An 83,058-nucleotide genomic window follows, 5' to 3' on the forward strand; every position below is an offset into this window, starting at 1 on the left:
CCTGTTCGGTCTGCCGGAGGCGGCGCCGGATGACGCTGTGCGCGCGGCACAATGTTCGATCGCGCTTTGCGTCAAGACCGAGCGCTGGATCGCAGCGTTGCCGCAACCGGTCGCGGCGCGCATCGGCTTCAAGATCGGCGCACATTTCGGGCCGATCGTCGCCTCCCGGCTCGGCGGTCGCAACCATCAGCACATCACCGCAACCGGCGACACTGTGAACGTGGCGAGCCGACTGATGGAAGTGGCGGCCCGCCACGATGTCAGGCTGGCGCTGAGCGATACGTTGCGCATCGCGGCGGAAGGCACGGGCGCCCGGCTGAAAACCGGAAGCCTCGCCGGCCCCGTCGAGACTCAGATTCGCGGCAGGTCGGGCTCCCTCACGGTCTGGCTGTGGCGGGGCGAACATCCGACGATCGATCAACGCACGCATCCCGACGCCGCGGAGTGACCGGCTTCGCGTCCTATTGCAATTCCGGCGGCGGCGTGCGGTCGAACACCTCGCCCTTCGGCTCCCGCAGGAGATGCAGCGCATAGGTCTCGATCACGAGCGGGCCGCGCCTGCGCTCGACCTCGGCCACCTTCTCCACGCGGGCGAACAGGTCCTTCAAGGGCGCGTCGCCGGGCCGGACCTCGCTGACATAAAGCAACGGGCCGGCAAGCTGCGCCGCATCCGGCTCGGGCATGTTGACCCAGCGGATGCGCTGGCTCTGCTGCGCCACGCAGGTGCCCTTCGGCAGATGGAAGGCGAGCCAGCCGGTGGTGCCGTAGTCCGACGCCAGCACGCATGTGGCTCCCGTTCGCGCCCTCGCCGCTTCGATCGCGGCGGCCGTTTCGCGCCAGCCGATGCCGACGCTGCGTACGGTGGCATCGCGGCGATAGCCCGACAGCGCGCCGCTGTTGGCCTGCACGACCAGCAATACGAACATCAAGACACCGCCCGGCGCCGCCCAGCGCCGACAGAAATCGACCAGACGCTGCCAGCGCGGCTGCCATTCGACCAGATGCGCGGCGACGGCGGCTGCGATCACAAACGCCGGATAAACCGGCGCAAACCAGTTGGCCTCGACGCGGGCATGGAGCGCGTGCCAGACGAAATAGGCGACGATGACCCAGAACATCGCATTGACGAGCACGCGCTGCGGCAGCGCGCCGGCGCGTCGGCGGAACAGAGCATAAAGCCCCATCGCACCGAGCATCCACACCAGCGGCGTGGCGAACGCGATCTGCGTCGGGATCAGCTCGGCGATGAAGACCGGGCGGAAATCCTCGATCCTCGCCCGCCCCATCTGCTTGATGAAGGAAACCCAGTGGTGGCCGGCGTTCCAGAGAATGACCGGCGCAAATAGCAACAGCGCGACGAGCCCGCCGAGATAAAGCCAAAGCGAGACCAGCCAGTGCCGCAGCTCGGGAACGGTGATCAGCCAGATCAGGATCGCCGGCCCGAAGAACAGCGCGGTGTATTTCGAAAGCAGCGCGCAACCGGCGGCAGCACCCACCGCTAGCCACCACACGCCGCGGCCGGTCTGCAGCACCTTGGCGAGCGCAAACAGCAGCAGACTGGAAGCCACCAGGAGCGGCGCGTCCGGCGTGACGATCATGGTGCCGACCGCGGCCATCAGCGTGACGTTCAGAAGGATCGCCGACGACGCGGCCACGCGACGGCTGCCGAACAGGATGGCGGCGGCCTGATAGATCGCCCAGCTCATCGGCAGCGCCAGCAGGATTGAGACCAGCCGCACGCCGAACTCGGTATCGCCTGCGATCAGCGTGCCGAGCCGGATCACCACCGCGACCATCGGCGGATGATCGTAATAGCCGCCGGCCAGATGCTTCGACCACATCCAGTAATAAGCTTCGTCGAAGGTGATCGGCGTGAACGCCGCGGCAATCAGGCGTAGTGCCACCAGCCCCAGGATCGCCAAACCCGTGTTGAGGGCAACCCGCGCCTCGCTCGGATTCATTTTCCCGTCATCGCTTGCGCCAGACGAACAGTCCGGACATCGCGTAATTCCAGACCACGCCCATCAGCGCGCCGGCTGCACCCGCGAGCCACCAGATCGGTTCCTGGTCGAAGACCGCGAACGCGACGCCGACATTGGCGAGCAGTCCAACGCCGCAAACGAGATAGAACAGCAACAGCCCGCGCAGGATCGCAAATCCCTTCAGCCGCTGGTCGCGGTAGGTAAGAAAGTTGTTCAGGACGAAGTTGCTGGTCATCGCAACCAGCGCGCCGATGGCCTGCGCCTCCGCAAACGGCACCTGGAAGATTTCGTGCGCGATGAACAGCGCCGTGAGGTGCACGACGAGGCCGGTGCCCCCGACCATCGCAAACAGCAGGAAGCGAAGTGAGACCACGTCGTTGGTCAGCTTGGCCAGCACCAGGCCCAGGAAGTCCAGCGCCACCATGGAATCGAGCTTGCTCTCGCCATGCTGGCGCGAGCCGAAGGTGTAGGGAATTTCGATGGCGCGCAGCTTGCCCTCCGCGGTCGCGATGACGTCGAGCAGGATCTTGAAGCCCTGGGTGGAGAGTTGCGGCGCCAGGTGCTCGAAGCGGTCGCGGCGGATCATGAAGAAGCCGCTCATGGGATCGGCGACCTCGACCTTCAGGGCGCGCCGGGCGACCTCGGTTGCAAGCTGACTGGCGCCTGCCCGCTGCTTGTTGAAACTGTCGGCGCTGCCGCCCTCGACATAGCGGCTGCCGACCACGAGTTCCGCCTCGCCGCTCCGCAGCAGCGCAACCATCTTCGGCAGTTGCGCTTCATCGTGCTGCAGGTCGGCGTCGATGACCGCTGCATAGGGGCCGCTCGAGGCCAGAATGCCCTCGATGCATGCACCCGACAGGCCGCGCCGCCCGATCCGGCGAATGCAGCGGACACGGGAATCCTTCCGCGCCAGCCCCCGCACTACTTCCCAGGTCCCGTCGGGGGAATTGTCATCGACAAAGACCACTTCCCAGGCAATGCCGGTCAGCGTGGCCTCCAGCCGCCGGTACAGCACGGTGACGTTGTCGCGCTCATTGAAGGTCGGCACAACGACCGAAAGCTCAGGCAAACCGGCCTGCGACGGGGTTTCGGGGCCCGGTTTGATGGCGTCATTCATGGTCGCCAGCGTATATCCGCAGCCGCCCGACATGCCAAGGCGAGCTTCAGGAACGCGGTGGCTGGACGGGGAAAACCGGGGGTGAAATCCACCGGGCGTCCATCCGATGCGGGGCGAATCGGTGGCCGCTGCCGGATCAGATCCGGGGTCTGCTTCGCTTGAAAATGCTCTGAAAATGCCAACGACCACGAACAGAGGGCGCGCGTACATCCGGCGCAGCCAAGCTATTCATGGTCGTTCCAGCGCCGGAGCCTTGAAGCGTCAACGTCGCCGTTGAATGCGAGATAGGAATGCCTGGGGCATTCCGCAAGGGGCAGCTAATTCGGCACTTCGCGAATCACAGGCCCGCGCGGGGCTGGCGTCGCAGGAGCCGGTTGAAGCGCCGGCGCGGGTTGCTGGATGCTCGCCGGCTTGGCGGGCTTTCCGAACTGGCCGATCGGCCCGTAGGCAATTGCAACCACCATCACGATCGACGCGACGATGGCCCCCAAAAGACCGGCGACTGACTGCGAATTCATACTCAATTATCCCCTACGCCTGACCGGGAACTGATATCACGGAAAAAGCTTGTCGAGGAATAGTCCCGGCGCCAGCCATCGACAAATCGAGCGGCCTGCGCCGCCCTCCAAAATCTCACCACGCGAGTGCCGCGTAACGGACAAGCAAGAACCGCGATTCCATCGCAAACATGGCAGACTCTCGACCTTTGGGTTGACAGGGATTAGGGGAAGAAGATGTCGAATACAGATCAGGGCAAACCGGCCGGAAAATCCGGGCGGCGCAAGGGCAAGGGAGAGCGGGGCAAAAAAGCCGCTTCCCAAGAGAGCACGGCCGTGAGCCCAACCGAGAGCCCGGCGCCGGTTGAATTGCAGAGCCCGGATCAGGATCAACCGCCGCAACCGGAGCCGGTTCACGCGGAGAGCCCGAAGGTGGATCAGCCGGCCGTCGAGGAGCCCGTCGTTGTCGCGTCGCCGGAGCCGCAGCCGACCGCGGCGCCCTCGCCGGCTGAGCCCGCACCCGTCGAGGCTGCGCCCGTCGAGGCTGCGCCCGCCGAGGCCGCGCCGATCCAGCCCGCACCGGTCGAGGCCGCGGTGGAGCCTGCGCCGGTAAGCCTGCAAACCATCGCCAATGCCTATCGCGACTACACAAGGAAATCGATCGAGGAGTTCGGTTCGTTTGTCGAACAGCTCAGCGGCGTTCGCTCGCTCGACAAGGCGATGACGGTTCAGACCGAATTCGTGAAGCGGGCCTATGAAACTTCGGTCGCCGAGTCGCAGAAGATCTGCGAACTCCACAACCGGCTCGCCAGACAGACCCTCGACCCGTTCAAGGGGGTGACCGACAAGCGGCCGGCGACGCACGGCAAGCCCTGAAGTCAACGCGAAACCGGTTTGGCACAAATTGGTGGAAGCAAAAGGCTCCGGTTTTCCGGAGCCTTTTTGTTTCGTTGTCGCGGGATTCCGCCTATGAGCCGGCGCCTTGGCAAACTGGCCAATCAGGGCCGATCTGGTTAACATGCACCGTGCCCTTCCCCATTTCCGACGAGCCCTCCCGTGAGCAAGCCTTCGAAATCGACCGCGAAAAACAGCGGCAACATCTTTATCGGCATCGGCGGCTGGACCTTCGAGCCGTGGCGCGGGGTGTTTTATCCCGAAAAGCTCGCGCAGGCGAAGGAGCTGGCCTACGCCGCGTCGAAGCTGACCTCGATCGAGATCAACGGCACCTACTACGGCTCGCAGAAGCCGGAGAGCTTTCGCAAATGGGCGCGCGAGGTGCCGGACGGATTCGTGTTCTCGTTGAAGGGACCGCGCTTCGCGACCAATCGTCGAGTGCTGGCGGAGGCCGGCGATTCCATAAAGCGCTTCTACGATTCCGGTGTGCTCGAGCTCGGCGACCGGCTCGGGCCCGTGCTATGGCAGTTCGCGCCGACCAAAAAATTCGACGAGGCCGATTTCGGCAAGTTCCTCGAACTGCTGCCGCGCAAACTCGCCGGCCGCGCGCTGCGGCACGTGGTCGAAGTGCGGCATGACAGTTTCTGCGTGCCTGACTTCATCGCATTGCTGCGCAAGTTCGAAACGCCTGTCGTGTTCGCCGAGCACGGCAAATATCCGGCGATCGCCGACGTGGTCAGCGACTTCGTCTATGCGCGGCTGCAGAAGGGCAATGACGAGCTCAAGACCTGTTATCCGCCGAAGCAGCTCGACGCCTGGGCCAAGCGCTTTCAGGCCTGGGCCAGTGGCGGCGAGCCGGACGATCTGCCGCGCGTCGACAAGGCCAAGCCTGCAAAGACGCCGCGCGACGTGTTCGCCTACGTCATCCACGAGGGCAAGGTGCGCGCGCCGGCGGGCGCAATGGAATTGATTGAACGCGTGAAATAACTCCCTAATCCAGCTTGATGCCGGCTTCGCGGATCAGCTTTGTCCAGTTGTCGTACTCGGAGGCGACGAAGGCGTCGAGCTTGTCATCAGGCAGGTCCCACACCTCTCCGCCGCTCTTCTCGAAACGTTCCTTGAGGTCGGGCAGCGAGGCGCGGATTTCCCGGCGCAGTTTTGCGATCGCATCCGGCGGGGTTTTCGCGGGCGCAAATATCCCGAGCCAGGAATCGACATCGAGGCCGGATACGCCGGCTTCCGACATCGTCGGCACGTCGGGCGCCAGCGGGCTGCGCTTCGATGACAGCAGCGCAATGCCCTTCGCCTGGCCCGACTGAACGTAAGGGAGCCCGGCGGCGTTCGAATCAAAAAACAGGTCGATGCGGCCGGCGAGCAGATCGGTGAAGGCCGGCGGCGAACCCTTGTAGGGTATCTCCTGAAATTTGACGCCCGCGGCTTTCATGAACGCGGCCGCCACCAGATGCTGGCCGGTGCCGACGCCGGCGGTCGCCACCGAAATCGAGCCCGGGTTGGCCTTTGCGGCGGCGACGATGTCCTGCAGCTTGGCGTGCGGCAAATCCTTGCGGCCGACCATCACGTAACCGAACTTGTAGATCAGCGCGACCGGCACGAAATCCTTGCGCGGATCGTACGCCAGTTTCGAATACAGCGCCGAATTGAACGCCATGTTGGAGAGCCCGCCGACCACCAGCGTATAGCCGTCCGGCTCGCTCTGGCTCGCCGCCTGCGTGCCGACGACGGTTCCGGCGCCCGGCTTGTTCTCGACGACGAAGGCCTGCCCCATCCGCTTCGACAGCGTATCCGCAAGCTGCCGCCCGACCAGATCGTAACTGCCGCCGGGACCGATCGGGACTATGATCTTTACCGGCCGATCGGGATAGCCGGTCTGGGCGTGCGCTGCGGCAATACTGCACAGCACGAGCACGAGTATCCGCGTCAGCGAGCGGCTAATTCGGTTCATCTTGTCTCCCCAGCGAGAATGGCCATCGACCGGCTCTTTCGCAGGACTATGCGGCACGCCACTTCCGGCCGCAACGCGGATGTAGCAATCGATCGGCCGTTACCGTAGCTTTGCGCCAGCGACATACCGTCTGGATCGAGATGGCCCGCAGGACCAAACGACTTTTCACCATCGGCTATGAGCAGACGCCGGCCAAGGCGGTGCTCGACGAGCTGGAAGCCGCCGGCGTCAAGCTGTTGGTTGACGTGCGCGCAGTCGCCGCCTCGCGGCGGCCGGGATTCTCCAAGAATCAGCTCGCGGCCGGCCTCGACGAACGTGGCATCTCCTATCTGCATCTGAAGGGCCTCGGAACGCCGAAGAGCGGCCGCGAGGCGGCGCGCAGCGGCAAGTTCGGCCTGCTGCACAAGATTTATTCGGCGCATCTGAAGACGGCGCAGGCCAAGGAACAGCTCGACGAGTTGTCGGCACTGGTGAACAAGTCCGGTCCGGTGTGCATTCTCTGTTACGAGCGCGATCATACTCAGTGCCACCGGCAATGGATCGCGGAGATCATCGAGGACCGCGACGGCGTGAAGGTCGAAAATCTGGTGGCACCGCAGGTATAGCCAGCCGTCATTCCGGGGCGCGGAGCGCGAGCTCTGATGCGCAATTGCGCATCAGAGAATCCATCGCTCCGCGGAGCAGATGGCGAAATGGATTCCGGGTTCGCGCCAAGAGGCGCGCCCCGGAATGACGAAGAGATCATCCTTTACCATCAAGCCGCAACGTTCCCTCCATGATCTGCACACAGCCGCCGCCGACATGGATGGATGCCACCTCGCCATTCTGCTTGCGGACACGCGTCAGCAAGAGGCTCGGCCGGCCCATGTCGACACCCTGCCCGATCTTCAATTTCAGTTCGCCGTCTTTGATATCATCGAGATCGGCAAGCAGCGCCGCGCAGGCCGCCGTCGCGCTGCCGGTGGCCGGATCTTCGGACAGTCCGCTGGCGGCGGGGTGAAACATCCGCGCCTGCAGCTCGCATGGCTTTTCGCCGGCCGGCACATCGCTCGTATAGAAGTAGACGGCGTCGCTGCCGTCGCACGGGAAGGTTTTTGCGAACGCTGCAGCATTGGGCCTGGCCCGCCGCAGCGCCTCGCGCGAGGCGACTTCGACGGCCAGGAACGGCAGCCCGACTGAGATGATCTGCGGTGCATGACGGTCGGTCTTGACGTCGCCGACCGACAGCGAGAGGCAGGCAGCCGCCTGTTCGACGGGAAGATGCGACATCCGCTTCAGCGGCTGCGGCGCCGTGAATTCGGTGCTGACGACCCTTTCCTGCTCCGTCACGATCTCGACCGGGACGAGGCCAGCGCCCTCCTCGAACAGCAGCCGTGCCGGCGGTCTTGACGCCAGCGTCGCCAGCACGAAGGCGGTGCCGACATTTGGGTGGCCCGCAAACGGCAGCTCCCGGTTCACCGTGAAGATGCGCACCAGAGCGTCGTGGGCGGGATCGGCCGGCGGCAGCACGAAGGTCGTCTCCGAATAATTGAACTCGGTGGCGATCGCCTGCATCTGTTCGGTCGACAGCCCGCCGGCATCGAGCACGACGGCGAGCGGATTGCCGCCAAAGGCGCGGTCGGTGAAAACGTCCACAGTGATATAACGCCGCTGCATTTCGATGCTCCCTTACCCTAACCGCCACACGGCCATCGGCCGCTCATAACCCCTGACCTCGACCTCGCCGAGCGAGACGGCATCGCCGCACGCTTCGCCGAGCGCGTCGCGAACCGCTTCCGAGATCAGGAATTGCGAATTGAAATCCTTGTTGAGCGCCTCTAGCCGCGAGGCGAAGTTCACGGTGTCGCCGATCACGGTGTATTCCTTGCGCCGCGGCGAACCGATATTGCCGGCGACCACCTCACCGAGATGAATGCCGATGCCGATACGCAAGGGCCAGCTCGCCCCCTCATTGATGCGCGCATTGGCTTCCAGCATTTCGCGTGCCGCGGCGACGGCCCGGTGCGCCGGGTCCGGCGCTTCCAGCGGCGCGCCGAACAGCGCCAGCAATCCGTCACCCAGGAACTTGTTCACGATGCCACCGTGGCGATCGAGAATGTCGACCAGAACGGCGAAGGCGCCGTCGAGCCGGTCCACCACTTCCTGCGGCGTGCGGGTGCGCGCGCCAGCCGTGAAGCTGCGGAAGTCGACGAACATGACGGCGACGCGGCGGATGTCGCTATCGGTCTTCGTGCCCTCGGCCATCAGGCGCTCCACCACCTGCGGCGAAACGTGCTGGCCGAACAGGTTGGTGATGCGATCGCGCGCGGTCGCCGCCTTGATGCTGGCCTCGAACTGCCGCCGCAACTGATGCCCGACCGCGCCGGCGAGCACGCCGCAGATCAGGATGATGAGGCTGCGCGCGGCGTGATAATAGAGGGGTTCGGCCTGGTCGCCGATAGCCGGATGATAGAACATCGCCATGTAAAACAACTGAACGGCGGCGACCGCGCCGGTGAAGGTCGAGAGCCAGAAATCCAGCCGCAGGGTCGAGAGGATGATGAAGATGAAATAGATCATCGGCACCACGAAGCCCAGCGCCGCTACCGATCCCATGCTGTTGATGTGCAGCGCCAGCGCGACCGTCGGCATCGAGGTCTCGATCAACGCGCCAAGATAGCGCCTGATCACCGGCAGGTCGCGGCCCAGCCGCATGTGGCGGGTGATCTGGCCATGCACCCACAATTCGAACAGGATGAACGGCACGATGATCGAATAGAAGTATTCCGGCCTCAGATTGCCGTGCCAGACACGGCTCACCGCCTCGGATGCGAAGAAGTAGACGGTCCCGAGGATGATGGCGAGCAGCGCGGTGGTTGCAATCAGCGCCTTGATCCGCAACAGCTCGGTCGTCATCACTTCCTGCATCAGCGCGCGCTGGAAGTCAGCCGACACGCCGGTATCTTGGTCGTTCTTCCCCTTGCCCCACAACCCAGCCATCCCCTCACCTGTCATTCCGGGCGCGTAAGGGCGCAAACCGAGACGGCCCCTCCGCTTCTCCGTCATTGCGAGCGCAGCGAAGCAATCCATCGCGCCGCAAAGAAAGTATGGATTGCTTCGCTTCGCTCGCAATGACGAATGGACCCACCGCGCTACCTTCTTGCTGCCAGCATTTATAACCTCAATCGAGCGTGCGGCGGAAGCGCGTCACGGCGATCGTCATTGCCACCAGCATCAGTGCAATGAGTGCAATCGTGTCGTATTGCAGGTTGGAAGGCGCGGCGCCCTTTCAGCATGATGGCGCGGACGATGCGGATGTAATGGGTCAGCGGCAGCCCTTCGCCGAGATATTGCGCCCAAACCGGCATGCCCGCGAACGGAAACATGAATCCGGACAGGAGAATGCTGGGCAGGAAAAACATCATCGACATCTGCATCGCCTGCAACTGGTTCTGCACGATGGTGGAGAAGGTGTAGCCGATCGACAGGTTGGTGGTGATGAACAGCGTCGTCAGCGCCGCCAGCAGCACCACGCTGCCGAGGATCGGCACACCGAACAAGAGGACCCCGATGCTGACGATCAGCGAGGCCTGGATGAAGCCGACGATCACGTACGGAATGATCTTGCCGAACATCACCTCCACCGGCCTGATCGGCATCGACAGCAGGCTTTCCATGGTGCCGCGTTCGATTTCGCGCGTCACCGACAGCGCGGTGAAGATCAGCATGGTCATGGTCAGGATGGTGCCGACGAGGCCCGGCACGATATTGAGCCGCGATTCCGCGGCCGGGTTGTAACGGGCATGCGCCCTGATCTCGAAAGGCATCGCGGGCGGATCGCCGATATGGAGGTCGTGTGCGAGCGCGGTCTGCACGACGACGCCGAGCGAGCCGAGCGCCGAGCCGGCCGCGACGGGATCGGTCGCGTCCGCCGCGACCAGCAGTGCCGGCTTGTCGCCGCGCCGCACCGCGCGTTCGAAGCCGCGCGGGATCTCCACGCCAAACAGCACCTTGCCGGACTGCAAGAGATCGTCGAACTCGGCGACGCTGTGCACTTCGCGGGTGAAGCGGAAGTAGCTGGTATTCTCCAGCGCCTTCAGCACCGAGCGCGCCAGGTCGCTGTCCTCCTGGATCAACACCGCCGTCGGCAGATGGCGCGGCGTGGTGTTGATGGCGTAACCGAACAGCAATAGCTGCATGACCGGGATCATCACGATCATGGCGAACGAGACGCGGTCACGGCGGAGCTGGATGAATTCCTTGACCAGCATCGCATAGCTGCGCCGCCAGAAGCCGAACGCCGGCTCGCTGGCGCCGCGATCTTGGTTGGTCATCTCGGTTGCACTCATTGGAAATTGTCCTTTGAGCGGTTCATGAGATCGATAAACACGTCTTCCAGCGACGGTTCGCTGTCTTCCCAGCGCCATCCACGGTTGGCCCGGTAAGGCGCGATGGTCGCCTCGAGCGCCGATTTGTCACGCCCCGAGACGTGCAGGCTGGTGCCGAACGGCGCCACCATGTCGATGCCGGGCTTGCCGGTGAGTTCGGCCGCAAGCCCGTTGAGCTCCTCGCCCGAGACCGTATAGGTCGACAGCGCCGATTTCGCGATCACCTCGTCCACCGTGCCATGCGCCAGCAGGTGGCCATAGGCGATGTAGGCGATCTCGTGACAGCGCTCGGCCTCGTCCATGTAATGGGTGGAGACCAGCACCGTCAGCCCCTCGGCGGCGAGCGCGTGGATCTCGTTCCAGAAATCGCGTCGCGCCTTGGGGTCGACACCGGCGGTCGGCTCGTCCAGCAGCAGCAATTGCGGATTGGGCAGTGTGCAGGCGCCGAGCGCCAGCCGCTGTTTCCAGCCACCAGAAAGCTCCCCGGCAAGCTGCTCCTCGCGGCCGCTCAGGCCGATCCGCCGGATCATCTCGGCCGCGGCGCTGCGCGCGTCGCGCATGCCGTAGAGCCGCGCGACGAATTCGAGGTTCTCGCGCACCGAGAGATCCTGATACAGGCTGAAGCGCTGCGTCATGTATCCGACCTGGCGCTTGATCTTGTCGGCGTCGCGGCGGATGTCGTAGCCGAGGCAGGTCCCTTCGCCGGCATCCGGCGTCAGGAGGCCGCACAGCATGCGGATGGTGGTGGTCTTGCCGGAGCCGTTGGGCCCAAGGAAGCCGTAGATCGAGCCGCGCTTCACCTGCATCGAAAGGTCATGCACGACCTCGCGGCCGCCGAACGATTTTGAAAGACCCTCGACATTGATCGCAATGTCGGGTGCAGATGCGGGCGCTGTATTCATCGCTTGTCCGCTACCGGCGTTCGAGGATTGAGGAACACGCTGATCGGCTGGCCGACGCGCAGCACGTCCGGCCGGCTCGGCCGCGCCTGGATCAAATAGACCAGCTTGTTGCGCTCATCGAGGCTGTAGATCACCGGCGGGGTGTATTCCGCCGTGGTCGCGATGAAATAGATCTTTGCCGTGAGGTCGGCCGCGCAATTGTCGCAGGTCACCTTCACCTCGTCGCCGATCGCAAGCTTTGGCAATTCCGCCTCCGGCACGAAGAAGCGCAGCTTCATGTTGCCGGGCGGCATGATCGACAACACCGGGCGTTGCGCCTGCACCATTTCGCCCTCGCGAAAATAGATCTGCTGGATGGTGCCGCCGACCGGTGCAAAGCCGCTCCGCCGCGCCAGCCGGGTCTGGGAAGTATTGACGCGCGCTTCCGCGACGCGCAACGCCGAGGTTGCCGAATCGAGGTTGGCCTGCGTACCGGAGCCGGTCTTGCTCAACGACGCCGCGCGGTCATAGGTCTGCTGCGCATTGGCGAGTGTCGCCTTGTTCTGATTGAGATCGGCCTGCTGCAAATCGTCGTCGACGGTATAGAGTTGCATGCCGGGCTTCACCTCGTCGCCCTCGCGCACGTTGAGTTTGGTCACGCGCCCGCTTTCATCCGGGCTGACGAAGATCATGTCGGCCTCGACCCAGCCCTGGAAGCCCGGGTCCTTGCCATCCTTGCAACCGGTAAGCACGACGGCCAGCGCCAGCGCGGCCAGGATTGCCGTCATTCGCGACGAAGTCATGTCGTCCTCCGTTCGCCAAAAATCAGATCGAGATGCACCCGAAACATTTCGAGGGCGTCTAGTGGCGCATGTCTGCTGAAGAGGCTCTGCCAGATCACGGCGATCAGCGCGGGCGCCACCATGATTTGCGGAAACCGCGCCAGATTCTTGTGCTGGATTTCGCCGCGCGCGATGCCGAGTTCGATCAGCGCGCGCATGCCAGCGAGGCCTCGCGACACCACTTCGCGGTAATAGAAGTCGGCAACTTCCGGAAATCGCGGGCCTTCGGCGACGATCAGCCGCACGAGGTCGCCGCGCCGCGTGGTCGCCACCTCCTCGATGAAGGTTTTGGCAAACCCCTCCACCATGTCGCGCACCGACGCCCCGGGCTGAGGTGGCGTGCCCCAGATACGGTTGATCATCGGCACGATGGCGGTCCGGATCAGCTCCTCGAACATCGATTCCTTGTCCTTGAAGTGCAGATAGATCGTGCCCTTGGCGACGCCGGCGCGCTTGGCGACGTCATCAAGCCGCGTCGCCGCAAACCCGCGCGCAATGAACTCGTCCATCGCCGCCTCGATGATGGCCCCGCGCCGCTCGGCCGCTCGTTCGGCGCGGTTGGAGACGGGCTTGGAGGCGGGCTCGGGCGGCGCCGGAGCGGCCAATGCCATCTCCCCGGCCCGGCGACTGGCGGGTTTCGGGGCGGATTTCCGCGCTTTCTTGGCGGTGCTATTTGTCATGCCCATAATATGACTGACTGGTCAGTCACTGTCAATTTAAACCCAAAAGCGGCTCCTTCACATGGGCGTGACCAACTTGCAGGAACCCTCGGTTCGCGCTGCCAGTGTCGAGGAATTTGCGCGTCGCCCGAAGAGCGTCATATCCCACACTTTACGGGGTACGATGCTGCCCATCCCCGTCATTGCGGGTGCAGCGAAGCAATCCACCTCGCGGCACAAAAGAAAGAATGGATTGCTTCGCGGAGCCTGTCATCGGGCGCGCGCATTCGCGCGACCCGTTGGCTCGCAATGACGTTGATACAGTTTCGCATTCTCGCGACACACTGTGCCCGAGGTTTGCATGAACCTTGTCCCTCCCAAGGAGGGAGCAGGGAATGCCGGGTGCTTGCTGCACCCGCGGTCTCGTGTGCAATGGTGTAGAGAGTTGCGCACACGAGCATACAGGTACAGCCGGAGCACTCCGGCATTCCCTGCGCAATGGGTTGACGGCTTATGCCGCGCTCTCCCTGGAGACGAATTCGTCTTGCCTCCATCGCTGCCGGCTTGATGGCTCAATCGATCCGGTTGGATCGAAGTCGCCACCGGCAGCTTGGCACCAGCCACGGGTGTCAGGACCACACGGTTTTGCCGTACGCTTCAGCGCCGTACGTCCTGCGCGCCGGATTTCGCTCACAAGATAAACTTGCCCTGCGACTCCCTCTGCGCGCCGACGCTGCTGCGTCCACCACATCCCGCCTCGCGTTCGTGACGATCGCGATACGCCCCTCTTGTCGAGACGGGACAGCGCGGAGATAGCCACTGATTTGGGGTCAATTAGAAGCGGGAAATTTTTGCAAGGCAGGCTGGACGACCCAAATCAGCTTGAATCTGTTCAGCAAATTAGATTGTTCGCGCACTGCTTTTCCAGCGCGGTTGGCCGTGCTGGTGAGCGTACTCACAGTCAATACGTCGCCCGAGGCGGCGCCCGAAAGCGTTGTCCACGCCCAGATGACATGATTGACTGGGTTATGAAGCGTTGGCCTGCCGACATGGCGGTGTGCTGCAATCGTGCGAGGCGCAGATGGATATTCGAGCCAAGCTAATAGAGCTATGTGATGCGTTTAACGCGCACGATCTGGATCGGATCATGAGTTTCTTTGCCGATGATTGCGTTTTGGAGATGCCAAGGGGGAATAAGCCGTATGGCTCCCGGTTTGAGGGCAAGCAGACGGTGCGGCAAGGGCTGGCTGCGCGCTTTGAAGGCCTGCCCGACGTCCACTACGGGAACGCTGAGCATTTTGTGGATTCGGAATCTCAAACCGGCATTTCGAAATGGTGCCTCACCGGCACTGCTCGGGATGGCAAGAAGCTGGAAGTCTGGGGTTGCGACTTCTACAGCTTCCGCAACGGCAAAGTGGTTCGAAAAGATTCATATTGGAAACTCGTCGAGTGAGTCCGGGATGGCCGGTTGACGCGGCGGCAGAGCCGGCGGCTGCCCAGCGCGCTGGCCAATGAACGGGATTGGCCCGGCTCAGATGTAGAAACCCGAAGCACAATCGTGACTTGAATTCGCCTGCATAAGGTTTGCATTATTTGTCCAGGAGGGGCCGTTTCCAGAGCACCATCTCCTGGGAGGACACAGATGAAAGCATTCACGTTGGGTGTGGCGATCACGCTTGCGCTTTGCGGCGCCGCCTACGCGCAAGCACCAAGCTGGACCGTCCCCGCTGAAAGCCAGCGCTGTCCGTCGAAATGGGGCGCAGCCGACGAGCGCGGTTCGGCCAACCACCAGAAGCCTGCGGCGGTGATGAACGCCGCAAAATTGATCAAGACCGGCGAGGTGATCGAGCTCGCGCACGTGCTCGGCCCCAGCATGGCGTTCTTCGGGACACGGCGCTTCGACATGCACACCAAGCGCACGTTCATGAACCAATTCTCCAACATGCGCGGCTCGAACGAAGAGATCATCATCACCGAGCTCGGCCAGGTCGGCACCCAGTTCGACGGCTTTGCGCACCAGACCCATCTCAACAGCTGGTACAATTGCCAGAAGGTCGACGAGAACACCGATCGCACTGGCTTCAGGAAGTTCGGCATCCACAATGTGGGCGCGCTGTTCACGCGCGGCGTCCTGATCGACGTCGCGGGCTTCAAGGGCGTCGAGATGCTGGGCGACAATTACGAAATCACCGTGGACGACCTCGAGGGCGCGCTGAAGAAGCAGAACCTGACGCTGCAGCCCGGCGATGCTGTCATCATCCATACCGGCTGGGGCAAGCTTTACGGCAAGGACAACCCCCGCTACGTGAAATCCTGTCCGGGCATCGGCGTGCCGGCTGCGCTCTGGCTTGCCGCAAAGGACCCGATGCTGCTCGGCGCCGACAACTGGCCGGTCGAGGTCGCGCCCAACCCCGACAAGCAATTATCGCTTCCGGTGCACCAGGTCGCGCTTGTGGTGAACGGCATCCACCTGCTGGAGAACCTCAAGCTCGATGAACTCGCGCAGAAGGGCGTCGGAGAGTTCGCCTTCATAATGCAGCCGCTCAAGATTGAGGGCGGTACCGGCTCCACCGTTTCGCCGATCGCCGTGCGATAGCGGCGATACTTCGATTTCCGAAAAGTTCGATGCCGTGCCGGCGAGCCGAAAGAACCGCGCCACGCGTGCCACTTGGCCGCAACTTCTTAAGGATGTTCACTTCGCAAACGGGTTCACCCAGCCGCCCCTTCCCGCCGCCGGCGCGCGCGGCGGAAAGGCCGCCTCGAGATAGTTCAGCACCACCTCGCGCGCCTTGTCGTCGAGCGGCGGCATGTTGTGGCGGCGGATCATCAGGTTAATGGAGTCCTCCCACTGCGCGCGCGTCATGCCCTGCTGCGCCACCAGGCGGAAGCCATGGCAGGCGGTGCAGGCGTAGAAGGCCTCATTGCGGCCGGCGCCCGCGGCAAACTGCTCCGGGCTTTCATCGCGCGGCGTGAAGCTCGTTTGCGCAGTGGCCGGCGCTATCAGGAGCGCGCCGGCCATAGCGAGCCACGCAAGACGCTGCATCATCCGACCAGCACGGCGATCCGGTGCATGGCGTTACCGCCATAGCCTTGTGGATTCCAGAAGCCGGCCTGATGCGGCTGCATCGCGCCTTTTGAATCGGTGGCGCGCGCCCAGATTTCGAAATAGCCGTCGGTCGGCAGCTTGACGGTCGCGGTCCAGCGCTGCCAGTCATATTTGTTCTTCGGCTTTTCCAGCGTCGTGCGCTGCCAGCTCGCGCCGAAATCGGTCGAGATGTCCACCTGCTTGACGGTGAGATCGCCGGCCCAGGAGGCACCGCGCAGTTTCAATTCCTTGGTGCCGGCCGCGAACTTGGCGCCGTTCGCAGGACTAGTGATGATCGAACGCACCGGCATCGACTCGAGAATACGGAAATTCGCCGGATCGGCCTTGCCGCCGGGCACCATCGGCTTGATGGCAAGCCGATAGGAAAACTCAGTCATGCCGGGGCCGTCATGCTCGCGGTCGCGGATGGTGATGCGCGTCAGCCATTTCTGCGAGGCCGAGCCGGTCCAGCCCGGCACGATCAGGCGCACCGGCCCGCCATGGATATTCGGCAGCGGCTTGCCGTTCATCGCCCACACGATCATCGTGTTGGGGTCCATCGCCTTCTCAAGCCGCACGCCGCGCGAAAGGCTCGGCTTGCCGGGGTCGCCCGACAGATGCAGATCGGCCGCATAATGCGCGGTGTATTTCGCGCTGGGTTTCAAGCCGGCCTTCTTGAGCAGATCAGCGAGCGGCACGCCGGTCCACTCCGCGCACCCTGCCCCGCCGTTGGTCCACTGGTTGCCGCGCGCCGGCGGCGAGAATCCCGAGCGGCCGTTGCCGCCGCATTCCAGCACCATGCGCCGCGTCACGGCCTTGTATTTCGATTTCAATTCGCCGAGCGTGATCTCGACCTTGTTGTTGACCTCGCCATCGATGGTGATCTTCCAGGCATCGGGATCCTTCGCCTCTTCGGGGATCTGCCCGTTGTTGCGGATGTAGAACTTCTCGATCGGCGTGGTGTCGTCGTCGAGCAGGCTTTCCGGCGTCTCGGCCACCAGTGGCCGCTCGCCGAGCACGACGAGGCCCTCGTTTTTGCCGGGATATTTCAGGTATTGCGGTCCCTTGTCCGGAGCTGGCGCGGCGGCGGACGGGGGCGCAGCGGCCGGAGCGGGCTGCGCGTAGGCCTGCGGAATGGCGCCGCCGTTGCGCGACAGCGGCAGAACGCCGCCCATGACAACCCCGATCGCCGCCAGACCTGAACTGCCCAAAAATCTGCGCCGGCTGGTGTCGAACTTGTTGCCGTCAGCCGAATTGCCTCCGGTTTCCCGCATCATGACGTCCGCTCCCTTGTTGCCCGCTGCCCGGGCTTGCTTGGCCGGGCTTCCCCCTTGGAAAACCCAGCGGGAGGAGTATTTGCGTTTTGCGCCCGTGCCGCAAGGTCCGCCCGCGTGCCGCCGGCGCCATCGTGCGACAGGCCGCCCCACGCATTGGCGTCAATTTGTCGCTCGACAGAGCACATAAACCTTGCGAGAATTTTCGGCGATACAACCGTCTATCGGTGCATCACCCGATATCTGACATGTGAATGTAGGGAACCAGCGAGGGGACCTGCCATGGCTAGTATCGAAGAAACTCCGCGCAAGCTCGTTTTGAAAGCAGGCTCAAAGACACTTACGCTCGACAAGGATTCCGGCAAGGCAACGCTGCAGCAAAAAATGCTGCTGTGGAACAAAAAGCCCGTCGAATTCCCGCTCTCCAATATCGACGACATCGCGGTGAAGTCGAACGTGGACGGGCTTTCAGGCGCGCCAATCCATCACAGCGTCCTGCACGAGCGTACTGGCGAGATCATCGTCCTGACAACCGAAGAAGCCAGGGACGCCGCCGAAACGGTCAAAAAGCTGCGTGGATTTATTGGAATGTAGGATTCATCGCCGGCCGGTCCGAATTTATCGGTCCACGCGCCTGCTGTGAAACTTCAGCCCGTCGACGCTCTCGTCGATCGCCTTGCGCTCGGCGCGCATCGCGAGCCCGACCGAATCGAACTCGGCGCGGGTCACCTCGCAGTTGGCAGCACCGATCGGGCGCACTCAGCCCTTGCGCATTTTGCTGAGCAGGAAGTTGTCGTAATAGTTTTCCGCGATCTGCGTGTAGAACAGCACCTCCTTCATGTAGGCGTCGTGGCTCTCTTTGGTCTTCTTGAACAGCGCGCTCTTCTCGGCAATCTCGTTCAGATGGTCCTGGGTTGCCTTGTAGCAGGCCTCCATGACCGGTTGCGGGAACGCGCGCAGCTCCGCTCCGCCGGCAACGAGCCGCTTCAGGGCGGCCGGATTGACGCTGTCATATTTTTCGATCATCCACGCGCCGGCAGCCGAACCGGCCTGGTTGAGGACCGCCTGGTATTGCCTGGGAAGCCCATTCCACTTCTCTTCGTTTACGATCATGTGCAGCATGGCGCCGCCTTCCCACCAGCCGGGGAAGTAGTAGTACTTCGCCACCTTGTAGAAGCCGAGCTTCTCGTCGTCATAGGGACCGACGAACTCCGCCGCATCGATCGTCCCCTTCTCGAGCGCTGGATATACATCACCGCCCGCGATCTGCTGCGGCACGACGCCGAGCTTGGCGAGCACATGGCCGCCCATGCCCGCGATGCGGAACTTGAGGCCCTTGAGATCGTCGACCGTCTTGATCTCCTTGCGGAACCAGCCGCCCATTTGCGTGCCGGAGTTGCCGCACAGGATGGCGTGCGTCCTGAAAGGTTTCAGCGCCTCGTTGCAGAGTTCGGCGCCGCCGCCGAACGACCACCAGGAATGCTGATGGCGATGGTTCATGCCGAACGGCGCGCCCGTCGCATAGGTAAGCGCCGGCTCCTTGCCGATGTAGAAATAGAGCGGCGTCTGCGCCATCTCGACGGTCGCGTTGCTCACGGCATCGAGCGCCTGCAGGCCGGGCACGATCTCGCCTGCCGAAAAGGTCTGGATCTGAAACTTGTTGTCGGTGGCGTCAGCTACGTATTTCGCAAAGGTCTGCGCGGTGCCGAAGATGGTATCGAGCGACTTTGGAAAGCTCGAACTCAGCCGCCACTTGATCTCAGGTGCTGCTTGCGCGATCGCAGGCGCCGCAACCAGCGTCGTCGCGCCGACCACAGCGCCGCCTTTGAGGAACGTACGGCGTTTCATGATGTGCTCACTCCCTTGGATGGCAGACCCGCATCATAACGAACTTCCGGGCATGCGTGAAAGCGCTACGCTTGACCTAGCGGATATTTTGCGGCTGCCGCGCCGGTCGACGATCCCGTCGACCACTCCGTGCTCGGGCGAAAGTTGCGCGGTGAGACACTATGCCTTCGGTATCCGGGCCAGAACCCGGTGAACGCACGCGATAAACAGCTTCGCGACAGGGCTCGGTGTGCGATTTTTGAGGGTCACAATCCCGACCGGGCGGGGCTGTTTGGGCAAATTGATCGGCAGACGCTGGAGGGCCTGGTCATGGCCGCCAAAGCGCAGGATCGAGATCGGCAGTGTGGCGACGAACCGTCCACTTGCGACCAGCCTGCAGCACAAATGCATCGAGAGCGTCGTAACGGGCGCGCGCGGCATCTCGGCGCCGCCGGCGCGAAACAGTTCGACCGCGAGCGATCCGGGCATTGTATCTGATGGCGGCAGAATCCAGGGTTCACCGCTGAGATCGGCGAGCTTGACGTTGCGTGCACGCGCCCATTTGCTTTGCCGCCCTGCCACTACAACGACCTCATCGTCATACACGACATCGGCTTCCAGATCGTCATCGGTGAACGGCGTCGGGATGCGGCCGATCAGAAGATCGATGCTCCGCTCGCGCAGCTCGCGATAGTGCAATGTGCTGATTACGGTTTGCGCCACGTCGAGGTGAACGCCGGGATAGTCACGCCAGAAGCGTTCGATAATGGCCGGCAGCATTCCGGCTGCGATACTCTCCGTACTGCCGATCCGCAGGCTTCCGACCGATGGATCGGCGAGAAATTCAAGCTCCTCCACGCCCTGCTTGAGTTCATCGAAGACGATCAAGCCGCGTTTTACCAGCGCGCGGCCATAGGCGGTCGGCTCGATGCCGTTTCGTCCGCGATCGAGCAGGCGAAGGCCGAGCGTCTGCTCCATGTCCGCGATTCCCTTCGACACCGCGGGTTGTGAGACCCCGAGCTCAGCCGCAGCCTTGGCCATGCTTCCCAGTTGCACGACAGTGATCAGCAGATGCAGGTCGCGCAACTTGAGGCGACGCCCGATTCGACCAGCCCACTCCATGGCTTGACCTATCAAAATGGTTATGGAAACCTAAGATAATAGCATTAGACGGTCATGTCCCCGGGGTGCATGCTTCCCGTGACCTTTTTTAGAAGGAGGGCACGTGACCGGATTGGCTACCATGCGGCGCACTTCGAAGCTTGCTGTCGCTGCCCTCGCGTTGACCGCTGGGCTCCTGCTTCCGACCCTGGCTGTCGCTCAGGCCTATCCGTCCAGGGTCGTTAAAATCATTGTCCCCTTCCCGGCCGGCGGCCCACTCGACGCCACGGCACGCCTGCTCGCAGACAAACTCGCGAGGAGTACGAAGCAGCCGTTCGTGGTGGAGAACCGGCCGGGCGGCGCCGGCAATCTCGGGACCGATGCCGTCGCAAAGGCCGCGGCGGACGGATACACGCTGCTTCTCGTCCTTGATACGCCGCTCACGGTCAATCCGTGGCTCTACACCAAGCTCCCGTTCGACCCGGTGCGGGATTTCACGCCGATTTCGACGGTGGCCAGTTTTTCGCTCAGCCTGGTCGTGCATCCGTCGGTGCCGGTCAACTCGGTGGCGGAATTCGTCGCATACGCTAAAACACGCAAAGAGAAACCGCTGCTGTATGGCAGCGGCGGCGGACCCGGCAATCCGGGTCATCTCGCGATGGAGTACTTCCGCCTGCAGGCAGGTTTCGACGCCGTGCACGTGCCCTACAAAGGCAATGCCGAAGTCGTCATGGGCCTCGTGAGCGGACAGATTGAGGCCGGTTTCCTTGCGACCCCCGGCGTACTTCCCAGCGTGCGAGACGGTCGACTGAAGGCGCTTGCCGTCTCAAGTCCTCGACGGACCTCGATCGCACCTGACGTTCCGACGGTCGCGGAGAGCGGCTATTCCGGATTCGAGGTTGGGTTCTACCAGTTGATGCTTGCGCCTGCCGGCATTCCGGAGTCCGTCCGGTCCATGCTCGAGCGCGAGCTCCAGGACATCATGCAATCCGCCGAACTGCAGGAACGTCTCCGCGTGCAGGCACTGGAGCCGATCGCGAGCACAAGCGCAGAGACCGACGCTCTGCTCAAGCGCGTCAGCGCACAATGGCAGACTGTCATCAGGACGGCCGATATCCGGATCGAGTGACGCGATGAAGGCGAAGAAAAAGCATACGCGCGCACGACCGGCGCAGACGCAGATCGTCATGCTCGGAACCGGGACCCCGCGACCCGATCCCGAAAGGTCGGGCCCTGCGACGGCCATTGTGGTGAAAGGGAAACCCTATCTCGTCGACTTCGGGCCCGGTGTCATTCGCCGCGCCGCAGCCGCGTACAACAAGGGTATCACGGCATTCGGACCGGCCGCCGCCGCGCTCTCGACGGTCTTTCTCACCCACCTGCATGTCGACCATACCGCCGGCTATCCGGACCTGATCCTGACGCCATGGGTTCTCGGCCGCACAGAGCCGATCAGCGTTTACGGACCGCGCGGTCTCCGGGCCATGACAAAGCACGTGCTGGAAGCGTGGAAGGTCGATATCGACAACCGCACCAACGGCATCGACCGGTTGCCGCGCGCCGGTTGCCGCGTGAACGTGCATGAGATCGTGCCCGGCGTGATCTATTCAGACAGCAACATTCAAGTCACCGCCTTTCCGGTCCGGCACGGCGCGCTTGCACACGCATTCGGCTTTCGCTTCGAGACGCCCGACAGGATCATCGTCATTTCCGGCGATACGGCGCCGACACCCAGCCTCGCCAAGCATTGCGAGGGCTGCGATGTTCTGATCCACGAAGCCTATTCGCTGCAAACGTATCGAAGCGTGCCGCGCAAGTGGCAGCATTACCGGCGAAAATACCACACCTCGTCACGCGAACTTGCCGCGCTTGCCGCGCGCGTAAAACCTCGCCTGCTGGTGCTCTATCATCGCGCGAACGCCGGTGGCGCCATGACGCTGGCGGACCCGGAAACGGCTCTATTGGACGAGGTCCGGAGTCGCTATGATGGGCGAGTTGTTACGGCTCATGATCTTGACGTGTTCTGAACGACGGGACCGAATTACATTCGACTGGAGGCTGGCATGACGCATCGTAATTTTGCCCGTGCTGCAACCGTTGGAGCTCTGTTCGTTGCCGGAGCGATCGGCACCACGGCAGTCGCCGATGACGTCAAGCGGGTCTCCGCCAACGGCACCGAACTTTCCTACGTGGAGGCCGGCCAGGGCGAACCGGTCATCTTCGTTCACGGCGGCCTTCAGGACTATCGGATGTGGGCCGGGCATCTGCCGAAATTCGCCGGCCGTTATCGCGCCATAGCGTATAGCCGCCGCAACCATTTTCCCAACGATGTGAGCCCCGACGGTTTGCCGGATGCTGCCGCTGATACGCATGGCGAGGATCTCGCCGCATTCGTGCGCGCGCTTGGTCTATCCAGGGTGCGGATCGTGGCGCATTCGTCGGGAGCGCACGCCGCGCTCTTCTTCGCGACCAGGTACCCTGACATGCTCGTCAGTCTCGCGCTCAATGAGCCGCCGGCCACCGGGCTGTTGACTGGCGTGCTTGGTGTCGCAGACACGTTGAAGGAATGGGGCGGCAAGCAGGTGGCAGCAAGGGAGGCAGCCAAGGCCGGCGACACGCTGCGCGCCATACCTCTCTTCGTGGATGTCGTCGGCGGACCGGGCGCTTATGAGCGTCGTTCCGATGCCGACAAGAAAATGAATCTGGATAACGTGGCTTCCTTTCAGGCCGACGCGACAACGAAACTTCCGCGGCCCGTCTTTACCTGCGAGATGGCCAAGGCGATCAGCGTCCCGACGCTAATGTCCAGCGGGGAACGGAGCCCAAAATTCTTTTATCTGATCATGGATCAACTGGAGGGTTGCCTGCCAAACCGCGAGCGTATCGTCATTGCCGGAAGTTCGCACACCGTTCCGTCGGAAAGCCCGGAGGCTTACGACCAGGCTGTCCTTGCGTTCCTGGACAAGCATTGAAATGGGCGTCAGGGCGGAGGCTAGCTGTGAAACTTCAGCCCGTCGACGATCTTGTCAATCACCTTGCGCTCGGCGCGCATTGCTAGCCCAACCAGCTTGAGTTCGGCGCGGATCACGGCCTTTACCACTTCGCGGTTGGCGGCGTCATGCGTGGTCTTGAACATGTCTTCGGTATAGACCGCGGGCGTAACGCCTCGTGCCAGCGCCCGTTCGAGCGCGCGGGAGAGCGCTGGCCGGTCGGCGCCGTAGATCAGGATCGGCTGGCCGATCAGCGAGAGATATTTCGTGCCGGATGCGTCGCCATGGGGCTCGCCGATACATTCGGGAAACGCCGCCGCAATGCCGCCGGCGAGGAAGGAAGCGACGTTGAGCTTCTGCCACGGTTCGAGATCGGTCCGGATCACGACCGCGATCTTGGTGTCGAATTGCATTGAATTGCCTCAAGGATGTCATTCCGGCGTGCGTCGCCAGCAGCGAATAGGTCGAGCACAGATATGTCGCGCGATGAAAGCTGATCTATTCATCCCCGGGACGCCCCCGAAAAGCCCGCGTGCTGTCTCTCAACAGTCACGCAACAATCACAATGATTCATGAAAGCGCCATTTCAAAGGCCGTCAACGGGGTCGTCAATAGTGCAGGAGCTGGGGCCATACACTCTACAGGGAGGGTGAGCCATGGCACTTCGTTTCCGTACCCTCGAATTCCGTACCATCGACGGCTCCAACAACAATCTTGCCGATCCCACTGTGAACCAAGCCAGCACCGACTTTGCTCGCGTGGGTCCGGCGAATTTCGCCGATGGGTTCAACGAAATGACTCCGGGGCCGAACCCCCGCGAGATCAGCAACATCGTTGTGGCGCAGGAGGACGCCGGAGAGGACGGCCCGCATTTGACTGACGACAACGGTGTTGCGTTGTCAGGCATGATGTATGCGTGGGGCCAGTTCATCGATCACGATCTGGATCTGCAAAAGTCAGCCACCACCACCGATATCTCGATCACAGTCCCGGATGATGATCAGTTTCTGCCGCCCGGCAGCAGCATCCCATTGACGCGGGTAGCCATCGATCCTGCGACCGGCGTTCCCGGGCACCCCGCAACCGCCATCAATACGGTCACGGGTTGGCTGGATGGATCACAGATATACGGATCCGACGCGGCCACCGCCGCGAGCCTGCGGACCGCCGACGGTCATATGAAGATGTCGGAAGGCGATAATCTGCCCATTATCGATACTCCTCAGGGCCCGGCCTTTGCGGCCGGCGACGTGCGGGCGCAGGAGAACCCCGACCTGACGGCCTTGCAGGTCCTGTTTGTGCGCGAGCACAATTATCAGGTCGATCGACTGCATGAGGAGCATCCGAACTGGAGCGGCGACAGGCTGTACGAGACCGCCAAAGCCATCACCACGGCCGAGATGGTCAACATCACCTACAGCGAGTTCCTGCCGCATCTGTTGGGCGAGGACGCGATTAAACCGTACCACGGCTACGATCCTACGGTAGACCCGCGGATCACCGAAGAGTTTGCCGGCGCCGCCTACCGCTTCGGGCACTCCATCGTCTCCGACGAAATCAGCGCCATCAGCAATCTGGGTGCATTCACGTCGGAGCAGACGCTGGCGGAATCGTTCTTTGAGGATACGGCGACTTTCGCTGCGACGGGTGCAGATGGCCTGCTTCGGCATCTGTCGGGAGATCTGGCTAACCTGCTGGACGCCCACATTGTCGATGGCTTGCGGAATTTCCTGGTCGATCCTCCTGATGGCATGGATCTGGCGGCGATCAATATCCAGCGCGGCCATGATCTCGGGTTGGGTACGTTGAACCAGACCCGGGAGGCGCTGGGGCTTGCGCCATACACCAGCTTCGATCAGCTCAGCTCGGATCCGGAGACGGCAGCCGCGTTCGAGAAAGCCTATGGTTCTATCGATGCCGTCGATTTGTGGGCTGGTGGATTGGCGGAGGACCATGCCGAGGGCGCCATCATCGGACCAACCTTCGGCAAGATCATCGGCGATCAGTTCACCGCATTGCGCGACGGCGATCGGTACTATTTCGAGAACCAGAAGTTCGACAGGGAAACCATGAGGGAGATCGAGAGCACCACCCTGTCGGACCTGATCCTGCGCGACACCGATACCACCGCCATGCAGAGCGATGCCTTCGTCGCCACTGAGCGGCACAGCGGCACCCTGGGAGGCGTAGATCCGACCGGAGAAGAGGCCGCCGACGGCATGGCGCAGCTCGTGGTCGGATCAGCAGGCAAGGATACCCTGACCGGTGGGGATCTGGATGACACGCTGGTGGCGGCGCGCGGCCACATGACGATGACAGGTGGTGATGGCGCCGATACCTTCGTGATCGACCTTAATCAAATCGAGGGTCGACATAACACCGTAACAATCACTGACTTCGATCCGAAGGAAGACAAGCTGCAATTCGGGACCGATGACCATGTCAGGAAATCATCTGACCATCACGGGGGAACATTGTTGCAGGTCGGCAACGAGACCATCGACTTGCAGGACGTAAAGCCGAATGAATTGCACCATTTCGACTGGTAGCAAGCCTAAGTGCTGCGTCGCTTAACTTAGAGTGAGCGACGCAGCATTCTCACGTCGTCGGCTTTATGGGTGCATGCCCGTGACACTATCCTTTGACGCGGCCCCTTGGCGCTATCCCTTGGCGTCGCAGGCCCAGGCGCGAATGACGCATTCCTTGCCGCCGAATTCGTAACACTTCTTTGTCGCGGCGTTGAGCGAGCTGGAAATTTTGGGTTTCACGGCGTAGCCGTGGGGGCCGCAAGGGTTGGTCATGTCGACCGCGAGCGCGGCGCAGGCGCGTTTCATGGTGAGCGCGGTACAGTTGCCCTTGCATTGTTTCAGCGCCGCGGCACGCGCGGCTTCCTCGGCGGGATAGTCATAGGCCTGGCCGTAGGCGCCGCACTTGCCGACGGCAAAGGCGCCGGCCGCCCAAGCCCTGGTGATATAGCCCGAGACGCCCAGGATCAGCGTCAGCGCAAGGACAAAGAGCGCGCGGCGTTGCGCCGCGACGGTCGAAACGATCAAGTGCCCCTCCCCCGAGGTAACGGGGAAGAATCTAGCCGCGGGGAGTTTTAAATTTGGTGAACGGAAGCTTCGTAGGGTGGATAAAGCGCAGCGTGCCCACCGCTTCCCTGCGATCGCGATAGGATGGTGGTGGGCACGCTGCGCTTTTGCCCACCCTACAATCTACCCCCGCCGTGCCGCTTCCAGCGCCTGCGGGGTGTCGATGTCGAGGAAGGCACTCTCGCCATCGACCGGGACTTCGGCGACGGCCTCGGTGTGCTTGGCGATCAGATGGCGGGCGCCGACGTCGCCGTCGAGCGTCATCAATTCTTTGAAGAAGCGGCGCGACCACAGCACGGGGTTGCCGCGGCGGCCGTCGCTGACCGGCACCGCGATCAGATGGCCGCGGTCCGGCGCAAAAGTTTCGATCAACTGATCGATCAGTTTTGCTGATATCAGCGGCATGTCGCCGAGGCAGACGATGGCACCGTCGGCGTTTTCCGGCACCGCTGCGATGCCGGCCTTGACGGAGGACGCCAAGCCGCCGGCGAAATCCGGGTTGCGGACGAACTTTACGTTGAGGCCCGCCAGCGCCTGCTCGACGAGATCGGCCTGATGACCGGTGACGATGATGACGCCGGTTGCCCTGGAGACCAGCGCCTGTTCGGCCACGATCCGCACCAGCTTCCTGCCGTCGATTTCGGCCAAGAGCTTGTTGGGGCCGCCCATCCGGGTCGAGCGCCCGGCCGCGAGCACGATAGCCGTGACGTTGCGGTTGGCTTCGGTGTCGGCAACGGTGCGCGGCTGCGGCCGCGTCACGATTTCCATCAACAGGCCGCCAACGCCCATGCCGGTCAGCTCTGCGCGCGTGACCTTCAGCCCGGCGAGAAGCCGCATCAACACCCAGTCAAAGCCGTTTTCGACCGGCGAGCGCGCGCAGCCCGGTGCGCCCAATACGGGCACGCCGCCAGCGCTGCCGATCAGGAGCAAATTGCCGGGATCGACCGGCATGCCGAAATGCTCGATCGCGCCGCCGATTTCGGTGATTGCTGCCGGGATCACGTCGCGGCGGTCGGCGATCGCGGAGGCGCCGAACACGATCACGAGCTCGGCGCCGAGGCCGAGCAATTCCTTGATCGATGCCGCAAGATCAGCCTCATCGTGTGGTACGCGGCGCTCGGCAATGATGCCGGCGCCCGCGGGCGCCAGCCGTTCCGCCGTCACCCGCAGGGTCTTGTCGATCACCTTTGGCGAAAGCCCTGGCAGCAAGGTCGAAACCACGCCGACCTTCTTGATGACATAGGGGGCGATCCGCAGTGTGCCCTTGCCTGCGACTGCCACGGCCGCATCGCGCAGCTTCGCCTCGACGCCGAACGGAATGAGTTTGACCGTCGCGATCATCTCGCCTTCGACCACCGGCTTGAAGGCCGAGAGGGTCGCGAAAGTTATGGCTTCGTCGACGCCGTTGATGCGGTCGACCGCGGCGCGATCGACCACCAGCACGCCGGCCTGCGCCGCGAACAGGTTGGAGCGGCCGGTAAAGGCGCGCTCGACGGTGACGCCCTCGCCGGCAACGGCTTGCGCGATGCTGGCGGCGGCTTCGTCCTCGGAGACGTCGCCCGCCTCCAGCCGCACCACGACGATTTCTTTCACACCCGCCTTGTTGAGCGCCTCGACCTCGGCCGGGCCGATCGTGGTGCCTTTCTTGAGCACCAGCGAGCCTTGCCGCAGCGTATGCACGGTGACGCCGCCAATCGCGTTGGCCGGACTGGCGGGACCGAACTTCATGCCGCCTGCACCTTCGCGGTTTCCTTCGCGCCCTCCCTGGGCAGCCGCAATTCAGCGGTGATCTCGGCCATGATCGCGACCGCGATCTCCGACGGCGACACCGCGCCGATCGAAAGCCCGATCGGCGCATGGATGCGCGCGATGTCGGCATCACCAGCGCCCTGCGCCTTCAGCCGCTCGCCACGCTTGGCGTGGGTCTTTCGCGATCCCAGCGCGCCGATATAGAAGCAGTCGCGTTCGAACGCATGCAGCAGCGCCGGATCGTCGATCTTCGGATCATGGGTCAGCGCGACGAACGCCGTGTAATGATCGATATTGAGCGGCGGCAGCGCCACGTCGGGCCACTCCGCGATCAGCGGCACGTCAGGGAAGCGCTCGGGACTGGCAAAGGCCGTGCGCGGATCGACCACCGTCACGTCATAGTCGAGCGAACGTGCTAGCGGCGCCAACGCCTGGCTGATATGGACCGCGCCGACGATCACGAGGCGTGCGGTCGGCGCATAGACATTGAGGAATAGTTTCTTGCCGCCGGACTCGATCATGCCGCTCTTGCCCATGCGGAGCTGCTTTGAAAGTTCGGCGCCCAGCGGATCGCCGGCGATGTCCTTGGCCTTCACCAGCCGCTGCTCGCCATTGGTGGTATCGGTAATCACGATCACCGGACGGCGCGCGGCGCGCTCGACGTTTACCTGTGTTAGCGTTTCGAGTTTCACGACTGGCCCACCTTCTCGACGAACACGCGGATGGTACCGCCGCAGGACAGGCCGACATTCCAGGCGGTCTCGTCGGCGACGCCGAATTCCAGCATTTTTGGCTTGCCGCTGGCGATCACGTCCAGCGCCTCGGTGACGACGGCGCCCTCGACACAGCCGCCGGAGACCGAGCCCAGAAACGTGCCGTCATCGTTGATGACGAGGCTGGAGCCGGCCGGTCGTGGGGCCGAGCCCCAGGTCTCGACCACGGTCGCGAGTGCAACCCCGTGTCCCGCCTTCTGCCAGTTCTCGGCAGCCTGCAGAATGTCTTCGTCGCGGTTGAGCATATCGGGCCCTTTCAAGCTGCTGAACGGATGCGGCTCATGTGGTGCGGCGGGGGCGGCGCCGAAAGCGCCGCGATCAGCCCTTCCATCGATGTCAAGTTATGCACCGGGCGGAATTCGTCAACGTGCGGCAGCATCATTTTGATACCCTGGGCCTTGGCCTCGAAGGCGCTGTAGCGCAGCAGGGGATTGAGCCAGATCAGGCGGCGGCAAGACCTATGCAGCCGGTCCATCTCGAAGGCCAGCTTGGCGTCGGCCTCGCGTTCCAGCCCGTCCGATATCAGCAGCACGATAGCGCCCTGCCCAAGCACGCGCCGGCCCCACAATTTGTTGAAGCTGTGCAGCGAGGTGGCGATGCGGGTGCCGCCGGCCCAATCCTCCACCGACGACGAACAGCTCGCCAGCGCTTCGTCCGGATCGCGCGCCCGCAGCGCCCGCGTCACGTTGGTAAGCCTCGTGCCGAACAGGAACACCGACACGCGCTTGCGGGCGTCGGTGATGGCATGGAGAAAATGCAGGAACAGGCGGGTGTATTCGCTCATCGATCCCGATATATCGAGCAGCGCCACGATCGGCGCCGGCTTCTCGATCCGGCCGAGCTTTCTGATGTCGATGATCTCGCCGCCGGTGCGCAAGGAACTGCGCAGGGTGCGGCGCATGTCGAGCCGCAGCCCCTTCGCGTCGGGTTGGTGACGGCGCGTGCGCAGTTCGGCCTGCGGCAGTTTCATATTGGCGATGGCGCGGGTGACCTCGGCGATCTCGGCTGCGCTCATCTGCGCAAAATCCTTTTTCTGCAGGATCTCCTTGTCGGAGACCGACAGCCGCAGCTCCTGTTCCTGGATTTGCGGCGCCTCGTCGCGCATCGAGGGCTGCGCCATGGCCTCCTGCACCCGGCGCGACGCCGGCGGCGGTTTCTTCCTGGCGTGGTCCGGCAACGGCACCGAATCCAGCATGTGCTTCCAGTCTTCGGCGGCGCGGAAGAACAGGTCGAACGCCTGCGCGAAGATCAGCATGTGTTCATGGCGCTTGACGAAGATCGCCTCCAGCGTGGCGTAGACATCGGCGCGGTTGCCGATCTCGATCGCCTGCAGCGCGTTGAGCGCATCGATGACCGCGCCGGGGCCGACGGGAATCCCGGCCGCGCGGAGCGCGCGCGCGAAGCCGACGACGTTGTCGGCCATGTGGCCGGTGGGCGGGTTGAGGTGATCGATGGTTGTCATGGTAGCCTCCGCCGTCATTCCGGGGCACGCGAAGCGTGAACCCGGAATCTCGAGATTCCGGGTTCGATGCTGACGCATCGCCCCGGAATGACGGGCGACGCTGTGGCCTAATCCTCGCTCGTCGCTTCCTTCAAAACCTTCTGCAGCGTGTCGCCCTGCATCCGCGCGATGTCGTCCTGGTACTTCAACAGCGCGCCCAGGGTGTCGCCGACCATCTGCGGCGTCAGCGAGCGGGCATCGAGCTCAGTCAGCGCGGTGGCCCAATCGATAGTCTCGGCGACGCCGGGCGACTTGTAGAAGTCCTGGTCGCGCAGCGCCTGCACGAAGCGGACGACCTGCTGCGACAGCTTTGCGGAAATATCAGGCACGCGCGACTTGACGATCGCAAGCTCGCGCTCGGGCTCGGGATAGTCCACCCAGTGATAAAGGCAGCGCCGCTTCAGCGCGTCATGAATCTCGCGGGTGCGGTTCGAGGTGATAATGACGATCGGCGGCTGTGGCGCCCTGATGGTACCGAATTCGGGGATCGTCACCTGGAAATCGCTGAGGATTTCCAAAAGATACGCCTCGAACGCCTCGTCGGCGCGGTCGAGTTCGTCGATCAAAAGCACCGGCGCGCCGGCAACATCCGGCTCCAGCGCCTGCAACAGCGGACGCTTGATCAGAAAGCGCTCGGCAAAGATGTCCGATGACAATTGCTCGCGGTCGGTATCGCCGGCGGCTTCCGCCAGGCGGATCGCGATCATCTGCGCCGCGCTGCTCCACTCGTAGACGGCGGAAGCGACGTCCAGCCCCTCGTAGCACTGCAGGCGGATCAGCTTGCGCCCGAGGGCCGCCGACAACACTTTTGCGATTTCGGTCTTGCCGACGCCGGCCTCGCCTTCGAGAAACAGCGGCCGTCCCATGCGCAGCGACAGGTAGGCGACCGTCGCCAGCGACCGCTCGGCCAGATAGCCGCGCGATGTCAGGAGCTCCAGCATCGCATCGACGGATTTGGGTAGCGCCGATGCACTCATGGGATAGCCAATCTTGATACGCAAGGAGTCGGCAAACTAATCGGCAAACTTACTTCGCCGTCGCGGCTTCGACGGCGCGGCGCGTCAAGACGCCGATCAGATGCGCGCGATATTCGGCGCTGCCGTGCAGGTCGCTGTTCAGCCCATCGGCCGACGCCGAAATGCCATCGAGCACCTTGTGCGAAAAACGCTTCTTCAGCGCTTCCTCGAACGCGGTGGCGCGGAACACGCCGTCCGAGCCGGCGCCGGTGACGGCGACGCGCACATCCGACGGACGTTTGGCGACGAACACGCCGACCAGCGCGTAACGCGAGGCCTGGTTGCGGAACTTGATGTAGGCTGCCCTCTTCGGCAGCGGGAACATCACCTTGGTGATGATCTCGTCGCTCTCGAGTGCGGTGGTGAACAGGCCCTGAAAGAACTCTTCGGCCTTGAGGCGGCGCTTGTTGGTGACGATGGTGGCGCCGAGCGCGAGAACCGCTGCGGGATAATCCGCGGTCGGATCGTTGTTGGCGAGCGAGCCGCCGATCGTGCCTTTATGGCGCACCGCAGGATCGCCGATTCCGCCGGCGAGCTCGGCCAGCGCCGGAATCGCTTCGCCCACGATCGACGACGCCGCGACGGCCGCATGGCTGGCGGTCGCGCCGATCACCAGCGAACGGCCCTTCATCTCGATGGCGTCGAGCCCTTCGATGTGGGAGAGGTCGACCAGATGCGGCGGGCTGGCGAGCCGCTGCTTCATGACCGGCACCAGCGTATGGCCGCCGGCGATCACCTTGGCGTCTTCGTTCTTCACCAGGAGATTGGCGGCCTGCCGCACGGTTGCCGGACGATGATATTTGAATTCGTACATTTGAGAACTTCCTGATCGCGGATGCGATGAAATCAATTAAGCGAGATCGGATTTGGCCATCGCCTTGGCGCCGGCGGCGATCGACTGGACGATGTTCTGATAGCCGGTGCAGCGGCACAGATTGCCTTCGAGCTCTTCGCGAATGACGTGCTCGGAGAGGTCATGGCCCTTGCGATGCACCATATCGACCGCGGTCATGATCATGCCGGGGGTGCAGAAGCCGCATTGCAGGCCATGATGCTCGCGGAAGGCTTCCTGCATCGGATGCAGCGGCGCTCCGTCCGCGGCCAGGCCCTCGATGGTCTTGACGTCGTGGCCATCGGCCATGACCGCGAGCGTGGTGCAGGACTTCACCGCCTTGCCGTCGAGATGGACGACGCAGGCGCCGCACTGCGAGGTATCGCAGCCGACATGGGTGCCCGTCAGGCGCAGATTTTCCCGCAGAAACTGGACCAGCAGGGTACGGGGATCGACATTGGCGTTTACGGGATTACCGTTCACGATCAGGGAAATCTTGGCCATCACCACTCTCTTGGGCTGCGCCGCCGACGGATCTGCCGGCAGCGCAGGCGTTTATAGTCATTCCAAAGCCCATAATATGGGCCATCCCGGTAATGAGCAACCTCAGGAGCCCTCGCGAGCCCCTCTCCTGGGGCATGGCATGAGTGACTTGACGGCCTGTTCGACCGGGGTGGCCGCGCAGAATCAGCCTTGATCAGTCTTGCCTAATCAGTCTTGCTTAAATCAGCCTTGCCTGGTCAGCCTTGCCTGGTCAGCCTTGCACGGCCTTGCCGAAATTGGCGAAGAATTCGTCGGCCAGCTTCTTGGCCGCACCATTGATCAGCCGCTGTCCGAGCTGGGCCAGCTTGCCGCCGATCTGCGCCTCGACATTATAGCTCAGCAGCGTGCCGCCATCCTTTTCGGACAGCGCCACCGTGGCGCCGCCCTTGGCGAAGCCGGCGACGCCGCCCTCGCCTTCGCCCGAGATCTTGTAGCCGTTGGGCGGGTCGAGATCGCTCAGCATGACCTTGCCCTTGAAGCGGGCGGAGACCGGCCCGACCTTCATCTTGGCGGTGGCGCGGAAGCCGTTATCCTCGGTCTTTTCCAGCTCCTCGCAGCCGGGGATGCAGGCCTTCAGCACCTCCGGATCGTTCAGCTTGGCCCACACAGCCTCACGCGACGCCGCAAGCTGGACTTCGCCGTTCATCGTCATCGCCATGGGGGGAGCCTCCTGGATCGCTTCAACCTGATCTTCCCCAAGTAAAGCACGGCTGGGCCAAAAGGAAGACCGCCCGGCACCGTGAGCGATGCATATTCGCAATTGCAGCAGAGCCCGGCCGACAAGGGCATTGGCAGCGGCAGGCCGGAGTGGTTAGGTCGCGCAGATGAGCACGTCCCTTTCCCCCCTGCTGGCCCCGATGCTGTCGAGCGCCGCGATGCGCACGGTTTGCGACAATGTCGCGGCCCTGCAAAACATGCTGGATTTCGAGGCGGCGCTGGCGCGCGCCGAGGCCGCAGCCGGGGTGATTCCGGCAAGCGCGGCCGGCCCGATCACGAATGCGTGCCACGCCGAATCATTCGATCTCGCCGCGCTGGCCGACGCCGCCACCCGCTCCGGCAACCTCGCCATCCCGCTCGTCAAGGCACTGACCGCCAACGTCGCCAAGGTGGATGCCGAGGCCGCGCGTTATGTCCATTGGGGCGCGACCAGCCAGGACGTCATCGATACCGGCGCCATGCTCGGCCTTCGCGCCGGCATCGATGCGCTGCTCGCCGACACCAACCGCGCCATTGCCGGCTTTGCCGGACTGGCGCGTCAGCACCGCCACACCCCGGTAGTCGCCCGCACCTGGCTGCAGCATGCGCTGCCGATGCCGTTCGGGCTGAAGCTGGCAGAATATGCCGCGGCGCTGCACCGCTCGAAGCTGCGGCTGCAGCGCCTGCGCAGCGAGACGCTTGCGCTGCAATTCGGCGGCGCGGCCGGCACGCTCGCCGCCCTCGGCGATAAGGGTTTGCCGGTCGCGGAACGGCTGGCGCTCGAGCTGAAGCTGCCGCTGCCCGACGCACCCTGGCACACCCACCGCGACCGCATCGCGGAAGCGGCCTCGGTGTTCGCTATCATCGCCGGCACCTGCGGCAAGATCGCGCGCGATGTCTCGCTGATGATGCAGACCGATGTCGGCGAAGCGTTCGAGCCCTCCGGCGAAGGCCGCGGCGGCTCCTCCACCATGCCGCACAAGCGCAATCCTGTCGCCGCGGCCAGCGCGCTGGCGGCCGCCACCATGGCCCCAAATCTGGCGGCGACGATCTTTGCGGCGCAGGTGCAGGACCACGAACGCAGCGCCGGTCCCTGGCACGCCGAATGGCCGACGCTGCCGACCTTGATGCTGGTCACCTCGGGCGCGCTGGCCGCCGTTGTGGATATCGCGGAAGGCCTGGAAGTTGACGTCGTGCGCATGCGCAGCAATCTCGACGCGACCGGCGGCTTGATCATGGCGGAAGCCGTGACGATGGCGCTGGCCGAAAAGGTCGGCAAGAGCGACGCGCATCATCTGGTCGAGGCGGCCAGCAAGAGGGCGGTCAAGGACAACAAACATCTGCGCGATGTCTTGACGGCGGATGCCAAGATCACCGCGCAGCTCAGCGCCGATAAAATCGCTGCGTTGTTCGAGCCGATGGCCTATCAGGGCGCCTCGCAGGCCCTGATCGACCGCCTGCTCGCTTCGCTGAACGAATAAGAAGCCGGAGAACTGCCATGCCGATGATCGACGCCGACGGGTGCCTGCTCAACGTATCCGTCGAAGGCCGCGACGGCGGACCGACGCTGATGCTGTCGAATTCGCTGGGCTCAACCATGCAGATGTGGGAGCCGCAGATGAAGGCGCTGACGCAGGTGTTCCGCGTCATCCGCTACGACCGGCGCGGCCACGGCAAATCGAACGTGCCGCCCGGGCCCTATTCGCTGGAACGCTTCGGCCGCGACGTGCTGGCGATCCTCGACGACCTCAATATCGCGAAAGCCCATTGGTGCGGCCTGTCGATGGGCGGTATGGTCGGGCAATGGCTGGGCGCCAATGCTCCCGACCGATTCGGCAAGATCGTGCTCGCCAACACTACCTGCCACTACCCGGACCCGACGCGCTGGAACGATCGCATCAAGGCGGTCAAGGAAGGCGGCATCGCCGCGGTCGCCGACGCCGTGATGGCGGGCTGGCTGACGGCGGATTTCCGCGAACGCGAGCCGCAGATCGCGGCCAACATGAAGGCGATGATGCTGACCACGCCGGTCGAGGGCTACATCGCCTGCTGCGAGGCGCTGTCGACGCTCGACCAGCGCGAGCTGCTGCCCAGGATCAAGAGCCCGACGCTCATCATTGCCGGCCGCCACGACATGTCGACGACAATCGCGGACGCCGAATTCATGCGCAGCCGGATTCCCGGCGCGAGCATGACCATCCTCGATGCGGCGCACATTTCCAACGTCGAGCAACCGCACGCGTTCACGGATGCGGTGATCGGGTTCTTGACGCAACGATAGACGTGCGTCGTCATTCCGGGGCGCCTCGAAGAGGCGAACCCGGAATCTCGAGATTCCGGGTTCGATGCTTCGCATCGCCCCGGAATGACGGCTCTGGAGGAGACACTGATGGACGACAACCAACGCCGCGACGAAGGCATGGCGCAGCGCCGCAAGGTGCTCGGCAATGAATGGGTCGACAAGTCGATCAAAAACCGCAACGCGTTCAACACCGACTTCCAGGACCTGATCACCCGCTATGCCTGGGGCGAGATCTGGACCCGGCCGCATTTCGATCACCGCACCCGCCGCGTGCTGGTGATCGGCACCATGGTCGCGCTCGGACAATGGGATGAATTCCGCCTGCATGTGCGCGCGGCGCTGGCCGAAGGCGGCTTCACGCCCGACGACATCAAGGAAATATTGCTGCAGCAGGCGATCTATTGCGGCGTGCCGGCGGCCAATCACGCCGTCAAGGAAGCGGGCGCGATCATCGCCGAACTAGGCTTGCTGAAGGGATAGCTCTTTCCGCGCACGCAGCTTGTCGTATCCCGGACCGTCGCACCGCCAAGAGGCGCTGCGCCCCGTCCGGGACACGAATGGGATGCTGGTCCGATCGGCTACGACGGTAGTGGGCGGAGCGCGCACAAGAAAATCCCGCCTTTCGGCGGGATCTTTTTTCTACTCTGGCATCTGCCGTGGATCCTGGCTGGGCTTCTGTCCCTTACGGCCGGGATCCTGCTGCTGCTGGCCCGGCTTTTGGCCGCCACCCTGTTGCTGCTGACCGGGCTTCTGACCCGGGTTCTGGTTCTGCTGACCCGGGTTGTTCTGATTGGTCATTGGGGGATCTCCGTTGTTGACCATAGCCCCAATAAACGGAGAGGCATGGCATTCGTTGCAAGGGAACGCCGGTTCCGCCGCGATCATTCCGCGGCAAGGCCGTGTCCGGACTGTGGCACCGGGAACCGCTGCGCAAAAACTAGCTCTGTACAAGCCAATTAAGCCGCAGCCGGCGCTGTTGCCGCCCTTGGTTCCCACTGTTAGAAACCGACACGACGCGTCGCATCGGGCTGCCGGAGCTCTCGCCGCGTCGCTGGCTCTTCATAGCGTTTTCAAGCGAAGTGGGTACCGGTTCGCGTGAAGAAGGCGCGTCAAAAGGAAAACCAGAGCCTGTTCAGTCCCGAACAGGCTCGAGCGGCAGCGCATGGATTATTTCGCCCAGCAACTGATCAACGGCCTCGTGCTCGGCTCGATCTACGGCCTGATCGCCATCGGCTACACCATGGTCTACGGCATCGTCGGCATGATCAACTTCGCCCATGGCGATATTTTCATGATCGGCGGCTTCATTGCCCTGATCACGTTCCTGATCCTGGTCTCGTTCGGCCTGACCGCCATCCCCCTCATCCTGCTGGTCGTATTGCTGGTGTCGATGGCGATCACGGCGCTTTATGGCTGGACGGTGGAGCGCATCGCCTACCGGCCGCTGCGGCACTCGTTCCGTCTGGCCCCGATGCTCTCCGCGATCGGTATGTCATTCGTGCTGACCAATTATTCGCAAGTCGCCCAGGGCGCCCGCGTCAAACCGGTGCCGCCGATCATCACCGGCGGCTACACCCTGCACGAGGGCGCGGGCGGCTTCGTGGTGCAGCTTTCCAACGTCCAGATCATCGTCGTCATCACCACGATCGTGCTGCTGGCGCTGTTCACCTGGCTGGTATCGAGCACGCGGTTGGGGCGCGATATGCGCGCCTGCGAGCAGGACCAGACCATGGCCTCGCTGCTCGGCGTCGACGTCGATCGCACCATCTCGATGACCTTCGTGATCGGGGCGGCGCTGGCCGCCGTCGCCGGCATGATGTACCTGCTCTATTACGGGCTGGTCGATTTCTTCATGGGCTTCGTCGCCGGCATCAAGGCGTTCACCGCCGCGGTGCTCGGCGGCATCGGCTCGCTGCCCGGCGCGATGCTGGGCGGGCTACTGATCGGCCTGATCGAGACGCTGTGGTCGGCCTACTTCTCCGTCGAGTACAAGGACGTCGCCGCGTTCTCGATCCTGATCGTGGTCCTGATCTTCCTTCCGACCGGCCTGCTCGGCCGGCCTGAAGTCGAAAAAGTCTGACGGACGGCAGCGTGAACGCAACCCCCGCCGCCCAAACCTCGCGCGCTCCGGGCGCAGCCTTCATCTTCAAGAAAGCGCTGATCAGCGCGCTCGTGGCGCTGGTGCTGTTTTCGCTGATGATCGGCGTACGCACCGAAGCGGGTCCCCAAGGACAATTGATCTACTGGACGCGGTTCGGCGACCTCGCCGTCATGGTCGCGGGCGTGTTCGGCGGCAGCATCATCGTCGAATTGCTGCGGCAATGGTGGGGACCCGTCGGCACCGTCAGGATCGTGCCACCTTCCGTGCAAACCACCCTCGCCGTCGCGCGCCGCGGCATCGCGCCGGTGCTGCTGGTGTTCACGTTCCTGGTGCCGGTCATCTTCTACGACGAGCGCTACATTCTCGACCTCGGCATCCTCGTCCTGACCTACGTGATGCTCGGATGGGGGCTGAACGTGGTGGTCGGCCTCGCCGGCCTGCTCGACCTTGGCTATGTCGCATTCTACGCCGTCGGCGCCTACTCCTATGCGCTGCTGGCGACCAATTTCGGATTGTCGTTCTGGGTCTGCCTGCCGCTCGCCGGCATCCTCGCCGCGTTCTGGGGCGTGCTGCTCGGCTTTCCCGTGCTGCGGCTGCGCGGCGATTATCTCGCCATCGTCACGCTGGCCTTCGGCGAGATCATCCGCCTCGTCATCATCAACTGGCAGAGCTTGACCGGCGGGCCGAACGGCGTCACCGGCATTCCCCGGCCAACCCTGTTCGGCATTCCGCTCACACCGGCCGATGACGGACTCGCGGCCCTGCTCGGCATCGAATTCTCGCCGACCCACCGCATCGTATTTCTGTTCTATTTGATCCTGGCACTGGCGCTGCTCACCAACTGGGTCACGATCCGGCTGCGGCGGCTGCCGATCGGCCGCGCCTGGGAAGCGCTGCGCGAGGACGAGGTCGCCTGCCGCGCGCTCGGCATCAACACCACCACGACCAAGCTGACGGCGTTTGCAACGGGGGCGATGTTCGGTGGTTTTGCCGGCGCGTTCTTCGCGACGCGGCAGGGCTTCATCAGCCCGGAATCCTTCACCTTCCATGAATCGGCGCTGGTGCTCGCGATCGTCGTGCTCGGCGGCATGGGCTCGCAGCTCGGCGTGGCGCTCGCCGCGCTCGCCATGATCGGCGGCTTCGAGCTGTTCCGCGGGCTCGATCAGTACCGCATGCTGGTGTTCGGCATGGCGATGGTGCTGTTGATGATCTGGCGGCCGCGCGGCCTGATCGGCCATCGCGCGCCGACCGTGTTCTTAAAGCACAGCCAGGCGATCTCATCCGACCTCGTCAAGGAGGGGCACGGATGAGCGGCGATCCCATCCTGTCGGTCGATCGGCTGTCGATGCGCTTCGGCGGCATCGTCGCCGTCAACGAACTCTCCTTCAATGCCGAGCGACGCAAGATCACCGCACTGATCGGGCCGAACGGCGCCGGCAAGACCACGGTGTTCAACTGCATCACCGGCTTCTACAAGCCGACCTCGGGCGCCATGCGGCTGGCGCACGACAACGGCCACACCATCCGGCTCGAGCGGCTGAACGACTTCCGAATTTCAAAACAGGCCAAAGTCGCCCGCACCTTCCAGAACATCCGGCTGTTTCCCGGCATGACGGTGCTGGAAAACCTGATGGTGGCCCAGCACAACGCGCTGATGCGCGCCTCCGGGCTGACGTTTCTCGGCCTGATCGGCATGCCGTCCTGGCGCCATGCCGAACAGGCCGCGATCGACCTGGCGCAGACCTGGCTCGACCGCATCGGGCTATTGGACCGCGCCGACGATGCCGCCGGCAATTTGCCCTATGGCGACCAGCGGCGTCTGGAGATCGCGCGTGCGATGTGCACCCTGCCCGCGCTGCTCTGCCTCGACGAGCCCGCAGCCGGACTGAACGCGCGCGAAAGCGCCGCTTTAAGCGAATTGCTGCTCTCGATCCGCGCGGATCACGGCACCTCGATCCTGCTGATCGAGCACGACATGAGCGTGGTGATGGAAATCTCCGACCACATCGTCGTGATGGATCACGGGCTGAAGATCGCCGAAGGCACGCCGCGCGAGATCCGCGACGATCCCAAGGTGATCGCGGCCTATCTCGGCACGGATGAAGAGGAAGCCATCGCCGTGATGGAGAGCGGAACGTGACGGCGTTACACATATCTCCGTCATGGCCGGGCAAAGCGGTCCGAAGGACGGCGTCGCTTCCGCTCGCCTATGCCCGGCCATCCACGTCCTTGCGGTCGTCAAGGAAGAAAGACGTGGATGGCCGGGACAAGCCCGGCCATGACGGCTGTGAGGTCATGCGATGATCTCAACTCCATCACCCCTGCTCGCGATCCGCGCCCTGCGCGCGGCCTACGGCAAGATCGAGGCGCTGAAGGGCGTCGATCTCGACATCAACGCCGGCGAAATCGTCGCGCTGATCGGCGCCAACGGCGCCGGCAAATCGACGCTGATGATGACGATCTTCGGCCGGCCCCGCGCCCGTTCCGGCCGGATTGAATTCGACGGCCAGGACATCACCGACGTGCCGACGCACGAGATCGCACGGCTGCGCATCGCCCAATCCCCGGAGGGCCGCCGCATCTTCCCGCGCATGAGCGTGGCGGAAAACCTTCAGATGGGCGCCGATGCGACCGATAGCAGCGAGGCCGACCGGGCAGGCGCCCTGGAACGCGTCTTCGCGCTGTTCCCGCGGCTGAAGGAACGCATGACCCAGCGCGGCGGCACGCTGTCCGGCGGCGAGCAGCAGATGCTGGCGATCGGCCGGGCCCTGATGAGCCGGCCGCGCCTGCTGATGCTGGACGAGCCGTCGCTGGGGCTGGCCCCCCTGATCGCGCGACAGATTTTCGACGCGATCCGGACCCTGAACCGGCAGGACGGCCTGACCGTCCTGATCGTCGAACAGAACGCCAACCACGCGCTGAAACTGGCGCATCGTGGCTATGTCATGGTCAACGGCCTGATCACCCTGTCCGGAACCGGCAACGAATTGCTGCAGCGCCCGGAAATCCGCGCTGCCTATCTGGAGGGCGGCCGGCGGGAGTAGCGGCGCTTCCGACTGCCTCCCACCTTGCCCTGGTGCTTGCTGCGGCAAGATGCTGCGAACCGACCGTGGATTTGCCCGAAATTTGCCGATGACTTCGCCGTAAAATCAGCCGACAATGGGTGTGATTTTCGTACCCGGCATGCCGGGTGCTTCCCGAAATCGACTGACTGCGAGGATATCTCATGAAATCACTGAAACTCATCGGCCTGGCATTGGGCGCATCGTTGGCGCTGTCGACAACCGCACTGGCGCAGGACATCTCCATCGCAGTGGTGGGCCCGATGACGGGCGGCGAATCCGCGTTCGGCCGGCAGATGAAGAACGGCGCCGAACAATTCGTAGCTGACTTCAACGCCGGTGGCGGCGTGCTCGGCAAGAAGCTCGCGCTGCAGGTCGGTGACGATGCCTGCGATCCCAAGCAGGCGCGCTCGGTGGCGGAAAAGCTCGCCAGCTCCAAGATCCCGTTCGTTGCCGGTCACTTCTGCTCGTCGTCGTCGATCCCGGCGTCGGAAGCCTACGCCGACGGCAACGTGCTGCAGATTACCCCGGCCTCGACCAACCCGCTGTTCACCGAGCGCAAGCTCTGGAACGTGGCGCGCGTCTGCGGCCGCGACGACCAGCAGGGCCTGGTTGCCGCCGACTACATCGCCAAGAACTACAAGGGCAAGAACGTCGCCATCCTCAACGACAAGACCACCTATGGCAAAGGCCTTGCCGACGAAACCAAGAAGGCGCTCAACAAGGCCGGCTTCACCGAGAAGATGTTCGAATCCTACAACAAGGGCGACAAGGACTTTAACTCGATCGTGTCGCGGCTGAAGCGCGACAATATCGATCTGGTCTTTGTCGGCGGCTACCATCAGGAAGCCGGCCTGATCCTGCGCCAGATGCGCGACCAGGGCCTCAAGACGGTGTTGATGGCGGGTGACGCCATGAACGACAAGGAATTCGCCTCGATCACCGGTCCGGCCGCCGAAGGCACGCTGTTCACCTTCGGTCCCGACCCGCGCAACAAGGCGACTGCCAAGGCGATCGTGGAGAAGTTCAAGGCCAAGAACATCGATCCCGAAGGCTACACCCTCTACACCTATGCCGCGATGCAGGTCTGGACGCAGGCGGTGGCGAAGGCCAAGACCACCGATCCGAAGAAGGTCATGGAAACCATCAAGGCCGCCGACTGGGACACCGTGCTCGGCAAGCTGGGCTTCGACGCCAAGGGCGACATCAAGGTCATCGACTACGTCGTCTACAAGTGGGACGCCAAGGGCAACTACGCCGAGATCAATCCGAAGGGGTCATAGGCCCTCGTCGATCAGAACTTCAAACGCCCCGGCTTGCCGGGGCGTTTTCATTTTGGGTTCCAGATAATTTTCCGATCGCTGGAACAATTGGGTTCCCGCTGCATTAAGCCGCGTTGGGCTGAGTTCCATGTCATTGATTTCTCGACCTTAACCGTTATTCCAACTTGATCTGCCGGTGGGGCAGCGGTTCTATCTGTGAAATCGCATTTCAGCCCAAGTGATTTGCGCGCGAACTGGCCGAGGAAACACCATGAGTGATCTTTCCCCTGGAGCATCACCCTCCGTTCGCCGGGTCGCCAAATCCCAACCAGCCACCACCAACGGCACGTCCGATCCGATGCAGGATCTGCTGCACGCCTTGCAGGCGATGCGCGCCGGCGATTTCTCGGTACGCATGACCGGCGATCACCTCGGCATCGAAGGCAAGATCGCCGATACCTTCAACGAAATCGTCGCCGCCAACCAGCGCATGGCGCAGCAGCTTGAACACGTCGGCCAGGTCGTCGGCCGCGAGGGCAAGACCCGGCAGCGTGTCAAGTTCGACCTCTCGAGCGGCTCGTGGGCGGACATGGAAGGCTCCGTCAACACACTGATCGACGACCTGCTGTGGCCGACCCGCGAAGTCACGCGCGCGGTCGCCGCCGTCGCGCAGGGCGACCTTCTGCAAACCGTGAAACTCGACGTCGACGGCCGCCCGCTGGGCGGCGAATTTTTGCAGTCGGCCAATATCGTCAACACGATGATCAAGCAGCTTGGCGTGTTCACCTCGGAAGTGACGCGCGTGGCGCGCGAGGTCGGCACCGAAGGCAAGCTCGGCGGCCAGGCCCAGGTGCCGGAGGTGACCGGCGTCTGGAAGGACCTGACCGAGAGCGTCAACTCGATGGCCAACAACCTGACCGGCCAGGTCCGCAACATCGCCGAGGTCACCATCGCGGTGGCCAACGGCGACCTGTCGAAAAAGATCACGGTCGACGTCCGCGGCGAGATCCTGCAGCTCAAGGAAGCCATCAATACGATGGTGGACCAGCTTCGATCCTTTGCCTCCGAAGTGACCCGTGTGGCACGCGAAGTCGGCACCGACGGCAAGCTCGGCGGCCAGGCCATCGTCCCCGGCGTCGCCGGCACCTGGAAGGATCTGACCGACTCCGTCAACGCGATGTGCGGCAACCTCACAGCCCAGGTCCGCAACATCGCCAACGTCACCACCGCGGTCGCCCGCGGCGACCTCTCGCGCAAGATCACGGTCGACGTCCGCGGCGAAATCCTGGAGCTGAAGGACACCATCAACACGATGGTCGACCAGCTCAACTCGTTCGCGTCGGAAGTGACCCGCGTCGCCCGCGAAGTCGGCACCGAAGGCAAGCTCGGCGGTCAGGCCCAGGTTCCCGGCGTTGCCGGCACCTGGAAGGACCTCACCGACAACGTCAACTTCATGGCCTCCAACCTGACGGCGCAGGTCCGCAACATCGCCGACGTCGCGACCGCCATCGCCGGCGGCGACCTTTCCAAGAAGATCACCGTGAACGTGTCGGGCGAAATCCTTCAGTTGAAGGAAACGCTCAATACGATGGTCGACCAGCTCAACGCCTTTGCCGGTGAAGTGACGCGCGTGGCGCGCGAAGTCGGCACCGAGGGACGGCTCGGCGGTCAGGCCAATGTGCTCGGCGTCGCCGGCACCTGGAAGGACCTCACCGAGAGCGTCAACTCGATGGCTTCCAACCTGACGGCGCAGGTCCGCAACATCGCCGAGGTGACGACTGCGGTCGCCAATGGCGACCTGTCGAAGAAGATCACGGTGGACGTCCGCGGCGAAATTCTGGAGCTGAAGGACACCATCAACACGATGGTGGACCAGCTCAACGCGTTTGCCGGCGAAGTGACGCGCGTGGCGCGCGAGGTCGGCACCGAAGGCAAGCTCGGCGGCCAGGCCAACGTGCGCGGCGTCGCCGGCACCTGGAAGGACCTCACCGACAACGTCAATTCGATGGCCGGCAACCTCACCGCTCAGGTCCGCAACATCGCCGAAGTCGCGACCGCCGTCGCCAAGGGCGACCTGTCGAAAAAGATCACCGTCAACGTGTCAGGCGAAATCCTTCAGTTGAAGGAAACGCTCAATACGATGGTCGACCAGCTCAACGCTTTTGCGAGCGAAGTGACCCGTGTGGCGCGCGAGGTCGGCACCGACGGCAAACTCGGCGGCCAGGCCCAGGTGACCGGCGTCGCCGGCACCTGGAAGGATTTGACCGACAGCGTGAACTCGATGGCCGGCAATCTGACCGCGCAGGTCCGCAACATCGCCGAGGTCGCCACCGCGATCGCCGGCGGCGACCTGTCGCGCAAGATCACGGTCGACGTGCGCGGCGAGATCCTGCAGCTCAAGGAAACGCTCAACACGATGGTCGACCAGCTCAACCGCTTTGCCGGCGAAGTGACCCGCGTGGCGCGCGAGGTCGGCACCGAGGGGCGATTGGGCGGTCAGGCCAACGTGCCCGGCGTCGCCGGCACCTGGAAGGACCTCACCGACAACGTCAACTCGATGGCCGGCAATCTGACCGGCCAGGTCCGCAACATCGCCGAAGTGACCACGGCGGTGGCCAAGGGCGACCTGTCGAAGAAGATCACGGTCGACGTCAAGGGCGAGATTCTCGAGCTGAAGAACACCGTCAACACGATGGTGGACCAGCTCAACGCGTTTGCGTCGGAAGTCACGCGCGTGGCGCGCGAGGTCGGCACCGAAGGCAAGCTCGGCGGCCAGGCCCAGGTGCCCGAAGTGGCCGGCACCTGGAAGGACCTCACCGACAACGTCAACTTCATGGCCTCGAACCTGACCGCGCAGGTCCGCAACATCGCCGAGGTCGCCACCGCCATCGCCGGCGGCGACCTGTCGAAGAAGATCACGGTCGACGTCCGCGGTGAAATCCTGCTGCTGAAAGACACCCTCAATACGATGGTCGAGCAGCTTCGCTCGTTTGCCGCCGAAGTGACGCGCGTGGCACGCGAGGTCGGCACCGAGGGCCGGCTCGGCGGTCAGGCCGTGGTGCCCGGCGTCGGCGGCACCTGGAAGGATCTCACCGACAACGTCAACCTCCTGGCGGCCAACCTCACCACCCAGGTCCGCAACATCGCCGAAGTCACCACCGCCGTGGCGCGCGGCGACCTGTCGCGCAAGATCACGGTGGACGTGAAGGGCGAAATCCTCGAACTGAAGAACACCATCAACACGATGGTCGACCAGCTCAACGCCTTTGCCGGCGAAGTGACGCGCGTCGCGCGCGAAGTCGGCACCGAGGGCAAGCTCGGCGGTCAGGCGCAGGTCCCGGGCGTCGCCGGCACCTGGAAGGACCTGACCGACACCGTCAACTTCATGGCGGCCAATCTGACCGAACAGGTGCGCGGCATCGTCAAGGTCGTGACCGCGGTCGCCGACGGCGACCTGAAGCAGAACCTGACGGTGAAATCGAAGGGCGAAGTCGCAGCGCTTGCCGACACCATCAACAACATGACGGAGACGCTCGCCACCTTCGCCGACCAGGTCACCAGCGTGGCGCGCGAAGTCGGCGTCGAGGGACGGCTCGGCGGCCAGGCCAACGTGCCCGGTGCCGCCGGCACCTGGAAGGACCTCACCGGCAACGTCAACCTGCTCGCCGCCAACCTGACCTCGCAGGTGCGCGCGATCGCCGAGGTCGCGACCGCCGTGACCAAGGGCGACCTGACCCGCTCGATCCAGGTCGACGCCCGCGGCGAAGTCGCCGAACTCAAAGACAACATCAACACGATGATCGGCAATCTCCGCCTCACCACCCAGGTGAACACCGAGCAGGACTGGCTCAAGACCAACCTCGCCAAATTCACCAACATGCTGCAGGGGCAGCGCGACCTCTCCACCGTCGGCCGGCTGCTGCTGACCGAACTGGCGCCGCTGATCAACGCACATATGGGCGTGATCTATCAGACCGAGAATGCCGACAGCCCGCAGTTGCGCCTGCTCTCGGCCTATGCCGGCGATGGCGCCAATCCGCATCCGCTCGTCGTGCAGTTCGGCGAAGGGTTGATCGGCCAGTGTGCCATGGACAAGCGTCAGCGGCTGGTGGCGGACATCCCGGGCGACACGGCGCCGATCAATTCGGCGCTGTTGCGCGTGATCCCGAAGAATATCGTCGTGCTTCCGGTGCTGTTCGAGAACCAGGTGAAGGCCGTCATCGAGCTTTCCTCGATCTCTTCGTTCACCACCTCGCAGATGACGTTCCTCGAACAATTGACCGACAGCATCGGCATCGTGCTCAACTCCATCGAGGCCACGATGCAGACCGAGGGCCTGCTGAAGCAATCCCAGCAACTCGCCGGCGAGTTGCAAACCCAGCAGAAGGAGTTGCAGCAGACCAACGAGCAGCTCGAACAGAAGGCCCAGCAACTCGCCGAGCGCAATGTCGAGGTGGAACGAAAGAACCAGGAAATCGAACAGGCGCGGCGCGCGCTCGAGGAAAAGGCGACCGAGCTTTCGCTGACCTCGAAGTACAAGTCCGAATTCCTCGCCAACATGTCGCATGAGCTGCGCACGCCGCTCAACAGCATCCTGATCCTCGGCCAGCAGCTCACCGAAAATCCGGACGGCAATCTGTCGGCCAAGCAGGTCGAATTCGCCCGCACCATTCACGGCGCCGGCACCGACCTGCTCAACCTGATCAGCGATATTCTCGATCTGTCCAAGATCGAATCCGGCACCGTCACCGTCGACGCCGAGGAGATCCTGACATCGAACCTCCTGGAAACCGTCGGGCGGCCGTTCAAGCACGAGGCCGAGAACCGCCATCTCTCGTTCAACATCAATGTCGACGAGAACCTCGCCCGCAGCATGGTAACCGACTCCAAACGCCTGCAGCAGGTTCTGAAGAACCTGCTGTCTAACGCGTTCAAGTTTACCGCGGAGGGCGGCGTGAAGCTGAACGTCTCGGCCGCCGTCGGCGGCTGGAGCGCCGAACACCCGATCCTCAATCACGCGCCCGCCGTGGTCGCCTTCGAAGTGACCGACACCGGCATCGGCATTCCGCTGGAAAAGCAGAAGCTGATCTTCGAGGCGTTCCAGCAGGCGGACGCCGGCACCAGCCGCAAATACGGCGGCACCGGCCTTGGCCTTGCCATCAGCCGCGAGCTCGCGGGCCTGCTCGGCGGCGAGATTCATCTGCGCAGCGCGCCCGGCAAGGGCTCTACCTTCGTGCTTTATCTGCCGCTGAAATATGCCGGTCCCACCGTTGCGCCGCGCTCCCCTGCCCCGTTCACGCCCGCGCCCGCGGTTCAGGTCGCGGCGACGCAGGAGCGGGTCATCGAGCAATTGCCCGACGACCGCCTCGACCTCGCGCCGGGAGATACCATCCTGCTGATCGTCGAGGACGATCCGCATTATGCGCGGGTACTGATCGATCTGGCGCGCGACAAGGGCTTCAAGGTGCTGGTCGCCAGCCGCGGCGCCGAGGCACTCGAACTCGCCAAGCAATTTCAGCCGGCCGCGGTTTCGCTCGACGTATTCCTCCCGGATATGCTGGGCTGGACCGTGCTGAGCCAGCTCAAGCACAATCCGCTGACGCGGCACATTCCGGTGCAGATCATCACGCTCGACGAAGACCGTCAGCATGCGCTGGCGCGCGGCGCATTTTCCTTCGTCAACAAGCCGACGACGACGGAAGGCGTCAGCGCGGCGCTGTCGCAGATCAAGGAATATGCAAAGCCCCGCCGCAAGCGGCTTCTGATCGTGGAGGACAACGTCGCCGAGCAGATGAGCATCACCGAATTGCTCGGGCACGACGACATCGAGATCCTCACGTCAGATACCGGCGCCGATGCGCTGTCGACGCTGCGGAACCAACCGTGCGATTGCGTCGTGCTGGATCTGCGGCTGCCGGACATGAGCGGCTTCGAGGTGCTTGACCGCATCCGCAATGACGAAGCGCTGTCGAACGTGCCGGTCGTGGTGTTCACGGGACGGGAACTTTCCGTCGAGGAGGATGCGGAACTTCACACCATGGCGAGAAGCATCGTGGTGAAAGGCGTCGAGTCGCCGGAACGCCTGCTCGACGAAACGTCGCTGTTTTTGCACCGTGTGATCACGGAATTGCCAGTCGAGAAGCAAAGAATGCTCGAAAAGCTCAATAGCTCCGATGAGGATCTCGTTGGCAAAACCGCACTTCTGGTGGACGATGACGCCCGGAACATCTTTGCGCTGTCGAGCGTATTAGAACGGCGCGGCATGAAGGTCCTGACCGCGACGACAGGCCATGAGGCCATCGCGCTTGTCGAATCCAATCCGAATATCGCAATCGTGCTGATGGATATCATGATGCCGCAAATGGACGGATATCAGACCATCGGCGTTATCCGGCAAAACTCGTCTTTCGGTCGTCTCCCGATCATCGCGCTGACCGCCAAGGCGATGAAGGGCGACCGCGAGAAATGTCTCGAAGCCGGCGCTTCGGACTATCTCGCCAAGCCCGTCAATACCGAGCAGTTGCTGCTCGCCATCCGAATGTGGTTACACCGCTGACCGGCGTAAACAGATGATGGATCAAGAGAAAGTAAATATTCTTCTGGTTGACGATCAGCCGGCGAAGCTGCTCGCCTATGAAGTCATCCTGAAGGAGCTCGGCGAGAACCTGGTCAAGGCTTCGTCCGGGCGCGAAGCGCTCGAGTTCCTGCTCCGAAACGACGTCGCCATCATCCTGGTCGACGTCTGCATGCCGGAACTGGATGGGTTCGAACTCGCGGCCATGATCCGCGAACATCCCCGCTTCCAGAAGACCGCGATGATATTCATCTCCGCGATCCAGGTCAGCGACATCGACCGGCTACGCGGCTACGAGATGGGCGCGGTCGACTACGTTCCGGTGCCGGTGGTGCCGGAAGTGTTGCGCGCCAAGATCAAGGTGTTCGCCGAACTCTATCGCAAGACGCGCCAGCTCGAGCGCCTCAACAGCGAACTCGAAGATCGCGTGCGCGCCCGCACCGCCGAGCTTGAGGAATCGCACGCCAGGCTTCTGGAAAGCGAGCAGCGCCGCAGTCTGGCGATCGCGGCCGGCAAGATGGGATCCTGGGACTGGGACTGGGTCAACGGCGACTGGATGTGGGACGAAGGCCAGTATCAGATACTCGGCCTCGATCCCCGCAAGTTCGAGCTGACACCCGCCAATATCCAGGCGCTGTTTCATCCCGACGACGTTCATGAATTGCACGAGGCCTGGGCGAGCTTCGCGCGAGGCGCGAAATCATATGAAGCGGAATTCCGCATCATCCGGCCGAATGGCGAGGTGCGCTGGTGCGCCGGAACGGCGGCGGCGAGCGCCGACAAGGGCGGCCGCGTCATCCGCGTCAGCGGCGTCACCGTCGATATTACCGAGCGCAAGCAGGCCGAGGAGCGGCAAAACCTGCTGGCGCGAGAGGTCGATCATCGCGCCAAGAACGCGCTGGCGCTGGCGCAATCCATCGTCCGGTTGACGCGCGGCGAAAACGTGAAGAGCTACGTCCGGTCGGTCGAAGGACGGATCAACGCGCTTGCACGCGTACACACCGTGCTTTCGCTGTCGAGCTGGCAAGGCGCCGAAATTAGGAAGCTGATCTCCGAGGAACTGGCGCCCTATTCCACCGGCGAACAGATCGACCTGTCCGGTCCGGAGGTCCAGCTCGAGCCGGCGACGGCTCAGACGGTGGCGCTGGCGCTGCACGAACTCGTCACCAACTCGGCAAAGTACGGCGCCCTGTCGGCGCTGTCGGGCCGGCTGTCGGTGAGTTGGGAAGACCAGGCGGGCCTTCTCAAGATCCTATGGGTGGAGGCCGGCGGGCCGCCGGTCGAGAAACCGGTATCGCGCGGGTTCGGAACCAGAAGCGTGATCGCCAGCATCGAGTCGCAGCTCGGCGGCCACGCGGAATTCGATTGGCGCCCGGAAGGCCTGGTTTGTGGCCTCTCGGTCCCCTTGCCGCATCGGCAGTTTGCCGCCGATCCGGTTTCACTCCTTGAGGCCGCCGCCGACGGCAACGCCCTGCGGCGCGCGGAGCGGTGACGTGGTCAGCAATGAAACCTATCGCACCGCTGCTGCGGCGGCCCCAGTCGGCTGCCGGAGCGAACCCTGCGCCGCTTCGATCGCGCGCATCAGGTCCGGCGCGCTCGTCGCGTTTTCCTCCAGGTATCGTCCGGTAATATGGAACCTTGAGTTGATTCCCGCCGAGGTGTCGTTAGCGTAACCTCTGGGTGCGATTCCAGGGGCGTCGATTTCAGCGGCGTCCAACTATCGGCTGGGTGTCCGCGTCGAATGCGTTATTTTTCGCGCGTTTGAAGCTATTGTCATGGCGCGTTCGCTGCCAGTTTGCCGGAGACGACAATGGGTAACGAGCGCAACATCTTTCTTTCGACCATGCCGGCGACCCGTGGCGATCGCATTCCCGCGCTCGCCGTCGTCGGCGTCTCGACAGTGCTGTTCGTCTGCGCGGTGCCGTTTGCCGGCGTGCCGCTCACCCCGATCCCGGCCTTCGTTGCAAGCAATCAGTCCGCATTGGCCATCAATGGCCTGATCACCGCCGTTCTTTTGTTTTCGCAGTTCGGGGTTTCCCGCTCGCGGGCGCTGCTGCTGCTCGCGAACGGATATTTGTTCACGGCCATGGCGGCAGTCGTCCACGCCCTGACCTTTCCCGGCCTGTTCGCGCCCGGCGGGCTGCTCGGTGCGGGAACGCAGACCACCGTCTGGCTCTACATGATCTGGCACGGCGGGTTTCCGCTGCTCGTCCTCTGCTATGCGCTGCTAAAAGCAAGGGACAACGAGCCGAAGATACGGGGCTCGACGCGCGCAGCAGTCGTTACGAGCATCGTTGCAGTCGGTGTCGCGATCGCCGCGTTCACCTGGGTCGTAACCGCCCAACACGACCGTCTGCCGATCCTTCTGAGCGGCGGCCATTACACCCCCATCATGCTCGCCGTGGTTTCGACCGTATGGTGCCTCAGCTTCGCGGCATTGGCGGCGCTATGTCTTCGCAGGCCGCACTTCGTCCTCGACGTCTGGCTGATGGTGGTGATGTGCGCCTGGCTGTTCGACATCGCCCTGTCGGCGATCCTGAACGTGGCGCGATTCGACGTCGGCTTCTATCTCGGCCGCATCTACAGCCTCTGCGCCGCGAGCTTCGTGCTCGCCGTCCTGCTTGTCGACAATGTCGGCCTGCAGGCGAAGCTGGCGCGCCTATTCGGATCATTGCGCCTGCAAGCCGCCTCTGAAAGAGACCTTCGCACCGAGCGCGACAGCCTTTTTAGCGCTGTCGTGGAATCGTCCAACGACGCCATCATCACCAAACTGCTGGACGGCACCATCACGAGTTGGAACGGAGCCGCTGAACGCCTGTTCGGCTTCACGGCGGCCGAAGCGTTGGGCAAGAGCATCAACATTATCGTCCCGCCGGAGCGGCACGACGAGGTACGCAATATCGTCGAACGGATCGGCCGAGGCGAGCCGATTGCACATTACGAGACGTCGCGCATGCGCAAGGATGGCAGCACTGTCGACGTTTCGCTGAGCATCTCTCCCATCCGCACCGCGTCCGGCAAGATTGTCGGCGTTTCCAAAGCTGCCCACGACATCACCGAGAGCAAGCGGACACAGCAAGCGCTCAGCCAGGAAATCGAGGAGCGGAGGCGCATCTTCGATTCCTCGAACGACCTGATCTTCGTCACCGACTCTGCCGGCAACTTCATCCAGGTCAGCCCGAGCGTCACCGCGATACTCGGCTATCAGCCCTCCGACATGGTCGGACGCAGCGCGATCGAATTCATCCACCCCGACGATCTCGAACACACTCGCAGGGAAATGCGGGCGGGGCGACGGGGGCAGAGCAAGCGCAATTTCGAGACGCGCTATGTCAACAAGGAAGGCAAGGCCGTCGCGCTGAACTGGACCGGAAACTGGTCGGAGCCGGTCCGCCGCCACTTCTTCATCGGCCGGGACCTGACCGAAAAACAAGCCGCGGAAGCCCAATTGCGGCATGCGCAGAAAATGGATGCAGTCGGCCAGCTCACGGGCGGCGTCGCGCACGACTTCAACAACATCCTGACCGTGATCACCGGCACCATCGGCATTCTGGAAGAAGCCGTCGCCGATCAGCCCCAGCTCGCCGCCATCGCCAAGCTGATCGACGAAGCCGCCGAACGCGGGGCCAACCTGACCAGGCATCTGCTCGCCTTTGCCCGCAAGCAGCCGCTGCAGCCGGTTGAAGTCGACGTCAATGCGCTGGTGCTGGAAGCCGCCAAGCTGCTGCATCCTACACTTGGCGAACATATCGAAATCACGCCGCTTCTGGCCGAGGACGCGTGGACTGCGCTGGCCGATCCGAACCAGCTCGCCACGGCCGTTCTCAATCTGGCAATCAACGCGCGCGATGCCATGCCCAATGGCGGCAAGCTCGCACTCGAGACCGGCAACGTCTATCTCGACGAGAACTATGCCGGCATGCACAGCGAGGTCACACCTGGCCACTATGTCATGATCGCCGTCAGCGATACCGGCACCGGCATCCCCGCCGCGCTGCTTGAACGGGTGTTCGAACCCTTTTTCACCACCAAGGAGGTCGGCAGAGGCACCGGCCTTGGCCTCAGCATGGTGTTCGGCTTCGTCAAGCAGTCGGGCGGTCATATCAAGATCTACAGCGAGGAAGGCCACGGCACATCCGTCAAGATCTACCTGCCGCGGGCGACGGGACTGCAGCAGACCGCCGCGGAAGCAAAGGTCTCGGCGAATATTGAAGGCGGCAGCGAAACGATCCTCGTCGTCGAGGACGATTCGCTGGTGCGGCGCTATGTCATGACCCAGATCGAGAGCCTGGGCTACACCACGATCGAGGCGGCCAACGCTTCCGACGCCCTGCGCATCATCGACGACGTCGCCACCATCGACCTGCTTTTCACCGACGTGATCATGCCCGGCACCATGAACGGCCGCCAGCTCGTCGACGAGGCGCTGAAGCGGCGGCCGGGCCTCAAGACCCTGTTCACATCAGGGTATACCGAGAACGCCATCGTCCATCATGGCCGGCTGGATTCCGGCGTGCTGCTGCTCGCCAAACCCTATCGCAAATCAGAACTCGCCAGGATGATCAGACTGGCGCTTGGCAGTTGAAGCATTCCCGGCGGCTGATATATCCGTGGATGGAACTGCAGCCCCACGGATCGGCTCTTTGAAAAATCTGCTCACCGACATATCCGGCGTTCACGTCGGCCACGCCCACGATGCAGCGGTCGCCTCCGGCGTCACCGCGATCCTGTTCGATTCCCCTGCGGTGGCCTCGATCGATGTACGCGGCGGTGGTCCGGGCACCCGCGAGGATGCCCTGCTGAAGCCGGAAAGCACTGTGGAGGCGATCGACGGCATCGCGCTTTCCGGCGGCTCGGCGCTCGGCCTGGATGCCGCGAGCGGCGTGCAGGCCTGGCTTGCCGAACAGGGCCGCGGTTTAAGAATCCGCGAAGCGGTCATCCCGATCGTTCCGGGCGCGATCTGTTTCGATCTGCTCAACGGCGGCAACAAGGCATGGGGCCGTTTCCCGCCCTATCGCGATCTCGGTTACGCCGCAGCGTGTGCGGCGAGCGCCGATTTCGCGCTGGGCAGCGTCGGCGCCGGGCTCGGCGCGACGACAGCGAATTTCAAGGGCGGGCTTGGCTCGGCTTCCGCGCAGACCGAAGGCGGCGTCGCCGTCGGCGCGCTCGCGGTGGTCAATGCGGTTGGCACTGTGACCATCGGCGACGGCCCGTGGTTCTGGGCGGCGCCGTTCGAGACAGGCAATGAGTTTGGCGGGCGCGGACTGCCGCCCTCGTTCACGCCGGATATGCTGCGGGCGCGCCTGAAGGGCGGACTGGCGGTAACGGCTGCGGAGAGCACCACGCTGGTGGTCGTGGTCACCGACGCCGTGCTGACAAAGCCGCAGGCCAAACGGCTGGCGATGATCGCGCACACCGGCATGGCGCGCGCCATCTATCCCGTCCATGCAACGACGGATGGCGACGTGGTGTTTGCCGCCGCGACCGGCAAGAAGCCGGTCGATCCGCTGTTCGGCCTCACCGAACTCGGCATGGTGGCGGCCAACACGGTCGCCCGCGCGATCGCGCGCGGCGTCCATCGTGCGACCGCGCTACCCTTTCCGGGTGCGCTACCGGCGTGGAGCGATCGCTTCGGTTAGAAGCCTGATCCGGAAAAGTGGGTACCGGTTTTCCGAAGAGATCATGCTCCAAAAAGAAGCGACCGCAGTCCGAAGGGATCCCGCCGGGTCTCGTGCTCAGGCGCTGACCGAGAGCGATGCGGTGGCGCCCGATGAAATTGCATGAGCCTGACGCTGAATCATCTGCTCGATGAAATTGTAGGACGATGTCGCTGACGCGGACGAGCTCCCGCTCGCGGCCGATGTCATCGTTACCTTCGATCCGTCCGCATAGGTCAGCGACGTCGTCACCGAACCGTCGCTGTTGGTGACGGACGTGGTGGAAGCGCCCTGCAGGGCCTGCGAGAATGGATCGGAACCTGCGCCGCCACCGCCCGCCTCGTCGCGATCGCTGTGATGGCCCTTGCCGCCCTTCAGCGCCGACGCCAGCTCCTTGAGGCTGATCGAACCGTCGCCATCCGTATCGAGCTTGCCGAAAGCATTGCCGGCTTGGGCGGCCTTGTTGGCGTCGGCGCCGAGCGCCTCGAACTCCGATTTGCTGATCTTGCCATCACCGTCGCTGTCGACCTTGGCGAACCATTCCTTCAACGACTTTGAGCGCATCGACAGCGACGATACATTCGAGCTGGACTGGCTCTGTGCATCAAGCAGCGCGCTCATGGTCTGCGGCGATATCTGCGAACCGCCGCCGCCGGAACCCGAGCCCGAGCCGACCGAAGCCGACGAACCCGAGGACATGAGATCGAACGGGCTCTTGGCGTCCTGGCTGAGGCCGGTGGATTGCGCGGACGACGACTTCGACGACGTCAGCGCCTTGAGGGCATCGATCGCCGACGACGCGGCGCCCAAAGCAAAGAACATGGCAAAACTCCAACAACGCCGCGCCGGTCGCGGCCGATAGCTCGTGCATGTTCTTCAGCAAGCGCCGTGCCAGGATGAAAAACCCAATAAAACCGGGCTTTCCCGCATCCGTTTCGATCCGGCAAACCCGGCAATAGATGCCCGCTCCGGCAGATTTTTCCCGCCCACAGGACAGCTTGGCGGTCGCATTGCCCCCGGCCGCGCTGCATGTTACGCGGAGCCATCCTGCCCCTCGAAGAGATCTGGGAAAGCGCACATGTCTCAGCAATTTGCGTCGCGTCCCCTCGTCATCGCGCCGTCGATCCTGGCGGCGGATTTCGCCAAGCTGGGCGAAGAAGTCCGCGCCGTGGACGCGGCCGGCGCCGACTGGATCCATCTCGACGTGATGGACGGGCATTTCGTGCCCAACATTTCCTACGGTCCCGACGTCATCAAGGCGATGCGCCCGCACACCAAGAAGATCTTCGACGCGCATCTGATGATCTCGCCGTGCGATCCCTATCTCGAAGCGTTTGCAAAAGCAGGCTGCGATCACATCACCGTCCATGCCGAGGCCGGCCCGCATCTGCATCGCTCGCTGCAGGCGATCCGCGCGCTCGGCAAGAAGGCCGGCGTCTCGCTCAACCCGGGCACGCCGGCCAGCGCGATCGAATATGTCATCGACCTGATCGATCTGGTGCTGGTCATGTCGGTCAATCCCGGCTTCGGCGGCCAGGCTTTCATCAAGTCAGCGCTCGGCAAGGTCAGCGACATCAGGGCGATGACCGCGGGACGTGCGATCGATATCGAGGTCGATGGCGGCGTGGCCCCTGACGTGGCCGGCCAGTTGGCCGCCGCCGGCGCCAATGCGCTGGTCGCGGGCTCGGCGGTATTCAAGGGCGGCACATTAGAGGCCTACAAGGCCAATATTTCCGCGATCCGTCACGCGGCGGCGCTGGCGCGCGGCGAAGCGGTCTGACGAAAAACGCAGCGAGCCGGCAAGAAAGCCACAACAGGCGCGCAGCGAGCCATGGAACCGGAAAGCTCCATGCTGCGGCCACAAAGCGTCACGCATCTCGCCATAAAGGCGGATCAACATTGCGGCCTTTCATGGATGGGACGCGAATATGATCAAGGCCTACACCACCACCGCCGCCATGCTCCTGCTACTCGCGCCCTCCGCCGCGCTCGCGCAACGCGCAGGTGACGCCGCACTAGGCGCGGTGGCCGGTGCCGTCGTGCTGGGCCCCGTCGGGGCCGTCGCCGGAGCGTTCGTCGGTTATACGGCCGGACCTTCGATATCGCGGTCGTGGGGACTGGAAGGCTCGCGGTCGTCGCGGCACCGCAGGCAGTCTTCAAGGGACAGCGTGCGCGGCGCCAGGGCGGAAGCCGCAAGCCCCGCCGGTCAGGCCGAACAGAGCGGCCGCATCGCCAGTCGCCCCGTGCCGAACCCGCCGCGTTCAGCCAGCAAGCTGCCGCCCGTCCAGACCCTCGACTGAGCGCACGCGCCGCCTGATCCGATGCTGGATCATGACGCGATAGAATCGCATCGTGATCTCATCTCTTTGTTTGAGCATGATCTCCGCGCAAACGCGTTCCGCGTTTGTCGCGAGGGAAAACCGGAATCCACTTTTCCGGATCATGCTCTAGCCACCTTCCTGCACCGGCGCAGACGCCGACCGCGGCGGCCGCACCACCGTCACGGTGCAGGCGGCCTCGGCCGCGACCTTGGCTGACACGCTGCCGAGCAGCGTGCGCAGCATCGAATTCTGCCGCGCCCCGATCACGATGTGATCGACATGATTGACCCTGGTAAATTCCAGGATCGCGGCCGCGGGATCGATTGCCTCCAGCACATGCACCGTGAGCCGGCTTTCGTCGAGTTGCAGCGGCTGCGCCCAGTGCCGCAGCGCGACCATGCGGTCGATATGCTTGTTGTTGCCCTGCTCGTCGAGCGTCCTGTCGATGGTGATGCGCCCGAGCTTGAGCACGTTCAGGCAGGCGAGCCGCGCCGACGGCAATGTCTGGAGTAGCTGCGCAGCGGTGCGGCGCAGGCATTCATTGAGCGCGATCGACCCCTCCTCGGTATCGACCGCAACGACCACGATCGATCCCGAAGCAAGCTGGGCCGCGACGTCGGATTTCGGTTGCGGCAGCGTCACGCCGCGATTGAAGCGGCGGCGCCACACCGTGGAGAGCGGGTCGCGCTGCAGCCGTTCTGAGCGCGCCGTCAGCTTGACTTGCTCAGGGTGCGCCAGTTCGAACGCCAGTTGGGATGCCGTCGGATGCCGCCACACCGGTTCGATCTCCAGGCAGCGCAGCACGATTTCCTGCAGCCATGGCGGATAATCGCCCGTTAGCCTGCGCGGCGGATAGGGATCGCGCCACAGCCGCCGGCGCATGCCGCGCAGCGTTTCGCTCTCGCCGAACGGCCGCTCGCCGGTGGTAAAGAAATACAAAAGCACGCCCAGCGAAAACAGATCGCTGCGCGGATCGTCGCGGACGCCGAGCAGGCGCTCGGGTGCCATATAGGGCGCGGTGCCGTAGGGCAGACGAAATTCTTCCTGCAGCAGGTCCGGCAACTGGTTGTGATGCGACAGGCCGAAATCGATCAGCACGCATTCGCCGGAGGTGCGAAACATCATGCTGCTCGGCTTGATGTCGTGGTGAATGACGTTCTGCCGGTGCAGGTCCGCCAGCGCGGTCGCGATCTTGCCCCCGATCACCCTCGCCTCTTCGTAAGGAAGCGGCAATTCGCCGATCCGGCTATACAGCGTCTTGCCGGGGATGCGCTCCATGACGACGTAGGGCCGCCGGTCGAAATCGCCGGTGCCGAAACAACCCGGCACGTGCGGGCCCGCCAGCCGCGGCAGGATCATCTGCTCCATCTCGAAGCTGACGATCGCCGCCGGGTCCTCGCCTTCGGCAACCCGCGGGACCTTCATCAATAGCGGCACCGTGATGCCGGGATGGGTCACCGTCCATAGCGTCGCCATGCCGCCCTGGTGGACGCACTCGCCGATCGTGAAGCCGTCGAGTTCGGCGCCAGGTCCGATTGCAGGCTTTGCCACCCCCTCACCTCCCGATCAGCAGACGATCGGCCAGCCAATGCGGCAGGCCATTGGCGCGGATGCGTTCGGCAGCGGTTTCCACATCGTAAGGCACGCGGCAATAGGTGATCTCGCGAGACGTCGTATCGAGCATCGCGAACGACGCCGCTGGGTCGCCGTCCCGCGGCTGCCCGACCGAGCCGAGCACGGCGAGCCAGCGCCGGCCGCCGAGCAATTGCACCGGCACATCGGTGGTCGGAACAAAACTCGTCATCTTCGCCGCCGATGACATCGAATAGAGCGCCGGCCGGTGGATGTGCCCGCAGAACGTGACATGGGCGTCGGTGGCCGCGATGCTGCGTGCGGCATCCGACGTATCGCGCACATAGTGCCATCGCGACGGGTGCGATGCGTCCGAATGCACATAGAGGCGATCATCTTCGCGCCGGGTCAGCGGCAGCTCTGCCAAAAAGCGCCGTTGCGGCGCACTGAGCCGGCCGCGGGTCCATTCGATCGCAGCCTGGGCCTCAGCGTTCATCGTCTCCGAAGCGGTGCTGATCGCGTGATCGTGGTTGCCGATCACGGCGATGGCGCCGTCCGCAACGAGGTCCATCACCGTATCGACCGCCCATTCCGGATCGGCGCCATAGCCGACCACATCGCCGAGACAGACGATCCGCTCCGCGCCGCGAGCGCGCGCGAACTCGAGACACGCGCTGAACGCCTGCCGGTTGGCGTGGATATCGGCAAAGACGGCAAGCCGCACGTTTCCTCCCTATCCATCATCGCGCCCATACTTGCGCGCGCCTTGATGGATATCAAACAACAGGCCGCCTGCGGCGTGCAATCGGTCCGGGTGCGCCTGCAGTCTGTTAGGTTGATCAGATCTACCGGCGGACGATAGTGGCACAACCGCGCTCATGCGCCGCCGCAATTACCGCTTTGGGGACCCAAGCCAACGTTCATCCGCGCCGGCCCAGGCCTCCGCCCGCCGTGCGCCTGAACGTCGTCTGCCGCACGACGTATTGAATCCGCCTGCCAAAACAGGTCTTGAGGGGTTGTTGTCGATACACCGCGAATCCAAGAAGTCCAGCGAGTCGTACGCCTCGGCAGCGGGGGACGCGATGTCAGCTTTTACTGCCCCGTTACCTCCTTTGGTCGTGATCAGCGGAACGTCGTGTGCTCCGCCCTCATGATGCGGCGCCATAGGATGGCCCCGACGGTGTCCGCCTGCTGGCGCAAGTCGCACACGCGCTTCCGGCACGCTGCCGACGGCGCTTGGGCGACCAGCTCGTCCCACGTCTCTTCCACCGCAATACTCAACTTGGCTAGATCGGCCTGCGCGGCTCGGGCCAGATAGGACATCACCTCGCCGAGGTGCCCATACATCATGGCGTGAGCCAGTCGCCGACCACCATAGTCCGGCATGTGCTTCCAAGTTCCGCGTGCAAGCCGCACCCCGTTCGCCTGCGCTACTGGGCGGATCCGGAGAGGATCGAGGATTGTGCTGTCGAGATCGCGCAGGATCATGCGCGACGGCATGCCGTTACGCAGTACGACGTACACGTTCTGCAGGTGCGGCTCGAACGCCATGCCCCGTCGCGCATAGAAGTCGACCATACCGTGCATGAGCACACGGCAGTAGACGCGGAAGAATGCGTAGGCGTGCTCTCGCTCGCGGAAGTCCAACATCGTGCGCGCCCGCTGCGGCCCGCACCAGAGATTTAGCGCCGGGACCACAATCTCCGAGGCATCCGCCAATACCGGCGCCCGGACGATCATGGCGAGATGCATGCCGATAAATGGATCGGCATGGGCAACTGAGGCCACGTCGTACTGGAAGTCTACATAGCTTTCTCCGCTCTGCCGCAAAAGGATGCGGGCGAGCGATGAGAAAGCGGTCGCATTCGCGCGATTCAAGGGATAGAGCAGCCGATCTTCCCCCGTCAGTATGACGTCCATCGGCAGCTTAACGTCGAAGCCGGACCGCAAAATGCGGCACGTCCGCTGCGATGCGAGGGGAATTGCCTCGAGGCGAGTGTCGAGGACCGCAATCCATCGCCGTTTCAAGAGCTCGCGGATTACTGGCGAGAGCTCGACTTGCCACGGGTGCAGCGGGATCACGACGTCGACGTTTCGAGGAAGGGGAATGCCGGCCCAGGCGCGAAAGCACGTTCGATAATCCGCGAACGCGCTGGAATCGAACAGGCACGGCCGAGCGGCGACCAACGTCAGATCGATCGCCTTCCGGCAGAGATTCGAGCACTCAGCCACCTGTCGGGGCGACGGTCCGAGCCGGAGCGCCGGAAACGGATAGTAATGATGGCCCTCATATGCGGGCTCGATGGCCTGCGCACCGGCATCGAGCCCCTCGGCGATGAGACGGTTCATCACCAGATTGGCGAAGCTGTTGTCGAAATCCGCGATGAGCCGATCGAAATGCTGGGCGAGTTCCGAGGGCTCCACGCAGAGGCGAAGGGCGTTCAGGAAGGCCCGGGTGCTGCGTAGCGCGCGCCGTCTGCCGGCGACAATCTTCCATGGAAATCCGTTCAGTTCGAGCCGTCGGAAGGGCAGCGGGCCACCCACCGGCGCCCGCAGCATCGGCTCGTGGCCGAGATCGAGAAACCACTTGCCAGCCTCGCTTTGCCACAGCCGCGCGTGAGGCGCGTGGCCCTCCCGGAATATCCCCTGGAGCAGCCGCGACACGGCGACGAAAAGCGCGGCCTCGTAGGCGCGCGCTAGCCGCGCCCCGCCGATCCGGCGCTCGCGGGCCCACTGTCTCACAGCGTGAAGCGTCATGCCACGCCGGAGGCGGCGATGATCAGAGAGGCTCGAAGGCGCCTCTTCCAAGCTCTTCATTCGTGATCGCGTTGAAGTCGCTCATCCGCTCTTGCATGAGCCGCTTCACCGCGTCGGCCTTGCCCCGCTGCGCAAATTCCTCGATCAGCGCGGCGGTGTATCCGATATGGCGGGCCTCGTCGACCCGCAGGCGGTCGTGCAGAAGGGCCAAGCGACGCCGCCGCTCGGGCGCGCAGTATGCCAGCAGCATCGGCCGTTGAATGATGTGGTGCACCAGGGTGCGGATCTCGGCGATGTTCATCTGGATGAGATCGTCGAGCGTGACCGCGCTCGCGTACGGAGAGCCCGCGTGGGCCTCGATCGGGCTTCGCTGCGTGTAGCCGGGGGACAGCGAAACAAGCCGGGCATGGGACTCGTTGTCGACGATGTCCGGAAAAGTGAGATCCAGCATCGCGACATAGGCTTTGGCGTGTCTGGACTCGTCGATCGCGTGCGCTTTGACCTGGGCGGCCACGTGGGGATCCGGAGTGGAGGCCGCGAGGTCCCACAGGTGCGCGGAGCCTTCGCCTTCCCCTTGCGCATTCTGGATGAGCGACAGCGTCATCCAGTTCGGGTCCCTGGCGACGTCGCGGTAGATCTTTTCGTAGTTCTTGGTCCCAAACGGCGGCGGTGCCTTGCGGCAGGCGGTGACCAGCGCGTCGCGATAATAAGGTCCCGCTGCCCGGTAGTGCGAGCGAAGAGATTTCAGGGTGAGCTCGGCGGCGATGTTCACAAACCGGCCCTCCTAGCGTGGACGTCTAGCCCGGAAGGATTGCCGATCGCCTCTTGAACGGCGCATTTCGCGCTACGAATTTGACCTTTGCAAAGCGCGCACTTTTCAACGTCTTTTTAAATCTTTCGAGGAGCTTGAAGTCGATTTCAGGGATGCCATCCTTGCTCAACTTACCGAACTCTTGCTCGGGTACCGGCACCGCCTTCTTGGCCTTCGCTTTTCTTGCTTTGGACTTCGGACTTTTCGCCATCGGTGAATCCTCCTCGAGGGGCACATCAACGATTGCGCGCCATATGTCAGGCGCCGAGCATATGCAGCCTATGGTCGCTACAAGGTAGTGTCAACGGCGAGAGAGCGAAAAGGCACCAGGGGTGGCCATGGCGACCTCAAGCGCCTGCATCTCGGCCTCGACCTTATCTAGCCAGAACCCCATTCCCATCTCGCGAAATAGGTTCATGGCCGTCGTGAGATGTTCTATCGCACGCCAATCGCCTGCCCGCCCGAGGAGCTTGCCGACGCTGAAGTGACAATGAGCGACAAGCGGTCGCATACCGAGCTCCGAGGCCAAAGCCGTGGCGGTACCATAGTGAGCTTCGGCTGCAGCAACGTCCGGGCAGTCACGATGTGACGCCGTCTCGCCGAGGAGCAGGTGGGCCCACGCTTCGTGACCGCGTTCTCCGCACTCGCGGGCAAGCACCACGGCTCGGGTGCCAAACTCCCACGCCTCCTCCACCCGATCTGCGAGGAGATGCGCCTCGCCGAGCTGCAGGGTGCTCATCGAGTGCAGGTATCCGATCCCCGCGGATGCATAGCCGGCCAAGCCTTGCCGCAGCCAGGAGACGCCTTCCTCGACGCGTCCCGAGCGCGCGTAGACGTGCCCCAGAGCCGCCTGCGCGATCGGAGTCAAGTAGGCGATATCCCACTCCTGGGACAGAGCGACCGCACGCTCGAGCGGCATGATCGCCTGGATGAAATCTCCGCGTAGGCTTTCGAGGCGTCCGAGATTCAAGGAGGCCCAGATGAGGCTGAAGGGGTGATCGAGCACTTCAGCGAGCCGGACAGCCTCCTGTCCATGGTTGCGTCCCTCGTCGAACACTCCGAGTTCAGCGAGGGCGCGCGCCAGGAAGGCGCGCGCCACCACCGCCGGATACGCAACGAGTCCAAGACGCTTGCGAGACAGATCGCCGGGCAGCGCCTCTATCAACGTCCGGCAGAGGCGTTCGGTTTCGCGATAGTCGCCCGAGCGATTCCCCAGCCAGATGCGGTAGTACCGGCCGGCAACCTGGAGCGGGACATCATGGAGAGACGCGCCGATGGCCTCGGCCTCTTCGGCGAACGCGCGCACGTCGCTCGCGCGACCACCCGTGTTCAGGTGAAGGCCGCTCATGTAGCCCGACACCGATGCCAGTCGGCGCCGATCATTCAATTTCTTGGCGAGAGCTTCAGCTTCCCCGAGATACTCTTTGATCTTTCCCCATTCCACCAGCGGGAGCAGAGCGTTTCGAAGGTCGAAGCGAAGATCGATCCCCTGCTCCAGGCTCTCGCGAGTCACGGGTAGGTGGGTCAACGCCATCAGTGCTTCCTCGAAGCACCTGACGGCTTCCCGGTGGACCGAGCGAGCGAGGGCCTTGGCACCGGCTTGCTGAAGGTAGGTGACCGCCTTCGCCCAATCCTGGCCCAGAAACGCATGATGGGACAGCCGGTCGACATATTCGGCCAACCGGGCCGGATAGGTTCGCTCGATGGTTTCCACGATTCGCACGTGGAGGGCGCGCCGCCGGTCCTGGAGCAGGCTGCCATAGGCAACTTCGTGCGTCAGCGCATGCGCGAAGGCGTACTCCATATCCGGCAAGAAGCCGGCCTCGTAGAGGAATCCCGCCGCCTGGAGGCGTCCGATCGCGGCACGCAACTCATCTTCGGCGACCTTGGCAATACCTTGCAGCAAGCCAAGCGGCACGTCCTTCCCGAGCACCGAAGCGGTCTGCAGGAGCGTCTTATCGGTGGCGGAGAGCCGGTCGATGCGGGCGGCGATCACGGTTTGGACCGTCGCGGGGACCTGGATGGATGGCTGCGGCTGCGCCAACCGGTAGGCCCCACGCTCGCCGAGTAGGGCCCTGGTCTCCGCGAGCGACCGCACGCTCTCCTCCAGGAAGAACGGATTGCCCCCCGTCCGCTCGATCAGCGTGTCCTTAAGCGGTTCGAGACTGGCATCGGGCCCGAGGAGGACGCCGAGAAGCTGCTCAGCGGTGTCCGACGGCAGAGGATCCAGCCGGAGCCGCGTGTAACAGGTGCGGTTGCCCCAACGGTGCTGATACTCTGGGCGGTAGTTAACAAGCAGCAGCAGTCGGGCAGCCGGCAGGCTCTCGATGAGAACATCGAGCAGTGCTTGGGTCTCGGAGTCGATCCAGTGGAGGTCTTCGAAGACGACCAGCAGGGGCTGTTTGTGGCTTTCACGCAGCAGCAACCGCTTCAGCGCGTCCAATGTTCGGCGGCGGCGCTGGGGTGGATCGAGCTTGTCCCATTGCGCATCATCGGCTGGCACGTTCAGCAAAGATAACAGCGCTGGCAAACTGCCGTCCTGCGCGCAATTCTGTGTCGAGAGCTTCTCTCGCACGGTCTGCGGGTCGTCGCTGTCCACGATCGCGAAGTAGCTCTTAAGGAGGTCGATCACAGGCAAATAACTCGTTCGTTTGCCGTACGAGACCGAGGCGCTCTCGAGGACCCGCCAGCCCAGCAAGTGATGCGAGTGGGTGAACTCGTAGAGCAGGCGCGACTTGCCGACCCCTGCTTCGCCGACGATCGCCGCGACCTGCCCGTGTCCGGCGGCGGCGAGTAGCAGCGCGCGGCGGAGTTGCTCCAACTCAGCGTCGCGGCCGACGAACCGCGTGAGCCCCCTGCGTGCGCTCGCTTGCAATCTGTTCCGCGCTGGCCCCGCCTCCGTCACCTCGCAGACCTCGACCAGGTTGGCGAGCCCCTTCACTGGCACGGGACCGAGGGGCTTCACGCCGACATAGCCTTCCGCCAACCGAAGGGTATCGGCCGTTGCGAGCACGGAGCCGGGATTTGCCATCTGCTCCATGCGAGCCGCCAAGTGTACGCTCTGGCCCACGACGGTGTAATGCGTGTGGAGGTCGTTGCCGATGTCGCAGACAACAATCTCCCCTGAGTTCAGTCCGACGCGGATTGTGATGGACAGTCCGTGAGTGCGCTGGAGAGTTTCTGCATACCGTTTGACGGTCTCTTGCATCCTGAGCGCCGCATGACACGCGCGCACAGCATGATCCTCGTGAGCGAGCGGTGCACCGAAGAGGGCCATGATGCCGTCGCCCATCACCCTGTTCACGGTACCTTCGTAGTGGTGCACAGCCTCAATCATGCATTCGAGCACCGGGTCGATGAGTTTCTGTGCGTCCTCCGGATCGCGGTCGGCAATCAACTTCGTCGAACCCGTGATATCAGCGAAGAGAACTGTGACCTGCTTGCGCTCGCCATCTAGGCTTGCCTTGGCCGCGATAATCCTGTTGGCGAGATGCTGCGGCGTGTAATCCTTGGGCGAGGCAAAGCGAGGTTCGCCCGCGACCGGCATCAGGGGATGGGCGCATTCCGGGCAGAATTTGGCTGTGGCGGAAACCCGGCTCCCACAATTGGGACAGCCTATTATTAGACGTGCCGCGCACTCCTCACAGAACGTAGCTGTGGCGGGGTTTTCGTGCTGGCACTTCGGACACTTCATCACCGGCCCTCAGCGGGCATAGGCTGGAAGCGGAGGGTACAAACGCAGCCATATTGCCGTTAGCAGCAAGGCACGTAGCGCTCTCCGGTCCTGGATATGCCGTCAACTGAACTTACTGGAAGCGCCTCGGTCGCGATAGTCGAGTGTGAAAGCTTTCATTGGCAGTTCTCTAGGGAATCGCCAGTCGCGGCAGTTTCTCACATCTGCTTCTTGATCTTTCGGGGTCAGGAGCGTCCGGCGACCGTCCTCCACCGATCGGCAACGCCCAAGGCTCCACTTCCGCTTTGGGTTAACGTGAGACCTCGGCACTTGATTTTGGCGTGGCCGCTTCGTGGGAAAAGGGCTTGGCCTTACAGTTCGGATTACAGAACAATCGTCAGCCCTTCCGCGGCGCTTCCAACCCCCTGAGCAGCAGCGTCAGCAGCGCATCGATCCGAGCCGGGGCACCCGGCTCGTTCCATTCTTCGGCGTGTGCGGGATGGTGGAAACGGCTGGTGGCATCGAAAATGGCGCGCGCCGTCACCTTGATGTCGGCGACCTCGAACGCGCCCTGCTTCACGCCGTCGGACAGGATCAGGGCAATCTGGTCGACCAGGCAGTCCTTGTGGCAGCTCACGGATTTGCAGGCCTCGCGGGCCAGCGCCAGATAGGTCGCAAACATCTCGGGATCGTCACTAAGCCGCTTGTGCTTGATCGAAAACATCGTGCGCAGCCACTTCTCGAGCCGGGCCGGCGCCGGGCCGGAGCTTTCCGCGATCTTCAGGAGAGGTGCGCTGAGACGGTCGAGCCAGCGCTTGGCCACCGCCTCGCGCAGCGAGGCCTTGCTGGGGAAATGGCGGTAGACGCTGCCGTGGCTGACATCGAGGGCGCGGGCGACATCCACCACGGTGGCCTTGGCGAGCCCATAGCGGCGCAAAACGTCCTCGGTCACCTCCAGAATTCGTTCGGGGGTCAGAACCACGACTTCGTTCATGCGCACACCTGCGAAACGATGGGACGGGTGGTCATTTAATCCCCCTTGTAATTCCGTGTAATCCCCTAGGGCGGGTTAATGTTTCACGATCGGTTCCAGCCGCTCGGCCTGGGCGGCCAGATGACGGGCGACGCTCTGGTTGAGCCAGCGCTGGATCTGGGCGGTCAGATGAATGAGATGGGCAGTCATTAGCGTAGTCCTTTGCAAGTACCCGGGCTCCAAAACCTTAAGAGCCGGGTGACGCCCTAACACCGGCGTCGGCAATGGATATAGCATGTCCCGCTGACAGATTTCAATATCTGTCAGTCAATAAACCGTGATTGTTGGGGCCGGCCGGGCGCTACACCATCCTCATCGCCGGAAGCCTATGGCTCGTCCTTCGGCGGCATCCGCGGCGGCAATAGCGGCGTAAACGCCACCCCATCGCCATCGCGAGGCGCCGCAACCAATCCGCCGCCCGTCGAGGGATCGCCGCCCGAGGTGTCCAGGATCATGCCGGGCGTGATGTATTCGCGGGCGGCCTGGAGCAGGCTGCCGCCGCCATCGCCAAAATCGGCGGCACGACCGCCCTGCGGGCGGCCGGCGGCGATCTCGCCAGCGGCCTTGTCGGTCTTTTCCGCAAGCCTGTCGCTGTAGGGAATGCGAAACGCCCGCGGGACGCCGCTTGGCCGGTTGCCGTCGTCGAGCGCCTCGACCCAGAGATAGATCGCGCCCGGATCGCCCTCCAGCGAGTGCGGCTCGACGATCCGGGCCTGCAACAGCTTGAAGCTTGCGGGCAGCCTGTCGACGCTGGCCCAGCCCAGCAATCCGCGCACGCCGACAAAGCTTGCGATGTAGAACGCGCTCGTCACCACCACGGCAACCGCCTTGGCCGACCACGGCACGCGCGCATAGACCAGAACGATCAGCAGCAGCGCGCCGATCAGCGCGTAGCTGATGGAGAGCGTGAGGACGACCGATTGCAGGCTATTCACGGCGCGGCATCCTGACGCCGGTTTTCGGGTCCAGGTCCGCACCGTTGGCGCGGACGTTGCGGAACGTCTCCATCAGCGACTTCTGCCGCTGCTGGACGTCGACCACCTTGCCTTCGGCATCGAGCCAGAAGCGCAATGCGGTCTTTTCCTCGCCGGTGTGGTCGAGCGTCAGCTTGTTGTCGAAGATCACCTGCGCGGTCGGATTGAGCTTCTGCACTTTTACGCTCACCGCGACGGGCTGCCCGGTGGTGGCCTGAAAATGCGAGACGTTGACGGTGTATTCGCCGGGCACGATGCCGCGCACGGTGACGATTTCCTCCCGGACCGGCGACAGAATCTTTTTGCCGCTGACGATGATGAAATCGTTCGCGCCGCCGCGATCGTCGCGATCGAGGGTGAGGAAACCGGCCTCGCGCCGGCGGTACCAGGCGATGTTGCCGGCGGGGTCCTGCACGAACAGATCGAAGTCGTCGGGATGATTGTCCGGCCAGTCCATGGTGATGAGGAATTCGGCCTTGGAATCGATCTTGCCGTCCTTGGCGTCCGGCGAGACCGCCAGCAGCGCCAGGAAGAACAGGAACGCGATCACCTGCAGCGCCTTGAACAGCATCACGCCGAGCGGGTCGAACGGCTCCTCGCGCGGATAGAGCCCGAAATCATCCATCATGGTGGCGTTCCAGAACCGGCGTGACGTGCGTCTCGGTCAGCATGACGGCGTCGGAAAACACCCGCTGGGTCGCGGCATCGAGCATGTAATATTGAATGCGGACGAGGATGGAGCCGACCAGGCCGGCCAGCGTCGTGTACATGGCCACCGCCATGCCATCGCTCATCAGGCCCATCGAGGATTTCATCGCGGCCTTGTCGGCCGCATCGAGGGTGGCGATCGGCGCCAGCATGATGATGAAGCCGATGATGGTGCCGAGCAGCCCGAGCTTCATCAGCGTGTCGGACACGAATGCGCCGAACCCGTTGGAGCCGCGCAAACGGTCGGCAAGCGACCGCAGCAGCAGCGTCTGGTCGATACGCCCCGCGGCTTGCGCCTTGGCCTTCTTCACCAGGTTGCGGATGTGATCCGGCACCAGGCCGCCCGGCAGGGCGCGCGCGTCATCAAGTCCCCTCGCCCCGCCGGGCGCCGACAGGATGGCGCGGCAGCGGCGCGTAATCTCGCCCTCGCGCGCGATCGCGCGCGTCCGCCAGAAGCAATGGAAGCAGGTGACGAAATAAAGCACGGCAATGACGCTCGAAATGTAGGTGCGGTCGGAACTGACCATCAGATGGAGCAGTCCGTATCGCCACAACAGCACGACGGCGAAGATCGACAGCCCGGTGAAGATCATCCACAACAGGAGGACGCTGCGCTCGGACGTGTCCGTGTCAGTGGCGGAGGGCGCGGTCTCGGCGCTGGCCGTGGCACTCATGCTGCGTCGGCTCCCTGGCTGGGAAGAGCGGTTCCGTGCAGGCCGGCCCGCGACGAAAATCCGTGCGTTTGGTTAGATCAGCGGACCACGGCCGCGTCCAAAGACATATGCCCAGTGTTGGTTGGGAAAATTTCCCGAGTGACGCCTCGCCGGCTTGCTTTTGGCGTGAATTAGCGGTGCTGTTGCACTCATCCGCACGTTGGGGAGTGATCGCATGCGCCTCGTCCTTCAGCTTGTCGGCCGCCTGTTTGTCATCGTCATCCTGTGCCTGGGAGCGGCCACCGTCTGGGCGACGATCGATGCCCATCGCAGCGTCGATCGCGCCACGGCCGCTTCCGCCGAGCGGGTCTCGGTCGCGCTGGAAGCGCTCTACTGGCGCGAATTGCTGTTGCGCAGCAACAGAATGCGCGAGCAACTGCTGCCGGCGCCGCAATGGCGCACCATCGAAACGATGGGGCTGATCTCGCCGGGCATCTGCGTCCAGATCGTGCCCGCCGGCGCGTTCGAAAACCCGCTCTGCGGCCAAAGCAAGGGAATCGGCCAAGTTCCGCCGCGCTGGTTTGCGGCCGCTGCGCAGACCCTGCTTGGAGACCACGCCGCGGTCGTGCGACCGATCAGCGCGCGCGCCGCGAGCGCGGGCAGTGTCTCGGCCACCCCCGATCCGAATGCCGCCATCGCGCTGGCCTGGCAGCACATCCTCGACAACATCCACCTCGCTCTGCTGATGGCGGTGGCGATCGCGATGCTCGCATCGCTGGCGATTGCGCATACGCTTGCACCCGCACAGCAGATCGTTGCCGCCCTGCAGCGCATGGCACGCGGCCAATACCGAACCTCGCTGCCGCGCTTCCGGTCAATGGACCTTGCCATGATCGGACAGGCAGTCGGCGAGCTCGGCGACCGTCTGTCGCAAGCCATGGAAGAACGTGCCGCGCTGACCCGGCGCCTATTGGAAATCCGCAGCGACGAGCGGCGCGCGCTTGCCCGCGAATTGCACGACGAGTTCGGACAGAACCTGGCCGCGATCCTTGCCTTTGCCAACACCATCGAAGCCGCCAGCGCGCGAGAGCAGGACCAGAGCAGATGCGAGGTCGCCCAGGACGCGCGGATGATCTCGCAAGCCACCCATCGCATCATGGCCTGCCTTCGGGATACCCTGAAGCGATTGCGCCATCCGCCCGCCGAAGAGCTCGGACTGGAGGCCTGCCTTGTCGATCTCGTCGACAATTGGCGGTCAGCGAATGCAACGCAGCCGATGATCCAGCTCGATCTCAAGGGCGATCTCGCCGACGTCCGCGGTGCCGTCGCCGCGACCGCCTACCGGATGGTCCAGGAATGCCTGACCAACTCGCTGCGGCACAGTTCGGCGCGCGGGATCGTACTGCGGATCGAGCGGCGCACGGGGGCCGAAAACGCCCTGCTGGTCCATGTCGAGGACGATGGCGGCGGCGATGCGGCCAAGGTGGCCGCGTCCACCGGCTTCGGGCTGACAGGCATTCGCGAGAGGGTCGCCGCCCTTGGCGGCTCGCTGTCGATCGCGGATGCCAATCGCGGGGTGAGCGTCGCCGCCACGATCCCGCTTGCGGCGTGATGACCGCGCCGCAGACCCCAGGCATCTCGATCCTGCTCGTTGACGACCATCCCGTTGTCCGGCAAGGCTACCGGCGCGTCCTCGAACATCAGGACGATTTCCAGGTGGTGGCCGAGGCCGACAATGCGGCCGACGCCTACCGCGCCTTCAAGGCGCACGCCCCCGACGTCGTGGTGATGGACATCCTGATGCCGGGCGCCAGCGGCCTCGAGGCTGTCAGGAACATCCGCTCGCGCAGTTCCGCTGCGCGCATTCTCGTCTTCAGCATGCACTGCGAGGCGGCGCAGGTGAAGGCTGCCTTCAATGCCGGGGCGAACGGCTATGTGACGAAGGGCTCCGCCCCTTCCGAACTGATCCGGGCGATCCGTTCGCTGGTCCGCGGCGAGCCGGCGATCAGCGATGACATCGCCCACGTTCTGGCGATGGAAAGCCTCTCCCCTTCGGGATCGGTGCTTGACCAGCTCGGCGAGCGGGAAATCGAGATCCTCAGGCAACTGGCAGCCGGCGCGACCACGGAGCAGATCGCCTCAAACCTCAATCTCAGCATCAAGACCGTGCAAAACTACCACTACCTGATCAAGACCAAGACCGGCATGCGGACGGACGCGCAGCTTGTCCGCCTGGCCGTGGAGTGTGGGCTGGCCAGCCTCTAACGACGGCGCGCGCCCCGTCTCGAGCCGGTTTCTGCCCGGTTTTCCTGCCTCTGCGCCCCCGTATGGGTGGCCTCGCCCGGCACGATTTGCTAAAGCGCGGCGTAAAAACAAATCGGCCGGGATCGCCTCGTGTCCCGCCCTGCTGGTCCGGAGTTTTCGATGATCCCCCGCTATACCCGCCCGGAAATGGCCTCCATCTGGGAGCCGCAGACCCGCTTCAAGATCTGGTTCGAGATCGAGGCGCATGCGGCTGATGCGCTGGCGGAAATCGGCACAATCCCCAAGGAAGCCGCGAAGACGATCTGGGCCAAGGCCAGGGATGCCAGTTTCGACGTCGCCCGGATCGACGAGATCGAGCGCGAGACCAAGCACGACGTCATCGCCTTCCTGACCCATCTGGCCGAAATCGTCGGCCCCGAGGCGCGCTTCGTCCACCAGGGCATGACCTCCTCCGACGTGCTCGACACCTGCCTCAACGTGCAGCTCACCCGTGCCGCCGACCTGCTGATTGCCGATATCGACAAGGTTCTGGCCGCGCTGAAAAAGCGCGCCTTCGAGCACAAGCTGACGCCGACCATCGGCCGCTCCCACGGCATCCACGCCGAGCCGGTGACGTTCGGGCTCAAGCTCGCCTACGCCTATGCGGAATTTTCCCGCGCCCGCGAGCGGCTGGTCGCCGCCCGCAAGGAAGTCGCGACCTGCGCGATCTCAGGCGCCGTCGGCACCTTTGCCCAGATCGATCCGCGCGTCGAAGAACATGTCGCCAAGGCGATGGGGTTGGTCCCGGAGCCGATCTCCACGCAAGTGATCCCCCGCGACCGCCACGCGATGTATTTTGCAACGCTCGGCGTGATCGCCTCCTCCGTCGAGCGGCTGTCGATCGAAATCCGCCATCTGCAGCGCACCGAAGTGCTGGAAGCGGAAGAATTCTTCTCCGAGGGCCAGAAGGGCTCGTCGGCGATGCCGCACAAGCGCAACCCGGTGCTGTCGGAAAATCTCACCGGCCTGTCGCGCATGGTGCGCGCCTATGCGATGCCGGCGATGGAAAACGTGGCGCTCTGGCACGAGCGCGACATCTCGCATTCCTCGGCTGAACGCATGATCGGGCCCGACGCCACCGTGACGCTCGATTTTGCGCTGATGCGCCTCGCCGGACTGATCGAGAAGCTTTTGATCTATCCCGCCAACATGCAGAAGAACCTCGACCGTCTCGGCGGCCTCGTGCATTCGCAGCGGCTTCTGATCGCGCTGACGCAAAAGGGCGCCAGCCGCGAGGACGCCTACAAATACGTCCAGCGCAACGCCATGCCGGTCTGGCGCGGCGAAGGCGACTTCCAGACGCTGCTCAAGAAAGATGCTGACGTGAAGAAGCATCTGAGCGATGCCGACATCGAGGAGCAGTTCGACCTCGGCTATCACTTCAAGCACGTCGACACGATCTTCAAGCGGGTGTTCGGCGAGAGCTGACCATTCCGCCGGCGCGAAGGGTCTTCCAAGCGGCGCAACCGCTTGGCGGGACTTCCGTTTTGCATTTCAGCGGCTCTGCCCCATGGGTGTCTGGGTGGTGTCCTGGGTGGTACCTTGGACGGCCGCCCCAGCAGTTTTCCGGGCCTTGCCAAACCGACTTAGATCAATCCAAATTGTCCCTATCGCCGCCGACAACCTCCGTGACCCCGCCGGCACCTTGAAAGCAACCCAACGGTAACCGCAGATCGGCTAAGGTCGCAGCGTGTCAGCCCCGCCCACCATCCTCGTCTTCGACTCCGGCCTTGGCGGCCTCACGGTCCTGCGCGAGATCGTCCGCGCGCGGCCCGACGCGCACTACGTCTATGTCGCCGACGACGCGTTCTTTCCCTATGGCCATCACGGCGAGGAAGAGATCATCGCCCGCGTGGTGCCGCTGATCGGCGAGTTGATCGCCCGCCACGCCCCCGCTTTGGTGGTTGTTGCCTGCAACACCGCGTCCACGCTCGTGATGTCGCATCTGCGCGGCGCCTATAGCGTGCCGTTCGTCGGCACCGTGCCTGCGATCAAACCGGCCTGCGCCAGCTCAAAGACCAAACGCGTGTCGGTGCTCGGCACCAGGGGCACCGTCAAGCGCGAATACACCAAGCGCCTGATCCAGGATTTCGCGCAAGGCTGCGAAGTCACGCTGGTGGGATCGGCGGAACTCGCCTCGCTCGCCGAATCCGCGCTCAGCGGCAACGACGTGCGCGACGAGGATATTGCAGCGGAGCTTGCCCCCTGCTTCGTCGCAAACGGCGAGAATCGCACCGACACCGTCGTGCTGGCCTGCACCCACTATCCGCTGCTGCTCGACCGCCTGACGAGGCTCGCGCCGTGGCCGGTCGACTGGATCGATCCAGCGCCCGCTATCGCCCGGCGCGTGTCCGACCTGCTCGGATCTCCGGACCGGGAAAGCGATCAGGCCAGGGCCGAGATCATCTTCACGTCGAGGCGGCCGCACACGCTGAGCCGAGCCCTGATGCCGTTTTTCGGCGGGCGCGTGCCGGCGTAAACTGCCGGGCATTGATGAACCCGCTCAGGGCTTCTGAAGATCGCGCACGCCAGCGAAGGTAAGCGGGACTTCGGCGCCCCTGCGCGTCAGGCGGAGCTTGCGACCCCAATTGAGCGTCGGCGCTTCGACCAGCAGGTGCAAGCCCGCCGCGAGGCCGATCGAAAGCAAAATGCTGGCGATGATGACGCCGGCCGAAGAAATCTGCCACAGCTCGGGGAAGTTCGCGATCCATTTGATCAGCAAATAATGTGAGATGTAGAGCGAATAGGAGATGTTGCCGAACCATTGCAGGATGCGCGAAAAGGAAGCGCCGTGGAATTCGGCCGAGACGACGGTATAGATGAGGAGTGCCGCACCGAGACCATAGGTCGGCACACGTGCGAGTTGAGGATTGCTCGATCCGTGGACGAAAATCCAGTACCAGCCCGCGGCGAATAAGGCTGCGGAGATAGCCGTGCTGTATGGCAAAACAGGCAGCGTTCCATTCATCCGGACAAGGTAGGCGATAAAGACGCCGGCGCCGAATTCCAGAATTAGGGGATGCGAATAGAGCCCGAGAGGCAGCTTAAAAACGATCGCGACTACCGCAACGCCGAGCGCCGCAAACAAGAGCTCGAAAAGGCGGTGCGGCGCAATGGCAAGTATCACCGCGACAACAGCGTAGAAGTGCATTTCAAACGCGATCGACCAGGCGGGTGGGATATACCAGTTCGGAAAACCCCACGCGAAGACGTGGCCGAGGTCCAGTGCGGATCGATCTCCCGCCGAGAGTGCGATCCAGTACGAACTGACAAACGCCCCAAGCAATACAAGCCAATACATCGGATAGATTCGAATGGCCCTTCTGAAAGCGAAATTCAGCGCGTCTGTTTGCGACGCGGCCGTCGTCGCAATGATGAACCCGGAAATGACAAAGAAGATGTCGACGCCGCTCGCCAGGATCGTGTGCGCCGCTTCGGCGGCATTTTGCGTCGCCGAATCAGAGCGAGCGATTACCGCGTGCCCGCAGACGACAGCCAGCGCCGCGACGCCGCGCATGGCTTGCACACCATAGAATGTCCGCATAACGCCCCGGCAGGTTCATTATGCGCACCATCCTTGCGGGCAAGATATTAACATATAGTTGTGCGGTTGACGCATGTTCGAATCGATCATTTGATGAGGGAGTTTCCGCCTTGACCTCCGCGAAGCATGCGCCGCTCAATCGCCTGCGCCAGCTCTGGCAAGAAGGACGCCCGACCTTCGGCGCGATCGCGACCATCCCCTCTATCCAGACCGTGCAGATCATGGCCCGTTCCGGGATCGACTGGATCATCGTTGATCTCGAACACGGCCCGATCGATCTCGGCTCGGCGCATGCGATGATCACGGCCACCTCAGGCACGCCGTGCGTACCGATGGTGCGGATTGCCGCCAACGAGCCGTGGCTTGCCAAGGCACCGATGGACCTCGGCGCGCTCGGCATCAACTTTCCGATGATCTGCAGCCGCGAAGACGCCGAGAAAGCCGTGCGCAGCGTGCGCTATCCGCCGAAAGGCGACCGGCTGTGGGGCCCGTTCCACGCGCCATTCCGCTGGGGCGTGTCGATGACGGATTACATGGCGACCGCGGATGACGACATGATCTGCATGATCACCATCGAGCATGTCGAGGCGGTCGAGCGCATCGACGAGATCATGGCAACACCAGGCATCGACCTCGCGGTGATCGGCCCCGGCGACCTCGCCACATCCATCAACAAGCGCGGCCTGCCCGACGATCCCCAGGTGCTGGAACTGATGGCGCGCGCCGAGGCCGGCATCCTCAAGAGCGGTGTGCCGATCGGCGGTGTCGCGCGCACGGCCGAACAGGCCAACAAGATGATCGACCGCGGCTATGTCGCGCTGGCGCTCGGCTTCGACTGGTCGCTGTTCCAGCGCGGCATCGCGGCGAGTTTTGACGGGATCAAGCGATAGGTGCCGAGACGGCGGCAAGCCCTTCAAAGTCCTTGGGCTTTATATCGCCCCCGGAGCACGTGCCGCCGCCGGGCCGGGCGACCTCGGATGCGAACCTTCTGGCGTCAAAACGCCTTGTTCGTGCTAGATGAGGTGCTGGCAGGTTGCCGCAGCCGCCTGCGGCTTTCTGATTTGTCTATTGCGGAACTCGAGCGGAGCGATGCGCGGAACGGTTCGAAAAATCACACTGCCGCGCCGCCTGGTCGCCGACCTCATGCACGCGTCGGTCCGCGTGCCCTTTGTTTCGCTCACACGTCCGCTGCATATCCGCACCCTGCAGGAGGCCCGTGGGCAGGCCGTCCAGCGGCCCGGCTGGGCTGCGATCTTCGTCAAGGCGTTCGCGCTGGTGGCGAAGGAGCAGCCGGTGCTGCGCACCCTCTACGTCAAATGGCCGATGCCTGCGTTTTACGAACTGCCCCGCAGCGTCGCGATGGTGGCGATCGCCCGGCTCGAGGACGGCCAGGATTGCGTGCTGCCGCAAAAGGTCGCCGCGCCGGATGAAATGTCGCTCGCCGAGGTCGATGCGCTGATCCGGCACGCCAAGCAGGCTCCGATCAACGAGGTGCCGGCGTTCCGCAAGATCCTGCGCACTACCCGGCTGCCGCTGCCGCTGCGCCGCCTGTTCTGGGCGGTCGGGCTCAATTTCGGCCGCCAGCGGGCCAATTATTTCGGCAGTTTTGGCGTAACCTCGGTGGCCGCCTACGGCGCCGGCCAGCTCCATGCCATCAGCCCCGGGCCGTTTGTCCTGAGCTATGGGGTGGAGAAGCCCGACCAGACCATCGATGTGGTGCTGCGCTGGGATCACCGGATTACCGACGCCGCTCCGATGGCCAAGGCGCTGAATCGGCTGGAACAGGTGCTGAACGGTGAAATTGCCGCCGAATTGCGCTCAAATCGACAGCAAAGCGAGCCCAAACCGGTCCGGGCGGTCGCGACCTGACCGCCTCTCGGCGGTCATTCCGGACTTTTGGCAGTCATTCCGGGGCGTACGAAGTGCGAACCCGGAATCTCGAGATTCCGGGTTCGATGCTAACGCATCGCCCCGGAATGACGGAGCCAAACTGGCCCGTTTTCATTGACAGAACGGCGGTTTCTCCTTAAGAACCCGCTTGCTCGCGGGCCGGTTTCGGCCCGCGATGCGTTTCGCGACCCGTGGTCTTCCCCGAGCTTTCGAGGCGGACCTGTCGGCCCCGGCCCCGCCGGTGCACAGGAGGGCGCGTTTCCTCAATACTCAAACTCTTAAGCAGAGGACGCGATGACAAAGCGCAGTGAGGCGAAATACAAGATCGATCGCCGTATGGGCCAGAATATCTGGGGCCGCCCCAAGAGTCCCGTGAACCGCCGTGAATATGGTCCCGGCCAGCACGGCCAGCGCCGCAAGGGCAAGCTGTCCGACTTCGGCGTCCAGCTCCGCGCCAAGCAGAAGCTCAAGGGCTACTACGCCAACATTTCCGAGCGACAGTTCCACGGCATCTATGTCGAGGCCGGCCGGATGAAGGGCGACACCGGTGAAAACCTGATCGGCCTGCTCGAGCGCCGTCTCGACACCGTGGTCTATCGCGCCAAGTTCGTGGCGACGATGTTCGCCGCCCGCCAGTTCATCAACCACGGCCACATCAAGGTGAACGGCCGCCGCGTCAACATTTCGAGCTACAAGCTCAAGCCCGGCGACCTCGTCGAGATCAAGGAATCCTCCAAGCAACTCACCCCGGTGCTGGAAGCCAGCCAGCTCGGCGAACGCGACGTGCCCGACTTCATCGAAGCCGATCACTCCAAGATGACCGCGAAGTTCACCCGGCATTCCTGCACTGTCGGACGTGCCGTTCGCGGTGCAGATGGAGCCGCATCTGATCGTCGAATTCTATTCGCGCTGATCGGTTTTCAGTTCCGAGATATCAAAGGCCCCGGTTTTGCCGGGGCCTTTTTTTATCCGCAGTTTGCAATGCGCATGGTTCAAATGACGGCTTGCAAGTAGGATTCAGCCGAAGGTTCAGCCAAGGGGGCGGCATGGTGCGAACCGGTGCCGGGGGACAACATGCGTTTGAGCGACTGCTACAACTTCCATGATTTCCGCAAGCTGGCGCAACGACGGTTGCCCGGCCCGATCTTCAACTACATCGACGGCGCCGCCGACGACGAGGCAACGCTTCGCCAGAATACCGCAAGCTTCGAGCGCTGCGATCTGGTGCCCAACGTCCTGCGCGGCGTCGAAACCATCGACATGTCGGTGACCGTCATGGGCCAGAAACTGGCGATGCCGCTTTATTGTTCGCCGACCGCGCTGCAGCGCCTGTTCCACCATACCGGCGAACGCGCGGTGGCCGCCGCGGCCGCGAAATACGGCACTATGTTCGGCGTATCCTCGCTCGGCACCGTGAGCCTCGAGGAACTGCGCAAGGCATACGATACGCCGCAAGTCTATCAGTTCTATTTTCACCGGGATCGCGGGCTAAACCGCGCCATGATGCAGCGGGCGAAGGAAGCCGGCGTCAACGTCATGATGCTGACCGTGGACAGCATCACCGGCGGCAACCGCGAACGCGACCTGCGTACCGGCTTCTCAATTCCCTTCAGGCTGACGCTTGCCGGCATGGCGCAGTTTGCGGTCAAACCGATGTGGGGCATCAACTACCTCGCCCATGAGGGTTTCAAACTGCCTCAACTCGACGAGCACGTCGATATGAGCGGCGGCACGATGTCGATCGGTCGCTACTTCACCGAAATGCTCGACCCGGCCATGACCTGGGACGACGTCGCGGAAATGGTGAAGCTATGGAACGGGCAATTCTGCCTGAAGGGCGTCATGTCGGTGGCCGACGCCAAACGTGCCGTTGAAATCGGCTGCACCGGCATCGTGCTTTCCAACCATGGCGGCCGGCAACTCGACGGCTCGCGGGCGGCATTCGATCAATTGGCTGAAATCGTGGATGCCGTGGGCGACCAGATCGACGTGATCATGGATGGCGGAGTCCAGCGCGGAACCCACGTCCTGAAAGCGCTGTCGCTGGGAGCCAAGGCTGTTGGCGTTGGACGCTTCTATCTTTATCCTCTCGCCGCGGCCGGTCAGGCCGGCGTTGAACGCGCCCTCGGCCTGATGCGGGCCGAGATCGAGCGAGGAATGAAGCTGATGGGATGCAGATCGATCGACCAGCTCTCACGCGAAAATCTGCGCTTCAGATAATTCCTCCCCTCTCACGTTGCAAAATATCGAGAATCCCCCATGCACTACACCCCTGCCCCTCGCGATCCCAAGGCTGACCCCATCCGCATCAACCTGCTGTCGGACACGCAGACCCGGCCGACGCCTGCGATGCGCGAGGCGATGGCGCGCGCCGAGGTCGGCGATGAACAGATCGGGGATGACCCGACGGTGAATCTGCTGTGCGAGCGCGTCGCAGACCTGCTCGGCAAGGAAGCGGCCGTGTTCATGCCGTCGGGCACGATGTGCAACGTCGCGGCGACACTGGCCCATTGCCGGCCGGGCGATGAAATTCTCGCCCATGCCAGCGCGCATATCATTGCGCGCGAAGGCGGCGCGCATGCCGCGCTTGGCGGCTTCCAGATCACGCCGCTGCCGGGCGATGACGGGCAGTTCGCGCCCGAAACATTTCGTGCCGCGCTGCATCCGCGCTCGCGTTACCAGCCGCCACAGACTGTCGTCAGCGTCGAGCAGACCGCCAATATCGGCGGCGGCACCATCTGGAAGAAGGCAGCCCTCGATGAAGTCGTAGCGATCGCCAAGGCGAATGGGCTCATCACCCACATGGACGGCGCGCGGCTCTTGAACGCCTGCATAGCTACCGGAATATCGGCGCGCGATATGGCCGCGGGCTGGGATTCGGCCTGGATCGATTTCTCAAAAGGCCTCGGTGCGCCGATCGGCGGCGTCATTGCCGGCTCGCGCGCCTTCATCGACGACGTGTGGCGCTGGAAGCAGCGGCTCGGCGGATCGATGCGGCAGGCCGGCGTCTGCGCCGCGGCCTGCGTCTACGCGCTCGACCATCACGTCGACCGTCTCGCCGACGATCACGCCAACGCGCGTGCGCTCGCGCGGGGACTGTCGCAGATCGACGGCATCAAGGTGCAGCAGCCCGAGACCAATCTGGTGTTCTTCAGGCCTGACGGCGCGGGCGTTGCCGGCGACAAGATGGTCGAGGCCTTGCGCAAACGCGGCGTCCTGCTCGCGATGATGGATGGGCGCATTCGCGCCTGCACGCATCTCGACGTCAGCGCTGCGATGATCGAGGAGACGGTCGGCATCGTGCGCGAGATCGTGCGCGGCGCGTGAGCGAACTCAGGCAATAGCAGCAATGCGCGCCCGCCATAGCGCACTGCCGAGCAGGACATACACCGCCCCGGTCCATAGCGCCTGCCAGTTCTCGAACCCTTCGTTGAAGACGACATAGACCGCGGCCATGGCGAAGAGACCGGCAAACACGGCTTCCGAGAGCGGCCTCTCGCCGGATTTCGAACCGTTGAGGAATGCCAATGTCCAGAACGGCACCACGGCCATGGTCAGGGCGGCGAACGGGAAATCGCGCCAGCGCGCGTCGAATATCAGGCTGAGCGCAGTTTGTGCGGCAATGAGCGTCGTCACGATCAGCGAGATGCCCAGCATATTGGCCATGAAGAATGGGGTCAGGCCCTTTGATGGCCCCAACACTTCAAGAAAAGCCGGAAGCCCGCGCCCCGACATCAGCGCGTAGGTCGACAGCAGCGGCGCCGTCACAGCCGCCACCAGCAGAAAGCCCTGCACCAGCCAACCGCCGGCCCCATAGCTTTCGTGGAGCATCTTGTCGGCGCTCACGCCCAGCAGGATTCCGCCTGTTGTCGCGGACATCGCGACCGCGAGCCACGATGCCAATGGCGTCGGCGACGGCCGGCGCTTGAGGGTGAACAGGGCTACGCCGAATACCCCGATGCAAAGAAATAGCCCGCCCGCCATCTGCAACTTCCAGAACGGATAATTGCTGATGGCCACGCCCGCCGGATATTTCAGCTTGCGTTCGGCACCGTCGAACAGCCCCCAATAGCCGCCGACCGTTCCTTCCCAGCGGCGCTTCCACGGCTCGTCATAAGCCTCGAAGAAATTAACGCGAAAATTGTCCTGTCGCGCCCGCTCGAGAATCTGGGAAATGAAACGCGCCTGATTGACGCGGGAAGCCAGCGCACCGTCGCGCATCCGCCCGTGGCTCGGCCAGCCGGTTTCGCCGATCAAAATCTCCTTGCCGGGAAACGCTGCCGCCACCTGCTTTCTGATATCATCGACATGCGCAGCCGCTTCTTCGGCACGCGGCGGATCGTCTTCCCAATAGGGCAGGAAATGGGCAGTGACGAAATCGACATCCTCGCCCACTTCGCGATAGCGAAGCCAGAATTCCCAGACATCGGCATAGGTCACCGGTACATTCACGCGCGGCTTGACCGAGCGGATGATCTGCCTCAGGTCGGCAACGGTCATCTCTCCGCGCAGCAGCACTTCGCTGCCGACGATGACCGCGGTGACCGTGCCGGGATGATCCTTCACCAGCGAGACCGCAATGTCGGCGAGTTGGGCGTTCTTTGCGCGATCGCGTCCGATCCATACGCCGAGCAGAACCTTCAATCCGACCCTGGATGCAAGCTCGGGCACCTTGTCGAGCCCGTTGTCGATGGAATAGGTGCGGATGCATTTGGAGACCTTGGCCAATTCGGCCAGATCCTCCGCGATCTGCTCCGGACTGACGATCAGCGTCGGATCATGCGGCGTCTGATCGTTGCGGAATGGCGCATAGGAAACGCACTCCAGCTTCGCCGCCGCATCGATCGGCGCGCGCGTCAACGCTACCGGCGTGGCCAGCCACCACCACACCGCGGCAACCATGCCCAGCGATACGAATAAAAGCGCCAGCGGCGTCCGAAAGCCGATTGGTCCTGCTCCCAATGGGTGAATGTATCAGCCTATTTAGCGGCGCACGGCAGTCCTGTCGACCCGCTGATGGCGCTTGCACAATTGCACCGGAACACGGAAGCGGTGATATTGAGGTGCTTCAAACATGAAGTATCAAGAGTGCGCCTTGTTTTGCTCAATATTGATCCCGGCGCGGCGAGTGAAGTGATGCCATTCAAGAGATTTTCAAGGCGCCAGTTTGGCAGGATTGCGGGCTGGTCGGCGCTTGGCATGTCGATGCTGTCAGCCAGGTCCGGACTGGCCGAATCGGAGCAGGACAACGGAACGCGGAATCGAGCAACCTCTTCCGGTTTCCCGAGCGGCTTTCTGTGGGGTACGGCGACCTCGGCCTATCAGATCGAAGGAGCGGTGAACGAAGACGGCCGCGGTCCGTCGATCTGGGACCGCTTTGCCCACACGCGCGGGACGATCGCCGATCACAGCAACGGCGACACCGCGACCGACCATTATCGCCTGTACAAGGAAGACATCCGGTTGATGAAGGCGCTCGGCGCAAAGGCCTATCGATTCTCGATTGCATGGCCGCGCATCTTTCCGGACGGCGCCGGCGCGCCAAACCCAAAGGGCCTCGATTTCTACAACCGCCTTGTCGACGAGTTGTTGGCGAACGGCATCCAGCCGTTTGCGACCCTGTATCACTGGGACCTGCCGCAGGCGCTGCAGGACCGTTTCGGCGGCTGGACCTCGCGCGACACCTCAAAGGCCTTTGCGGATTACGCAGGCCATGTTGCGGCGCGTTTGAGCGACCGCGTGACGCATTTCTTCACAATCAACGAATGCTCCCGGCTCGTTCATCTCGGCCACGGCATGGGCGCCGATGCGCCGGGCCTCAAACTATCCGAATCGGGATTGAAGCAGGTCCGTCATCACGTCGCGCTCGGCCACGGCCTTTCGGTTCAGGCGATCAGGGCCCACGGGCGCACTGGGACCAAGGTTGGTCCGGCGGAAAATGCCGTGAGCTGCATCCCTGCCGTCGAAACGCCTGCCAACATCCGCGCCGCCGAGATCGCGACGCGAGAGCTCAATGCCGGCTATTTGACTGTGATGATGGAGGGAAAATATACCGATGCATACCTCGCGCAGGCCGGCAACGACGCGCCGAAATTCACGCCTGAGGATTTGCGCATCATTTCGTCGCCGATCGATTTCGTCGGACTGAATGTCTACACGCCCGACCATTATGTCGTGGC

The 83,058-nt window shown here is 63.6% G+C and carries 72 protein-coding genes and 3 pseudogenes (1 of these 75 only partly in view); 35 read left to right on the top strand and 40 right to left on the bottom strand.

Translation table 11 applies throughout. The features are described from left to right. Positions 1-448, top strand: partial view of a CHASE2 domain-containing protein gene (locus V1288_RS33645; RefSeq protein ID WP_334361084.1) — the end only. Its footprint begins 1,448 nt before the window's first position; only the last 448 of its 1,896 coding nucleotides appear in the window; its start codon lies beyond the left edge, outside the window; the stop codon is at positions 446-448. 13 nt (positions 449-461) lie between these two features. Here the strand turns inward: V1288_RS33645 and V1288_RS33650 are convergent, their stop codons facing one another. The 3 genes from V1288_RS33650 to V1288_RS33660 form a co-directional block, all read right to left on the bottom strand. Next, positions 462-1,961, bottom strand: a complete 1,500-nt coding sequence (locus V1288_RS33650) for a glycosyltransferase family 39 protein (RefSeq protein ID WP_334361085.1) — start codon at positions 1,959-1,961, stop codon at positions 462-464. 7 nt (positions 1,962-1,968) lie between these two features. Further along, entirely contained in the window at positions 1,969-3,099 is a 1,131-nt protein-coding gene (locus tag V1288_RS33655) for a glycosyltransferase family 2 protein (protein WP_334361086.1), read from the bottom strand. Between the two features lie 317 nt (positions 3,100-3,416). Next, the gene (locus tag V1288_RS33660) at positions 3,417-3,617 is read right to left on the bottom strand and encodes a hypothetical protein (RefSeq protein WP_247836265.1); all 201 of its coding nucleotides are present in this window, start codon (positions 3,615-3,617) and stop codon (positions 3,417-3,419) included. Between the two features lie 216 nt (positions 3,618-3,833). Between V1288_RS33660 and V1288_RS33665 the strand changes: the two genes are divergently transcribed. Together V1288_RS33665 and V1288_RS33670 are read left to right on the top strand one after the other, a co-directional pair. After that, positions 3,834-4,472 carry a phasin family protein gene (locus V1288_RS33665; protein WP_334361087.1) on the top strand — a complete coding sequence of 213 codons (639 nt, stop codon included), beginning with the start codon at positions 3,834-3,836 and terminating at the stop codon, positions 4,470-4,472. A gap of 180 nt (positions 4,473-4,652) precedes the next feature. Continuing rightward, positions 4,653-5,477 carry a DUF72 domain-containing protein gene (locus V1288_RS33670; RefSeq protein WP_334361088.1) on the top strand — a complete coding sequence of 275 codons (825 nt, stop codon included), beginning with the start codon at positions 4,653-4,655 and terminating at the stop codon, positions 5,475-5,477. Positions 5,478-5,481: 4 nt separating this feature from the next. Here V1288_RS33670 and V1288_RS33675 read toward each other — a convergent pair whose 3' ends face one another. Continuing rightward, positions 5,482-6,453 (bottom strand): Bug family tripartite tricarboxylate transporter substrate binding protein, encoded by a 972-nt coding sequence (locus V1288_RS33675; RefSeq protein ID WP_334361089.1) that lies wholly within the window; start codon positions 6,451-6,453, stop codon positions 5,482-5,484. 140 nt (positions 6,454-6,593) lie between these two features. Here V1288_RS33675 and V1288_RS33680 point away from each other — a divergent pair, with 140 nt between their 5' ends. After that, the gene (locus V1288_RS33680; protein WP_334361090.1) at positions 6,594-7,058 is read left to right on the top strand and encodes a DUF488 domain-containing protein; all 465 of its coding nucleotides are present in this window, start codon (positions 6,594-6,596) and stop codon (positions 7,056-7,058) included. Positions 7,059-7,194: 136 nt separating this feature from the next. Here V1288_RS33680 and V1288_RS33685 read toward each other — a convergent pair whose 3' ends face one another. The 6 genes and pseudogenes from V1288_RS33685 to V1288_RS33710 form a co-directional block, all read right to left on the bottom strand. Next, positions 7,195-8,109: a PhzF family phenazine biosynthesis protein gene (locus tag V1288_RS33685; protein WP_334361091.1), complete on the bottom strand. Its 915-nt coding sequence runs from the start codon at positions 8,107-8,109 to the stop codon at positions 7,195-7,197. A gap of 12 nt (positions 8,110-8,121) precedes the next feature. After that, on the bottom strand, positions 8,122-9,432 hold the full coding sequence (locus V1288_RS33690; RefSeq protein ID WP_334361092.1) for an adenylate/guanylate cyclase domain-containing protein: 1,311 nt from the start codon (positions 9,430-9,432) through the stop codon (positions 8,122-8,124). Between the two features lie 181 nt (positions 9,433-9,613). Beyond that, positions 9,614-10,781 (bottom strand): annotated as a pseudogene (locus V1288_RS33695) (ABC transporter permease). Next, positions 10,778-11,722 (bottom strand): ABC transporter ATP-binding protein, encoded by a 945-nt coding sequence (locus tag V1288_RS33700; RefSeq protein ID WP_334361093.1) that lies wholly within the window; start codon positions 11,720-11,722, stop codon positions 10,778-10,780. Before V1288_RS33700 ends, V1288_RS33695 begins: the two are co-directional and overlap by 4 nt. Continuing rightward, positions 11,719-12,504, bottom strand: a complete 786-nt coding sequence (locus tag V1288_RS33705) for an HlyD family secretion protein (RefSeq protein ID WP_334361094.1) — start codon at positions 12,502-12,504, stop codon at positions 11,719-11,721. The genes V1288_RS33700 and V1288_RS33705 overlap by 4 nt, the downstream gene beginning before the upstream one ends. After that, positions 12,501-13,154 (bottom strand): TetR/AcrR family transcriptional regulator, encoded by a 654-nt coding sequence (locus V1288_RS33710; RefSeq protein WP_334361095.1) that lies wholly within the window; start codon positions 13,152-13,154, stop codon positions 12,501-12,503. Before V1288_RS33710 ends, V1288_RS33705 begins: the two co-directional genes overlap by 4 nt. Positions 13,155-14,283: 1,129 nt before the next feature. Here V1288_RS33710 and V1288_RS33715 point away from each other — a divergent pair. Beyond that, positions 14,284-14,655 carry a nuclear transport factor 2 family protein gene (locus V1288_RS33715; protein WP_334361096.1) on the top strand — a complete coding sequence of 124 codons (372 nt, stop codon included), beginning with the start codon at positions 14,284-14,286 and terminating at the stop codon, positions 14,653-14,655. Between the two features lie 189 nt (positions 14,656-14,844). Next, a complete protein-coding gene (locus V1288_RS33720) occupies positions 14,845-15,798 on the top strand; it encodes a cyclase family protein (RefSeq protein ID WP_334361097.1) in 954 nt (317 codons plus the stop codon). Between the two features lie 96 nt (positions 15,799-15,894). Here V1288_RS33720 and V1288_RS33725 read toward each other — a convergent pair whose 3' ends face one another. Together V1288_RS33725 and V1288_RS33730 are read right to left on the bottom strand one after the other, a co-directional pair. Then, positions 15,895-16,221, bottom strand: coding sequence for a hypothetical protein (locus tag V1288_RS33725; protein WP_334361098.1), 327 nt, complete (start codon positions 16,219-16,221; stop codon positions 15,895-15,897). A 23-nt stretch (positions 16,222-16,244) separates the two neighbouring features. Further along, positions 16,245-17,564 (bottom strand): sulfite oxidase, encoded by a 1,320-nt coding sequence (locus V1288_RS33730; protein ID WP_334361099.1) that lies wholly within the window; start codon positions 17,562-17,564, stop codon positions 16,245-16,247. 279 nt (positions 17,565-17,843) lie between these two features. Between V1288_RS33730 and V1288_RS33735 the strand changes: the two genes are divergently transcribed. Then, positions 17,844-18,155: a hypothetical protein gene (locus V1288_RS33735; RefSeq protein WP_334361100.1), complete on the top strand. Its 312-nt coding sequence runs from the start codon at positions 17,844-17,846 to the stop codon at positions 18,153-18,155. Between the two features lie 24 nt (positions 18,156-18,179). Here V1288_RS33735 and V1288_RS33740 read toward each other — a convergent pair whose 3' ends face one another. The 3 genes from V1288_RS33740 to V1288_RS33750 form a co-directional block, all read right to left on the bottom strand. Next, on the bottom strand, positions 18,180-18,320 hold the full coding sequence (locus V1288_RS33740) for a hypothetical protein (RefSeq protein WP_334361484.1): 141 nt from the start codon (positions 18,318-18,320) through the stop codon (positions 18,180-18,182). Continuing rightward, positions 18,321-19,409 carry a TRAP transporter substrate-binding protein gene (locus V1288_RS33745; protein WP_334361101.1) on the bottom strand — a complete coding sequence of 363 codons (1,089 nt, stop codon included), beginning with the start codon at positions 19,407-19,409 and terminating at the stop codon, positions 18,321-18,323. 159 nt (positions 19,410-19,568) lie between these two features. Further along, entirely contained in the window at positions 19,569-20,510 is a 942-nt protein-coding gene (locus tag V1288_RS33750; RefSeq protein ID WP_334361102.1) for a LysR family transcriptional regulator, read from the bottom strand. 103 nt (positions 20,511-20,613) lie between these two features. Between V1288_RS33750 and V1288_RS33755 the strand changes: the two genes are divergently transcribed. Genes V1288_RS33755 through V1288_RS33765 form a run of 3 tightly spaced genes read left to right on the top strand, consistent with a single transcriptional unit; the run spans position 20,614 to position 23,461 of the window. Then, on the top strand, positions 20,614-21,618 hold the full coding sequence (locus tag V1288_RS33755; protein WP_334361103.1) for a Bug family tripartite tricarboxylate transporter substrate binding protein: 1,005 nt from the start codon (positions 20,614-20,616) through the stop codon (positions 21,616-21,618). 4 nt (positions 21,619-21,622) lie between these two features. Beyond that, entirely contained in the window at positions 21,623-22,516 is an 894-nt protein-coding gene (locus V1288_RS33760; protein ID WP_334361104.1) for an MBL fold metallo-hydrolase, read from the top strand. A gap of 36 nt (positions 22,517-22,552) precedes the next feature. Continuing rightward, a complete protein-coding gene (locus V1288_RS33765; protein ID WP_334361105.1) occupies positions 22,553-23,461 on the top strand; it encodes an alpha/beta fold hydrolase in 909 nt (302 codons plus the stop codon). 20 nt (positions 23,462-23,481) lie between these two features. On the opposite strand, the gene V1288_RS33770 is transcribed toward V1288_RS33765, so the two are convergent. After that, a complete protein-coding gene (locus tag V1288_RS33770; RefSeq protein ID WP_334361106.1) occupies positions 23,482-23,892 on the bottom strand; it encodes a DUF2000 family protein in 411 nt (136 codons plus the stop codon). Between the two features lie 243 nt (positions 23,893-24,135). Between V1288_RS33770 and V1288_RS33775 the strand changes: the two genes are divergently transcribed. After that, positions 24,136-26,028 carry a peroxidase family protein gene (locus tag V1288_RS33775; RefSeq protein WP_334361107.1) on the top strand — a complete coding sequence of 631 codons (1,893 nt, stop codon included), beginning with the start codon at positions 24,136-24,138 and terminating at the stop codon, positions 26,026-26,028. Positions 26,029-26,139: 111 nt separating this feature from the next. Here the strand turns inward: V1288_RS33775 and V1288_RS33780 are convergent, their stop codons facing one another. The 9 genes from V1288_RS33780 to V1288_RS33820 all read right to left on the bottom strand — a co-directional run bounded on the left by V1288_RS33780 (position 26,140) and on the right by V1288_RS33820 (position 33,643). Next, positions 26,140-26,529, bottom strand: a complete 390-nt coding sequence (locus V1288_RS33780) for a DUF4189 domain-containing protein (RefSeq protein ID WP_334361470.1) — start codon at positions 26,527-26,529, stop codon at positions 26,140-26,142. Positions 26,530-26,694: 165 nt separating this feature from the next. After that, positions 26,695-28,299, bottom strand: a complete 1,605-nt coding sequence (locus V1288_RS33785; RefSeq protein WP_334361108.1) for a molybdopterin-binding/glycosyltransferase family 2 protein — start codon at positions 28,297-28,299, stop codon at positions 26,695-26,697. Beyond that, positions 28,296-29,012 (bottom strand): XdhC family protein, encoded by a 717-nt coding sequence (locus V1288_RS33790; protein WP_334361109.1) that lies wholly within the window; start codon positions 29,010-29,012, stop codon positions 28,296-28,298. Before V1288_RS33790 ends, V1288_RS33785 begins: the two co-directional genes overlap by 4 nt. Then, positions 29,009-29,338: an XdhC family protein gene (locus tag V1288_RS33795; protein WP_025589337.1), complete on the bottom strand. Its 330-nt coding sequence runs from the start codon at positions 29,336-29,338 to the stop codon at positions 29,009-29,011. The genes V1288_RS33790 and V1288_RS33795 overlap by 4 nt, the downstream gene beginning before the upstream one ends. 11 nt (positions 29,339-29,349) lie before the next feature. After that, positions 29,350-30,555, bottom strand: a complete 1,206-nt coding sequence (locus V1288_RS33800; protein ID WP_334361110.1) for a vWA domain-containing protein — start codon at positions 30,553-30,555, stop codon at positions 29,350-29,352. 107 nt (positions 30,556-30,662) lie between these two features. Further along, a complete protein-coding gene (locus tag V1288_RS33805; RefSeq protein WP_334361111.1) occupies positions 30,663-31,571 on the bottom strand; it encodes an AAA family ATPase in 909 nt (302 codons plus the stop codon). Positions 31,572-31,620: 49 nt separating this feature from the next. After that, positions 31,621-32,424: an FAD binding domain-containing protein gene (locus tag V1288_RS33810; protein ID WP_334361112.1), complete on the bottom strand. Its 804-nt coding sequence runs from the start codon at positions 32,422-32,424 to the stop codon at positions 31,621-31,623. 36 nt (positions 32,425-32,460) lie between these two features. Next, the gene (locus V1288_RS33815; protein ID WP_334361113.1) at positions 32,461-32,946 is read right to left on the bottom strand and encodes a (2Fe-2S)-binding protein; all 486 of its coding nucleotides are present in this window, start codon (positions 32,944-32,946) and stop codon (positions 32,461-32,463) included. Between the two features lie 250 nt (positions 32,947-33,196). Further along, positions 33,197-33,643 (bottom strand): SRPBCC family protein, encoded by a 447-nt coding sequence (locus V1288_RS33820; RefSeq protein WP_065750337.1) that lies wholly within the window; start codon positions 33,641-33,643, stop codon positions 33,197-33,199. Positions 33,644-33,809: 166 nt separating this feature from the next. On the opposite strand from V1288_RS33820, the gene V1288_RS33825 reads away from it, so the two are divergent. The 3 genes from V1288_RS33825 to V1288_RS33835 all read left to right on the top strand — a co-directional run bounded on the left by V1288_RS33825 (position 33,810) and on the right by V1288_RS33835 (position 36,463). Continuing rightward, positions 33,810-35,162 carry a 3-carboxy-cis,cis-muconate cycloisomerase gene (locus V1288_RS33825; RefSeq protein ID WP_334361114.1) on the top strand — a complete coding sequence of 451 codons (1,353 nt, stop codon included), beginning with the start codon at positions 33,810-33,812 and terminating at the stop codon, positions 35,160-35,162. Between the two features lie 17 nt (positions 35,163-35,179). Next, a complete protein-coding gene (pcaD, locus tag V1288_RS33830; RefSeq protein ID WP_334361115.1) occupies positions 35,180-35,962 on the top strand; it encodes a 3-oxoadipate enol-lactonase in 783 nt (260 codons plus the stop codon). 108 nt (positions 35,963-36,070) lie between these two features. Continuing rightward, positions 36,071-36,463: a carboxymuconolactone decarboxylase family protein gene (locus V1288_RS33835; RefSeq protein ID WP_334361116.1), complete on the top strand. Its 393-nt coding sequence runs from the start codon at positions 36,071-36,073 to the stop codon at positions 36,461-36,463. Positions 36,464-36,622: 159 nt separating this feature from the next. Here V1288_RS33835 and V1288_RS33840 read toward each other — a convergent pair whose 3' ends face one another. After that, the gene (locus V1288_RS33840) at positions 36,623-36,781 is read right to left on the bottom strand and encodes a hypothetical protein (protein WP_334361117.1); all 159 of its coding nucleotides are present in this window, start codon (positions 36,779-36,781) and stop codon (positions 36,623-36,625) included. 364 nt (positions 36,782-37,145) lie between these two features. On the opposite strand from V1288_RS33840, the gene V1288_RS33845 reads away from it, so the two are divergent. From V1288_RS33845 to V1288_RS33885, 9 genes are all read left to right on the top strand, one after another. After that, positions 37,146-38,063: an ABC transporter permease subunit gene (locus V1288_RS33845; RefSeq protein WP_334361118.1), complete on the top strand. Its 918-nt coding sequence runs from the start codon at positions 37,146-37,148 to the stop codon at positions 38,061-38,063. An 11-nt stretch (positions 38,064-38,074) separates the two neighbouring features. Continuing rightward, positions 38,075-39,394: a high-affinity branched-chain amino acid ABC transporter permease LivM gene (gene livM, locus V1288_RS33850; RefSeq protein WP_334361119.1), complete on the top strand. Its 1,320-nt coding sequence runs from the start codon at positions 38,075-38,077 to the stop codon at positions 39,392-39,394. Continuing rightward, complete coding sequence (locus V1288_RS33855; RefSeq protein WP_334361120.1) at positions 39,391-40,224, top strand: ABC transporter ATP-binding protein; 834 nt, start codon at positions 39,391-39,393, stop codon at positions 40,222-40,224. Before livM ends, V1288_RS33855 begins: the two co-directional genes overlap by 4 nt. 160 nt (positions 40,225-40,384) lie before the next feature. Beyond that, positions 40,385-41,128 (top strand): ABC transporter ATP-binding protein, encoded by a 744-nt coding sequence (locus tag V1288_RS33860; RefSeq protein ID WP_334361121.1) that lies wholly within the window; start codon positions 40,385-40,387, stop codon positions 41,126-41,128. A gap of 182 nt (positions 41,129-41,310) precedes the next feature. Next, positions 41,311-42,429 carry a branched-chain amino acid ABC transporter substrate-binding protein gene (locus tag V1288_RS33865; protein WP_334361122.1) on the top strand — a complete coding sequence of 373 codons (1,119 nt, stop codon included), beginning with the start codon at positions 41,311-41,313 and terminating at the stop codon, positions 42,427-42,429. A gap of 250 nt (positions 42,430-42,679) precedes the next feature. Next, complete coding sequence (locus V1288_RS33870; RefSeq protein WP_334361123.1) at positions 42,680-48,964, top strand: HAMP domain-containing protein; 6,285 nt, start codon at positions 42,680-42,682, stop codon at positions 48,962-48,964. Positions 48,965-48,980: 16 nt separating this feature from the next. After that, on the top strand, positions 48,981-50,474 hold the full coding sequence (locus V1288_RS33875) for an HWE histidine kinase domain-containing protein (protein ID WP_334361471.1): 1,494 nt from the start codon (positions 48,981-48,983) through the stop codon (positions 50,472-50,474). 318 nt (positions 50,475-50,792) lie between these two features. Next, a complete protein-coding gene (locus V1288_RS33880; RefSeq protein WP_334361124.1) occupies positions 50,793-53,567 on the top strand; it encodes a PAS domain S-box protein in 2,775 nt (924 codons plus the stop codon). Between the two features lie 58 nt (positions 53,568-53,625). Then, on the top strand, positions 53,626-54,621 hold the full coding sequence (locus tag V1288_RS33885; RefSeq protein WP_334361125.1) for a P1 family peptidase: 996 nt from the start codon (positions 53,626-53,628) through the stop codon (positions 54,619-54,621). Between the two features lie 96 nt (positions 54,622-54,717). Here V1288_RS33885 and V1288_RS33890 read toward each other — a convergent pair whose 3' ends face one another. Next, the gene (locus V1288_RS33890) at positions 54,718-55,461 is read right to left on the bottom strand and encodes an EF-hand domain-containing protein (protein ID WP_334361126.1); all 744 of its coding nucleotides are present in this window, start codon (positions 55,459-55,461) and stop codon (positions 54,718-54,720) included. Positions 55,462-55,717: 256 nt separating this feature from the next. Here V1288_RS33890 and rpe point away from each other — a divergent pair, with 256 nt between their 5' ends. Then, on the top strand, positions 55,718-56,419 hold the full coding sequence (gene rpe, locus V1288_RS33895) for a ribulose-phosphate 3-epimerase (RefSeq protein WP_334361127.1): 702 nt from the start codon (positions 55,718-55,720) through the stop codon (positions 56,417-56,419). A 148-nt stretch (positions 56,420-56,567) separates the two neighbouring features. Further along, a complete protein-coding gene (locus V1288_RS33900) occupies positions 56,568-56,939 on the top strand; it encodes a DNA-directed RNA polymerase subunit N (protein WP_334361128.1) in 372 nt (123 codons plus the stop codon). Positions 56,940-57,086: 147 nt separating this feature from the next. On the opposite strand, the gene V1288_RS33905 is transcribed toward V1288_RS33900, so the two are convergent. From V1288_RS33905 to V1288_RS33950, 11 genes and pseudogenes are all read right to left on the bottom strand, one after another. Further along, entirely contained in the window at positions 57,087-58,511 is a 1,425-nt protein-coding gene (locus V1288_RS33905) for a serine/threonine protein kinase (RefSeq protein ID WP_334361129.1), read from the bottom strand. 4 nt (positions 58,512-58,515) lie between these two features. Continuing rightward, complete coding sequence (locus V1288_RS33910; protein ID WP_334361130.1) at positions 58,516-59,256, bottom strand: metallophosphoesterase family protein; 741 nt, start codon at positions 59,254-59,256, stop codon at positions 58,516-58,518. A 398-nt stretch (positions 59,257-59,654) separates the two neighbouring features. Further along, positions 59,655-61,349 carry an IucA/IucC family protein gene (locus V1288_RS33915; protein ID WP_334361131.1) on the bottom strand — a complete coding sequence of 565 codons (1,695 nt, stop codon included), beginning with the start codon at positions 61,347-61,349 and terminating at the stop codon, positions 59,655-59,657. Continuing rightward, the gene (locus V1288_RS33920) at positions 61,312-62,061 is read right to left on the bottom strand and encodes a hypothetical protein (protein ID WP_334361132.1); all 750 of its coding nucleotides are present in this window, start codon (positions 62,059-62,061) and stop codon (positions 61,312-61,314) included. Before V1288_RS33920 ends, V1288_RS33915 begins: the two co-directional genes overlap by 38 nt. A gap of 25 nt (positions 62,062-62,086) precedes the next feature. Beyond that, on the bottom strand, positions 62,087-62,311 hold the full coding sequence (locus tag V1288_RS33925; RefSeq protein WP_334361133.1) for a hypothetical protein: 225 nt from the start codon (positions 62,309-62,311) through the stop codon (positions 62,087-62,089). 90 nt (positions 62,312-62,401) lie between these two features. Then, entirely contained in the window at positions 62,402-65,647 is a 3,246-nt protein-coding gene (locus V1288_RS33930; protein ID WP_334361134.1) for an ATP-binding protein, read from the bottom strand. 6 nt (positions 65,648-65,653) lie between these two features. Then, a pseudogene (locus V1288_RS34205) lies at positions 65,654-65,794 on the bottom strand (zinc-ribbon domain-containing protein); the annotation flags it as partial. 376 nt (positions 65,795-66,170) lie between these two features. Beyond that, positions 66,171-66,767 carry a TetR family transcriptional regulator gene (locus tag V1288_RS33935; RefSeq protein ID WP_334361135.1) on the bottom strand — a complete coding sequence of 199 codons (597 nt, stop codon included), beginning with the start codon at positions 66,765-66,767 and terminating at the stop codon, positions 66,171-66,173. A gap of 365 nt (positions 66,768-67,132) precedes the next feature. Beyond that, a complete protein-coding gene (locus tag V1288_RS33940; protein WP_334361136.1) occupies positions 67,133-67,741 on the bottom strand; it encodes a hypothetical protein in 609 nt (202 codons plus the stop codon). Further along, complete coding sequence (locus V1288_RS33945; RefSeq protein WP_334361137.1) at positions 67,734-68,408, bottom strand: hypothetical protein; 675 nt, start codon at positions 68,406-68,408, stop codon at positions 67,734-67,736. The genes V1288_RS33940 and V1288_RS33945 overlap by 8 nt, the downstream gene beginning before the upstream one ends. Beyond that, on the bottom strand, positions 68,398-69,162 hold the full coding sequence (locus tag V1288_RS33950) for a MotA/TolQ/ExbB proton channel family protein (protein WP_334361138.1): 765 nt from the start codon (positions 69,160-69,162) through the stop codon (positions 68,398-68,400). Before V1288_RS33950 ends, V1288_RS33945 begins: the two co-directional genes overlap by 11 nt. Positions 69,163-69,376: 214 nt before the next feature. Here V1288_RS33950 and V1288_RS33955 point away from each other — a divergent pair, with 214 nt between their 5' ends. The 4 genes from V1288_RS33955 to murI all read left to right on the top strand — a co-directional run bounded on the left by V1288_RS33955 (position 69,377) and on the right by murI (position 73,924). Further along, positions 69,377-70,753 carry a sensor histidine kinase gene (locus V1288_RS33955; protein WP_334361139.1) on the top strand — a complete coding sequence of 459 codons (1,377 nt, stop codon included), beginning with the start codon at positions 69,377-69,379 and terminating at the stop codon, positions 70,751-70,753. Further along, positions 70,753-71,406 carry a response regulator transcription factor gene (locus tag V1288_RS33960; protein ID WP_334361140.1) on the top strand — a complete coding sequence of 218 codons (654 nt, stop codon included), beginning with the start codon at positions 70,753-70,755 and terminating at the stop codon, positions 71,404-71,406. Before V1288_RS33955 ends, V1288_RS33960 begins: the two co-directional genes overlap by 1 nt. 159 nt (positions 71,407-71,565) lie before the next feature. After that, positions 71,566-72,873 carry an adenylosuccinate lyase gene (gene purB / locus V1288_RS33965; protein WP_334361141.1) on the top strand — a complete coding sequence of 436 codons (1,308 nt, stop codon included), beginning with the start codon at positions 71,566-71,568 and terminating at the stop codon, positions 72,871-72,873. 262 nt (positions 72,874-73,135) lie between these two features. Further along, on the top strand, positions 73,136-73,924 hold the full coding sequence (gene murI, locus V1288_RS33970; protein WP_334361142.1) for a glutamate racemase: 789 nt from the start codon (positions 73,136-73,138) through the stop codon (positions 73,922-73,924). Positions 73,925-73,948: 24 nt separating this feature from the next. Here murI and V1288_RS33975 read toward each other — a convergent pair whose 3' ends face one another. Next, a complete protein-coding gene (locus tag V1288_RS33975; protein ID WP_334361143.1) occupies positions 73,949-74,989 on the bottom strand; it encodes an acyltransferase family protein in 1,041 nt (346 codons plus the stop codon). Between the two features lie 110 nt (positions 74,990-75,099). Between V1288_RS33975 and V1288_RS33980 the strand changes: the two genes are divergently transcribed. The 5 genes and pseudogenes from V1288_RS33980 (at position 75,100) to V1288_RS34000 (ending at position 80,206) form a co-directional block, all read left to right on the top strand. Beyond that, positions 75,100-75,879, top strand: coding sequence for an HpcH/HpaI aldolase family protein (locus V1288_RS33980; RefSeq protein WP_334361144.1), 780 nt, complete (start codon positions 75,100-75,102; stop codon positions 75,877-75,879). A gap of 199 nt (positions 75,880-76,078) precedes the next feature. Then, on the top strand, positions 76,079-76,858 hold the full coding sequence (locus V1288_RS33985) for an acyltransferase (protein ID WP_334361145.1): 780 nt from the start codon (positions 76,079-76,081) through the stop codon (positions 76,856-76,858). Positions 76,859-77,173: 315 nt separating this feature from the next. Then, positions 77,174-77,792: pseudogene (gene rpsD / locus V1288_RS33990) on the top strand (30S ribosomal protein S4). 161 nt (positions 77,793-77,953) lie between these two features. Further along, complete coding sequence (locus tag V1288_RS33995; RefSeq protein WP_334361146.1) at positions 77,954-79,099, top strand: alpha-hydroxy acid oxidase; 1,146 nt, start codon at positions 77,954-77,956, stop codon at positions 79,097-79,099. A 39-nt stretch (positions 79,100-79,138) separates the two neighbouring features. Further along, positions 79,139-80,206, top strand: coding sequence for a threonine aldolase family protein (locus tag V1288_RS34000; RefSeq protein ID WP_334361147.1), 1,068 nt, complete (start codon positions 79,139-79,141; stop codon positions 80,204-80,206). Positions 80,207-80,212: 6 nt separating this feature from the next. Here V1288_RS34000 and V1288_RS34005 read toward each other — a convergent pair whose 3' ends face one another. Next, positions 80,213-81,781, bottom strand: a complete 1,569-nt coding sequence (locus V1288_RS34005) for a glycoside hydrolase family 17 protein (RefSeq protein ID WP_334361472.1) — start codon at positions 81,779-81,781, stop codon at positions 80,213-80,215. Positions 81,782-82,015: 234 nt separating this feature from the next. Between V1288_RS34005 and V1288_RS34010 the strand changes: the two genes are divergently transcribed. Continuing rightward, the coding region (locus tag V1288_RS34010; RefSeq protein ID WP_334361148.1) for a family 1 glycosylhydrolase at positions 82,016-83,058 on the top strand (1,043 nt) is incomplete at its 3' end.

Origin of the sequence: Bradyrhizobium sp. AZCC 2176 (genome assembly GCF_036924645.1) — a bacterium.
Classification (GTDB): Bacteria; Pseudomonadota; Alphaproteobacteria; order Rhizobiales; family Xanthobacteraceae; genus Bradyrhizobium.

Bases quoted from the DNA above. Each gene is read 5' to 3' on its own strand.
- pcaD (WP_334361115.1), top strand. From the start codon at position 35,180: ATGCCGATGATCGACGCCGACGGGTGCCTGCTCAACGTATCCGTCGAA.
- V1288_RS33650 (WP_334361085.1), bottom strand. From the start codon at position 1,961: ATGAATCCGAGCGAGGCGCGGGTTGCCCTCAACACGGGTTTGGCGATC.
- V1288_RS33680 (WP_334361090.1), top strand. From the start codon at position 6,594: ATGGCCCGCAGGACCAAACGACTTTTCACCATCGGCTATGAGCAGACG.
- V1288_RS33760 (WP_334361104.1), top strand. From the start codon at position 21,623: ATGAAGGCGAAGAAAAAGCATACGCGCGCACGACCGGCGCAGACGCAG.
- V1288_RS33750 (WP_334361102.1), bottom strand. From the start codon at position 20,510: ATGGAGTGGGCTGGTCGAATCGGGCGTCGCCTCAAGTTGCGCGACCTG.
- V1288_RS33770 (WP_334361106.1), bottom strand. From the start codon at position 23,892: ATGCAATTCGACACCAAGATCGCGGTCGTGATCCGGACCGATCTCGAA.
- V1288_RS33845 (WP_334361118.1), top strand. From the start codon at position 37,146: ATGGATTATTTCGCCCAGCAACTGATCAACGGCCTCGTGCTCGGCTCG.
- V1288_RS33690 (WP_334361092.1), bottom strand. From the start codon at position 9,432: ATGGCTGGGTTGTGGGGCAAGGGGAAGAACGACCAAGATACCGGCGTG.
- V1288_RS33685 (WP_334361091.1), bottom strand. From the start codon at position 8,109: ATGCAGCGGCGTTATATCACTGTGGACGTTTTCACCGACCGCGCCTTT.
- V1288_RS33660 (WP_247836265.1), bottom strand. From the start codon at position 3,617: ATGAATTCGCAGTCAGTCGCCGGTCTTTTGGGGGCCATCGTCGCGTCG.
- V1288_RS33785 (WP_334361108.1), bottom strand. From the start codon at position 28,299: ATGAAGTTCGGTCCCGCCAGTCCGGCCAACGCGATTGGCGGCGTCACC.
- V1288_RS33985 (WP_334361145.1), top strand. From the start codon at position 76,079: ATGCGCGGAACGGTTCGAAAAATCACACTGCCGCGCCGCCTGGTCGCC.
- V1288_RS33735 (WP_334361100.1), top strand. From the start codon at position 17,844: ATGGCTAGTATCGAAGAAACTCCGCGCAAGCTCGTTTTGAAAGCAGGC.
- V1288_RS33945 (WP_334361137.1), bottom strand. From the start codon at position 68,408: ATGATGGATGATTTCGGGCTCTATCCGCGCGAGGAGCCGTTCGACCCG.
- purB (WP_334361141.1), top strand. From the start codon at position 71,566: ATGATCCCCCGCTATACCCGCCCGGAAATGGCCTCCATCTGGGAGCCG.
- V1288_RS33915 (WP_334361131.1), bottom strand. From the start codon at position 61,349: ATGAAGAGCTTGGAAGAGGCGCCTTCGAGCCTCTCTGATCATCGCCGC.
- V1288_RS33870 (WP_334361123.1), top strand. From the start codon at position 42,680: ATGAGTGATCTTTCCCCTGGAGCATCACCCTCCGTTCGCCGGGTCGCC.
- V1288_RS33950 (WP_334361138.1), bottom strand. From the start codon at position 69,162: ATGAGTGCCACGGCCAGCGCCGAGACCGCGCCCTCCGCCACTGACACG.
- V1288_RS33880 (WP_334361124.1), top strand. From the start codon at position 50,793: ATGGGTAACGAGCGCAACATCTTTCTTTCGACCATGCCGGCGACCCGT.
- V1288_RS33700 (WP_334361093.1), bottom strand. From the start codon at position 11,722: ATGAATACAGCGCCCGCATCTGCACCCGACATTGCGATCAATGTCGAG.
- V1288_RS33875 (WP_334361471.1), top strand. From the start codon at position 48,981: ATGGATCAAGAGAAAGTAAATATTCTTCTGGTTGACGATCAGCCGGCG.
- V1288_RS33765 (WP_334361105.1), top strand. From the start codon at position 22,553: ATGACGCATCGTAATTTTGCCCGTGCTGCAACCGTTGGAGCTCTGTTC.
- V1288_RS33975 (WP_334361143.1), bottom strand. From the start codon at position 74,989: ATGCGGACATTCTATGGTGTGCAAGCCATGCGCGGCGTCGCGGCGCTG.
- V1288_RS33675 (WP_334361089.1), bottom strand. From the start codon at position 6,453: ATGAACCGAATTAGCCGCTCGCTGACGCGGATACTCGTGCTCGTGCTG.
- V1288_RS33860 (WP_334361121.1), top strand. From the start codon at position 40,385: ATGATCTCAACTCCATCACCCCTGCTCGCGATCCGCGCCCTGCGCGCG.
- V1288_RS33935 (WP_334361135.1), bottom strand. From the start codon at position 66,767: ATGAACGAAGTCGTGGTTCTGACCCCCGAACGAATTCTGGAGGTGACC.
- V1288_RS33890 (WP_334361126.1), bottom strand. From the start codon at position 55,461: ATGTTCTTTGCTTTGGGCGCCGCGTCGTCGGCGATCGATGCCCTCAAG.
- V1288_RS33930 (WP_334361134.1), bottom strand. From the start codon at position 65,647: ATGCCGGTCGCGGGCGAACCTCGCTTTGCCTCGCCCAAGGATTACACG.
- V1288_RS33995 (WP_334361146.1), top strand. From the start codon at position 77,954: ATGCGTTTGAGCGACTGCTACAACTTCCATGATTTCCGCAAGCTGGCG.
- V1288_RS33800 (WP_334361110.1), bottom strand. From the start codon at position 30,555: ATGACAACCATCGATCACCTCAACCCGCCCACCGGCCACATGGCCGAC.
- V1288_RS33705 (WP_334361094.1), bottom strand. From the start codon at position 12,504: ATGACTTCGTCGCGAATGACGGCAATCCTGGCCGCGCTGGCGCTGGCC.
- V1288_RS33810 (WP_334361112.1), bottom strand. From the start codon at position 32,424: ATGTACGAATTCAAATATCATCGTCCGGCAACCGTGCGGCAGGCCGCC.
- V1288_RS34005 (WP_334361472.1), bottom strand. From the start codon at position 81,781: ATGGTTGCCGCGGTGTGGTGGTGGCTGGCCACGCCGGTAGCGTTGACG.
- V1288_RS33720 (WP_334361097.1), top strand. From the start codon at position 14,845: ATGAAAGCATTCACGTTGGGTGTGGCGATCACGCTTGCGCTTTGCGGC.
- V1288_RS33840 (WP_334361117.1), bottom strand. From the start codon at position 36,781: ATGACCAATCAGAACAACCCGGGTCAGCAGAACCAGAACCCGGGTCAG.
- V1288_RS33710 (WP_334361095.1), bottom strand. From the start codon at position 13,154: ATGGCATTGGCCGCTCCGGCGCCGCCCGAGCCCGCCTCCAAGCCCGTC.
- V1288_RS34000 (WP_334361147.1), top strand. From the start codon at position 79,139: ATGCACTACACCCCTGCCCCTCGCGATCCCAAGGCTGACCCCATCCGC.
- V1288_RS33820 (WP_065750337.1), bottom strand. From the start codon at position 33,643: ATGGCGATGACGATGAACGGCGAAGTCCAGCTTGCGGCGTCGCGTGAG.
- V1288_RS33655 (WP_334361086.1), bottom strand. From the start codon at position 3,099: ATGAATGACGCCATCAAACCGGGCCCCGAAACCCCGTCGCAGGCCGGT.
- V1288_RS33730 (WP_334361099.1), bottom strand. From the start codon at position 17,564: ATGATGCGGGAAACCGGAGGCAATTCGGCTGACGGCAACAAGTTCGAC.
- V1288_RS33825 (WP_334361114.1), top strand. From the start codon at position 33,810: ATGAGCACGTCCCTTTCCCCCCTGCTGGCCCCGATGCTGTCGAGCGCC.
- V1288_RS33925 (WP_334361133.1), bottom strand. From the start codon at position 62,311: ATGGCGAAAAGTCCGAAGTCCAAAGCAAGAAAAGCGAAGGCCAAGAAG.
- V1288_RS33835 (WP_334361116.1), top strand. From the start codon at position 36,071: ATGGACGACAACCAACGCCGCGACGAAGGCATGGCGCAGCGCCGCAAG.
- rpe (WP_334361127.1), top strand. From the start codon at position 55,718: ATGTCTCAGCAATTTGCGTCGCGTCCCCTCGTCATCGCGCCGTCGATC.
- V1288_RS33665 (WP_334361087.1), top strand. From the start codon at position 3,834: ATGTCGAATACAGATCAGGGCAAACCGGCCGGAAAATCCGGGCGGCGC.
- V1288_RS33900 (WP_334361128.1), top strand. From the start codon at position 56,568: ATGATCAAGGCCTACACCACCACCGCCGCCATGCTCCTGCTACTCGCG.
- V1288_RS33715 (WP_334361096.1), top strand. From the start codon at position 14,284: ATGGATATTCGAGCCAAGCTAATAGAGCTATGTGATGCGTTTAACGCG.
- V1288_RS33865 (WP_334361122.1), top strand. From the start codon at position 41,311: ATGAAATCACTGAAACTCATCGGCCTGGCATTGGGCGCATCGTTGGCG.
- V1288_RS33725 (WP_334361098.1), bottom strand. From the start codon at position 16,221: ATGGCCGGCGCGCTCCTGATAGCGCCGGCCACTGCGCAAACGAGCTTC.
- V1288_RS33815 (WP_334361113.1), bottom strand. From the start codon at position 32,946: ATGGCCAAGATTTCCCTGATCGTGAACGGTAATCCCGTAAACGCCAAT.
- V1288_RS33745 (WP_334361101.1), bottom strand. From the start codon at position 19,409: ATGAAACGCCGTACGTTCCTCAAAGGCGGCGCTGTGGTCGGCGCGACG.
- V1288_RS33960 (WP_334361140.1), top strand. From the start codon at position 70,753: ATGACCGCGCCGCAGACCCCAGGCATCTCGATCCTGCTCGTTGACGAC.
- V1288_RS33805 (WP_334361111.1), bottom strand. From the start codon at position 31,571: ATGAGTGCATCGGCGCTACCCAAATCCGTCGATGCGATGCTGGAGCTC.
- V1288_RS33795 (WP_025589337.1), bottom strand. From the start codon at position 29,338: ATGCTCAACCGCGACGAAGACATTCTGCAGGCTGCCGAGAACTGGCAG.
- V1288_RS33855 (WP_334361120.1), top strand. From the start codon at position 39,391: ATGAGCGGCGATCCCATCCTGTCGGTCGATCGGCTGTCGATGCGCTTC.
- V1288_RS33775 (WP_334361107.1), top strand. From the start codon at position 24,136: ATGGCACTTCGTTTCCGTACCCTCGAATTCCGTACCATCGACGGCTCC.
- V1288_RS33955 (WP_334361139.1), top strand. From the start codon at position 69,377: ATGCGCCTCGTCCTTCAGCTTGTCGGCCGCCTGTTTGTCATCGTCATC.